We start from the raw sequence: 114370 nt of genomic DNA, 5'->3' as shown, positions 1-114370 counted from the left end.
ATATAAGCAAGCTTTTCTTTGTTTTCGGGCTTTAGAAGGTCTTCTACGGTTCCTTCGGGTAACGCATCAAAAGCTGCATTGGTAGGAGCAAAAACTGTTAACGGACCAACATTAACCAAAGCATTTTGAACTTCGGCAGCTTCAACTGCGGTTACCAGGGTAGTGTGGTCTTCTGAACCCAGTGCGATGCGAAGAGCGTTTGGAGTTTCACTTTCGTCTTCAATATATGCCTGTCCTTTGTTCGATTCCACCTGTACGCTTTCTTCTTCAGTAGATGAAGTAGCTTCTGCAGAGGTAGCGTTATCCTTACAGGATGTTAAAAGAAGGGATGCGGCAATAGCAAGACCCATGAAGATTTGAATTGTTTTCATAAATATTTGGATTTGATTAGTTCACGCCGGTCATGATAGAGAAGGGGAGTTTAATTTTCTGTATCGTATTGTCTGAAATATTCAAGAATAGCTCGTGCTTCTTCTTCAGAAAGGCCCTGGTTTGCCATCACGGCCATGTTTGATTCTACCAGGAGCTTCTTAGCGATAGGATCTTCCTTGATCATCTGTTCAGGGTTAAGGATCATGTTCATGATCCATTCTGGTGAACGCCTCTCTGTAACATCGGCTAAAGCTGGACCAATGAATTTTTTATCCATTTTGTGACAAGCAGAGCACATGTTCTTGAACAGGTCGGCACCCTTAGTGGCCATGGCAGCATCTATGTCACCAAGCTCCACAGATTTTACAGGGCCGATCCCTTTATTGTCCATAGCATCTGCTTCGGCAGTGGTGGTTACTGCTTCTTCTACTGTTTCTTTTCTTTGCTCTGGCTGTTCGGTTAATTTGATCTTTTCTTTTTCTTCCTTTTCTCCACATCCAATTGCAAGGAAGATTAGAAAAACTGCGAAAATTTTAAATGTTAATTTCATGATAATGGTTATTAATGTTATGCTGCAAAATTACGATATTTAAATTAATAAAAGATAAAAGGGTCTTTAAATATTTTTTAACTTGTATTGTGAATCGCATGAGCTTTATTAAGACAAAAGTATCCTAATACCATTTCAGAAATTATGACCAACATCAGTATTTGCTATATTTGCGCTATTCCGTGCTCAGGAAGGGTAGTGGAAGTCCAATTTTAAAACCACCAGTATGCTGTCAAGTTCCAGTAAGTATGCTATCAATGCCGTGTTATATCTGGCGGTGAATGCGAGTGTAGATAAAAAGATCAGGGCCACCGAAATTGCAGAGGCTATAGGGGTACCATCCCCATTTTTGTCAAAGCTCTTACAGATCTTGTCAAGAGAGCGTAAACTTTCCTCTTCTAAAGGTCCAAAAGGAGGATTTTATCTAACCGATGAAGAAAAGCAACTTCATTTAATAGAGGTGGTGAAAAGTATAGACGGGGTAGACCGCCTGGAAGATTGTGTATTAGGACTTAAGAAATGCAGTTCTGAACAGCCTTGTCCGGTTCATTTCGCTGTACAGCCGTTTAAGAACAAATTCTTACAGGAGCTTGAGGAAAATACGATAGAACATTTTGCCGAAAAAGTAAAAAAGGGAGAGGCCTATTTATTCATATAGTACCTCTCCCTGAATCGTCCTTTTAAAACTATTTTATGAGATCATGGCGAAGGTCTGTTTCGCGATCTCCAACTCCTCATTGGTTGGTATCACCAGAACCTTTACTTTAGAATCCAGTTTAGAGATCTCCCTGTTTTCTTTAGAGCGCTCATCGTTCTTTTCAAGGTCAAGTTCAATTCCCAGGTAGTCCATGTCGCTGCAAACCAGTTTCCTTATCACATTGCTGTTTTCTCCGATCCCCGCAGTGAAAACCACAGCGTCAAGTCCGTTCATCGCGGCTGCATAGGCGCCAATATATTTTTTTATCCTGTAAGCATTCATGTCGAGGGCAAGCTGGCATTCGCGGTTGCCTTTTTCGGCTTGCTCTTCAATGTCCCTAAGATCGCTGTAACCGGTCAACCCAAGCATCCCGCTTTTATGGTGCAGCAGGTCGCTCACTTCTTTCGCCGTATACCCCAGCTGTTCGATAAGGTAAAAGATCACCGACTGGTCTATATCGCCGCTTCGGGTTCCCATAATGAGTCCGTTCACCGGGCCAAAACCAAGGGAATGGTCCACACTTTTGCCATTTTTGACAGCCGTGATACTACATCCGTTTCCAAGATGGACGGTGATGAGTTTGGAATTTGCCTTAGAAAGCATTTCCGTGGCCTTTTCTGAAACGTACTTATGGCTGGTACCGTGAAAACCGTAAACCTGGATATGATGTTTTTCGTAGAATTCATTGGGGATGGCATACCTGTTTGCTTCGGAAGGAATGCTTTGGTGAAATGCAGTGTCAAATACCGCTACCTGTTTGGCTTGCGGGAAGATCTCTTCGGCAACTTCTATTCCGTTCAGGTTAGGCGGATTGTGAAGTGGCGCCAGCGAAAAAAGCTCTTTTACGGTAGCTTTTACTTTCTCGTCTATCACCACAGTATCAGAAAACGCATCCCCCCCGTGCACCACCCGGTGCCCGATGGCGGGAATTTCTGAAGGATCACTGATCACACCATTTTCGGGATCCATGAGATATTTGGTCACTTTTTTCAATGCTACGGAATGGTTTTTTACCTGCATTTCTTCGGAAGTGGAGAATTTTTCAGATTTATAGTGAACTTTCCCCGTCTCCAGACCTATGCGTTCTACAAGGCCTGATGCCAATACCTTCTCTGAAGGCATTTCGATCAACTGAAATTTTAAAGATGAACTTCCTGAATTTATTACTAATATGTTTTTCATTTCATTTTTTTGTTTCTGAATAAACCTTTCAAAAAAGACATTTTCAGCATCTTATTTAAACCTTAAATCTTAAACCTTAGACGTTTAATTAAATTCCCTGCGCCTGGATAGCCGTTAGGATCACGGTGTTGAAAACGTCATCTACGGTACAGCCACGGCTTAGGTCGTTGACCGGTTTGTTAAGTCCTTGCAGCATAGGTCCAATAGCCAAAGCTCCTGTTTCCCTTTGTACTGCCTTGTAAGTATTGTTTCCGGTGTTAAGATCGGGGAAGATCAGTACACTGGCCTGTCCTGCAACTTCAGAGTCGGGTAATTTGCTTTTCCCCACATTAAGGTCAACAGCGGCATCATACTGAATGGGGCCTTCGATCTTAAGGTCCGGACGTTTTCTTTTCACAATTTCGGTGGCTTCCCTTACACGGTCAACATCTTCACCTTTTCCAGAACTTCCGGAAGAGTAGGAAAGCATCGCGATCTTAGGTTCAATTCCAAAAGCCTTACTGCTTTCGGCCGAAGAGATACAGATCTCGGCGAGTTCTTCCGCAGTAGGATTAGGATTGATCGCGCAATCACCAAATACAGAAACCCTGTCTTCCAGGCACATGAAGAAAACCGATGAAACTACAGAAACCCCCGGTTTGGTCTTGATGAACTGTAGGGCAGGGCGAATGGTATGCTGGGTAGTATGGGCCGCACCAGAAACCATTCCGTCTGCATGACCTTTGTAGATCATCATGGTTCCAAAATAGGAAACATCGCTCATTAGATCTCTCGCGATATCCATATTGATGTTCTTGTGCTTGCGCAATTCATAGAAGGTCTTCACGTAATCATCAAAGTACACAGAAGTGGTGGGGTTGATGATCTCCAGCTTGTCAAAGTCCATTGGAAGGGCAAGCTTCTGGATCTTTTTCCTGATGGTTTCCTCATCTCCTAAAATGGTAAGGTCAACCAGGTCCATTTCCAGCAGGCGTGAAGCAGCTGTAAGTATTCTGTCATCTGTACCTTCCGGCAGAACGATATGCTTCTTTTCCTGTTGCGCCCTTTTGATGAGGCTGTACTGGAACATCCGTGGCGTGATTCCGCGTGGCTGGAAGTTCACAAACCTTTCAATTAAAGGATCTATGGAAATATATTTCTCAAAAGTGCTTACAGAGGTCTCTATCTTCTGGGTGCTGTCAGCATAAATATTCGATTTTATTGCGCCCACTTTGTTGGTGACATTAAAGGTTCCGTCCTCAACAGAAATGATGGGTACCACCTGCGAAAGCCCCTCTATGAGTTTGATAATGGAGTCTTCGGGAACCAGCCCTCCGGTGAGGATTATTCCCGAAATGCGCGGATAGTTAGAGGAAATATTGGCCTGTAAAGCTCCCAAAATTATGTCTGCCCTGTCTCCCGGGGTGATCACCAAACTTTCATTTTTGAGGTGTTTCAGGTAATTGCGAAGCTGCATGGCTCCCACGTTGAAACTACCCGACTGGTTATCCAGGAATTCTGCTCCAAATAGGATCTTTCCGTCAAGGGCTTCAGTAATTTCCTTAAGGGTTGGATTGCCAAGGGTGTCGATGAGGGGAATGGCAAAAACCGCCACATCGTCGGGCAGGAATTCACGCATGCCATTGGTGGCGATAGGCAGGTTGTCCAACTCTATTTTATTGCTTACCATGGCCAGAACACGTACATCCCGATTCACAAAGGTCTGATAAGCCATTTGCATGCTGCCCATCAAAGCTTCTTTGGTTTTACCTTTTCCGCTGGCGATGATGATCACCGGTAATCCCAGGTTCTTGGCGATAAGTACGTTTTCATCAAACTCAAAAACGCTGCCTTCTCCCGAAAAATCACTTCCTTCTACCAGTACAAAATCAAAGCTGTCTTCCAGTTTTTTGTATTTCCTGATGATGGTATCCAGGATCTCACCGCTTTTTCCTTCATTCTTCTTTTGAATGACCTCGCTACGGGTGTAGGCGAAAGTGTCTTCATAATCAAGCTTGAGGTCAAAATATTTAAGAACCGTATCGATGTGATTATCCCTTTTTCCCGGTTTGGTATCCCCAATGATCGGACGGAAGTAACCAACCTTAACTGTTTTTCCCAATAAGGCCCTCATGAGGCCGAGGGTGATAAGAGATTTTCCGCTGTGCGGCTCTAAAGTAGCAATATATAGTCCTTTGTTCATAATCTTGAATTCTGATACAAAAGTATAGCTATTTCAAAAGTTAGCGGACAGTACCGGGTTAAAAAATGGTGAAATCTGATGAAGATCAGCAGGAGGAAAAGGCGAAAACCATTTCGCTAATTTTGAGCAGTAGAAAGCTATAGGCCGGCCTTCTGTGGTTCGCGTTCTACCTTCTTCAATTTCCCTTCAGGCCTGATAAAAGCTGTAGATACCCGTGGTCTTCTGGAGGCTCCTTTAAGATAGAAGAACCCAATGGTTCCCGCAATGACCGAGGCCAGTAAGATACCTATCTTGGCCTGGGTCATAAATAATTCGTCCTCAAAGGCCAGTTCTGTGATGAACAGGGACATGGTAAAACCTATCGCGCCCAAAAAACCGATTCCGTAGATGTGTTTCCAGGTAACTTCCGTAGGCAGTTCAGAGATCTTCAATGAGACCATGAGCCTGGTGAAAAGGACGATCCCAATGAATTTACCGGCAATAAGCCCCAGAACAACTCCAATGGTCACGGGGTTGAAAATGGCATTAAATGAACCTGTATCTATGGTCACTCCCGCATTGGCAAAGGCGAATAAAGGAAGTACGACAAAACTCACGAACGGGTAAAGTGCATGTTCCAGGCGCTGCAACGGGGGAGTGGCGTCCTGTGCCAGGGAAGTGAACTTTTCAATGCTGCTGATCACATCTTCTTCAGTTTCCTCTTCCTCCTCTTTTACGGAACGAATGTACTTATTTCTTACCTCGTTGGTAAGCCATCTGACCTTCCGAAGAAAAACCGGAGTATTGATCTTTTTGGAATTAGGAATGGTGAAAGCCACCAAAACAGCAGCGATCGTGGCATGAACGCCCGAGAGCATAATGGCCATCCACAAGCCTCCAATTCCCATAATGGCATAGAACCAGGTGCTCCTGATGCCCATTTGGTTGGCGGTCATCAATATTAGAAGAAAGAAACCGGCTAAAACCAGGTTTTCAATGGCAAGGTCGGCAGTATAAAAGAGGGCGATCACCAAAACCGCACCCATATCGTCTACAATGGCGATGGCAGTAAGGAAGACTTTTAAGGATAACGGCACTCTTTTGCCCAGTAGGAACAGGATCCCAAGGGCAAAGGCGATATCTGTGGCCATGGGAATTCCCCATCCAGAAATAGATCCGGTTCCGGTATTAAAGCCAAAATAAATGAGGGCAGGAAAGATCATTCCTCCCAGGGCGGCGGCAATAGGCAAAACCGCTCCGCGAACACTGGCCAGGTGGCCGTCTATGATCTCTCTTTTTAACTCCAGACCCACCATGAAAAAGAAAATGGACATGAGTCCGTCATTGATCCAGTGAAGCAGGCTTTTTTCAAGTTCTAGGTCATTAATACCTATATAAAGGTGTTGTTCCCAGAATTCGTGATAAAGGCTGCGCCAGGGAGAATTGGCAAAGAGGACGGCCAGGGTCGCCGAAAAAATAAGCAGCAAACCCACAGAGGTTTGTTTTTCTATGAAGTTCTTGATAGGGAGCAGCAGATAGACATCCAGGCCAGATTTTCTCATCTTCTTGTATGGTTAATTCATTTTTATATAATGTTTTCCCGAAAATTCCTCTTTTTAGCCCAACAATTTAACCGTAACCCGAAGAAGAAAATATGACAACGGTCAGCCGGAAAGTTTTTTCCGTAAATTGAGAAGGTTATGAAAGATCTTTTTTCAACAGGCGCAGAGCAGTACGCGCAGTTCAGGCCACGCTATCCTGAAGAACTCTTTGAATTCCTGGAGAGCATTCTTACGGAGAAGAATATAGTATGGGATTGTGCTACCGGAAACGGACAGGTAGCAGCTTCTCTCTCAGGCTTTATGCAGCAGGTGGAAGCCACCGATATCAGCCGCCAGCAATTGCAAAATGCGATAAAGAAACCGAACATCAGGTATTCTGTACAACCGGCCGAAAACACCGATTTTCCTAAAGACTTTTTTGACCTGGTTACCGTTGCCCAGGCAGTGCACTGGTTTAATATGGACAGATTTTTCAGTGAAGTTAAAAGAGTGTTGAAACCTTCGGGGGTATTAGCTGTTATTGGTTACTCCCTTTTCCGAAGCAATGCCGGAACAGATAAGATCATTGATCATTTTTACCAAAAAATTATTGGTTCCTATTGGGATGAGGAACGAAGATACCTGGAGGAGCGGTACCAGACCATCCCTTTTCCTTTTAAAGAAATCCCGGCACCTGAGTTAATTATAAATGAGGAGTGGTCTTTTGAACGATTAACAGGGTATTTAAGAACCTGGTCTGCTGTCAAACATTACAAAGAGAAAAATGGAAAAGACCCGGTAAGTCTAATAGAAAGTATCCTTTTTGAAGAGTTTGGTGAGAGAGGTGTGGTGGAGTTTCCGCTCCTGCTGCGACTAGGAAAAAAAGAGGCGTAAAAAGAATGAACTTTAAACGCCTCAGGTGTAGGGTATATGGAGTGTTTTTAAGAGAAACCAGCCCTACTTCTCTTTTCTCTTCCGGAAATTACTTCGGTTCAGGCTCCTCATTTTCAGTTTTTCTGATCATGTATCTTTCCTCGATAACACTGTCTGTTTCCTTATCATATCTCAATGTCCTGAAGTTGCCTATGGAATCGAATCTTCCGAAGGAAACATCCTCATTAATGGTAGAGGTCATGATATACAGCCCGTCATCGGTAGTACGCCGAAGGTCGCCAAAATCAACCTCTTCTTCGTCCTGCAGTTTTTTTATGTGGATACGACCCTGTTCAGGAGAGAAGGTGAATTCCTGTTTTTCAAGAGTATAACCGGCAGGTTCACGCAATTTGAAATAAGGAAGACCTTTCTGGTTTAGAGAATCGGTTCCCGAATTTACCTGAGCAAAGCCCGAAGTAAAGAATAAAAGAGAAAGTAGGATTAGAATGGGTTTCATAAATACTGTTTTTCAGGTATTTATAAAAGTAGCCCTATCTACTGTTAAGTCCTGATAAAGCTACGTTACAATTTTCCTAAAGCTGATTTGAAAAATGCCAAAATCGTTGGTTTTCAATATGGGATGACGGGTGTCTTTTTTCTCGATACTTATCATTATCTTTGCAGCCGCAAAAAACAGCAGCAAATCTTATTTTATGAAAGCCGGAATTGTAGGATTACCCAACGTAGGAAAATCAACCTTATTCAATTGTTTGTCCAATGCCAAGGCACAGAGCGCAAACTTCCCATTTTGTACCATTGAGCCTAACATTGGAGTGGTAAATGTTCCTGACAGAAGGCTGGAAAAGCTGGAAAGCCTGGTGCATCCTGAGCGGGTACTGCCTGCGACCGTAGAAATAGTGGATATCGCAGGGCTTGTGAAAGGAGCTAGTAAAGGAGAAGGGCTTGGAAACCAGTTTTTGGGTAACATTCGCGAGACAGATGCCATTCTGCATGTGCTGCGCTGTTTTCAAAATGATAATATCGTACACGTTGACGGTTCTATTGATCCCGTGCGGGACAAGGAAACCATTGATATGGAATTGCAGCTGAAGGACCTTGAAACAGCCGAAAAGAAGCTTGACAAAGTAAAACGCGCCGCAAAAACCGGAAATAAGGAAGCCCAGAAAGAAGAGGCTGCCCTGCTTAAAGTAAAGCAAGGTCTGGAAGCAGGTATCTCTGTTAGGGCCATTGATCTTACCGAGGCTGAAAGGGAAGAATTCATAAAACCTTTACAGTTTATCACAGACAAACCGGTGATGTATGTATGTAATGTCAACGAATCTGACGCGGTCTCAGGAAATGAGTACGTAGAGCAGGTAAAAGAAGCTGTGAAAGGCGAAGGGGCAGAGGTACTGGTACTTGCTGTGGGGACCGAGGCTGATATTACAGAACTTGAAGATTACGAGGAGCGCCAAATGTTCCTTCAGGATATAGGGCTGGATGAACCGGGATCTGCCAAACTTATTCGCGGGGCATATAAACTGCTTAACCTGCAAACCTATTTTACAGCCGGGGTGAAAGAGGTTCGCGCCTGGACCATTCCGGTGGGAGCTACTGCGCCACAGGCAGCAGGTGTCATTCATACCGATTTTGAAAAAGGATTTATTCGGGCTGAAGTAATAGCCTATGACGATTATGTTTCTTTAGGAAGTGAGGCGAAGGTGAAAGAAGCCGGAAAAATGAGGGTTGAAGGAAAGGAGTATATCGTGAAAGATGGAGATGTGATGCACTTCAGATTCAACGTTTAACTGAAAATTCTTCCGGGGAATTGAATGTCCCCGAATCTTTTTTACTTCAGTTTCCAAATTCTCTTCTTCGGAGAGGTTTTTGGGGCGCCGAAGAGTTTTTCCGCAGAAACATCTGAAGGGTATTTCTTACACACTCTAAATGAGGTGCTCCCGAATTTTTGTGAAACATTTGTTAATTATTTTGTGAGTGGAAGGTTTCAACTTTTTGTTGGAAACCTTATATTAGCCACATAACCGCAGGAAAAACCTATGAGCGAAGAAACAAAATATACCGAGGACAATATACGGTCCCTCGATTGGAAGGAGCATATTAGAATGCGTCCCGGAATGTATATTGGGAAACTTGGTGACGGCTCCAGCGCCGATGACGGGATCTATATCCTGTTAAAGGAAGTCATCGATAACTGTATCGATGAATTTGTTATGGGAGCAGGGAAGACCATTGAGATCTCTGTTCAGAATCAAAAAGTGATCGTACGGGATTACGGCCGCGGAATTCCTTTAGGAAAGGTAGTGGACGTGGTTTCTAAAATGAATACCGGGGGGAAATACGATACCCGGGCCTTTAAGAAATCTGTCGGTCTTAACGGGGTAGGTACCAAGGCGGTGAATGCTCTCTCATCCAGCTTTAGAGTAGAGTCTACCAGGGATGGCAAATCGAAGTCGGCTGAGTTTGAAAAAGGAAACCTGGTGAACGAGGAGGAACTTTCGGAAACTTCCAGGAGGCGGGGTACCAAGGTTTCTTTTACTCCGGATGAGCTGATCTTTAAACATTATAAATTCCGGTCTGAGTATATTGAAAAAATGCTCAAGAACTATGTGTACCTTAATCCGGGGTTGACCATAGTTTACAATGGAGAAAAATTCTATTCCGAGAATGGTCTTGCCGATCTCTTGGCGGACAGCATTAATGAGGAAGACCGGTTATATCCTATCATTCACCTGAGAGGTGATGATATCGAAGTAGCTATTACGCACAGCAAAACCCAGTACAGTGAAGAATATCACTCTTTCGTCAACGGGCAGAACACTTCCCAGGGAGGTACCCATCAATCTGCTTTTCGTGAGGCCCTGGTGAAAACCGTAAGAGAATTCTACGGAAAGAATTTTGAGGCGAGCGATGTTAGAAAGTCTGTAGTTTCCGCCATTAGTATAAAAGTGATGGAACCGGTTTTTGAGAGTCAGACGAAAACCAAGCTGGGTTCTACAGATATGGGTGGTAACCTGCCTACGGTGCGTACCTACATCAATGATTTTCTAAAGACGCATTTAGATAACTATTTGCATAAGAATCCTGAGACCGCAGAATTGCTTCAACGCAAGATCCTGCAGGCCGAAAGGGAGCGAAAAGAGCTTTCCGGAATCAGGAAACTCGCAAAGGACAGGGCTAAAAAGGCCAGTCTGCACAACAAAAAATTGCGTGACTGCCGTATTCACCTGGGGGACAGTAAAAAGGAAAGGTATCTTGAAAGCACACTTTTCATCACCGAGGGAGACTCCGCGAGTGGATCTATCACCAAATCGCGGGATGTGAATACCCAGGCGGTGTTCAGTTTGCGTGGAAAACCGCTGAATTCCTACGGAATGTCCAAAAAGATCGTGTACGAGAACGAGGAATTCAACCTCCTTCAGGCGGCTTTAAATATTGAAGAGTCCATGGAAGACCTTCGGTATAACAACATTGTGATCGCCACCGATGCCGACGTGGATGGAATGCACATCAGGCTCTTGCTGATCACTTTCTTTTTGCAGTTCTTTCCTGAATTGATCAAGGAAAACCATTTGTATATCCTGCAAACTCCATTATTCCGTGTAAGAAACAAAAAAGAGACCATTTACTGCTATAGCGAATATGAAAGACAGCAGGCGGTGGCAAAGCTTTCGGGTAAACCCGAGATCACCCGATTTAAGGGGCTGGGGGAAATATCGCCTGATGAGTTCAAGCATTTCATTGGCGAGGATATCAGATTAGATCCGGTAATGCTGGATAAAGATATGTCTATAGAGGAGCTGTTGAATTTTTATATGGGAAAAAATACGCCCGACAGGCAGGAGTTCATCATTGACAATTTGAAAGTAGAACTTGACCTGGTAGAGGAATAGGATGAAATTCAAGAATAAAAAGGAGACAAAGATCGTCCCTTCAATATATATTATTGTGGTAGCGGTGTTCATTACCAATACTTTCGCATCTATAGAATTGAAGTACGACGATGTCCCTTTTAATTACAATAGCTTAATTCCCAGTGCTGTTGCGCTCCTGGTAGGTGTTTACGTTTTTATTGTGGGCAGGTCATTTGAATTTGATAGTGACGGCGAGGCCGTGATATTTAAGAGCAGTGGGCTATTGCTATCCAATTTTTTGCGCTATCGCGATCAACGAACAGAAGTGCCTAAATCAAAGTTGCAGGGATACAGGGTGGAAAATTATTTTTTTTACAAAAGACTGCACATTTTCATCAATTCTAGAAACAGGAAAGGATTTCGTCATTATAAATACAACATCACTTTATTGACCGGGAATAAGACCCGGGCTTTAAAATTATCTCTGGATAAGGTGATCGAAAAAAACAAAGCAAAGGCTTAAATGGAGAACGAAAATCAAAAAGATCCTCAAGAGGAACAGTTTGAGCAAAACCAGGAGCTGCAAGGGGAAGGCCAGGAGGTTCTAACCCGGGTTACCGGCATGTATAAAGACTGGTTTTTAGATTATGCTTCTTATGTGATCCTGGAAAGGGCGGTTCCGGCTATTGAAGACGGATTCAAACCTGTACAGCGCAGGATCATGCATTCCATGAAAGACCTGGATGATGGTCGTTACAACAAGGTGGCCAATATTGTGGGGCATACCATGCAGTACCATCCGCACGGAGATGCCAGTATTGGGGACGCCATGGTGCAGGTGGGGCAAAAGGACCTGCTGATAGATACCCAGGGAAACTGGGGGAACATTTTGACAGGGGACGGAGCAGCTGCCGCGCGTTATATTGAGGCGAGATTGTCAAAATTCGCCCTTGATGTGGTCTATAACCCAAAGATCACAGAATGGCAGCTTTCTTATGACGGAAGAAAAAAAGAACCGGTAAACCTTCCGGTAATGTTCCCGCTTTTGCTTGCCCAGGGTGCCGAAGGTATTGCCGTTGGATTGAGTACGAAGATCCTGCCTCATAATTTTCACGAATTGATCGAGGCGAGCATCAAACACCTGCAGGGGAAAAAATTCAAGTTATTTCCAGATTTTGCGACAGGGGGAATTGCCGACATCACCAACTACAATGACGGGATGCGTGGTGGCCGTGTGAGGGTACGCGCAAAAATTTCTCAGCTTGATAAGAACACTCTGGTAATAAAGGAGATACCCTTTAGCACCAACACCTCTACTTTAATTGATTCTATCCTTAAAGCCAACGAAAAAGGAAAGATCAAGATCAAGAGAATTGAGGATAATACTTCCAGCGAAGTAGAGATCCTTATCCACTTACCAGGAAATATTTCTCCCGACAAAACGATCGATGCCCTATATGCTTTTACGAATTGTGAAGTATCAATATCGCCGCTAAGCTGTGTCATTATTGACAATAAACCTGCGTTTTTAGGGGTTTCCGAAATTTTGCGAAGATCAACAGATCACACGGTTGAGCTTCTAAAAAGTGACCTGGAGATCAAACTTGAGGAATTTCAGGAGCAGTGGCATTTCGCTTCGCTCGAGAGGATCTTTATTGAAAACAGGATCTATCGTGATATAGAAGAAGAAGAATCCTGGGAAGGGGTGATCAAAGCCATTGATAAAGGATTACAGCCGCACATCACACATCTTAAGCGAGCGGTGACCGAAGAAGATATTGTTCGCCTTACAGAAATAAGGATCAAACGTATTTCAAAGTTTGATTTAGATAAGGCACAGCAAAAGATTGAAGCTCTGGAAGGTGAGATCGCGCAGATCAAACATCATCTGGATAATCTGGTAGAGTATGCAATAGCTTATTTCAAGCGCCTGAAGAAAGATTACGGCGCAGGAAAAGAAAGAAAAACAGAGCTTAGATTATTCGAAGATATAGAAGCCACCAAGGTGGTAATTCGCAACACCAAGTTGTATGTGAACAGGAAGGAAGGTTTCGTGGGAACTTCTCTTAAGAGGGACGAATACGTTACCGACTGTTCAGATATTGATGATGTCATTTGCTTTACGAAAGAAGGTAAAATGATGGTGACCAAGGTCGATACCAAAACCTTTATCGGGAAAGATATCATACACGTCGCCATTTTTAAGAAAAAAGACAAAAGAACCATTTATAACCTTATTTATAAGGATGGGAAAGGCGGGGCTTCTTACATCAAGCGTTTTGCCGTTACTTCCATTACGCGAGATCGGGAGTACGATGTGACCCAGGGTAAAAAAGGTTCAGAAATATCCTATTTTTCAGCAAATCCAAACGGGGAGGCCGAAGTGGTGATGGTTTACCTTAGACAGGTGGGAAGTATCAAAAAACTAAAATTTGATGTGGATTTTGCCGATATGGCCATTAAAGGCCGTGGGGTAAAAGGAAATATTGTCACCAAATATCCGGTAAAACGTATTGAACTGAAGGAGGAAGGGGTTTCCACTTTAAAACCACGCCGAATCTGGTTTGATGAGACAGTGAAAAGGTTGAATGTTGATGAAAGAGGAGAGCTGCTGGGAGAATTCAAAGGAGAAGATCGTCTTTTGATCATTACCCAAAACGGAATTGCCAAAACGATCAAACCTGAGCTTACCACCAGGTTTGATGAAGATATTGTGGTGCTGGAGAAATGGGTTCCAAAAAAGCCCATCTCGGCCATTTATTGGGAAGCCGAAAAAGAACGTTTCTATGTGAAGCGTTTCCTGATAGAAAATGAAGAAAAAGAAGAGAATTTCATAGGAGACAATCCGAAGTCGTATCTCGAAATTGTTTCTACAGATTATTTGCCGGTAGCCGAAGTGGTATACTCAAAAATAAGGGGTAAAGACCAGAAACCAAACGACACTGTTGAACTTGAAGAATTTATTTCGGTAAAAGGAATTAAGGCTCTTGGAAATCAGCTTACTACAGACAAGGTAAAACAGATAAATCTGCTCGACCCGAAACCTTATGTGGAGCCTGAAGAGACAAGGCCAGAGGAGATGGAGGTAGTGGAAGAAGAGGCTGTAGAAAACACTGCTTCCGAAGAGAAAAAAGCAAATTCTCCTGATTTTTCCGAAGGAAAGATCAACAAGAAAACAACCGAAACAGACAAGGCGCAGATCAAGCTTTTTGATGAGTAATGGGATTGTTCAAGGAATTTAAGGAGTTTGCCGTAAAGGGCAACATGATAGACATGGCGGTTGGGATCATCATTGGAACAGCCTTTAACAAGGTGGTAGATGTTCTGGTGAAGCAGGTGATCATGCCTCCCTTGTCCATGTTGACAGCCGGAATAAATTACGCTGACAGAAAGTACGTGCTCAGAGAGGCCGCTCCCGAATTGGACGGTAGTCCGGCAGTTGAGGAAGTGGCGGTAGGCTATGGAATGCTGATCGAGGTGCTGATCGATTTTCTGGTAATAGGGTTTACTGTTTTCCTGGTGGTGAAGTTCATGAACCGGTTCAGGAGAAAAGCAGAAGATCCTAACAATAAGACCGTGGCACCGGCAAGGAATGTCCAACTCCTGGAAAACATCAATAAATTGATAGAGGAGCAGAATGACCTGCTCAGAAAAAAATAATTTTCTCTTCGGAAAAGATCTAGAGTAATTTTACTCCACTTTCACAGCCGTACCCCGCTGTTTTTGCGTTTCCCCTACCAAACCATATTCAAAAGTATAAGAATTGCCTTTAGTGGTGAGGATCTTCATATGAATGGGTTTCTCTTCGGCACGATTCTTTGGATTCTTATTTTTAACCAGGTATTCGCAGTCATTGATCCAGCGAACTGTAGAAGTATCTGCTTTGCCGCGGAAATAATCGATTTCAATACTGTCATTTCTCACAAACCGGGTCTTGACTAGTTCTCCATTCAAATAGGATTCAAACTCGAAGGTACCGGTCTTAAAATCGCTGCAGTTTCTTTCCGGCTGATAACAGGAAGTGAAACTCAGCAAAAGAAGCAATATAATGTAGGCATGTCGCATACTGCAAATTAAAGCCTTTTTTGGATCACGGTCAATTTTCAAATGCCTCAAAAGTGCCGTCGCTGTAAAATAGAACGATTCGGCGAATTTCCTTCCGGCTATCACCGGCTGCCATTGCCGTGGCCACCTCATCAGAATTACTAAAAAGATCTCTGGCCTGAGGTTGTGACGCAGAAACCTGTTTCTGAGCAACAGGGGCAAGAGCGTTATCTTCTTTCTTCGGAAAACTTCCCTTGCCATTTAGAAGCCAGTATAATTCCACATCGGGAAAAGCACTCACGATCTTCATTACAAAATCCAGACTGGGTTTATTCCTTCCGGAAAGTAAATGGGAAATAGAGGAGCGGCCAACATCGATCTTGTCGGCAAAAGAAGCTGCGGAAAGCTCATGATACTCCATGATCTTGTGGAGCCGTTTTGTAAAATCTTCAGTGTTCACCATTGTAAACAGTTTGAGCGAATAATGTTGTTTACAAAAGTAAAATAATGTTTACAATCCACCAAATTACATTTGTAAACGGATTAATACAGCTTACTTTTTTATTTAAGTAAATGACTACAAATAACTAAAAAACAGAATTTTAAGGAACTTATTTGAGTATGTAGGAATGATTCCATGAGGTGTAGAGCTACCAGTTCTTTATTTGTTTACAATCTGAAACAAAAGTGTATATTATTGTGATTTACAAATGTGAATTATGGATTATTTACTTTTGTAAACATGAAAAAAACCGTTCAAGCCGATACATTTTTGACCCTCTATCCTAATTTTAAAAACTCAGCTATTTCCGGAAGGTTCCTTTCTTGCAATGAACTTTCTCCTCAGCTGGAAAAGCTGAGGGATCATTTTTATATAGAAGAAATCGGAAGATCTTTTTTAAATGTTCCTATACACAGCATAAAAATAGGCACAGGTCCTGTTAAGATCATGGGATGGTCTCAGATGCATGGCAACGAAAGTACAACGACCAAAGCGGTGCTTGACCTTCTAAACCTTTTTAAAAATCATAAGGAGGTGAATGATGTCAAAGAAGTGCTGGAGAAATGTACTTTCCTGGTGATCCCTATGTTAAATCCAGATGGTGCCGTACGCTACACCCGTACAAATGTGAACAAGGTAGATCTTAACCGGGATGCTCAGGAATTAAAAGAAGTGGAAAGCCGGGTGTTGAAGAGGTGTTATGATGATTTTCAACCAGATTTTTGTTTCAACCTCCACGATCAGCGTACCATCTTTAGTGCTGGGGACACTGACAAACCGGCTACAATCTCTTTTCTTACTCCGTCTATGGATCCGGAAAGATCAATAACAGAATCCCGGAAACGCTCCATGAAGATAATTGTGGAAATGAATAAAGTATTGCAGGAGTACCTGCCGGGGATGATTGGGCGCTATGATGACGCTTTTAATATCAATTGCACGGGAGATACCTTTCAAAGCCTGCAAGTGCCAACCATTTTATTTGAAGCCGGTCATTTTCCCAATGACTATTTGAGAGAAGAGACCCGCAAATATATCGGTCTTGCAATATTCACCGGTTTACATTCTATAGCCAATGGAAATTTCAGGTTTTGCGAGGCTGCGGATTATTTTCAAATTCCGGAAAATAAAAAGAATTTTTTTGATATAATTCTAAGAAATGCTGCTGTAAAAGGAGAAAATGTCGATATAGCCATTCAATATGAGGAAAAGGTTAGGGGTAATGAAGTTCATTTTGAACCGGTGGTGCAGACAATGGCTGAAAATCTTTCATATTTCGGTCATAAGGAAATAGATTGTGAAGGGATGGAAGTTAAGGATATTTCAGGAAAAGATATTAACGAAAACGATATAGTCACTCAAATTCTGTTAAATAACGAGAAGTTATCAATAATATCACAGGATATTCCGTAAATATTATTTATAATCTAATCATTTTGTAGTAATTTTGTAGTTCATTTAAAATAGTGGAGAATTTTTGAAAAGACAAAAGATATGGCAAAGTTTAGATTAGATGAGACCGATCACCAGATCCTGAATATGTTGATTGATAATACCAGGACCCCGTTCACCGATATAGCTAAAAAATTGAGTATTTCGGCAGGTACGGTTCACGTGAGGGTGAAGAAAATGGAAGAGGCAGGAATTATACTTGGTTCTTCTCTTACCCTTAATTATGAGAAGCTAGGATATGCGTTCATTGCTTATGTGGGCATATTTCTGCAAAACACTTCTCAGACCAAATTTGTTCTGGAAAGGATCAACGAAATTCCATTTGTGACAGTAGCTCACGTAACTACTGGCAAATTCAATGTTTTCTGCAAGATAAGAGCACGTGATACTCAGCATGCAAAAGAGATCATCTTTCAATTAGATGACATTGAAGGTGTTTACAGAACAGAGACCATGATCTCTCTTGAAGAAAGCATCAATGATAAAAAACGCCTGATGCATTCCATTTTTGAGAATCTGTAGTCTCTCCTAAAATCTTATTAAAAACCCTTTAAACTGCTGTGTTTAAAGGGTTTTTTTATACATTAATATGAGATAGGGGCATTGAGATGAATATAAAACACAAATTAACTTCTTTCTGGAATCTTCTCAAAAGAGCATATTTTAACTGGAACAGGAATGATCCCTGGGCCCGAAGTGCTACCATAGCCTATTACGCCTTGTTCTCATTACCTTCTTTAATGATCATCGTGGTCACCGTTGCAGGATATTTTTTTGGTCGCAAAGCGGTCCAGGGCAGGATCACTACTGAAATAGGAGATTTTATAGGAACAGAGTCAGCCGCGGCTATAGAAAATATGATCGCAAATGCTGCCCTTAATGAAAGTTCCACCCTGGCGGTGATCTTTGGATTGGCCTTCCTCATTTTCGGAGCCACGGGAGTTTTCTTTCAGCTCAAAGCCGCCATGAACAATATCTGGAATGTTACCGCTAAGAAAAACACCGTTAAAAGGATCATTATTAACAGGATCATTTCTTTAGGAATGGTCTTCGTTCTGGGGTTATTGTTGCTGATCTCCTTACTAATCAATACGGTTATCAAAGCATTGAGTGATTATCTCGCTTCTATTGCGCCCATCATCACAACATTTATGATCAATGTGCTGAATTTTCTTATTTCTTTCCTCATCATTACCTCACTCTTCGCCGCCATCTTTAAATGGCTGCCCGATGTGAAACTGCGTTGGAAGACCACTTACCTGGGAGCCATGCTTACCACGGTACTTTTCCTAATAGCCGAATATGTCATTGGCTTCTACTTTGGCCAAAGCAATCCGGGGTCGGTGTATGGAGGGGCATCATCGGTAGTACTTATACTTTTATGGGTCTATTATACCTGCATGATCGTTTTCTTTGGAGCTGAATTCACCGTTCAATATGCGCTGCATCGGCGGGACAGGGTAGAGCCAAACGAGTATGCTGAGCCCGCTATATATCAGGAATTGGAGAGGCTGGAGCAAAAAAGAGGTCAGCTGATAGATGAAAAACGCATCCTGGATACCCTTCAATCCCACACTGAAGAAGATTCTGCTCCTTCAGAAGAAAAAAAGAAGAAAAAATAGCATAGTATTCTTACATCTGCTTCAGAAATCTTTAACGAAGCCCTTGAATATTTTACCGCCTTCTTAATACAACCCCTGAATTATAGTCGGTATATTCTTAGTAGAAATGTTTAACTAAAAAACCTGAATGATGAAGAAGACAATAGCCATCTTGGCCACCAACGGATTTGAAGAAAGCGAATTGACCTCTCCTAAAGAAGCTATGGAAAAGGAGGGTTTTGAAGTGCATATAGTTAGCCCGGAGACCGGAAAGATCAAAGCCTGGAACAAAGGAGACTGGTCAAAGGAATATCCAGTAGATAAGAATGTGAAAGAGGTATCTGCCAAAGATTACAATGCCCTGGTGCTTCCGGGTGGCGTTATCAATCCGGATCACCTGCGAACAGATGAGAATGCCTTAAAATTCGTTCGTGATTTTTTTGAACAGAAAAAACCTGTTGCAGCCATTTGCCACGGCCCGTGGACACTCATAAGTGCCGGAGTAGTGAAGGGCAGGACCATGACTTCTTATAACTCCATTAAGGATGACCTCAAAAATGCTGGAGCGAACTGGGTAGACAAAGAAGTGGTTGTAGATGAAGGTTTCGTGACCAGCCGAAATCCCGGAGATCTTCCTGCTTTTAATTCTAAATTGATCGAGGAGATCAAGGAAGGCAAACATAAAGAGCAGCACGCGTAACATTTAGCTGTTTCATCAAACAAAAAAAGGAACCCAATAAGGGTTCCTTTGCATTTATATGGTTGATTTTATCTAGTCTTCTTCCTCGTCTTCGTTTTCGTCATCGGTCTTTTCTGGAATTTCTACGATTGGCTCATTGAAATCGGCATCATCATAATCGTCTTCATCGTAGTTGGCCATGGTGTTCTCTAGTCTTGTACTCACCTTAACCAGGTAAATGCTGTCTTCAGTTCTCACTTCCACCGCATCTACCGTTTCATTTTTCGCGTTCTTAAATGAAATGATCTGGTCATCATCATACCCGTCAGGATATTTTTCGACTAACAGACTTAGGATCTCCGGAGTAAGTTTTTTGTAATCAACAATGATTCTTTTCATAAGTAATTCTTTGGTCATGCATCAAAGCGAAAATAGTAATTCATTTTTCCGCCGGCGTTAAATTAAATAAAAAATTTAATCTCTTTTTTCTTAACTAGAAACTGCAACTATTTAGTTGTCAAGGTAATACGAAAACGCATCGTAAATGAGTTCGTTCGTTACCTGCCGGTCCATCACCGGTTCTCCAATTCTGCGCAAAAGAACAAAATTAATCTTCCCGGCCTCATTTTTTTTATCAAATTTTAGCAGCTCGATGATCTTTTCCTGGTCCTCTCTTGATATTTCGATCTGCCCGTACATAGAAACTATGGTTTCTTTAATTTCCTGAAGTTTTTCCTGCGGAAAAGATTCTGTTCTGAAGGATAAATATGCGGCGAGAACCATCCCTACGGCCACTGCCTCACCGTGCAATAACTTCTGTTTTTCCGAAGCTTCTAAAAAGTAAGATTCAATGGCATGTCCCAAGGTATGCCCAAAATTCAGACTTTTCCTGAGGTTTTGTTCCGTAGGGTCCTGTTGCACCACATTTTCCTTGATTTCTATGGACTCTTCAATAAGCGAATCCAGATCACTCAGGTCAAGGTTGCTAAGATCTGATAATCTATCCCAGTAATCTTCATTCTGAATTAGTCCATGTTTCAACATTTCAGCAAGTCCGCTGCGCATCTCTGCGGCAGGAAGGGTTTGCAGGAAGGAGGTATCCAAAACCACCATTTCCGGAGGACGAATCACACCTATCTGATTTTTCAAGCCATCAAGGTTCACTCCATTTTTTCCACCAATCGCGGCATCTACCATCCCTAAAAGGGTAGTGGGGAAATGTATGCAGGAAATGCCCCTTTTGAAGGTTGCCGCTACAAATCCTCCAAGATCTGTCACCACGCCGCCGCCTAGATTGATCATGACACTTTTTCTGTCGGCACCCAATTCAGAAAGAACCTGCCAAATTCCGTTGCAGGTTTCAATGGTCTTGTTGGCTTCCCCGGCCTCCATTTCCAAAACCTCGATAGGAATGGAGGTTTCCAACTTCGGAAGAAAGCTGGATAGGCAATGAAGATGAGTGTTTTGGTCCACCAGGATAAAGATCTTTGAGAAGTTTTTTTCCGCAAGAAACAGGTTCAATTGCCGATATCCTTCTTCATTAAAAAATACCCCGTTTTCAAGTTGTGATAGATTCATGCTTTTGTATTAAAAAAGATGCTTTTAAAGGCCGAAAATAAGGAGAATTATTCTAAAAATTTCTTAGTCAATAAGTATCTTTGTGGAACTAATCTACACTCATGATCGTAAAGAAAATTTTCAATGATACTGAGACTGCCTTCAAGCTGAAGACAGATTCAGAACTTAACCGCGCTATCTTTCTTTTTGAGATGATAGACAGGCCTTTACTGGTAAAGGCCGGCACTGCTTTGACCAATGTAGCCCTAAAGATCAACCTTCCGGTAGAAACTCTCATCAAAAAGACGATTTTCAACCAGTTCTGCGGAGGTGTGACCGAGAAAGATTGCATGCCCACCATCAACAAGATGTACTCCAAAAATCTGCATAGCATCCTCGATTATTCCGTAGAAGGAAAGGAGAAGGAAAGCGAGTTTGAAAAGGCTATTGAACGAAAGACGAATATTGTGAAGTTCGTGGCCGATAAAGAAGCTATTCCTTTTGCTGTTTTTAAACCTACGGGAATCGGAAGGTTTGAGATATGGCAAAAAGTTTCTGCCAATGCCAGCCTTACTTTGGAAGAAGAGGAGGAGTGGCAAAGGGTAAAGAACAGGGTCAATAAGATCTGTGAGGCGGCTTACAACAATAATGTAAGGCTTCTCGCCGATGCTGAAGAAAGCTGGATGCAGGATGCGGCCGATGTGCTGATGGAGGAGATGATGTTCAAGTACAACCGTGAAAGAGCAATTATTTACAACACCCTTCAATGTTACCGCTGGGACAGGCTGCAATACCTGAAAGACCTGCACAGCCGTGCTAAAGAACAGGGATTCATAGTAGGAGCAAAGATCGTAAGAGGGGCTTACCTTGAAAAAGAAAATGCCCGCGCCGCGAAAATGGGATATTTATCCCCAATTTGCGAGAATAAGGAAGCAACAGACGTGAATTACAACGGGGCAGTGACCTATTGTCTCGCTCATATAGAAGATATTTCTGTTTTCATTGGCTCGCACAATGAAATGAGTAATTATCTCGCCCTGCAGATCATGGAAGATAAGGGAATCGCTAAAGACGATGACAGGGTGTGGTTCTCTCAATTATTCGGAATGAGCGAGCATATAAGCTATAACCTGGCCGAGGAAGGCTATAATGTAGCCAAACTTGTGCCTTTTGGACCGGTGAAAGAGGTGGTGCCTTATCTTATAAGAAGGGCCGAAGAAAATACTTCTGTGAAAGGTCAAACCGGAAGGGAACTGGCCCTGCTCTATGAAGAGAGAAAAAGAAGAGGTGGTGAAATCATGAAGAGCAACCGGGAGAGTGAATTGGTTAGCTAGGTTCATTTATTTCAGAATAATGGGCTGGAAATTTGAAGGTTCCTGGCCCAAAGGAGTTAAAAAAAGCGTGGTGATCGTGGTGCCGCATACCAGCTGGCACGACTTTTACCTTGGGCTTTTGGTAAGAAGGATACTCGGAGTTGATATAAAATACCTCGCCAAAAAGGAACTTTTTAAGCCGCCTTTTGGCTGGTATTTCAGGTGGATGGGAGGAACCCCTCTGGACAGGACACCGGGACAGAAAAAAGTAGAGGCAATCGCGAATATCTTTAAGGGTAAGGATGAATTCAGGCTGGCCATGTCTCCTGAAGGTACCCGGAAAAAAGTTAAGGACTGGAAAACCGGATTTTATTACATCTCTCTGCTGGCCGATGTGCCTATCGTAATGATAGCTTTTGATTTTGGAAATAAAAAAGTTAAAGTTTCACCCCCTTTATATACGACGGGTGATAAAGACACTGATTTTCAAAAGATCAGGGAGTTCTATAAAGATGTAACGGGTAAGGTACCGCATTACACCTAATAAAAAACCTCTGCTAATTGCAGAGGTTTTTTGGTACTCTTAATTTGCTCTAATACCTGTAAACCGCGTTCATTTTTGAATTTTTCTCGGGCATGAATTCATTTTCAATCAGGTAAACTTTTCCTCCCTGTTCCATAACTTTTACGGCAGCGAGGTTCATCAGCGATAAGTTAGCCGAAGATTGTTCCTCCTGAATGTCAACAGAGGCCATGTTTTCGTTATAGTTACCCCAGATATCTTCCCTGTTCTGCAGAAAGAGCGTATCCACCTTGCCTTCATAAATGGCGGGGATGATCTCACTTACTGAAGTAGAAGTGCGGCCCGGTGTCATTTCCCTGAACTGCACCATTTTTTCTTCCTTTTCCTTGTTAAAATGCGGTTGAAGAACGTTCAATGCAGCCGCGTGCAGGGCCAGCATGTGCTCGTAGTCTGAAGGGTTCCCGGGAACAGGTTCAGAATAAAGCTTTTTATACGTATTGGCTTCCTGGTAAATAGGGAAAAGGTAATCCTGGCAGGCTACCACCAGCGGTACCTTTTCATCTTTCAGTATTTCATGAAGGCCCTTATCTACAGCCCTGAAAAATCGTAAAAATTCGTTCTTTCTGTCTCTTTCTGCAGCGCCCTGTCCATGCATGATCGTGTCTCCGGTAGCAGGATTCTGGGATCTGTATTGAAGCGACTTTTCTTCATAATCATAACCAACCCTGTCTTCAAGACGTGCGGGAACTAGATCTTTGATCTCTACTTTTCCAATGCTGTAAAGGTTCGCTTCATAAAGCTCGACGTTGTCCATTTGCAAGGACAGCAAATAGAACCTGGTATCTCCCGAAAACATCGGAACCAGCGGTTTAAGGTAAAAGTGATCGGCTATATAAGTAAAGGCTTCAAAGTTCACGGGGAGAGTGAATTTCTCCATGAATCCGTCGGCAAGGAAGATCGCTAATCCGTCTGACTGGTGTCTCCAGAAATCCCGGTCTTCAAGAAGGTTTTTCAAAGGTTCTCCAATTTTTTCAATTTTTTCCCTTTCCACTCCCATTTCTTTCAGCTTCTCAGAAGCTTTTTTCCACTGGCTTTTCAATTGGATCCTGTCCTTTTCTTCCAGTACATCTTTCCCTATGCGCTGCGTGGGCAGAAATATGGATATGCAGGGGTTATTATCAAATTTTGCTAAGTTTTCAAATTGTTCTTTCGTGAGAATTGGCATAGTTCATCAATTTTTTTAGGCGGAGATTCAGAAGAAAATCCACCTGATTAATTTGATAGTTAAGTTACTTTAAATGAGAGGATTTACAAAAGCACACCGGGTAAGCCACTCATAATTTTTCCTTAATTAACCTGGAAGTAGCAGTTAATTTTCTCTTAATTGAGCAAAGGCTTCTGCTTACCACCATACCAGGAAGAAACGCCGGTATTCATTGCCGGTTTTCATCCAAATAAGAGGGGATTGTTCTTTTTCCAGCAGGGGCATTATTTGTTCCTGAAGGTCGTCATAAGAGAGCCAGTGGGTATTGTGTTGAGGGAGGATAGGCCAATTTGGTTTTCTTGGCGAAAAGAATGTTTCCCTGCCAAAGCGTGCAGGAGTAAATTCTTTCCTTCGCAACCAACGTCCCTGCACCAGATCATTTGGAAGATCAATTCTTTGGGAGGGATGGTCCCACGGCAGAAAAAAATTGGCTTTAAAGCATATTTTTTGCTCTACTTCTTCAGCCGTTATTCCCAATTTTTCCAGCAAAGGCCGGGTTTCTTCTCTGTACAAAAGAGGGAACTGTTTCTGTTGTAGCCGCTCCAGTTTCAGCAGAAGATTATCCCGGTGATTTGGCCCGGTCCATCGTTCTGCTTCCGAAGCAATTTCGGGATCATACAGGTAATATTTATATACCAACTCAACATGGGAAACCTTTCCTGATCTTTCATTTTTCAGAAGAAAATCAAGCTCGCCCAGGGTTCTCTTTTCATGGATGATCTGTTCATTATGAGCAATGATCTTTTCTTCGGAAAAATGCCTGACGTAAAAGTGGAAAAACCGCTCCATTCGTTTTCCCAGGACCATGGTAGGAGGAAAGTGAAGTTCTACAGGCATTTTTTGAAGATCGATATTTCTCACCTCAAACGGGCTATATGGAAAAGGGCCTGCCATTTCCCATATTTGCGGAGTATTCAAAAATCCGGAGAACTGATGCAGGAGGGCCTTTTCCATCATTTAGCCTGTCTTTTCCTCTTTGCTCAAAAGATAACCAAAGGGATGTAAAGAATGCACATTTAAGAAGATAATATTTACGATGGCTAGCAGCGGAATGGCCAGGATCATTCCTATAAGCCCCCACACCAGGTTTCCTGTCACTACTACCAGGATGGTAATGAACGGATGCAGGTCTACTTTATCTCCAACAATATAGGGCTGTAAAATGTAACTTTCTACAAATTGGCCAATGAAAAAAGTAAGACTTATACCGATAAGCACTCCCGGATTTCCAGAAACCAGATAGCCAAAGATCATAGCCATACCAAAACCGATGACATTTCCTACGTATGGAATTATGCTGAAGACAGCCGCCAGAACACTTACAAGAATAAAATTGCTTACCCCCGAAAGCCCCAATCCTATTGCATAAAATACCGACAGGAATCCAATAAGGATCAATTTTCCAATTAAATACTGCTGTATCACGTTTGCCGATTTGAGAATAACATTTTGAAGTCGTTGCCTATCTTCATCTGGAAACAGCCGCAGCAGGAATTTTCTAAAGTGCTGACGATAGTTTAGCATAAAAAAGATGTAAATGAAGGTAAGCAGGTAATTTCCAAAAAAGCTCATTGCTTTGCTAAAGAAGGAAGCTGCTTTTTTACCCGGTTGAGAACCGGTGCTTAAAAAAGGTACAGAAAGCCCTCCCTTGGAAGATTCTTCCAGGTCCTTTTGTGAAAGAGGAGTGTGTTCAAAAACAAAATCTTTTAGCTTCTCTATTTTTGGTTTCATGGTTTCCTTGATCTTTGGCCAGTCATCTACAAGATTTTTGACCTGCATGGAAAAGAGAGCAAAAAAGCCTAAAGAAATAAGAAATATAAAGATAGTATTGACGATAGAAGCCCAGCTTCTGTTGAAAAAACTTTTTTCCATCTTTCGGCTCAAGGGGTAAACCAGTAAAGCTAAGACCAGTGCAACAGTGAATGGAGCCAGAAAAGGTTTCGTCTCTATTAGTCCTGCAAACAAAAAGTATAAGAAAAGAACAGAAAGGGTAGAGTAGTACAGAATTCTTTTACCTGATACCATATCACATTTTTTGGTTGTAAGTGAAGATACGAAACCACAAGCCAAAAGTTTTTAACTAAAAGTTAAAGCGGTTGGTCCGAAGGTCAAGAACAAGGGCAGAATTCCGCTTTTCAGGCTGAAATGTCATAGATTTGAGAAAAATTTTTCTTGCAACCACAACGTTATTACTATCTCATTGAAATTCAGTATCTGGGATACCGCCTTCACGGCTGGCAACGGCAACCGGGTTTTAAGACCGTGGAAGGCCTGGTAAAAAAAACGCTCAAATTTGTCCTGGGGGAGACCCGCTTTAAGGTTCTGGGTGCCAGTAGAACAGATGCCATGGTTTCTGCTCATCAAGCCGCCTTTGAGCTTTTCATTGATCATGAACCTTTGAATAATATGGCCGATTTCCTGGTGCTTTTCAATAACAACCTGCCGCAGGATATTAGGGCTTTGAGCATCAAACAGGTAGACGCTAAATTTAACATCATTCAGCACCCCAAGAAGAAGGAATATATTTACCTTTTTGCCCATGGAAAGAAGAGTCATCCATTTGCAGCGCCTTTGCTCGCCACTTTTCATGAAAAGCTTGATGTGGAGATGATGATGGCCGCGGCTAACTTTTTTGAAGGAACCCATTCCTTCCATAACTATTGTACCAAACCCAGCGAACATACCATTGTTGAACGAAAAATTGATCTTTGCCGCATTGAGCCAAATGAAGAGATCACTGCCAGTTTTTTTCCAGACAGGTCCTATCTTTTGAGGATTCAGGGCTCAGGATTTCTGCGGAATCAGATCAGATTGATGATGGGCGCTCTGGTTAGGGTAGGAAACGGGGAACTGTCACTAGAGGATATTCGAAAAAGCCTTTCGCCGGAAGTAAAAAGGCCTATGAGCTTTATTGCACCGGGCAGCGGACTCATCCTGAACAAGGTACATTTTCCCTAGATCAAGAGTTTTCTTCCTTTTTCAGTATGCTCAAAGCCAGTTTAATGCTGGTATAATCAATCGCTTCCTGAAAGTGTTCAAAATACGCCTTTAGAGTTGCCGGATCATCCAATACTTCCTTTGCTTTTTTTACCGCCACAAGATCTGCTTTTGAAACGAACCGACGCAGGTCTACAGCTTCCCCTTTTTCATACAGGGTTACCAGGTGAGAATAGACCGTAGTGGGTGAAAGCTTTCTCTTTTTTGAGATTTCTTCAACACTATGGCCTTCTTTGTAAAGTTCAAAAGTGGCCTTGTAAGTATTTCCCTTTTTGCGGGGCTTCTTTTCTCGTTTCTCTTTGCTGAAGGCGATGATCTCCTTGATGAAGTTATACCCGTAATTCTGAAGTTTTTGTCTTCCAACCCCGTTGATCTGCATGAATTCCTCATCGGTCATGGGGCGGTGTTTTTCCATCTCCTTCAAAGTGGCATCGTTAAAAATGAGGTAAGGCGGAATATCTTCTTCCCTTGCAAGTTTAAGCCTCAACTGCCGTAGCTTTTCAAAAAGGGTATTTTCTGAGTTCTTTTCAGCAACCACCGGTTCTTTTGCGGCCTCCCTTTGTATAACATGAGCGAGCCTCACTTTTTCCTTTTCAAAAAGAACTTTTTTAGCCAGCGGGGTTAACCGAAGTTTGTTCTGGTCGTGAAAAGCGATCTCCACATACCCAAGGTTAATTAGCTGAATAAGATACTGCTGCCAGTCCCTCCAGGATACATCTGTGGCAATTCCGAAGGTTTTGAGCTGCTGATATCCTTTTTCCAGGACCTGGGCATTGTGAGCTCCTCGCAACACATCAATGACCAAAGAAATAGATTCCTGGCCTTTTAACCTGAAAATGGTAGAAAGTGCCTTTTGAGTCAGGATGGTCCCGTCAAAAAATTCGGGCGGATTTTTACATACATCGCAGTTGCCACAGTCTTCAGAGATCAGCTCTCCAAAATAGCTTAGCAGGATCTTTCTGCGGCAGCTCAGGGCATCGGCATATTGCTTCATCCTGTCCAGTTTGGCCATCTGTACCTCACTGTTTCCTGAATTAACAGCGAATTTCCGCAGCTGCACCACATCGGCATAACTATGAAAAAGCAGGGTAGAAGAGGGCAGCCCGTCCCGTCCGGCGCGGCCAATTTCCTGGTAATATCCCTCCAGGTTCTTAGGAAGGTTATAATGGATCACCCAGCGCACATTTGATTTATCGATCCCCATTCCGAAGGCGACAGTAGCACAGATGATCTGGTTCTTATCCTGAATGAAATCTTCCTGAATTTTTATCCGGTCACTGTGGGAGAGGCCGGCATGATAGGCTTCGGCGTCGAAGCCTTTGCTCTTGAGCTTTACAGCAAGCTCTTCGGTATTTTTTCGGCTTAGACAGTAAATGATCCCGCTTTGATCTGGCCGTTTTTTCAGAAAGGCAATGATCTGGTCCAGCTTTTTATTGCCCGGCCGTACTTCGAGGCTCAGGTTCTTCCTGTCAAAAGAGGCTATGAATTGTTTTGCCGCCGGAATATTGAGCTGGTCACAAATGTCTTTTCGGGTAGCTTTATCGGCTGTGGCGGTAAGAGCGATAATGGGAGTTTCTGGATGCCGGCTTTTGAGGTATCCAAGCTGGGTATAGGCCGGCCTGAAGTCGTGGCCCCAGCTGGAGATGCAATGTGCTTCATCAATGGCAATCAAACTTATCTTTCCCGAAGAAAATACGGCGTCTATGTACTGCAGACTTTCAGGCGCGACATACAGCAATTTGATCTCGTTCTTTGAGATCCTGGAAAAGATCTCCTGTTGCACATCTTCTGCCTGGCTGCTGTTTAGAAAGGCCGCGGAAATGCCGTTAGCGGTTAATCCGTCAACCTGGTCCTTCATCAGGGCGATCAGGGGAGAGATCACTAAAGTGACTCCGGGCAGGAGAGTAGCCGGAAGCTGGTAACAAATAGATTTTCCGCCACCTGTAGGCATGATCACCATGTTATCATTACCCGCAAAGACCGAATCGATGATCTGCCTCTGTAATGGCCTGAAGGTGTCATAACCAAAATATTCCTTTAAAGCGCCCAGTAAATCTTTTTCCTCCACCATTTTGCAAAGGAAAACAAAGCTGTCGCAATTCACAACCCCTAAGGGGGTTCTCCATAAGATGTTTTATTCTTACATTTATCATAAATCAAGCAATACATGGCAAAGCACAGAAGGTATTTTTTAAAAAGGCCAAAATCCACTACTTCTCTTAACCAGGCACCCGGAACGGTGACCTATGTGGGCCGTAAGGAAAAGGCCGAAACCACCCTGGAAGTCATTGATTACAACGCTGATTTTTACGAGAGGTATATTTCTACAACTCCCGAAGACGCTTTTAAATTCGAAGAAGAGGACAGGGTTACCTGGTTCAACCTGGACGGGTTAAGCAATACAACCGAAATCGAAAAAGTAGGGAAGTATTATGAGCTTCACCCGCTGATCATTGAGGACATTGTGAATACGAACCAGCGGCCAAAAATAGACGAGCATAAGGATTATTATTACATAGTGGCTAAAATGTTGTACAGGAGAGCTGATGGGCACCTGGAAAATGAACATATCAGTATGGTACTTGGAAAGAATTACGTCCTCACTTTCCAGGAAGCCGGGGGAGATGTTTTTGACGGAGTCAGGGAGAGGCTGGCCAAAGGAAAAGGAAGAATTCGAAGCAGGGGAGCAGATTATCTTGTATTTGCGCTTCTTGATGCCATTGTAGATCATTACTTCATCGTGGTAGATGAAATAAGTGACAGGATAGAGGCCCTGGAAGAAATGCTCATCACCGCCGAACCGCATAAAGATACCACCCTAGAAATTCAGGAACTAAAAAGGACCATGTTACGGATCCGTAGGGCAGTTTTTCCGCTTCGGGAGGTGGTAAGCCGACTTGAAAAAGGCAATCAGGGACTGATCCATGAAAATACCATTAATTACATCAGGGATCTCTACGACCATATGATACAGGTTTCCGAAAATATCGAGATCTATCGGGAAATGACCTGGGGCCTTATGGACATGTATATGACCACCATTAGTCACAAGATGAACGAGGTGATGAAGGTGCTTACCATCATGGCTTCTATTTTCATTCCTCTTACCTTTTTGGCCGGCGTGTATGGGATGAACTTTGAAAACATGCCCGAGCTGGAATGGAAATACGGCTATCCTGCCGTGTGGCTGGTCATGCTGGTGCTTTTCATAGGTATGATGCTCTACTTTAAAAGAAAACGCTGGTTATGATCGTTCCCTCGCCCAGAATTTGTCATTCCAGGAGTCAGGATCTGGAGTTTTGATCTCTTCCTCCTTGTTCTTAAGATCTTCGAGTTTTTCTTCGGAAACTTCCTGCTGTATCTCGCTGAAAAGAACCCTTTCTTCAAACCTGATATGTTCTTCCAGTTCTTTTTCAATATCTGAAAGCGATTTTTCAAGATTGTGTTCTTCTGTGAAAAGCTGTTTTAACCGATGGTGATCTGTCTCTGCTTTTTTCACCATAGGATGATCTTTTCCAAGTAAGCTGAAGATCTCATTTTCTTCGAACCTGAAGTGAGGCTTCAATTGTGAATTAAAAAAGAAATCGGTGTAGGCTTTGATCCTTTCCGGCGCGATGTCCTTTTTCTTTCCTTCTCTTATTTTCCAACAGAGCAACAAGCCGTGGTGATGGTCTTTGCTCAATGGTTTTAATGCTTCGTGTCTTTTTAAAGGATGATTCATTTTTGCTCGTATTGATATGCTTCAAAGTTAAAATACTGGCTACGACCATTATATGATCTGTATCATGATTTCTTACTGCAGTTGAATTGAGTATCAAGATTTTATCTTTTTTTTAATATGACAAATCCATTCCAATCCTTTAATCCTTTATAATTTAGAAGAATAGCTCCTAAAATGACCAACTAAACATTTCATTTTAATGAAAATAGGATTTCACGCATCACACGAACAATTTCCGCCAAGTCAGCTTTTAAACCTGGTGCAGCAAGCCGAACAGGCCGGCTTTGAAGCAGTACTTTCTTCAGATCATTTTCATCCCTGGAGCAATCTACAGGGAGAAAGCGGCTTTGCCTGGAGTTGGCTTGGCGCTGCCATGCATGCTACTTCCCTGGAATTCGGTATTGTGAACGCCCCAGGGCAGAGGTATCATCCTGCGATAATAGCGCAGGCAGTGGCTACCCTGGATGAAATGTTTCCTGGAAGGTTCTTTCTCTGCTCGGGTAGCGGGCAGGCACTTAATGAGAATATAACCGGCGAGAAATGGCCTTCAAAAGATATTCGTAATGCCCGTCTTAAAGAATCGGTGGACGTTATGCGGCAGTTATGGACGGGAGAGTACACTACCCATCACGGGATCATAAAAGTGGAAAAAGCCAAATTATTCACTCCGCCTAAAACCGTGCCCACCGTATATGGAGCGGCCATTACAGAAAAGACTGCCCGATGGCTTTCCTCCTGGGCAGACGGACTCATCACCATCTCAAAACCCCTGGAAGATCTTGAAAAAATGGTACGGGCTTTTAGAGGGGGAAAGGGAGACGATAAACCAATGGCCCTAAAAGTGCAGATCTCTTATGCCGCCTCTAAAGAAGAGGCATTGCAAGGGGCCTGGGAACAGTGGAAGAACAACATCTTTCCCAGTAAATTAATTTCTGAGATCAATAATCCTGAACAGTTCGATGCCCTGGGAGAAAAGGTAAGGCCAGAGGATCTTGAAAAGCACGTGTTGATCAGCAATGAGGCTTCTTATTTTATTGAAAAAATAAAAGCTTATAAAGATCTGGGGTTTGAAAAGATCATCATTCATAATGTCAATAACGGGCAGGAGGATTACATAAGGTTCTTCGGAAAAGAGGTTTTACCTTCTTTAAATAATTGATCTCCTATGAACAAGTTCTGGTACAAAAATGCGATCTTTTATTCCCTCGATGTGGAGACTTTTAAAGACTCCAATGATGATGGTACGGGAGATTTTGAAGGGCTCAGGAACGGTCTTTCCTATCTTTCCAGCCTTGGAGTGACCTGCCTCTGGTTATTGCCTATTTTTGACACCCCCAACCGGGACAATGGATATGATGTTCGGGATTACTATAAGATCGATCCGCGGCTGGGTGATCTGGGACATTTTGCACAGCTTTTGGATGCTGCCGAGGAAGAAGGGATGCGAGTGATCATCGACCTTTCTGTGAACCATACTTCTATCGAACACTTCTGGTTCCAGGAGGCCCGAAAGGACAAAAAATCCAGATACCGGGATTACTATATATGGGTAGACGAAAAGCCCGAAGATCCGGAGCCCAATATGATGGCCGGTGACGGGGAAAGCGGGTCCAGCTGGAAGTATGACCGTAAGGCTAAAGCCTATTATTACCACTCCTTTTACCCGCATCAGCCAGATCTAAATCTATCCAATCCCGATGTGCAAAAGGAGATCTTCAGGATCATGCATTTCTGGTTAAAGCTGGGTGTATCAGGTTTTCGAATAGATGCGGCCCCGCACATGTTCAAGGAAAAAGGACGAATGGATTTTGATGGTGATCCGCACGAGATCTTTAGAAATTTCAGAGAATTCGTGGAAACTCAAAAACCCGATGCCATTCTTCTGGCAGAGGTAGACCTTGACCCGAATGACTATAATAAATTTCTAGGAAATGAAGACCAGATGCACATGCTCTTCAATTTTTACGTTAATAATTTTATCTATCTGGCATTTGCCCGTGAAGAAGCCACTCCTTTGGCCAAAGCTATGGAGAGAATGCCCGAAAGCATTACTGAAAAAGAACAGCTGGCCATTTTCCTTAGAAATCACGATGAATTAAATTTAGACAAACTAAAGAAGAATGAAAGGGAAGAGGTTTTTAAAGCCTTCGCTCCCAAGGAAAACATGCGAATTTTTGGAAGGGGAATCAGGAGAAGACTGGCTTCCATACTGGGAAATGATCGCAAAAAAATGGAGCTCGCGCACAGCCTTCTTTTTACCCTCCCGGGTACTCCCGTATTGAGATACGGTGAGGAAATAGGTATGGGTGAGGACCTTTCCATGGAAGGCCGCTCCAGTGTTAGAACTGTTATGCAGTGGTCAAGTGAAAAGAACGGCGGATTTTCAAATGCTCCTAAAGCGAAGCTTATTAGGAATGTGATCTCAGGTGGAGAATTTGGGTATGAAAAAGTAAATGTAAGCGACCAGCACAGGGATCCCGATTCTTTTCTCAACTGGATCTCAAAGGCTATTGATTACCGGAAGGAATTTCCGGAGTTTGGGTGGGGCAGGTGTCGAATTATTGATACCGCTAATCCTAAAGTTCTGGGCTACTTTACCAAGTCTGATAAAGGAATAGGAATAGCCTTTCACAATTTTTCAGACAAGGAAATGACCGTAGAATTTCAGCTGGAAGGAGAGAAGGATCTCAAGAATATCATAGATATCTTCGGAAACATGAGGTATGATCCTTTCGATCCTGAAAAAGGAGAAATTACCCTTACCCCATACGGCTACCGCTGGTTGCACAAAAGAAAAATGTACTTATGAAAGAAAAGGAATATTTGTGGTGGCAAAAAGATATTATTTACCAGGTCTATCCCCGTTCTTTTATGGACAGTGACGGGGATGGGATTGGGGATCTAAACGGGATCATCAGTAAACTGGATTATTTAAAGGATCTGGGAATTAAGGGTGTGTGGATCTCTCCCATTTTTCCGTCTCCCATGGCCGATTTTGGGTATGATGTAAGCGATTACACCGGAATACATTCCATGTTCGGTACCATGCAGGATTTTGACCTTTTGACAAAGGAGATCCATAACAGGAATATGAAACTCATCCTGGACCTGGTTCCTAATCACTCCTCCAATGAACATCAATGGTTCAGGGAATCCAGGAGGTCGAAAGATGATCCGAAGAGAGACTGGTATATTTGGAAAGATCCTGCTCCAGACGGTGGTCCTCCCAATAACTGGCTTAGCGTATTTGGTGGCAGTGCGTGGGAATACGATGAACAAACAGGACAGTATTATTATCATGCCTTTCTCAAAGAGCAACCCGACCTGAACTGGCGTAATCCTGAAGTTCAAAAAGCCATTTTTGATGCAATGCGCTTTTGGCTGAAGAAAGGAGTGGATGGTTTTAGAGTAGATGTGATGTGGCATATGATCAAAGATGAAAAGCTACGTGATAATCCGCCTAACCCCGATTATAATGAGAAAATGAACTCATACAGCCGTCATATTCCGGCATATTCCACAGATCAGGATGAAGTGCATGATATAGTCCGGAAAATGAGAAAAGTGGTTGATGAGTTCGATGACCGCTTGTTGATCGGGGAGATCTATTTACCCATCAGCAAACTGGTAAGGTATTACGGAGAAGACAATCAGGGTGCGCATTTGCCATTTAATTTTCAGTTGCTGGAATTACCCTGGGAAGCAAAAAAGATCGAAGCGGCCATTAATGATTACGAAGGCGCTTTGCCAGATGAAGGCTGGCCTAACTGGGTTTTGGGCAACCACGACAAATCCCGGGTCGCCACCAGGGTGGGTAAGGAACAGGCAAGGATCGCCGCCATGTTGTTGCTAACCCTTCGGGGAACTCCTACTATTTACTACGGAGATGAACTGGGCATGGAAGACGTGAACATTCCCGAGAATAAAATTAAGGATCCACAGGCTCTGAACGAACCCGGAGTAGGTAAAAGCCGTGATCCCGAACGCACCCCCATGCAGTGGGATGATACCAGGAACGCCGGATTTACCACCGGAGAACCCTGGCTGCCATTAATGGAGAACTACCAAGAGCTTAACGTGACAGAACAGTGGGAGAAAAAAGGAAGTATGCTGCATTTTCAGCGCAGGCTCATAAACCTTCGGAACGGCGAACCGGCATTACATATAGGGGATCATATTCCGGTCTACACTGAAAACAACCTGCTTTCTTACATGAGAAAGTACAAGGATAGGAAATATTTAATGGTCCTGAACCTTAGTGATTCCGAAGAAAATTTCAAACCTGATTTTAACTGGAGAGGAAAAGTGAGAATCGCCACCCAGCCTGAAATGGAAGGAGAGGAGCTGGGAGGAGAATTGCAGGTTAAGGGTAACCTGGGCCTGGTGATAGAACTGGATTAAATACTTGAAAAAAACAACAACTATGAAAACATTTGGAAAAAAAGCCTGGATCATTGCCGAAGGTTATATCCCTGAATATGGAACGGGCCCAGAACCTGAGTTCACGAGCCACGAAACTGCTTGCATCCTTAATACCTCAAATCAAAAAGCGGATATCGAGATCACAATTTTTTATTCAGATAAAGATCCCGTGGGGCCGTACAAAGTTACTGTTGAGGCACAGCGAACCAAACATCTCAGGTTTAATGATTTGCAGGATCCGGAGCCTATTCCAAGGGGTACAGATTATGCCTGTGTGATCGAGTCTAACATTCCTGTGGTGGTACAGCACACCAGGCTAGACTCAAGGCAGGCTGAAAATGCCTTGTTGAGCACTATAGCTTATTCTGAATAGTCTATGGAGGCGACCTGGAAAAACTGGAGTGGAAGTATGGCTTTTCAGCCCGGAAAGGTCTTTGAACCCGAGTCTGAAGAAGAGGTTTGTGATATAATTCGGAAAGCATCCAGGCAGGGGAAAAAAGTAAGGGTAGTGGGTGCAGGACATTCCTCATCGCCCCTGGTAAAGACCGAAGATTTCCTGTTGTCTTTAAAGCATTTTCGCGGTGTAGAGTCACCAGATCGGGAAACGGCACAGGCTACGGTGCCTGCAGGTATGACCGTAAAAGAAGCCGGCAAAGACCTTTTTAGATATGGTCTTGCCATGCACAACACCGGTGATGTGGATATACAGACGCTGGCAGGCGCAATTGGCACAGGTACTCATGGTACCGGGAAAAATTTACAAAATCTTTCCTCCATGCTCATCGGCGCCAGAATGGTCACAGGAAAAGGGGAAATCATAGAGGTTTCTCAAATGAAAGATCCTCAAATGATAAAAGCCCTGCAGGTGGCGTTGGGTAGCTGCGGCGTGTTTCTAAAGATGCGCCTTCAGCTGCAGCCAGTCTATAATCTGCATAGAAAGGAGTGGTGTATTCCACTGGAGAAATGTCTGGAGAACCTGGAGGAGCTTCAGAATAATAACCGCAATTTCGATTTTTACTGGTATCCGCGCACAGATCTCTGTAAGATCAGGGTCATGAATGAAGAAGATCATAAAATGCCTGAGGTCCCCTACGGAAGCCTGGAAATGGAGCAGCAGGGGCATAGCCATGAGATCCTTCCACGTTCCCGTCATCTCAAATTTGACGAAATGGAATATGCCCTGCCTAAAGAGAACGGCCCCGAATGTTTTATGGAAGTAAGAGAACAGGTACGGAAAAAATGGCGAAAGGAAGTGGCCTGGAGAGTGCTCTACAGAACCATAAAAGCAGACGATGCTTTCATTAGCCCCATGTATGACCGCGAATCTGTGACCATTTCGCTGCATCACAATGCGGGATTGCCGTTTGAAGATTATTTCAAGGCCATAGAACCTATTTTTAAAATGTATGGCGGCCGGCCACATTGGGGCAAAAAGCATTACATGAAAGGGAAGGAACTTCAGGAGCTGTATCCCAAGTGGGAAAATTTTCAGCAGATCCGTCAAAAATTAGATCCCGAAGGAGTTTTCCTGACGCCATATTTAAAGGAACTGCTAAACATAACGCTATGAAAACCTACGGTAAACTGGACTGGGCTTTTTCGGCCGGCCGGATCCCCTTCCGAAGCACGGGAAAGGAACCTGATTTTGTAAGCCACGATAAAATTGCCATTTTAAATACTTCTGAAGAGGCAGCAGAAATAGAATTGTTCATTTTTTATGAAGAAGAGCAGCCTTCCGAAGTTTATGAAATTGAAGTCAAACCGAAAAGGCTTCGAAAAGTGCGGTTCAATGATCTTATAGATCCTGTGGCTATGCGTCTGGAAAGAAATTATTCCTGCTACATTAGAAGCAATGTGCCTGTTGTGGTGCAATTCAGCAGACTGGACTCCGGTTCCAAAGAAACTGCCCATATGGGCTCGATGGCCTTCCCGGCTGAACCTTAAAAAATGATGAGATGCTCGGATTTCTACTGGCTTTTGGCACGGCAATTTCAGAGGCCCTCAAAGATGTTACCAGTAAGCATAATCTTCATCATATAGATGAGTATACGGCTGCATTTTCCATGCACCTGGTGCAAAGTCTGCTGTTGATCCCGGTGGTATGGTATGTGGGACTGGAAGCCATGAGCCCCCGGTTCCTTTGGGCTCTTCTGGCCAGTTCGCTGTTACAACTGGGTGTGATCCTGCTGTACTTCAAAGCCATAAAACGCTCTGAGATCTCGGTCACGCTACCGCTGATCACCCTTACTCCGCTGTTCATGCTCATCACCTCGCCGATCATGATAGGCGAATTCCCCAGTTTTCTAGGTTTACTGGGTATTCTCACGATCGTCATAGGTACCTATATTTCCAACATGAGCGAAGACCCAAAAAAGATCTTTGCGCCCTTTGTTTCCCTGGTGAAGAATCAGGGTTCCCGCTATATGTTGCTGGTGGCATTTATCTGGAGTATCACGGCTAACATTGACAAAATTGGGGTAGAGGAGACTTCGCCGGTATTCTGGGCTTTTTCCAAGGATTTTGTGATCCTGTTTTATCTTATCCCTATCCTATGGAGGAAATCAAATAATCCAGGTTTGCAAATAAGGAATCGAAAATGGCCGTTACTGATGGTGGGATTCTTCAAGACCACCAGTGTATTGGCCCAGATGTTTGCCATTCAGTTGATCCTGGTTCCTTATGTCATTTCTATCAAAAGGTCGAGTGCTGTTTTTATAATTTTATATGCCTTTCTATTTCTGAACGAAAGAAAGAACATCAGGAACAGGATAATTGGAATCATTGTGATCATGATAGGGTTATACATCATAGCCATATCCTGATGCTTCTGAAGAAAAAAGCAGGGTTTTCACTTATTGTTCTTCAGTTAAGCGATTTTTATATTAGGAGATCCTACACTAACCAAACTTTCCCCCCGAAAGGCTATCATTAGCTGCCTCCTGTATTTTTAAACCATACAACTGATCTGTTATGAAAAAGTGTAGCATTATCCCGGTCTTTATTTTGTTGTTCCTTCTTGCCGGCTGTAGTTCTGATGATAGTTCGATCAAAGGAAATAGCCGTTCTTCCCTTTCCTTCGGAATATTCTTAGAGGATTTTGTTTTAAACACTTCCGAAGATAAACAAGCTACTTCTAATATACCTTCCTGCAGTGATGCAGATGCTGCTTTTGCAGAACTCGTTCTCTCAAGGGATGGCCTCCCGGTGGTTGGTACCATTGATTCCCCCTATCAAATAGCACTTTTACAAAATAATATAAATGGAGCTGGTGAAATATTCACTGAAGAATCATCTGAACTTGAATTAGAACCAGGCACCTATACGCTGGATTATTTTCAGGTTTTTGACGGGGAGGGAAATATGATCTGGACAGCTCCTTTAGATAACAATTCCACGGGTTTTGGCAAATTTGTAGACACTCCCTTACCATTGACCATTAATCTTGGTGCGGGGGTGAAAAAATATGTTGAAGTAGATGTTCTTAGTTTTGATGATCGTTTTGTTAATCAATATGGATATAGTTTCTTTCAACTAGAAGGTACAGAGGCTATAGAGTTCTGCATTTTCGGAAATTATTGCCTGGAGAACGGTAGACATGCCGAAGCGGCAAGGTATAGTGTAAGCATTTGGGACTATAGCGGCAATCCCGATGATCCTAAAGGAGCGAACTTTTATACAGATGTAGAAAACAGTATAATAATTACCGATTTTGAAGATGAATCTGAAACCTCTGCGGAACCGTTATGCTTTGTATTGCCGGACAGGGAAGGAACAGATGAATATTATCTTGAATTGAAACTGCTGGTTTTTGATTACGAAAGCGAAGAGGCCGTAATTAGAAAAGGAGTTTTTACAGATGAAGATGTTAAGGATCTTTTTACAGAAGGTAATACCCTCAATTATTACCATTTTAGGGAAGGAAATTGCGGAATGGAAGACTCTCCCCAATTATTTGAAGAAAACGGCAATGGCGTAGATCCAAACCTTGATACAGATGGGGACGGGATCGTGAATATTGAAGATAATTGTCCTTACCAGTATAATCCTTCACAAGGAGGTGTGGATTACTTCGGGGATGTTTGTACAGATCCCTGCAAAATAAAGACAGACGAGGAGGATCATTTGGCAGTAGCGATGAATGGTACAGATGATTTTATCCAGTTTGAGAGCACAAGCTACTTTATTGGAAGTGTCGAGTTTTTGCATAAGGAGTTGACTGTTGGAAGTATTTACGCAAAAACGACCGGGCCAAATGAGCTGACGGTGGAAGTATTTATTGATGCAGGAAGATATCTCGAAGATCATGTACTTGAGATAAGAGATGATTTAGATTCTGAAAGTTTTTGTAAAAAAATACACCCTGTTCAAATTGTTCCTGGTGAAGGAGTTAGTGGAGCTTATAGTGTTTTTAAATTTCAAATGCCTGAGGAAATATCTGCACCTTACTATGTAAGATTCAAAGGAAATTTATTCGTAAATTTTGATTAAAAGAAAATCATGTAACTAACCACCAACCTTATGAGATCAATTATTTTAGTGCTCTTCGTGCTGCTGGTAGGCTGCGGAACTACCAGTAACTCCTTTAACTCACAGGAAGTGATGAGAGATGCCACAGATATTCCGGCTTATTTTGAAAACCCGGCTGCAGTTCCAGGGGAAAAGGTCTGTAAAAGTCCGTTGATCGACCCGAGAGACGGGACAAAGATCAGCTTTTTAAGAGCTTCCTGGCCTATGGCCGATTATGAGGTACCTAAGGGCAAGTATGGAGTAGGAAGCAGCGAGCTTTTGAGGGTGAATTGTGAATCTGGCGAAGTGGTGGGGATAGTAAAACGATAGTTGTCAAGCACTTTAACTAAATAAAAAAGCCCGGAGAAATGTATTTTTCCGGGCCTTTTCATGTTTTCAAGAGGAAATCTAAACTGCTTTGATAACAAAAAATCCGTCGTTTCCTTGTGACTGGTAAAGGGGCATAAAAATATAAGCATCCCATTCGCTTTTTATTTCTTCCCCATTGCTGCTAGCCAAAAGCTCTCCTTTTTCTATTTTTTGGAAGTTTTTATACCCCGGTTCCATCTTAAAATCATCTCCATCCTTGATCTCATGTCTGTACACGATTTCAAAGGTTTTATCATCTGGAGCATTTTTAACGGTGAATCTTTCAACGCATTCCGGATGACCAGATAATTCCTGGAGGTCCAGGCCACAGGCCTTTTCAAGAGCCAGCCATATCATTCCTTCATGGTTCTCTACAGATTCATCACTGGTATGCTGTCCTGCTTCAAATACAAATCCGGTTAGGCCGGTGCGACTCATATAATGATCAATGGCTCCGTAGACGATATCGCTAAAGCCACGAACCTTATAGCCGGGAAATTTGTGTGCCCATTCATCGTTATCGTTCACTTCCTGTACAGAGATGTAAGGTAAACTGGCCGATGATGTGGTATGACAGTCTAGAAAATAGCGTTTGGTGAAATCTTTTTCAGGATAATGTTCCAGCGCCTTGATGATCTCGTGCATTTCCTGCTGTTCCCGGGAACCGGGATTTTCCTTTTGTACATTTTCCTCTGTCCAGGTACGGTTAAGGTCTTCATCAATAAACCGTTGATCTTTTTTCAGGGCAGCAGTATTTCCTTTCACGCCCACTATACGGCCTTTAATTTGGGGTTTTGTCTTGTTCAGCTCTTCAAAAACCCTCTCCAGGGCCTTAACTCCGCTGGGCTCATTTCCATGAACTCCGCCCGTAACGAACAGCAACGGACCTTCAATATTGCTGGTATAATTTCCTATTATTCTTTCTTTCATAGCTGGTCTGGTATTTTTAAGCCATTGTAGCCAGCACCTTGTTTTCTATCTGGCCTTCATACATTTCTTTATACTCTACTTTTTTCTCAATGGAATCTATTACCATATCTGAAAAATCGGGAAGATTTATCTCTCCAAAATGATCTAACCCGCCGGGGCTAAGTACATTTATCTCGATCAATTTATCTTCTACAACGTCAAGCCCAACGAAAAACAGGCCATCCTTGATTAGCTTAGGTGCTACCACGTTAACTACTTTCTGGATGCCTTCAGTTAGTGGACTCTTATCTGCAGAGCCTCCTTGCGCAAAATTACTTCGGAATTCTCCCTCGCCGCTTACCCGGCGAATAATGCCATATTTCCCTTTTTTTTCCATTATACGACCATTCAGAAGAAGAACCCGTACGTCTTCTTTGGCCGCCGGAAGGAATTCCTGGGCAATCACATAGCCTTTGTTGATGATATTCTCTATGATCTGGTTCAGGTTCTTTTCGTTCTTGTCGATAAGGTAAACATCCCGTCCTCCCGAACCTTCCAGGGGCTTAAGAACCATTTTCTTTTTATTGGCCTCAAAGAACTCGAGGATTTCTTTTTTACTTCTGGTAATTAAAGATTTAGGTTTGATCTCACTAGGTAGTTCTTCAAAGTAAAGTTTATCAATGAACGCATGGGAGAGGGCATAGGCGTCATTGAGCACCAGGACGCCTTCCTGTTGCATCATTCTTCCAAAGGCCACACCTGCCTGTTCTGCCCACTGCCGGCTGCTGCCTTCTTCGGTTGGGTTGTTCCTAATGAAAAGTACATCAAGGTCTTTAGCCACAATGCGACTTTCTTTGGCTTTCTCCCCCTTCAGCAACTCAAGGTACTCTGAGGGGGACTCTGCACTCGCATTCTTGGAAACGTAGGTGCTGTTAATGGTTAATTTTTCGGTATTGGTGAAAGAGAAATCTCCAACGCCCATAACATAGACATCGTGTTTTCTCTTCCAGGCTTCGTAAACAAGGTACATCGTGGTACCGCATTTTTCAGTTTCAATGCTGTTTACAACAAAACATATTTTCATGTGTTGATCATTTGTGAAAGGGGCATACCCTCCCGGATTTTACGTAATTTATTAATGGTTTCTTCGGTATTCAGGTATCGTGGCATGAGGTTGACCGGTTTTAGTACCCGACGCTCCCTTAGCTCTGTAATTATGGGCATATGTTCCAGCGCAAATTTTCCCGTGAGTAACGGCCCCAGTTCCCCGCCTTCGCTAAGATGCTGATTCAGCTGAAAAAGGCCTTTTAGATAAGAAATATCTTTTGTAAAACCGCCACCTTGCATGATGCGGGAAGTGATGTTGAACGAGCGCTGCGGAGAAAATCCATAGTCCTCGTGCAGCAGCCTGAAGATCTCCTGAAATTCGGCGCCATGCATTCTAGCCGAAGCAGCCACAACACGGCCGGCCAGGGTTCTCATTCGGTTACCGGTGAGGCCTCCCACCAGGTACTCTGAAAGTACCGCCAGGCCTTCCTGAAGGGTGTCATAATCTGTTAAGCCTATGGATAGCAGGTTCAAAGGCTGCTGTTTCCCATTATAGTAGGTGAGTACATGTGTGCCTATCTCATGCTGTACCAGGGCTTTAGTCTCTTCGGAATTTAACTTATAATCACTGGGGATATACAGCTCTCCCTGTGATACCATGAGGATGTTGACATCATCCCGGACATGGACCTTACTCGAAAAATTTTTGTCCTGCGACCTGAAGTATTCAAATTCTGATTCTGCCAGATATTTGAAATCTTCGGCCTTCATAATATTTTCGGCCTCTTTTGGAGTTCCTTCCTCAACTTCACGCAACAGGGTTTCGGCTTCCTTTAGAAGGTCTTTTTCGATATCCCCATACAGCATCATACTGTTGTAAAAGAAATCTTTAGAGCCCCTCTCGGTAAGCATGCTTATCTGCAGGTCAAGCTCTTCCCGTTTTTCCCTAAAAATATAGGACAGGGCAGGATCATCGATCTCTTCCATTTTAAGGTTGTATAAACGGCGCTTCAAAACGTCAGGATCTACGGGTAACAGCCGGTAATGATAATTTAGCACCTTTTCATATTTGGTTTCAAAAAAGGTGTTTTTGATCTGTCTTATGTTGGCCGGGGAAACCAGCCACAGAAATTGATAGGAGGTTTCAATGCTAGCCAGCTGCCGGTCAATTTCCAGTACTTTCTTCTGAAGGCTTTTTTGACCCAAAGCCTGATAACTTTTAACTCCGCTCGAAGTTTGAATCCTTATAAATTCATAAATTGTCTTGTGTAAGGCTACCACCAGGTCGTCTTTAAAACTCCTGAAGAATACAGGATATTCCTCTCCTTCCGAATTTCTGTAAACCGGGGGAACTTCAAGTCCTATAAGCAGGCAACCTGCATCCTTTAACTGGGAGATGCTCAGTAATGGCCGTTGCCCTTCTGGCTGTCTTTCTTCTGTATTCTCGATCTTTGCTCTATCAAGATCAAGCACCTGGTAATTCTTATTAAGTTTGTCAAGTTCCTTTTTCAGGATCTTTAAGGTAGCCGGAAGACGGTCTGCCGGTCCCTTTATTTTAAATTCGTTGCTTTCAACATCTCCCGAAAAGATCTCCAGCAATAAAAAAGATTTGAATTTAGATGACATGGCTTCCCCCAGGGAATAAATGAGCCTTTGATAGCCTTCCCATTCTTCGTCTCCTATGATAAGAAAAGAGGCTTCACTTAGTACAAAGCGAACAGTAGCCCGGTCTTCATCCTTTTCCTGGTCCTTAACCCGGTAAACCACCAGATAAGGCAGTTCATCGCTCATGTGCAAATACCCCCCGCCGGGAAGATGTTGTTCAAGTTCACAATCTTCCTGCAATTTTTCTATCATTTTCTGAATGGAGGCTTCGCCTAAAGGTTGTAATTCATTAGATGTGCTTACTTCCATAAAAAATTGAATGTTTTTGGATTGGCAACTCCCGACTGAAGGGAGAATTTTCCTGCCAAAAGGTATTTAGGTAAATGTAACGGATTATTGTTTTTTTAGGTAATTAGCCGGTTGGTCTTAGGCTAATATTAGCAATACTTTAATAGTAATTTTAGAAAAGGGAAAAGCTTCTAAAACGAGAGGGTATCCTGCCCCACAGTATCTCTGTAGATCGAAGAATAGTTAAGGTTTTAAACCTAAAAAAATTATTCTTCTAGAAGCTTGAAAAATATAGGATTACAAATGGAGAGGGAATTAAATTTATATTTTGCTTGTGATTATTGAAAACCTCATTATATTTGCACCGCTTTAATGGTCGCGTAGCTCAGCTGGATAGAGCATCTGCCTTCTAAGCAGACGGTCCCAGGTTCGAATCCTGGCGCGATCACATCAAGTACAAAACCACGTCCCAAAGGGCGTGGTTTTTTTGTTTTTCGAAGCACCCGAATCGAAATTCAACTGTGTGGAGGGAAACAAGAAAAGTAAGGCGTAAGCCCCTGGTTTTTAATTTGCAGGAGTGGGTGAAGTTTAATGAGAAAACCATCCTTGGCGGGATCATTTGAATAGACAAAACCACGTCCCCAGCAGAAGTGGTTTGTTGTTTTTGAAGCAAGCTACGATTATTAACTCAAGTTCAACTATTTGCATTTCAGTCTCTTGACGGTAATAAATAGTGTTTTAACAAATTCTTACAAGATGACTGTGGGAAATTTCTTTAGTTTTGGTTCTCTATCATAATTGATAAGGTTTGCCCCAAAGATCTACATGGACTACCCCCAAAATAGGACACGTGATTTTTTCTTTGGGGCTTTTTTGTTTCAAACTTCAGGTGAAAAGGTCAATTTCAGGTTGAAAAAGACTTTAAGATTTATGTAATTTTCCCGGTTAAAGAACAATTTCTCTCCTTCGGACTTTTTTCCGAAGTACAACAAATATGCTATGGATTTTTCTAAGATAAAGCTTATTGTTAGCGACATGGACGGCACCCTTCTGAACAGTGAGCATGAGGTGAGCGAGGAGTTCTACAGGCTTCAAAAAGAACTGCAACAAAGAGGTATCACCTTTGCCGTGGCCAGCGGAAGGCAATATTACAGCCTTATGGAGCGATTGGAACCATTAAAGGATGAACTTTCTTTTATTGCTGAAAACGGCGCTATAGTGATGGAAAAAGGCGAACAGGTTTTCATTCAGCCAATGGATGAGAAGATCGTGCAGGAGGTGATCAAAGAGGTGAGGGCAATAGGAGGAAAGTACCTGGTGCTGTGCGGCAGGGAACAAGCCTACATTGAAAGCACCGATCCTGAATTTATGAAGCCGTTCCTTGAACATTATGAGAAGTATAAGGTGGTTGATGATCTCCTGGAAGTAAAAGACGATGTTTTTTTGAAACTTACCATCTGTGACCTTTCGGGGGCCGAGGAGCATTCCCTGCCGAAGGTGAAACATTTCGAAAAAGAGCTGCAGGTGAAACTTTCGGGGAAGATCTGGATAGACTTCAATCACAAGGAAGCTCACAAAGGAAACGCTTTAAAAGCCCTTCAAAAACTACACGGACTAAAAAAGGAGAACACCATGACTTTTGGGGATTACCTCAATGATATGGAACTCTTTGAAAATTCGGCTATTAGTGTTGCGGTTGAAAATGCACATAATGAAGTCATGGAAGCTGCAAAATATAGAACTAAAAGCAACAATGAACAGGGGGTAGAACAAATACTCAAAGAGCTTTTGGCACATCATGATAAACCAATGCTTTGAACGGAAACATGTACCTGCCTGTTTATTAATGTCTTGTAAAAATTTTGCGGTTCTTTTTTTGCTTGCGTAACTTAACGTAATGGGGGAAACTTTACCGCAAAGAGAATTTCACAGGCCAAAATTTAAACTTCCCGTAGAACCGGAATTTCTGGAACTACGAAAGGAGGTAGAAGAGGTAGTGAAAAAATTCTCTTCCTCGAGACGAAAGATTATCTGGTTCAAGATATTGTTGTTTCCCAGCCTTTACTTTGCGACCTACGCACTTCTGCTGCTCAAGGGACAGGATCCTCTGATATTCTTTATTTCTTACATATTTCTTGGCTTCTTTTTGCTGCTCAATTTCCTGAATCTTGTACATGATGCAGTTCACGGAGTGACATTTAAGAACCACGGAAAATTGAACCAAGGGTTCCTGTACTTTTTTGACCTGCTAGGGGCCAACAGTTACATCTGGAAAGTAAGGCATTTACGGCTGCACCACGCTTTTCCGAATATTATGGGCTGGGACAGTGACCTGGAACAAAGTCCCCTGGTGAGGATCTTTCCGCAGACACCAGTGAAGAAAATTCAGCGATATCAGCATATCTATCTTCCTTTTCTATATCCGTTATACCTGTTCAATTGGTTGATGGTAAGGGATTTCCGGGATTTCTTTGGTAAAGAGCGTACGGTTCATAAAGTAACCATGATTCCGAAGAAGGAGTATTATAAACTCTTCTTTTTCAAGATCCTGTTTTTCACGTACATTCTGGTTATTCCTAAAGTGGTGCTGGAATTTTCATGGGGAATGATCATTGTGGGATTTATGCTTTTTATGTTTACTGCGAGCATAACTTCTTTGATCGTTCTGCTTTCTCCGCATGCCAGTATAGAAAGTGATTTTCCCGAGCTCGATGAGTCGGGTAACATTCCCCATACCTGGTTTATGCATCAACTGGTATGCACGAATGATGTGAGCAGCGACAATCTTTTTACCAGATTTTTTATGGCTAACTTCAATTATCACATTGCCCATCATTTGTTCCCCTACATTCACCACGTCTATTATCCCGAGGTAAGCCACATTATTGAAGATTTTTCTGCCAGGCATTCTCTGCCTTACAGGAAAGAAAGCCTTAAAAGGTCGCTTTTGAATCATTTCGCTCTACTGAAGCAGAATTCGCGGCAGGAGAACATTTTTGAAGAGACCATGTAAAAAAATGCCCCGGAATAATTCAATTCCGGGGCACTCTTTTGAACTGAAGCACTGCTTTCTAGTACATGGCAGGTTCACCGGCTTTAGGCAGAGTTCTCTGAATGAATTCCCGAAGATCATCATTCGCTTTGCGCAGGTCCTCATTTCGCAGGTACATCATGTGACCGCTGCGATAGCCTTTAAAATTAAGTCTGTCCTTCATTTTTCCGCTAGGGTCAAGCTGCCACATGGTATATTTCGCATCAAAATAAGTGGTGGCACCGTCAAAATACCCGCTCTGTATCAATACGTCCAGGTTCGGGTTTTGAGCCATGGCCTGTCTCAGGTTTTCACCAGTTTTGTTTCCGCTGCGGTCCCACGGGTGCACCGGCCCGAACATGAAATAAGTAAGGTCTGTCTCGAATTTCAGGTCGTTCTGCAGGTAATAGTTAATGGCAGGAGTGAAGGAGTGAAGCCAGGAGGTTAGCTCTGAGTTATAGTCTGGAGAATCTCCCGATTCTTTTCGATCCAGCCCCAGGTAACGGGAGTCAAGCCTTCCAATAGTGTTTCCCGATTTATCCCTTAGCAAGTCCTTCCAAAAATATCTATAGGGCACTTCCAGGTTGTTCTGAAGAATAGTCTTTTCTGAAAGGCCGCTGTATCTCGCCATTTCTGAAGCGATCTCCTGTCTTTTCTCCTCCGGAAGGAATCCTCCCTTTGCCAGGGCAGGTAAAAGTTCGTTTATGGCATACTCTTCAACCTCCGGCAGCAATTCCTCCAGGTCTTTATTTTGAAGCTCTTCCGGAAGGGCTTTATGATACCATGCCGCGGCAGTAAAATAAGGCAGACGGTTGGCGACCTCTACGGGTCCTTCACGGTCTATCCCAATTTCGGTAGGAGAAACCAAAATAACTCCGTTGAGATACATCCACTGTCTGTTTTGCAGTTCCAGGGCTAATCCGGAAACCCTGGTGGTTCCATAGCTTTCCCCGATCAGGTATTTTGGCGACAGCCATCGATCGTTCCTCGTCACGAAAGTATTGATCCACTTCGCCAGGTAACTCACATCGGCATTCACTCCAAAGAATTCCTTACGGTCCCTCTTTTTGTCACCTTCAGGTTCAATAATGCGGGAATATCCAGTATTTACAGGGTTCACATAAACTATATCGGCAACATCCAGGATCGAATGAGGGTTTTCCTTGATCCCATAAGGCTGTACGGGAAAACCTTCATCATCTATTTCCAGGATACGCGGGCCTGTGTAGGCAATATGCATCCAGACAGAAGCAGAGCCCGGTCCGCCGTTAAAAGAGATCACCAGCGGACGATTGCGAGTGTCCTTTATTCCGCTGCGTTTATAATAAGTATAGAAAAGGCTGGCGACAGTTTCACGGTCTTCGTTCCAAACCGGTTGCATTCCCGTAGTAGCCGTGTAATTTATTCTTTTACCATTAATATTAACAGTGTGGGAGGTGGTCACGGTAGTATCAACGGGGATTGGAATCTTTTGAGCTTCGGAAGTAAGGCTAACAAAGCAAAAAAGGACCAATAAAAAGGCAAATTTTCTCATGTTCAGGTTTTAGGTGATAAAGGCCTAAAAATAGAAAATTAGAAGGAAAATTCCTCTTTTTCGGAAGTTATCTCAAATGCTAAAAGGTATACCTCATGCTGATCCCCTGGTATTCAGCTCCCATGGTCGGAAAAAAGGAGAATTCGGTGTTCTCTTTTTTATGAAGTTCAGGAATGAGGATTCCGGAGAGGGCTCCAATTCCGTAGCCTACGATATTATCTGAAAGGAAATGTTTTCCGCCTTCAAGCCTTAAATATCCTACCCAGGCAGGAACAAGCGCAGCAGCTGTCCACACATAGGGTTTTGCCCAGGAATCTGGATTGAAATCGCTGAATACTTTGGCAGCGAAAAAGGTAGCGGAAGCTGTTGCCGCGGTATGCCCCGCGAAAAATGAACGTCGCGCTCCGGCTTCACTCCGCAGCTCATCGGGAAGGTCTTCATTATAAACCAGAGGACGGCTGCGGTTCACAGCCCCGGCAGTGATAGTATACAAAGCTCCGGTTGTGGCCATGGTCTCGATAAAAAGTACCGAAATCTGCCCGGCATGCGGCCGTTGCTCATCTGTAAGCATCATGATGAAAGGCACCGCAAAGGAGCCGTAAAAAGGGTAGTAGCTTATATTGTCTGCACGTTCAGAATAATTGCCCGCAGCCCATCTGTCAAATCCGGGCACATCATCTTTGGAAATGGCAGCCAGTTCTTCGGCTGTAAGCGCTTCTTTGTCCTGAATGAGTTTGAAACCCAGGCCATTGAGACCCAGTCCAACACCTATCCAGGTGCCGTCAAGGGCCCAGGAAGTTTCATAGGGAGAATCAGATTGCGCAGAAGAAGTTGAAATAAAGAAAAATAATAGAATAAAAGGAACTAAGAATTTCCTGTTCATGATCTTGGTTTTTTACCAAATATCAAATGAAAATCCCTGAACACCTGCGCCTTTAACCAAATTATAAGAAGTTTCCCACGGAAAATTATGGAATATTTAATTTTTTTAAAAGGTGAAGGATCCTGATCATAATCGTAACTTGAAAAGAAAGACTTATCATGATCTATTCCCTGAAAAGAAGCCAGAACCTGCCAATTTCCCTTGACAGTTCCTGGGATTTTTTCTCAGATCCCAGGAATTTACAAAATATCACGCCACCCGACATGGGCTTTGAGATCATTTCGGGAGCCGAGCGAAAGATGCATCCGGGGCAGATCATCCAGTATATCGTACGGCCTGTGGCCGGGTTTAAGACCAGGTGGGTGACAGAGATCACCCACGTGCAGGAAAAGAAGTTCTTTGTTGATGAACAGCGGTTCAGACCTTATGCATTATGGCATCATAAGCATTTCTTCAGAGAAATTGAGAACGGGGTAGAGATGGAAGACGTGGTGGATTACAAACTTCCTTTTGGCCTTTTGGGCAGAATGGTGCATCCTGTACTGGTGAAGCCAAGGCTTCAGGCAATATTCGATTTTAGACGAGAAAAGTTGCAAGAGGTTTTTGGGAAATACCCGGGAGAGTAGCGTAAACAAAAAAGGCAGGATATTTTCCTGCCCCTTTGCTATATAAAATTTCAGTCTGAATTAAGCTTTTTGAGCTTCCTTCTGTTTTTGGTGACTGAACAGGTTGTGTTCTTTGATCATCGCGGTGGTCTTTTCCGGCAGCATGCTTTCCCAGCCTCCTTTACCTTCAGCGATCATTTGAAGCACCTCCCTGGAGTAAATATCAAGGATCTCAGGATCATAGTTCTTTATATCAACCACTTTTCCGTTGTATTTAAAGAACTTATACAGCTCCTTCATTCTTGGATGCACCTTGAGGTTCTCGCTAGTAGTGATCTCACCGGTATCCTTATCTTTAAGAGGGTAGAGATAAACTTTAAGATCCTTAAAGAATAACTTACCAAAAGCCTCCAAAATACCTCCACTAAGGTGACGGTAATATTTCTCATCAAATATATCCACCAGGTTGTTAACTCCCATAGCGAGACCCATACGTTCCTTGGTATAACGGGAGAAATATTCCACAACGCGATAATATTCCTGGAAGTTGGAGATCATTACCGTTTGTCCAAGAGAACAAAGCAGTTCGGCACGATCCATAAAGTCCCTTTCGTCGATCTCTCCTTCTGCCCGCAGGTTTGAGAGGGTGATCTCAAAGATAACTTCGGTATTTTCTTCATCAACGCGGTTCTCTTTCAGGAACAGCTCCATAGACCTTTTATACATGTCCATATTGACCTTGGTCACGGGTCTAAAGCTACCTCTAAGGGCGAGGATATTCTTTTTATACAGAATCTTTGCCGGCAATACGTTATTACCGTCTGGCGCGAACATTACGGCCTCGGTCATTCCGTTCTTCACCAGCTGCAAACTCATTAAACGGTTATCGACCTTTTCAAATCTTGGCCCCGAGAAGTTAATGGTATCGATCTCTATCTGGTCCTTATCGATATGATCATAGAGATATCTTAATAATTTTTTCGGATTATCATACTTGTAGTAAGCACCGTAAATAAGATTCACACCCAGAATCCCTAAAGTATTTTGTTGCAGACGCGCATCATTCTCGTGAAAACGTACGTGGAGAATGATCTCGTTGTACTCTTCTTCAGGATGTACCTGGTATCGGATTCCTACCCAGCCATGTCCTTTGTATTTTTTGGCGAAATCTATGGTCGCAACAGTGTTGGCATAAGTAAAGAAAAGCTTGTTAGGGTGCTTTTCACGGGAGATTCGCTGTTCAATAAGATTGGTCTCATGCGTCAGCATCTTTTTCAATCGCTCCTCGGTCACATACCTTCTGTCATCCTCAATTCCGTAAATGGCATCACTAAAATCTTTATCATAAGCACTCATTGCCTTTGCAATGGTACCCGAAGCTCCACCAGCTCTGAAGAAATTACGCACAGTTTCCTGTCCCGCTCCGATTTCTGAAAAGGTTCCGTAGATATTTTCGTTGAGATTTATTCGTAAAGCTTTACTTTTTATGGAAGGGACATTTTCAAACTCCCGATCTCCCATTATAGTTATTGGCATAGCTGATTTCTTTTAGAAAAGTGAACTTACTTAAGTTGGTATCAAAGGTACTAAAATGCAGGGCCAAACAAAAAAATAATACTTAGTTTTGTGGTAAAATAAAAGGCATTGAAAGTAACATTTTTGGGCACAGGAACTTCGCAGGGAATCCCCGTTATTGGCAGCACACATCCGGTTTGTCTTAGTGAGGATGACAAAGATAAAAGGCTGCGGGTTTCGGTGCTTATAGAAGTGGAAGGTTTCAATATCGTAATTGACTGCGGGCCAGATTTTAGACAACAAATGCTCAGCAATCCCATAGAGCGTCTGGATGCAATTTTGTTCACCCATGAACACAGCGATCATACCGCGGGCCTTGATGACATTCGTCCTTATTTCTTTCAGCAGGGAGATATTCCCGTTTTTGCCCATGAGAGGGTGATGGATTCACTGCGGAAAAGGTTCGATTACATCTTCGCTTCCGAAAATAAATATCCCGGCGCTCCCAGCGTCAGGGAAAATGTGATCCAAAATGAACCTTTCAAGGTGGGGAAACACCAGGTAACACCTATTGATGTGATGCACAACCGGGTGCAGGTTTTTGGTTACAGGATCCAGGAGTTCGCCTACATCACCGATGCCAAGACAATAGAGGAGGAAGAGATCGAAAAGCTGAAGGGGGTAGACGTGCTGGTGATCAATGCCCTGAGAAAGGAGCCTCATCATTCTCATTTCAACCTGGAGGAAGCCCTGAAGTTCATTGAGAAGATCAACCCAAAAAAGGCATATCTCACCCATATAAGTCATGTAATGGGTTTTCATGAGGAAGTGCAGGCCACACTTCCAAAAAATGTATTTCTGGCCTATGATAATCTGCAAATCACCATTTAAATGCGAAAAAGCCTTTTACTCTACCTCTTTGTTTTCACTGCCTTACTGGCTGTATATATCTATGTTTCGGGACAAAGCATGCTGAAGTCAAAAGAAGAAAAGATCGAGCAACTTCAGGAAGACCTGATTCTTGCTGAACAAAAAGTTGAATCTCTTTCTTCTGATGCACAGGGACAACAAGAGGCTTTCTCTCTTGTAACCAATGAAGAGGCCCTGTCTTACCTTGAAAACAGAGGTTTGGATCCTTCCGAAGTAATAGAGAAAGTAGAAAGCGAACTGATAAGCCGAAATAAAGCCGATGCAGACAATGACCTGGTTCCATACGAAGGCATGGACGGCCATTTCAGGATCAATAAAATAAAGCTGCTCAACCAAAAATGGATACTGGCCAGCTTTACCGATGGCACTTACTGGGGAGATCTGTTCTTAACCTACGAAATAGGGGAGGACCGAAACCTGGAGATCACCACTCAGGAAGCTTTGCTTTACACTCCTAATTAAAGCCGCTCTTCGAGCCACTTTTTCAGCTCCCAGAAATTTTGCGGCGCTACGCCATGGCCGACAGGAAATTCTGAATAACTATTTTCGATTTTAAGAGAATCCAGGAAAGGTTTTGTATTCCTCGCCCAGCTCACGGGGATCACCTGGTCCTGCGTGCCGTGGGAACTATAAACTGAAAGGTTGGAAAAATCATTGTTTCTGAATCCTTCTTTCAGGATATCAGGATTGACATAGCCACTAAGGCCTATTACATTCTTCACCTTTTCAGGATATGAAAGCGCCACGGCAAGGCTAAGAATACAGCCCTGGCTAAAACCTAACAAACTGACATTTGTGGGATCTACCGGGTATTGTTCTATAGCTTCATCTATAAATTCAGCGATCTTCTCACGCGAAGTCACCGCCTGCACATCATCACTGAATTTTCCGTCGTTATTATCCCAGTGAATGGCATACCAGGCATGACCGTATGGCGGCATGGGATAGGGCGCTCTCAGGGAAATGATGAACAATTCATCTGGCAGTTCTTCAGCGAAAGAGAAAAGGTCCTCTTCATTGCTCCCATAGCCATGCATCATGATGAGCAAAGGCGCCTTTTCTACAGCGATTTTTGGTTTTCGTACAAGATGATATAAAGACAAAGTACTGGTGTTCATTAGTGTATCGTGCTAAACCATTTTTGAAAGTATGCTCCCATTACAGGCACTTCCTTTTGCTCCCCCTGAATGGCGGTAATAAGTCCGTAGCCCCATAGGATAAGAATAAAGATGTAAAAGGCAGAGGAGATCATCCAGCTGTCAAACGCCGAAACCAGGATCCCCAGCAAATAGAAAGTGATATGAATGCCCAGAGCCTGTCTTATGTGAAAGGAAGCAAAAGGATTCTTGCTGTCATTGTTCATGAAATAAGCGACAATGGTTCCTATGATGGTAAGGTAAGCCACAATGGCTGCAGCTTTACCCTCTTCGGCTATGGTTTTCATAATAATTTTTTTCTTGTACAAAAGTACGATTTTCTCTTAGTCTTCGGAAGCTAAAAATGTACTGTCGGAGAGAATACCGTAAACTTTTCCTTTTAGTTCCTGCCCCAGGAAAAGGCTGTTCCTGGAAGTACTCCAGATATGCTCCTTTTCAAAGGTGTAGGTGACTTCAGGATCGAAAAAGGTCAAATTCGCGGGGGCTCCTTCTTCGATGACATTTTCAGGAATATTGAACCTGCTTTTTCCGGCGGTAAGCATTTTTACAGCGGTTTTAAGTGAAGTGATCTTCAGCAAAGCTCCCAAAGCCGATTCCAGCCCCAGGGTGCCATAAAGGGCATTATCGAACTCCACTTTTTTATGCTCCACATCCATGGGAGAATGGTCTGTGGTCACCATATCAATGGTTCCGTCCTTAATTCCCTGCAAAAGTGCTTTAACATCGGCTTTTGTTCTCAATGGAGGCAAAACTTTTGCGTTGGTGTCAAATTCCTTGAGGATCTCATCTGTAAAGAAAAGATTGTGAATGGCAACTCCGCAGGTCACATCCAGGCCTTTCTCCTTGGCGTCACGAATGATATCTACCGCCTTCGCAGTAGAAATAGTGGGAATGTGCAATTTTCCTCCTGTATACTCCAGGATGTATAGATCTCTGGTGATCTGCAACTCTTCGGCCAGGGCGGGAATTCCTTTTAACCCCAGCAGGGTACTCATCTCATGCTCGTTTACCTGTCCGTTCCCGGCTATCTTGTTCTCCTGCGGAAAGGAAAGCACCAGCCCGTCAAAGTTTTGAGTGTACTGCAGCGCGAGCTTTAGCATATTGGGGTTAGAGACAGCTCTCTGGTAATCTCCGAAAGCCACAGCGCCCGCCTGCTGCATGTCGAAGAGTTCGGCCATTTCAGTGCCTTCACTTTTCCTGGTCAAAGCGCCGATGGGATAAAGCGCTACAGGCTGTCCCTGCGCTTTATTTTTCAGAAAAGAAACCGCACCCTTATTGTCGGTCACCGGATCATTTCCGGAGTTGAGGGCAATTGACGTAAACCCGCTTTTACCTGCTGTCCTGAGTCCATTTTCAAGGGTTTCCCGGTCTTCAAAACCCGGTTCCCCAAAATTCACACTACTGTCAAACCATCCCTGAGATACATGAAGATTATCCAAGGTGATCTCCCGGTCAACTTTTTTGGTCTTGATCTGGGGAGCGATCTCTTTGATGTTGCCGTCTTCCACCAGGATATCCATGACCTTGTTGTTGAACGGGCTTTCGTTGTCGATGATCTTGGCAGATCGGATCAGTAGCTTCATTTAAAAAATTTTAGGATGAGCATTTCAGTAAGTAAGAGAATCAGGGCAAAAATAACAAACCATTTCCAAAGTGCAGCTGTTTCTCCCGTAGCTTTGATCTCCTCAAACACATCAGGAACGTTTTGTTGCATCAAAAGATCTTTGGAAGGCTTTATTTCCCTGTACCGCATCTGGCTTTCACTTCGTCCCGCATTGAAGGCAAGCGTGCGCAGCACAGCTGTATCTCTCAACACTTCATAATGCCCCGGCTGCGGCGGATCATTTTCAAGAAAAAGTTCCACTTTGTTCTGAAAGCTTTGCTGTCGTGGAATAAAGGAATAATCGGGAGAGGCTAGTTTCAATATTTCATCTTTCCCCAATTGGGCCTGCAGGCTTATCTTTTGATCTTCATTCAAACTGAAGTAAAGCTGTGGCAGGGAAATGGTGAGATTTCCAATGTTATAGAAAGTGGGAACGATCAGCGGAGAGGCCTTGAAATTGGAATTCTGCCCATTTATGGGGGCAGAAAAAACGAAAATATGGTCCTTTTCGATCAGGAATGGCTGCCCGGTCTCAAAACTCAAAACAGCTCCCGGCGACCTGTTGATGGCAAAATAGCTTTGAACTTTGGGGTACTGGAAGTTCTGCACTTTTTCATCGAAAACCGAAGCATAGACGGGATGGGAAAAAGAGATATCTGTAATAAGGCGTTCCTGCTGTACTATATTAGAAAAACCCTGCAACCCGAACTCCCTGAAAAAGCTGTTATATGACTGCAGATCTGCCTGGCCTGAAGGAATGACCACCAGAAACACATTTTCGCCATGCAGTTGTACCAGTTGATTGTTAAGAGAAGGAGGGATGTTCCGCACTTCGTTCAGGATGACCAGGTTGGCAAGCGATAATTCGTTGTAATTCACATTTTCTTCCGGAAAGACCTGCAGGTTAAATTCCGGAGCGGTAAAAATGCGGCTCAGAAAATCGCTGTTTTTATCGCCTATGACGACCACTTTAATGGCGCTGGGCTCGTTAATACTAAAGAAAAGCTGGTTGTCGAACTCTAATCCGTTATCTTCGATACTAATCCTTCCATTTTCAACCGGGCCCGAGGGGATGCTGAAATCCACTTCAGCAGCAAGTTCCTCATCAAAGTTCGCTGTCTTTCGGGAAAGTAAGTTACTTCCGTTATAAAGACTTACCGGTAGTCCTTCGGGAGCTTTTCCGGAGGCTTTCAGCAGTACCTTCAAGGTGAGCTGGTCCGGACTTTTTTCAGAAACAAAAGCTGAATCGACAGCGACATTGTTCAGGTTTTCGGGTTTTGCAGGCACCAGAAAAGTTCGGGCAGAGGGCAGGGCAGAGAGGGAATCGTCTTGCGCTTTCTGCTGAAAATCTGAGATCGCGATGAAATTCTTTGCGGAAGACCCATTTTCGGCCAGTAAAGCTTCGGCTTTAAGGCTGATGGTCTTCCAGCTTAACTGCTCCGGAGAATAAGTGATCTCCTGCAATTTCTTCCGAAGAGAAGTGGCGCTGATATCCTTAAATTGTTCAGAATTAGTAAAAAAAGAGATTTCTCCTTCCTGTGGTAAATTCTCCAGCAGCTGCTGAATTCCCTGTTTCAGCAACACGCCGTTCTTTCCCCTGGCCTGCATGCTGTATGAGTTATCGAGATAGATCACTGTTTCCTGAGATTCACTTTCCGCGGCCGAAGATCCAAAATAAGGCTGGGCGAAAGCGATGATAAGAGAGGCCAGCAGTAACAGGCGGGTAAAAAGAATAAGCCACTTTTTGATCGTCGAACTCTTACGGGTTTGTTGCACCGCCTTTTTCAGGAATTTTACATTGGTGAACTTTTCTATCCTGAACCTGCGTAACTGGAAAAGGTGTACCAACACGGGTATGACCAGCAGGAAAAGAGCGTAAAGCAGTTCAGGATTCCTAAAGTACATGTGTTGGTTTTAGTTTATCAAATATAAAAAACCGCGCCTGCACTATCTTTTAATTTTGAACTTAAAACTGCTTCCTTCTCCCTCTGTGGATTCCACAGAGATCTCCCCGCCCATATGGTCAATGAGCTTCTTCACGGTGGCAAGGCCAATGCCGTTGCCCATATTGCCGTAACGGTCACTCTGTTCCAGAGTGGTGAACAGGTCAAAGATCTTCCCGATGTTTTCTTCAGGAATACCCTCACCATTGTCATTTACTTCAAATTCATAGAAGGTTTCTGAAGCTTTGTACAGGACGACAACTTGGCGTCGCGGCTTATGATTGTATTTAAGGGCGTTGGCCAGGAGGTTCAAAAAGATCTGGGAGAGAGCCGCTTTATTCACATTTTGAAGGATCCCGTTTTTGGGATAATTGATCTCCACGTCTGCATCAACGTTGTACAGACCGGCCACCTCTTCAAAAAAAGATCCCAGCTCCACGTCTTCTTCCTTCTTTTCCAGCAGTTTTTCACTGCGGTAGAACTTCAGCAGTCCGTCTACATAGCGCCGCAGGCTTTGGGAAGATTCCTCGAGAAAATCGAGGTATTCCATTGTCTCTGCGGAAAGGTTGCCTTTATTCTCTTCTTTTAAAAGTTCGGTAAGGGAGATGATATTGGCCAGGGGAGATTTGATGTCGTGAGAAACCACACTGGCAAACCTCTCCAGGTCCTGATATTTTTGTTCCAGGGCGGCCTGCATTCTTCTGAACTGGTTCTCCTGCTTTTTAAATTCCACGAGTTTTAATACCTGTCCGGCCAGCAGCCGCAATGATCTTTCCTCATTTGAAGTAAGCTGAAGTTTGTCACCATCCAGAATGCACAGAATCCCCAATACATCTCCGGAGCCGGTGATCATAGTGGTTCCGGCAAAAAATGATAGGTTTGTATGATCTTGTGATCCTAGAGAGCTATCCTTTACTCCAAAAGTTTTTTCTTGTTGTAGCGTCGCTTTCAGGAGTTCTTCGCGGGAAAGCAACCAGTCGGGATCAACATCTTTTGCAGCCTTGATGTAATTCTCTTCGTTTTCAGTAATGATCAAAGCTGCCGCTGAAGTATTGCAGGCTTCCGAAGCTAAGAAAAGAATCTCGCGGAAGACATTTTCAGGTATTGATCTTAAGATATGGAATTCCTCAAGGGAAGTGGGGCGCAGTTTTCTGCATTCCTGAAAAAACGCATTAGACATAACATGATCACCTTTAATATCTTAAATGTACTAAATATTAAATATTTCTAAAGTAATTGTTGGCAAAGCCGATACTTTTTTTATATCTCATTACCGCAACTATTTAATTTATAGTTTTTTAAGGGAAACCCCCCATATCAATTTTATCAACCACTGAATATATTTGTAATACAAACTATCCCCTAAATTTTCCCCTCACCCCCCGGTTGTTTCAATTGTGCCAGCAATTTATGTTGGTGAGCTCATGCCTCTAGTGGTAAATGGAGCTTACTTAAGCTGACTTTAAAACCATTTTTATTAACCATAAATATTTCAATTATGAAAAACCTAAGACTATGCATGGCTGCTTCTTTAGTTGTGTTTACCATGATCTTTACCTCATGTAGTAAGGATGAACCCCAGATCGAAAGTTCAGAAAAAGCAACATTATCCTTTGGGGCAATTGTCAATGATCTCTTGAACAAAGCCGGAACAAAACAGGTAATGGCGGATATGCCCGCCTGCACGGATGACACTCCTGCCTTTGTAAGAATTGTTTTAACACAGGGAGATATAGACGTGGTAGGTTCTGAGGATGAACCTTATCGCGTTGATCTGGTTGCCGACCAACTCTTTACAGAAGATGATCCTGCCCTGGAATTAGATCCCGGCTCTTACAGTCTGGACCATTTCTCTGTTTACAATGAAGCAGGCGATCTTATATGGATCGCGCCAAGAATGGGTTCAGATTTGGCCAATTTTGTAGATGGAGCTTTACCTCTTGCTATAAACCTTGGAGCAGGTGTGAAAAAATATGTCGATGTACCAGTATTGTGCTTTGACGACCGTGATGTCAATCAATATGGATATTTATTCTTTGAACTGGATGCCGTACAAGCATATGAACTCTGTTTCTTTGCAAACTACTGTGATGATGACGGCAGGCATTACACTGCCAATTATAGTCTTGATGTGTGGTTAGGAACAGATAACACCGGTACTGCGTTATACACAGATCTTACACCTGAAACAGGAGTAGATGAAAACGGCGACTTCTTTGCAAGGCCTGTTTGTGTAGCCTTACCAATAAACGATGATCCAGATGAGGATTATATTTATTATGAAGCCACCTTACTTGATTGGACAGACAACTATGGTACTGTTACTCCAATGGTCCTAACCGGAACCTTGAGCAGAAACGATATCGAAGCTAACTTTGGTCCTGATATGACTGTAGAGTATGAGCATTTACGATTCAATTGTGAAGGTCAGGGAGAAGAACCAACAGGACCGGTTTGTTTACCAGCTATAAGCGGTGATTGTGAAAGAGTGATATTTAACCAAATGGTAGGGACCAGTGAACAGCCTTCAGGTCAAACTCAATTGTATCCAATCTTTACTCAGGATGGAGATGAAGTGGGAACAATAAGATATAACCTGGTAAAACGTCAGGCTCAAAGAGATCTATTGACTGCCACAGTCAACCTCGTTGACGGATGGGAAGCCACTCACGCAAGGTTTACTTTACCCAACATTGGTGAGGATGATGTTTGTGTCAACAACATAAATGATGATAACTTTGACGTGGTCTATGAAGGTGTAACTCTTACATACCCATTACAGGCGCGAGTCGCAATTAATGTTTGTCCTGAAGATTAAGGAGAGAACGCACTAATTGAATAGAAAAAAGGCTGCTCTATTAAAGGAGCAGCCTTTTCCTATTTAAACGGCTCCATAAAAGATTCTAATACTTCTCAAACACCCCTAACCCAAAGAGCGCATAATCATATTTTACAGGATCATTCGGGTCGAGCTTTCTGAGGGAAGTATCCAACTCCGTTAGGGCCTTTGCATCGTTCTGCTTTCTTTTGAGAAGCCCAAGTTTTCGCGCCACGTTTCCGGAATGTACATCAAGGGGACAGGACAATTGGGAAGAGGATATGTCTTTCCAGATCCCAAAATCTACATTTCCGTTGTCATTTCTCACCATCCACCGCAGGAACATATTGATCCTCTTGGCGGCGGAATTCTTAAGCGGGTCGCTCACATGTTTCTCGGTCCTTACCTCATGAGGTAATTCGAAAAATATTTTCTTAAACTGATGAATTGCAGGCTGTAACCCTGTTTCATCTGAATGATCGGTGAAGATACCTTCCAGTCCGTTATGTTGCTGATAAATGTTCCGCAGCGACCTTATGAAATAGGTAAGGTCGGTTCCGTTGAAGGTACGGTGTACAAAAGAGGAAAGACTTTCAAGCTCTGTTTCGGAATGGTTCAAAACGAAATCATAGGGTGAATTTCCCAGCAATTGCATCATGGAATTCGCGTTTTTGAGGATGGATTTCCTGTTTCCCCAGGAGATGGTGGCGGTCAAAAATCCCGAAATTTCAATGTCTTCTTTCCGGGTAAACTGGTGCGGGATCTGCACGGGGTCCGAACTGATGAAGTCGGGAGTGTTGTATTGTTCTACTTTAAAATCAAGAAATTCCTTTAGTTCTGCGCGCTTCAAAAAAGAGGTTTTTAGAGTTAAATGATCTTACCGTCAACCATGGTGAGCTTCCTGTCGGCCATGTCGGCAAGTTCTTCGTTGTGCGTCACAATTACAAAAGTCTGGCCAAATTCCTCCCGCAATTCAAAGAACAGTTTATGCAGGTTTTCGGCCGATTCGCTGTCAAGGTTTCCGGAAGGCTCATCTGCGAAGATCACCCCGGGATTGTTGATGAGAGAGCGGGCCACAGCCACTCTTTGCTGCTCCCCACCGCTCATTTCTGAAGGTTTGTGATCTGCACGTTTCAGCAATCCCAGAAAACCCAGCAATTCTTTGGCTCTTTTTTCGGCCACGTCTTTTGAAGTTCCCCTGATATAGGCAGGAATGCAGACATTTTCAAGTGCGGTGAATTCAGGTAACAGCTGGTGAAACTGAAAAATGAAGCCTACGTTCTCATTTCTGAACCTGGCGAGTTCCTTCGGGTTAAGACTATATACATCCACGCCATTAACGGTGAGACTACTGTTCTGCTGCCTGTCAGGATTTTCAAGAGTTCCCAGGATCTGTAAAAGGGTAGTTTTTCCGGCACCTGATGCTCCCACGATCGAGACGATCTCCCCATTGGGAATATGAAGGTTAACGCCCTTTAGGACATGCAGGCTGTTATAGCTTTTATGGATGTTTTCTGCTTCGATCATGTTTGCAATATTAATCTTAAATAATGGATCTTATCCGGTTATAATCCAGGTAATATACGATTCTTAAAGAAAGGTTGTGCCTGCCGGGCTGCTGGAAAAGGTTTTCAAGGCTTTCTGTGTACAAAAGGTGGCTTTGGTCGTCAAGGTTAAAGATCGAGTTCCTGTACAATAGGATCATTTCGCTTCCCGGTGCGAATCGCCATTGGTAACTAAGGTCCAGGTTCCAGATGTTGAAGTGGGCGTTGGGATCGTTCTCTTCATCGACCTCATAAGAATATGGTGTTAATTTGCCATTTTGCTGAAGGCTGCTGAATTCTCCTTGCGTAAAATTGGCCGCAGACCAGAAATTCCTGAAGCTAAGGTTGAGTGCATCATTCGTGCTGAAGTTATAGGTTCCCTGCAGGGAATTTTCAATGCTTTCCCTGTCGCGGTTTCCGAAGACGATGTTCTGCGGAAGCAATTCCACGAAACTGTCACGGTTATTCTCCTGCATGTATTCAAAGGAATAGACCAGTAAAAAGCGGTTGTTCACCCTGAATCTCGGACTAAAGCTGAAGTTAAGCTGCCCGTGATCTGTCCCCAGGTAAGAGTTGTAACCCAGGCGGGAATCTACCGCGAACCTTTTTCGGTAATCTGAAGAGATCCAGCCCTGGACATACCAATTTTCGGGATATTCAATAAACCGGTTTTCGCGACGCGGTTCAAAGAAATCCTTAAAAGGAGTGCTGTAATTTAGATTACCTCCAAAAGCGAATCTTTGAGTGGTCATTCCGAAAAAACTGGCGCCAAAATTAGTGGTCACCCCCACATCAGGATCATAACGGCGCTGGTGGTTCCCAAAAAGCTGAATATTGTAATCATTGAAAATACCCGATGGTTCAAAGATGCGATAGGATGTTTCCCAGTAAAAATTGTTGTAATTATTAAAGAACAGAAGCCCCAGATCGTTTATGTTATAGGTCTCGTTGGCGAAGTCGTGTTTGACTCCATATCTGAATTTGCCTTTGGTACGGGAAAATTCCAGGGTAGAGGCAAAACCGGTGAGATTCTGGGCCGGCAGGTTCACATTGCTCATTTTGGCTTCCCCCGCGAAATTGAAAGAACTGTTCTTATTGAAGATATCAAACAGAAATCCGGTCACATTTCCGTCCCTGAAATGGCCTTCACGGGTCACATTGGTATTGATAAGAGAGATGGAGGATTTTTGATCGAACTGTTGGTCCAGGACAAAAATATTATAATTGGTAAAGGGTTCGGTAACCAGTTCCCGGGTTTCTCCGGTAGTTCTATTGCGGTATCTTGCTTTCTGAGTTTCAGTGATCGCGTTGAAAAACCCGATCCCAAGGCCGCCTTCGGTTCTACCCGAGATCTTAAGAGCGTTCAGCAGATCGGTCTTTTCAGGATTGTCAATGATCTCCTCATTTTCGAGTTTTGCGTCCTGGGCTTCATTGAAGCCGGTAGGAGTATCACCGATCCTTCTGGAGTAGAAAAGGTCACCTTTGGTGAAGAGTTCGGTTCCTTCAGTAAAGAAAGCACGGTTCTCCCCAAAGGTCTGCTCAAAAGGGCCTAAATTCAGTTCCACCTCGTCATAAGCGGTTTGGCCAAAATCCGGAATAAGGGTGGCATCAAGGGTAAAGGCTTCGTTAATGCCATATTTAAGGTCCATTCCCGCGTTGAAAGCGGTTTGGGTGTCCCCGTCATAGTTCTCCACTTCCCCGGAAACATACGGATAAAAACTCAGCCTAACAGGCGGATCAATGTTAGTGATCCCTTTTAAAAGTCCGTTATAATGCGTCAGTTTCCCGACAGATTTGTCGATGTAATTCCACACATAGGTTTCGTTACGGTGATTGATCTTGCGGGCAAGCTGCATGCTCCAAAGCTGCTCTTCCTTCTCGGGAAACCGCAGGGCAGAGTAGGGGATCTTCATTTCGGCATACCAGCCCTTCTCATCTATGGAAACCATTCCTTCCCACACCACATTATAGCTGTAGTCTTCGTTCTGACCCTTCATCTTGGCATCGGCCAGGGTTCCAGCAGCCGTCAGGATAAAGCGGGTTTGATTTTCTCCGTCATTGTAAGTATTGAAGTCCACTATAAAAAAGTCGGCGATGGGTAGATTGTCGCGTTGGGCAAATTCTCTTCTTATCCTGTGAGGTTCGTTGTCATACATTGCGGCAGCCACATAAATAGCTTCATCATCATAAGCCAGCTTTACCTCTGTTGGATGAGTAGCCGGCGAGGGATCGCCATCCCCGGGATCCACCATCACAAAATCGGTCGCTACAGAAATATCTTTCCAGGTGGAGTCATCCAGGATCCCGTCGATCTTTGGAGCATCGGTTATCCTTTGGATCTGATATTCTTTTTTTTCGTATTTCTTCTGAAGTTGTGAAAACAATAGCTGAGGGAGAAGAAGCAACAACAGGAAAAAAAAGAATATTCGGGGCATTTTAAAAATAGTTTTACAGATAGTGAAGCCTGGTTTGCAATGTTACTGAAGAATTGGGATATCTAAAAGCAGAAGGTCCTGTAAAAATGGGGATTCGCTCAAATTTTCCTTACTTTTAAGCAAAAACAACAATGAAAGAGAAGAAAATAGAACTGGCTACTTTGGCAGGCGGATGTTTTTGGTGTACCGAAGCTGTTTTCCAGAGAGTACAGGGAGTAGAGAAGGTGATCTCGGGCTTTACCGGCGGAAACATTAAAAATCCGCCTTATCGCGAGGTAGTAACGGGGAGGACCGGCCATGCTGAAGCCATTCAGGTGCATTTCAATCCTGAACTGATTTCCTATGAAGAACTGCTGAAGATCTTTTTCGCTACACATGATCCCACCACCCTAAACCGGCAGCAGAACGATGTGGGTACCATGTACAGAAGCGCGATATTTTATCATTCCGAAGAACAGAAAGCGATCGCCGAAAAGGTCATCAAAGAATTGGAAGAGGAAAAGACCTTCTCAGACCCTATAGTGACTGAGGTTACAAAAGCTGAGGCTTTTTATGTGGCCGAACAGGAACATCATGATTATTATAACCGGCACAGGGCCCAGCCTTATTGCCAGGTGATCATTGACCCTAAGGTTAAAAAGCTGAAAGAGAGCTTTGCTGACAAGCTGAAACAGGCGTAGAGCTTAAAAATGGCACTTTTGTTGCATTATTCAAGAAAAAGAAAAAGATGAAAATACCGAATAAAAAGCTGCTTTTTAAGAGTTTAGTGTATGATGCCGTGGGTATGGCGAGTTCGGCTGTACCACTGGTAGGTCCTTTCCTTGACCTGGCATGGGCACCCTATGCCGCCAAGAAAATGTCTGTGATGTTCCCGGGTAAAAAAGGGAAATTTGCCTCTGTTTTGGTCTTTCTTGAAGAGATCCTGCCATTCACAGATGTGATCCCAACTTTTACTCTTATGTGGCTGTACACTTACGTGTGGAAAAAACAAACCTCTTCCGAAGGACAGACCATAGAAGTGGAAATAGTTTAAGAAATATACTTCCAAAAAGTAAGGCTACCATTTACGGCAGCCTTTTCTTTTTTAAATTAAAACCTTAACCTGGTGCTGAAAATGATATTTCTGCCCATGTTGGCAATGCCATCAGGTTTGAGGCGTGACAAATGGGAGATATAGGTTTTATCAAGAAGGTTGTTCCCGCTTATCCTTAATTCCAAAGCTGTGGAATTCCAGTAGAAAGTATTGCCTACTCCGGCGTTCAGCAGCGAATAACCGGGAGTCCACGTTTCAAAGTTTCCGGGATTGTTTTGATCAAAAACCGTTTTCAGGCTTACCAGTGCAAAAGCCTCATTCAACCAGCCGTTATCTTTAAATTCTGTTCTGAAAGTGTTGAGAACAGATTGCGCAGGGATAAGCGGCAAATATTCGCCATTTTCCTTTTTCCCGATCACCAGTTCATAGCTGCTTTCTATATGTAACCAATCCAGCGGGTGAGGATGTAAGTGAAATCCGGCTTCCCCACCATAAAGCTCTGCATCGTCCTGTACGTATTCAAAAACAGCATTTTCATCGATAATTTCTCCTGTGGGGGATAAGAAAATGTAATTACTCACTTTGTTATAAAAAGCGTTTGTGAACACCTCAAAATGCACATTTCTGTATTCCAAAGCCAGGTCCAGCTGGTAATTCTGTTCATTTTCCAGGTCTGGATTTCCTATTTCATAGCGATTAGTACCGTGGTGGCTGCCGCGGGAAGTGAGTTCCGCCAGGTTGGGAGCCCTGAACCCTGTAGCCAAATTCAACCTTGAAGATAACTGACGGGAAAGATCCACTTTCATTCCAACGGCCCCATTGTAGCTGTTGAAACTTCTCTCAAGGCTGCTGCGGAAATCCTCACTGCCAATCTCTCCCATGGCTTTACTGTCAATATTCCTGTGGTCGTACCGTAATCCTGCCTGAAAATCAACTTTTTCCAGGTGATAGTGACTCGTCGCTAAGATCCCGAAATCTGTAGTTGTTGCATCGGGGATAAGGAATTCTTCCCCGAAGTTCCTGTTCGTCTGGTGCATCCCCTGCAGGCCGATTATGGTCTCGAACTTTCCGTACCGCGGAAAATTGTACTTCACATCATAGTTGAGAGTTTCCAAATGCATCTCTAAGGCCGCTTCGCCCTCCTCATGTGCCGCATGTTCTTCTTCGGTTTCTCCTTCATGCTCTTCCTCATGCTCTTCCTCATGCTCCTCCTCGAATTCCATCCGGTCGTTAAAAGAATAGCCCAATTTCACATCAAGCGAAGCATTCTTCAGAAAAAAAGTATTGTCCAGGCTTAAGATGTGATTCTCTACCTGTTGGTATGGCTCCTGAAACTCTTTGGAAGTGGACTGTTCTCCGATCTCTTCAGGAATACCCGTGCGACTGCTGTTCAGGTTGTAACGCAGATCACCACTGTAACCTGTAGTTCTGAATCCCAAACCGGTTTTAAGGTCCCATTCGTCATACCTCGTATTGGTAACCCTGTTCCCGTTACCGGTTTCGTAGTCACTGTGGGCTGCGTAATTTCCGCGCACCAGGAACTTCAGGTTCTCTCCCGAAGTTTTAATTCCTGCATTGGCTTCATATCCAAGGGTGTTACTGTAGTAATTCCCTGCCAGGTCGATTTGTGTACTGTCTACAGGAGCAAATTTTTCGGGATTTAGATAAAGCACTCCGCCCAAAGCATCACTTCCGTAGAGCAGGGAAGCAGGGCCTTTAATGACTTCCACACTTTCAACTCCAGAAGACGATACTCCAAGACCATGTTCATCCCCAAACTGCTGATTTTCGAGTCTCACTCCCTGAGTATAGACCAGGACCCTATTTGAACTAAGGCCTCTAATTACCGGTTTACCGATCCCTGATCCCGTAGTGATGGTCTCTACCCCGGCTATTTTTGATATTCCTTCGGAAAGGTTTAGGGCACCGGTACGGTTGAGATCTTCAACGGTGGCGCGTTCCACCTTCATGACATTGTCGCTCTGCAACTGGTGAAAAGGGGTGGAAACGATCACTTCTTCAATTTCAATGGCAGTAGGAGAGAGCAGGATCTCAAAAGTTTCTTCCCCGGGCAGGCTAAACTTTACGGTCCTGGTTCCGTAGCCAAGCGAGGAAATAATAAGAGTGTATTCGGCTTGTGGTAAACCTGAAAAACTGAATTTTCCATCCAGGTCGGTTACTGCGATCTTTTCGGTTTTTTGAAGCTCAACAGTGGCTCCAATTACAGGTTCTCCGGAATTCTCATCCAGAACAACTCCTGAAATATTATATTGACTATAGGTGAATAGGGGTAGAATAAAGAACAGCCCCAATAATAACTTTTGCATGCTGATATTTTTAAGTACACGGGAGCAGGACTCCCAAAAATGAATATATGTCTCCGGTAGGTTTAAGCCAGTGCCGGAGGCCCGCGCTGTCCATATGGCAGGGGTTCATGAGTACTTAAAATGCAGTATTCCCTGCTGGTCTTTTCTACGTGTATCCCCGGAAGGAAATGTGTAAAGCTGACAAATTCAGCAGAAGAATAGATTGAATGTTGAAAGGTAAGTAGCTCGCAATCTAAATTATCCTGATGAATGTGAGATTCAGAGTAATGATTGCAAAAGTTATGCTGATGTCCCGTAAATACGTGCGCGAGTTCCACAGCCGATGGAAAGCTGAGAATACCTGTAAGTAAAAGGATCCAAAAAAAGTTGGTCTTTTGGGACATTAGAACTTCTATTTAAGAATTCGTGCAAACCCCATTCGGGAAAGCATATTTTTTTCAAAATTCCAAAAGAAGTTGAACTGCCCAAACAACCAGCCATAGGAAACCAATAGCACCTGGTAGACAGGAAAGATCAACAGAATTCTAAGGGTGTAGTAGATCAAACCTCCCCAAAAGAATTCAGGAGAAAAATTTATTCTTGCAAAACCGAAATATTCTAGAATTGGTTTGGCCACATAAACTGAAGATGAACCTGTTATCCCAAAAACCAGGATGATCAGCAGGATTTGCCCGGTGGAAGAAATGCCCCAGCGTTTTTTCAATTTTTCCATGCGGCAAAGATAAAAAAGAAATCAGACAAAGTTGTAGATTTTAAATTTATCCAAAATTCATCTTAAAAATATCAACTCACAAGCGCGTAGGAACCGAGAATCGCTGGTTATATTTTTGGGAGAGGTAGACAAAGTAATTATACAGCTTGTAATTGACGTCGTAGCCGTAATCTATATTAGGGTCGTAATTTATCTCCTGGGTATATATATCCGGATTGTACCTGAAGGGTTCCCGCACCCTCTGGTTGTAATCGCTAACCAAAAAACGGTTCTTGTTCTCCAGGTAAGATTGTGAATGGTATCCTTCGGGCCTCGCCACTGCATTCAGAAAATAGGAGTAACCGGGATCAATAATGATGATCTCGTATTCCAGACTGTCATTGGCAATACGCACGGTATCGCTCACCGTATCGTTCTGAGCCACTTCATTTGAAGCGCCCATTGACCTTTCTTTGGTAGAAGAGCAGCTGTAGATCAACAGCCCCAAAACCAGCGCGTAAATAAGATTTTTCATAACTCCTGCATTAAATTAATTAGCCTTTGAAAAAGCCTCCCAGTCCCTTGGAATCGGATTTACCTCCAAACAATTTCCCGGTAAGCTGTCCCGCTATGTTGCTGTCATCATCGGCATCCATAAAGGTCTCCAACAAAGACTGGTCGTGAGAGGAATTCGTACCCATCACAGATCCCACCAGGGAGGAAAGCCCGCCTTTACCCACATCATCTTTCCTTTTTTGTTTCCCCAGGATGCCCATAATCACCGGTGCGGCCATTTTAATGATCTTCGTGACTTTAGATGAATCCATTTGAGTGGCTGAGCTCACCACGTCTACGATCTTGTCCTGTTTGCCGCCAAAGTTATGCCCAATTATACCTGAACCTTCAGAAAGCATTCCTGACAGATCTCCATTTTTTAGAGAATCAAGAATTGAGCCGTTGTGTTTTTCCTTATCCAATTCAGAATTCAATTTTTCTGCACCTTCAGAAGAAGTGGTGTTCTTCTTGATCGCGCCCATGAGCATTGGTAGGGCCATCCCCAGAACCGATCTCACCTTGTCTGGTGATTCATCAACTTCCTTGCTGGATCTTTGAACGAATTGTTTTCCTGTGTCTGTATCTAAAAAATCTAAAATTGAAGCCATAATAGTCATTTTTAAGTAATTATAATTTACAAAAAATTGAGGCCACCTCAGAATTCAGAAGGAGCAATTCAAAAAAAATGCTCCTTTTTAACAGGAGCATTTTATATTTTCAGATTTTCTTAAAACTTACTTTTTCAGAATATTGATGATCTGGTCGGCCAGTTCAAGGCCTATTCTGTCCTGGGCTTCGTTGGTCGCAGCCCCAATGTGCGGACTCAAGGAAACCCTGTTGTTCATCAACACTTTAATGGCAGGGGAGGGTTCATGCTGAAAGGTATCCAGAGCGGCAAAAGAAACTTTTCCGCTCTCAAGAGCCTCGATAAGAGCTACTTCATCGATCACTCCGCCGCGGGCAGCATTGATGATACCCACACCGTCTTTCATTTTTTTGATCTCTTCCTTCCCGATCACCGGTTCCTTCTGAGCAGGTACATGTAGGGTGATAAAGTCGGAATGTTTGATCAACTGATCAACCGGCTCAGTTTTGATAGGGATCTTGATCTCCTGGTGGTTGTAGAATTCCAGGGTAATGGTCGCTTCCCCTTCGGTACGGTCGCTGGCTATCACTTTCATTCCAATACCCAAAGCGATCTTTGCCACTTCGCGGCCAATCCTTCCGAAGCCAATTATACCAAGGGTTTTTCCGCGTAATTCTCGTCCGCCAGAATAGCTCTTTTTCAGATCCTTAAAACGGGAATCCCCCTCTAAAGGCATCTCCCTGTTGGCAGCATACAAGTATCGCACGCCTCCAAAGAGGTGGGCGAAGACCAATTCGGCAACAGAGCTTGAGGAGGCTGCTGGAGTATTGATCACATGAAGCCCTTTGCTGCGGGCGTACTCCACGTCAATATTGTCCATCCCAACGCCACCACGACCTATCACTTTTAGGTCTGGGCAGGCATCGATAATGTCTTTTCTAACTTTGGTGGCGCTGCGTACCAGTAGGACATCGATCTCGTTTTCCTTAAGATAATTCTTTAGCTGTTCCTGGGCTACTTTAGTAGTTATTACTTCAAAACCGGCTTTTTCCAAAACATCGATCCCGCTTTGAGAAATACCGTCGTTTGCTAAAACTTTCATGTATGCTAATTATGGTTTTATTGTCCCCTGAAAAGGGAGCTTTGATTAGGCTTTTCTTTCCATTTCGCTCATCACGTCCACCAGCACCTGCACGCTCTCTAGAGGCAGGGCGTTGTAGAGGGAAGCGCGATATCCGCCCACACTCCTGTGGCCGTTAAGACCATTGATCCCTGCTTCTTTCCACATGTCGTCAAAAGTCTCCTTGAGATCATCGTTGGTGATGTTGAAAGTAGCATTCATGTTCGAGCGATCTTCCTTATTGGCATAACCCTCAAACAGAGGATTTATGTCTATCTCTGAATACAGCAGGTTTGCTTTCTTCTCGTTCAATTCTTCAATTCCCGCGATCCCGCCGTTCTTCTTAAGCCATCTTAGGGTAAGCATGGAAACATACACAGCATAGACTGCCGGCGTGTTGAACATACTCGCCTTGTTAAGATGTACCTGGTAATCCATCATGGAAGGGATATGTCGATCCACTTTTCCTAAGATCTCATCTTTGAGCACTACCAGGGTTGTTCCTGCAGGTCCCATGTTCTTCTGGGCACCCGCGTAAATAAGGTCGAACTGTGAAAAATCCATTTGCCTGGAAAAGATATCACTGCTCATATCGCAGATCATCGGCCGGGGGGTCTGCGGAAATTCTTTCATCTGGGTACCATAGATGGTATTGTTACTGGTACAGTGAAAATAATCCACGTCTGAAGGTATGAAAAAACCTTTAGGAATATATTTGAAGTTCTTATCGGCCGAAGAAGCGACTTCAGCAACCTCTCCAAAGAATTTGGCTTCCTTGATCGCTTTGGTACTCCAGGTTCCGGTGTTGAGATATGCCGCCTTGGTCTTTAGCAGGTTGTAAGCTACCATAAGGAACTGCATGCTTGCACCTCCCTGCAGAAAAAGAGCCTTATAACCCTTGCCTTCCAGCCCCAGTAGTTCAAGTGCCAGGCTGCGGGCTTCTTCCATCACGTCTACAAAATCTTTGCTGCGATGGGAGATCTCTAAAATGGATAAACCGGAGTTGTTGAAATCAAGAATGGCCTGCGACGCTTCCTGAAATACTTCCTGCGGGAGTATACAGGGGCCTGCGCTAAAGTTGTGTTTTTTCATATTGAAATTTTTAACAGTTACAAATATGAGAAAACTATGCGGGTTTACTTGTTATTAAAATGATAATTTACCCGCATTTTCGAGGAAAACCCGCAGGTTTTATATCTTTTTTGTCAGGAATTGAAGAGTATCTACATTATCTGCATAATCCCACAGGTTGGGCTGCTGAGTTTTTCCGAAATCTACTTCATTCTCGAACAGCTCTTGGGAAACCACACATTGAATGTTCTCTTTCCTCGCTTCCAGCTCCTTTTTCAGTTCTTCTTTATCTGAATAGGTTTCGTAGAACAACGTGGCGATAGGGGAACCGAAAGATTTATCCTCCTTGAGGATCAGAAATCCATTTTCCAGCAGTTTGAACTGGCTCATAAGGTAGACCGCCTTATTGTAATCGTAGTTGTTGGCGTATTTAGCCTGATTGATAATGGGATTCCAGGAATACATAGCTTTGAAAAATGCATCAAAATCATAATTTTCTGGTACGTACAATTTAGAGACGTTGCGGCAGCCCAGGCCGTAATACCTGAAGATATCTTCCCCCAGAGCAGCGAGTTCTTCAGCAGATTCCTCTCCCGTTAGAACGGCTACGGAACTTCGGTTCTTGCGAATGATGGAGGGTTTTCCGGCAAAGTAATATTCAAAGTAGCGAGCGGTATTATTGCTACCGGTGGCGATAACCGCATCGTAATCTTTCATTTTTGAAGCTCCTTCTGAAGAATCTGACAAAAATTGAATTTTTTCCTTCCATTCCGGGGCAAGAGCGATGAGATAATCGGCTATTACCGGAAGCAGGAGCTTGTCATTGGAAGATTGCTTCACCAGGACCTTATGGCCGCTTATTAAAACCGAAAGAAAATCGTGAAAGCCCACCAGCGGAATATTACCGGCCATGATAAGCCCAACGGTCTTTGGCTGCACTTCTGAAAGGCCATAAGGCTTCAGCCATTGGTCCAGATTCTCTGAAGTCAGCGCCCGGCTCCATTGATCAAGCGAGAAAAGCACATTTTCACGAGTGAACCAGCCGTTGTGGTGTACTGCCGCTTCGATCGTATCCTTCATCCTGGCAAAAAATTGGTCGTTGTGAGGGATGTTTTCTTTTTCAAAGATCCCTTCCGCAGTGAACTGACCAAGGAATTTTCCCAGGCTTACAAACTTTTCTTTCCGCTCCTCAATTGTCATTCTCTAATTTGTTTAAGAACTGATTTGGCTTTAAATTTGTGCAAATTTAGAATAAAAATAAGCTATGGCAATTATTATAACCGACGAATGCATAAACTGCGGAGCCTGCGAACCTGAATGCCCAAATACGGCTATTTACGAGGGAGCAGACGACTGGCGTTATGCAGACGGAACAGACCTAAGCGGAGATATTGTCCTTCCCAATGGGAAACAGGCTAATGCCAATGAGGCACAAGAACCGTTAAGTGATGAGATCTATTATATTGTTCCCGATAAATGTACTGAATGTATGGGCTTTCACGAGGAACCGCAGTGCGCTGCCGTGTGTCCTGTGGATTGCTGCGTACCCGATCCTGCCAACGAGGAAACCGAAGAGCAGTTGCTGGGAAAACAATCTTTCATGCATCACGATTAGTTTCGGGAACGTGTATAAAAACAAAAAACCTGCAGAGATCTGCAGGTTTTTTTATGCTCTCATTTGAAAACTTCTTATTTGATCTCTACCACTTCAAGATCAAAGACAAGATCTTTTCCTGCCAATGGGTGGTTTCCGTCAACAACGATAGTGTCTTCTTTTACTTCGGTAACCACAAGGTTCATTTCGCGGCCGTCAGGGCTTTTTGAAACAAGTCCCATTCCTACTTCAGGCTTGATCTCTTCCGGAAGCTGGCTTTTTTCCACTTCCTGAACCAATTCCTGTCTTGGCGCACCATAAGCTTCCTCAGAAGGAATATTGATGGTTTTCTTTTCATTCACCTTCATATCCAGTAGACCTTTTTCAAACCCTGGAATAAGCTGACCCTGACCCATTGTGAATTCGATAGGCTCTCTCTCGAGAGAACTGTCGAAAACCTGCCCGTCGGCTAATTTTCCGGTGTAGTGAACTTTTACAGTGTCATTTTGTTTAACCTGACTCATAATAACGTGTTTATCTAATTAAAAAAATTATGTGAAATGGAAATAAAACAGAAAATAAAAAGGGAAGTCCTTAACAGCGCTGGATGTAGATCCACATTTCGATTTGCAAAGGTACCATTATATTTAGGAAACACAAAGTTTCCCCAGATAACTGCCTGAAATGAACGGGATTTGTGTTTTTTTGCACCGCCGAAAAATAATCGGTCAAAAATGAAGTTTTAGAGGCGGTATCCTTCCAAAGCCCTTCTTAAAAGAGGGTTAATAAAGGATCGCTGATATGTGTAATCGATAAATTTTTAGTATGTTGGTAATGATGATTTCTGAAAAATTCATTTTAAAACTGCTTTTACTTCCGCTTTTTTTCGTGGGAAGTTTATGGAGTTGCGATGAAGAAGGCAGGGAAGAGGTAATGCCCGAAGTAAAGACGATGACAGTAACGGCTTCGGCATATAATTCCCTGAAAGTACAGGGATCTGGCAATCCAAAAATTACAGCCTGGGGCGATACGTTGACCCCAGGTGTAAAATCAATTGCGGTTTCAAGGGACCTGATCAAACAGGGCCTTACTTATAAAACCCCCGTAAAGATCGAAGGGCTGGAGGGGATCTTTATCGTAAACGATAAAATGCATTCCCGCTGGAAGAACAAGATCGATATTTACATGGGAATTGACCGGGAAAAAGCGATGAACTGGGGCAGAAAGAAGGTGGAGATATCTTTTCCCGTAGAAATGGAGGAATGAGCTGAAATAACCAACCAAATAACCATAGAATGAGAAAAGGAATCACCCAGGCGATCAACAAGATCGTTGAATTCATGCGCACGCACGGCTCCCGGAATCATCCTTATTTTCCTTTTTACCTGCTTATTTTCCTGGCGTTCATTGTTTTCGTGGTGGGATTGAACGTTTTTGTGGAACTAAGTGAAGAGATCTCCGGAAAAGCCCTCAGGAGATACGATACTCAAGTAACCGATTATATCACCTCTTTTCGCTCTCCCGAACTCAACAAGTTCTTCCAGTTCATAACCGATATGGGAGATCTATACGCTTACATCATTGCGACCACCCTGGCCGCTATCTATTTCTTTTTCAAATTGCGGAACAAATGGTTCCTTTTTCAACTCCTGGGGGTATTGATCATTTCGGCTTTGGCCAATATCGCCTTAAAAAGGGCATTTAACAGGGCGAGACCAACCATAGAGCACCTGGTAGTTGTAAAATCATTAAGTTATCCAAGCGGACACGCTATGAGCGCCATGGCCTTCTATGGCTTCCTTACTTACCTGGTCTTTCAGATCAAAATGAAGCGCTGGCTGCGGGCAGTACTTTCAACCATATTTATTTTCCTTATTCTTGCCATTGGAATAAGCCGGATCTACCTGGGAGTCCACTTTCCCTCAGACGTTGCCGGCGGATTTATAGCCGGGCTTATCTGGGTTGCCTTTTGCGTGGTGCTTTTTAACATTATTGCCTTATTAAGAGCGAGAAAAAGAGACAGAGAAGGTAATGTGGAAGTAGAAGAAAACCTTGAAGATTAACAGAAGTTTTTCTTTCCTCAGATCCGGACATGAGCATTAAAAACTTCTACACATCAACACCTTTTCTGGTCTTTGAATTCATAATTTTCTATGTATTTGTGCCCTTTATCGTCAACAGATACCTGGAAGGCTGGTATAAGATCATTCCACTGGTGTTGATCGCAGGAACATTCTTACTGCTCATGCTCAGCGACCCTGAGTTTGACAGAAGAGTCCTTACGCGTTTTAGAAAAAGATATGTGGGAAAAAGTGTGGTGCGAATCGTGATCATTACCCTGCTGCTGGTATGGTTCACCTGGTGGATCTTTCCGGACCTGTTCCTGAGTTATCCCATCAAGAACTTTGAAGGCTATGTGCTTACCTTCTTTTTGTATCCTATAGCTTCTGTATTTCCGCAGGAGATCATTTACAGGGTCTACTATTTTCACCGGTATGAAGCTCTCATCCCGGAAAAGTACCTGCTAATGTTCAGTAATGCCTTTATCTTTGGTCTTACACATTTCATCTACGGAAACTTTGTAGCACCCATCGCGACCTTTCTGGTGAGTTGGGTCTTTATTTACAATTACTATCAGACGAAAAGTTTACTGAATGTGAGCCTGGAGCATTATCTCTACGGAATCATAATGTTCACGATAGGCTTCGGATATTTTTTTCAATAAAAGGAAGAAGATCAGATCCCCAGGTTGGATAAGAGCCACCAAAGAATGATGAAGACCACTATCATGCCGATGCATCCGCATCCGCCTCCAAGTTTTTTGGCACCCCATCCGGCTAACAGAGCTCTGATGATCTTCCTCATAGCAATTTTTTTCAGGGTAAAAATAAAGCAATCCTGGTTTGCCTGCAGGGTGTTTGGGAAAAGTTTAATTTAAATGTTTCCTAAAATCATTTTTTGTAGTTTTAGATAAAATCAGGAGTATGAAATATTTTGTGATCAGCCTTTTACTTGGTTTGTTCATCCAGGCCAATGCACAAAAGACAAAGAAACCCTACAAACAGCTACAGGGTTTTCATCACCCGGAGTCAGTGGTCTTTGATGAGCAGCAAAAGGTGTACTACGTTTCCAACATGGCAGGGAAGGAGGAGCAGGATGGATTTATATCTAAAGTTTCTGAAAACGGAGAGATCCTTGATACTATCTGGGCGAAAGGCCTGCAAGACCCCAAAGGACTCCTGCTGCATGGGGATAAATTGTTCGTTACAGATATTAGCTTTTTGGTGGAAATAGATCCTGCTTCCGGGGACATCATCAGTAAGACCGAAGTAGAAAATGCCAAATCGCTGAATGATATTGCCGCTGATCAAGAAGGAAACATTTACATCTCGGACCTGGTTGGAAATATCATTTATAAAAGGGATGTTTCCGGGAACATTTCAGAATGGCTAAATACTCAAGAACTGGAACGCCCAAACGGGCTGCTGGTTTCTGAAGATAAGATCTTTGTAGCTTCCTGGGGCAAGGATGAACCGGGACATCTTCTCCAGGTGGACAGGAAATCGAAAGAGATCAAAAAGATCAGCCCAAAAGGTATAGGAAACCTGGACGGGATTCAAAAAATAGCTCCCGACAGTTTTTACGTTTCAGACTGGGCCACAGGAGACATCTACAGGATCAACACGAATGGCAGAATGGAGAAGGTACTTCGATCAGAAAAAAGTTCTGGCGATATCCTGTTTCTGAAAGGTACAGAAGAACTGGTGCTTCCTATGAACCACCAGAACGCCATCTGGTGGTATCGACTGAATTAATATTAGCCCCTGCTTTTTATTTCGTTCATCAGCATGAACGCCTGGTTCACGTAATCCTGTTCCAGGAACAGGGTAAAGTAGTTGGAGGTGGAGATCACCTCATATACAGGGATTCCTTCATAAGCCAGCAGCTTGAAGATGTAAAAGTATAATCCCACTGTTTTGGTATTTTGCTCGGGCAGAGCAATGGTGATGGAGGACAGTTCATCTGATATGTTCACCAGCTTCTCATCCTTAAAGATCTCTTTAATGGTAGGCTGCAGACTGGTCGAAACCAAAAAGATGCTTTCCTGATAATTACTGGAATAATTCAGGTATACTCCAGCTTTATCCTTTACCGCATTAAGCAACTGCGCCTTTTTTGCGACCGTATCCTTGGAATTAAGATAGGTGAATTCCGTGATTCCCGAACGCACGATCATATCACCCAATTTCTGAAAATCACGAGTATTGAATTTACTTCTTTTTGGGCTGTAGCGTCTAAGGGCCATGATGATGGAACCCTGCTTCACCGGTTTTCTCATTTCTTTTTCCACCTGGGGTTGCAGATCGGCTGCCAGAGAACTAAAGTTGATGATGTTCCTGGCAAGGGCGTCATCAAGAAAAGGCTGATGCCTAATTATATCATGTACACAGGTACTTATGGTCTTCATTGTTAATTATTATACATTTTGTGTAAAGATATAAAAAAGAGATCGTTTTTTTTATACCCTGAAAACCAGTCTGTAATTATGCACTGTGGAAAAGAGAAATCTATGAAAGTTTTAAAATTTGGCGGCACCTCTGTTGGAACGCCAGAAAGCATTAAAAGCGTAACCGATATCATCGTCTCCCAACCGGGAAGAAAGATCGTGGTAGTTTCGGCAATGTCGGGCGTTACCAATTTACTGGTGAGGTTAAACGGGGCTCTCGCTGAAGGCAATGAGGCTGAGGCTAGTATAGTAATAGAAGAGATCAGGCAAAAGCACCTTGACCTCATTTCAAAGCTTTTCACTTCCGAAGAAAAAAAGAAAGCGACCACCGATCTTTTTGAATCTTATTTTGAGATGCTTCTGGAAACCACAGAAGAGGAACCGGGGGCGGTAAGAGAAGCCTCTGTGGTCACTTTTGGAGAAACTTTTCTCAGCACCATTTTTTCGAATTACATGGAAGCAGTTGGTGTCTCAAATACGCTGCTTGATGCGAGGGATTTTATGCATGTGGCTAGCGTTGAAAATCCTGATATAGAACCGGTAGAAAAACTGCTTTTTGAGACCCTGCACCGCGAAGTTCCCAACGAGGTTTACCTTACCCAGGGATTTGTTCGCATTGACCGCAATAAGAACATCAACACCTTAAACCGTGGTGGCAGCGATTTTACCGCAACGATCATTGGGGCAGCCATAAACGCTCAGGAAGTACAGATCTGGACCGATATTGACGGCTTCCATAACAATGATCCGAGGTATGTGGAAAATACAACGGCACTCAAACAGCTTACTTTTGAGGAGGCTGCCGAGCTGGCTTACTTCGGGGCAAAGATCCTGCACCCGCAAACAGTTTCTCCGGTGAAAGAAAAGAATATCCCGATATTCCTGAAGAACACTTTTACCCCGGATGCACCCGGAACAAAGATCTCATCAGAGATCCAGGCACACGGTTTAAAAGCCATTTCTGCCAAAGACGGAATTACGGCCATCAAGATCAAATCAAACCGAATGCTGATGGCTCACGGGTTCTTAAAAAGGATCTTTGATGTTTTTGACAGGTATGAAACGGCCATTGACATGATCACCACTTCAGAGATCGCTATATCGCTAACCATCGACGACTGCAGGAACCTGCAGCAAATTCTGGATGAACTCAATGAATACGGTGAAATTTCTGTAGATCGCGATCACAGCATCATCTGCATAGTAGGCGAGGGGGTGATCAATGACCGCCACACCTTCAGGTTATTCGAGTTGCTTAATGACATCCCCGTGAGGATGATCTCTTACGGTGGAAGCAGCAACAATATTTCCCTGCTCGTGGACACAAAAAATAAAATCAAGGCGTTGCAAACGCTCAACCGCAAGTTATTTGAAGAAAAACTCGTGACGGAAACGTTTTATTGATTGTTTTACGTTGTTAGTTTTGTTTGTTTGGATAGAACGGCCGATTTATATCGGCCGTTTCTTGTTTAGCTCTTCCAATTTGTTTTTAAGCTCGATGTAGCGTGACATGAACTTCGTGCTCGCTGTTTGGTGATGTGTGAGCATGGCGCCGGTAAAGTTATTTTGCCTATGCTCAACCAGTTTTGCCTTTAACTCGATGAGCCTATGTAAAAAGGCTTCGGAAAAGGACTTTTTAGAGAACCTCTTTTCCAGCAACTCAAACCCATTTCTTTGCCCTTTTTCCCATAGCTCTCTGTTGGTGTAAAGTTTCACGGAAGCCTGTGCGAAGGCTTCCGGTTCATTGGCGATCTTTCCCATCCAAGAAAGGTCTCCGGTCATGCCTTCAATTCCTACGGAAGTGGAAACGGCAGGAGTTCCGTTTTTCATGGCATCGATGAACTTGCCTTTCAAGCCTGCGCCAAATCTCAATGGAGCCAGAAGGACCCTGGCACTTTGAATCACTTCGGAAGCGGACGCTGCCCAGCCTTTTACAATAAAACCTTCCCGTTCATTGTGCAGCTGTGTAACCTTTTGAGCCGGATAAGCGCCATAAATATGAATTTCGGCCTGCGGAAGTTCTTTCCTTATGAGTGGCCAGATGTTCTGTTTTAGGTTAAGTACCGCGTCCCAATTTGGCTGATGCCTGAAATTTCCGATACTGATGAAATTCCTTCGAGCTTCAAAATCGGGTAATTTTTTCTTTTCTTCTTCGGAAAGTTCTGTCTCCAAAAAGGGTAGATAGAATAACAGTTTTTCACTGATCCCGAATTCCATCTGAAGCAGGTCCATTTCCGCTTCCGAAATGATCAGTGACAGATCACAGCGGTAGATGCTGGCGATTTCTCTTTTTGCAAGATCAGACTGAAGCATTTTGGAGTTCAATTCCAGGTTTCGCTTTGCTGCTTCCTGCCGGGCATTTCGTAAAAAGTGAAGATCTTCGGTATCCAGTATCCTTATGGCATCAGGACATACTTCTGCAACACGCCACCCAAATTGTTCTTCCATCATAAAACGGTCAAAAAGGATTATTTCCGGATCCATTTCCGCCAGGAAATCATCAAAAGAAGGATGATTCAGCCTGATCTTTTCCGTAGCTATTCCCAGTGCAGAAAGATCTGTCATCACCTCGGTTTCAGCCGCAGTCGTGGCAAAGGTGATCTCGTAATCCTGCTCTAAAAAGAGGTCCAGCAGCTGAAGCATGCGCCTGCCTGCCGCCGAAGAATCGGGCTCGGGCCAAACATAGCCTATTACCAGCAATTTTTTCATGCCGTAAAAATACAGGAAATCCTGCGCAAAAGGACCTTTTTTGAAAAGTGAGGCGTATTTCGGATATTTAGGAAAAGAATTTTATGAGCCGCGGATTTGTAAAAGAGGAAGATCAGGAAGAGGCACCATTCATCCCGCCGAGGGCTGCGTTGCCTCTGGGGGTGACCAATTATGTCACTCCGAAGGGACATGAAGAATTAGCGAGAGAACGGGAAGAACTGGAAGCCGCCAGACGCCACCTGGACATTGCCAGCGATAAAGAAAGAAGGCATGCTACTGCTGTGATAGATGGTAAGTTAAGGCTGCTCAATGAAAGAATAGCTTCAGCCAGAATTCTGAAGCCCAAAGATCAGCCTGCCGACGAAGTGCGGTTCGGGGCTACCGTAAAATTCAGGTTTTTGTCCGGAAACAGGAAAAATTCAGAGCAGGAATTTACTATTGTCGGGGTGGATGAAGCCGATATAAAACAGCAAAAAATAGCATTTTTGGCACCCCTTGCAAAAGCCCTCACCGGCAAAAAAGTAGGAGAAAAGGCAGAAGTCATGATGGCAGGGAAATTACAGCAGCTGGAGATCCTGTCGATCAATTACTCCTGAAAATTATTTTTTCTCACTTAATCTGTCCTCGAGGGTTCCAAGAGTTTCAGGGCCAAAGATCCCATCCAGGCGAATTCCCGTCTCTCTTTGGAATTTCCGTACCGCTTGCAGCGTTTTTTCGCCGTAGATCCCGTCGATTTTTCCGCTTTCGTAACCCAGTTCCTTCAGGAATTGCTGGATCAATTTAATATTATCATCTGTGTCGCTAAAGGCCCAATAGCCGCGCTCACCGAGATCTATCCTGATCGCCTTTTTAGGAACCAGCGGCTCTTCAGTTTCCTTTATGGGGCTTTGAGGGGAGTCATTCTGAGAAACTTCTTCAGGCACATTGGGTTCAATAACGAATTCCAAAGTATCTACTATGTCCCCGTATTTGTCAACTTCAATGTTCAACGGAATTTCAGCAGGGCTTACTTTGAAATCAAGATTTTCCAACTGCTCCGGATCTATAACCGCTCTGTAATGCCCTGGAGCAAGACCTAAGTAAGTAAAATAACCATCTCCTTCAGTTAAAAACTCAGCCGCGACACTATCATCTCTGTTCAGGATCTGCACTCTGATTCGGCCCTGACCGCGGGTTCCTTTGGAATCCTTTAAATAAACCATTCCGCCCACTTCTCCTAAAACCTGAACAGGGACATGAATCTCCTGGAAATGATTTGGAGTAGTGTGCACGCCGATCTTAGGATCAGGAATATGCCAGGCGATATTATCGAGGCTGGTTGGATCCAGTTGTAATAAAAGATCAACATAAGGCTGCAGTTCAGTTATTCTTATGACTGTTCTATCCTTATTATATGTGACATTTCCACTTCGGTTACCCAGCTCAAGCCCGGGAACACCCGGTTCCATTGGATCTTTTTGCCCATTCCAGTTTAGGTCGAGAAAAGGCACCAGTGTCAATGCGGCTCTTGTTACCGATGTACGGTTTCTTGCCATCACAAAATCTGTATTGTCATCAAAAAGGATACTTCCCTGTGCTGACTCGACAAATGAACTGTTGTGCTTTCCAATTCGGGATGAAAACGAAGTTTGAGCCATGTCAAAACTGTAGCGTAACCCGAATTCAAAAATATGTTCATCTCTGCGGAAGTTATTTTCATAGCCCACATTGGCAAATCCGTTCCTGAAGATGGGTCTTTCAAGTTCTACATTTAAATTTGTAAAAGTATTTCTGCTTACATCATATTGAACGCGAGGCGAAAAGATAAATTTATAAGGCAACCTGTAGGTCTGAGAAAGAGAACTGTAGATAGTAGGATCATCAACCCTGCTGTTAAAGATCCCGTAAGTAGTAAGGTTGGTGCTTATTCCCATAAATCCTCCTGAAAGCAGTAATTGGGCAGTGGTAAGCTTTGTAGCAGGCATAAGGATCTGATTCAAGCTCAACCTGCTGAACATATAAAATGCCTTGGTTCTAATAGGAGTAGATAAGCTTATCTTTCGCTCTTCCAGGTAATTAAATCTAATGGCGGTCTGATCCTCATGATATTTGATGTAATTCACATTTACCTGCAGACTTTGTGGAGTGTGGTAACTCAATAAAGCTTCTCCTTTGACGCCATACATATATTCCCCACTGAAAAGCAAACCTGAAGCAACTCTAGCAGAAGCATTAACAAAAGGCATTACCTCGCCGCTGCTAACATCAGAAAGATATTCCACACCACCACCAAGCGTAATGGAATTATTGAGACCATAATTCATATTAAGGCGCGAAAAACGGTCATTTTCCGGATTTTCAAGTATTCCTGCACTCAAAGTATATTCGAATTCATTTTTGGGAACGAAGTTGTAAGGAATGTTGATCATTCTCTCCTCAATTCGTTCTTCCCCGTAGGGTCCGTAGAATCTGAGATCTACCGCGGTGTTTCCATACATGAGTGGAACTTCAAAAGTGTAGAATCCTGATGCGTCTGCCACGGTAAAATCCACCAGTGCGTTGTTCACATACAACTCCACTGTCCACCTGGGTTCTGTAAAATCGCTAAGGGTAAAAGTTCCAAAGCTTCTCCTGTTTTGAAACGGGCTGTTACTTACCTGCACTCCGTTTATAGGAGCAAATACAGAAGAAGTAGCACGAGTGTTTATCCTGCCGACGCTGACCTGTTTGAAAAATTTACTGTAGTTGTTCACCAGTCTCCATTGATAGAATTGATTGCGGGAATTAAACGGAACCCTCGTTGAGTAATTTAATCTCAGATTTGTTTCCCCGCCAATAAACATGGTTCCGACTCCTAAAGTAAATCTGTTGTCATTGACAATTTGGGTTTGTTGGGTAGAAGTAACTCCCCAATCAATGAAACCCGGTTTAAAAAAAGGATACCGGCGAGGCATGATGGTATCCGGATTAACCACTCCTATTACCCGGTTAAGATTTTCCCGGATCTCCTTTCGCTTCATTTCCTTAATAAAAGGTAATTCCTTTTCGGTTTGAAATTTCACTGAAAGGCTCCGGAAGGAAAAATTGGTATGCAATCCGAACACTTTTCCGAAATAATCGGATTTCAAATAATTCCCGGTTGGTGATTTAATGACATCAGATTCTTTAAGAGGAAAGATCTCATCCCGGTAGACGATCTCCCGATCTTTGTAATTGATATGGTAGGTAGAGTCGGGATGAATAATGAAGCCTATGACTCCTGTGTTAATTTCAACATTTTTTAGTTGAAGGAGATTAAAGAGTTCCTGAACAGGAAGGTATGCATCATTGCCCTGAATAGCGATGGGAATCTCAACTATTCCCATTTTGGGAACGGATATTTCTACGTTTAGTTCGTCGTGGCCGGGGAGGTTTTGTTGAGCATTAAGGCCTCTAGAGGTAGTAAGAATTAGTAAGATTGAAATTAGAAAATAGGGAAATTTTTTATGAGTGCGTGTGTTGAATTTACTTTTCACAAAAATCATTATTGAAAAGCAAAGGTTACATCAACCGTAACGTCAACCATTCCTACATAGGGACCGACTGGATCTTCAGGACCTCCTACAGTTAATGTACCTCCCATATAAATAGTTTTAGTTGTATCTTGGGGAAGAGAAAAATTATTGTCGCTAAAATTTAAAGATAATTCTAATGCTCCCGTTCCAGGGCCGTCTAGTGTTGTTACCAATGAAGTGATATTTACAACTTTGCCAACATTACCATTACCATTACCATTATTTTCAGTATTGGCACTCGTACTAATATCAATACTTGCTACAGAACGTGTAGAAGATCTAACAGGGAAAATGTCTGCATCGGAATTAACTGAACCATCCCAATTTAATGTTATAGTACCTGGTGCGGTTTTAGCAAATTTTCCAAAGTTTAAGTTTCCATTTACTCTTTCAATGGTTACTTGTTGTGCTGAACTTTGTATTGATATAAACAATAAGCCAAAAATCAAAATAATTTTAGGGGGCGATAAAAATTGTTTAATCATACTACAGAAAATTTTGAAATTAAAGTTCAATAACTGCTACCGAAAGATCTTGATCTGCATCGGAAGTATAAGTAATTTTTAATTTACCAACATTTAAATCTACTGCTTCCGGATTACTCAGTTTCATGGTGAACTGCCTTTTTGAGTTAGGTGTATAGACAGAAATTCCTTTAACAAATCCAATCCGTGTTAATTTACCTTGTTCAGAAATATGCTCAACCATTAAGTCGCCATACACAGACATGTTGCCACTTCGTTTTATAACCATAGAAAGTTTAGGTTCTTCTTCATCTAACTCGAGTTTTACATCACTTAAGTTGACTTCGAGCGAGGATTCGCCATGTCTTATGATTACAGGGATACTAATTCCGAAAACTGTTTTAATCTGGATGGAAATTCCTTCAGACGCATCTTTGTTGTCTTCCCCTAAAGCTTTTTGTTCCTGTACAGCCCTAAAATAGATATGGGAACGATATTCTCCTTTTTCTAAATTACCGGTTCGGGTAAGCTGCACCCGAATAGTTTGAGCTTCATTTGGTGCAAGGGTAACCCTTCTTGGAAAATAACGTAAAAAATCGGTTGCAAATCTTTGTCCCTCATCCGGTGTTTCTATTTGTTCAAAACTTCCGGTTTCCGTCATTCTATAATTGATAAAGGAAATAGCGTAAATGGCAGTATCCTTACCGGTGTTTGCTAGATTTATCTCCTGGGAACGCTGATTACTGTCGAACACCAGCCTTTTAGGCATAACCATAAGGTCCCCTTGCGCGTGTGCACTTTCTATAGGTAAAAAGAGAACAATTAAGAGAATACTTATTATGAAGGGGCGAACTTTTCTACTCATGGGGGCGATAATTAATATTTTACAAGCTCCAAATATAGGCAATTAGCCCTAAAAAGTTAAGGATTTGTGAAATTTCAATTATAGGAAACAGTTACATTGAAACCACTGGAATTCGTGTACAACCCAGCAGGTTGTTTGGCTTTCAAATTGAGCGTGGCCCCGATTTTCAATATGTCAAGTGTTTCACCAGTTTCAGGATTCACTTTAAATTCATCAATAAATAGGGTTTGATTTGGATCCTCCTGACTATATAACGTGAATGACTGTGGTAAAGTTATTGAATACTTATTATTGCCATGGTTTACCACTGCTTCCGCAGCAGTTACATTTCCCGGAAATGTGCTCGAGATCTGAACCCCTTGCGCAATTCGATCCCCATTGGGGGAGAGAACTACCTTACCTGGATTAAATGCGCTAATTACATTCCCAAAGTCCAGATCTACAGATTTAGTAATCTTTATAGGTTCTATGATTGTAGCCCTGCTATTTACCGTAGTCGCTGCAGAATTTTGAGAATTTGCGGACATGGTAAAAGAAGAAAACAGTAATACAAATAATAGCCGAACCATTTTACTTAGAAAATTCAATTTATAACGAAACCTTAAAACCATTCTGAATACTAGTTTTAAGGTTTCGTTATAAATAATTAATTGTATGATACTGTTATAGAAATAGAACCGCTATATGATCCCGCTATTTGGTTGGTACCAACAGTTAACTTGCCACCGATGTTCACAGTTTCTTTACCATCTACGTCGAGTGTTTGGTTAGCATCATGAGCTATTTCTGTTACATTCATATCAGGTCCAGGTCCGCTTAAAGTCGCTGTACTTGAAAGGATGATATTATAGCTCTCACTAGCTTCACCAGTTACGTTCAATACGGCAGCCGATGGTGACCCTCCGGTTATTTGCGATTTTGTTCCAGATGGAGTTCCGTCAAAATCAATTATTACAGTTCCGGCAGTATTGTCAACTTTACCAAAGTTCAGGCCACTAGCTTCAGTAAATGTGATAGCTTCAATAATTTCTGCAGCAGTACTCACAGTTGTTTGTCCAAAAGCAGTTCCTGTAGTTAATAAAACAAGTAGGATAAAAGTAATTTTCTTCATGGTTAGTGTTATTATGGGGTTGTTATTTTTAAACGCAGCGAATGTGGTTAAAGAAGAAGAATCCTACAAAAAAAGTCGATGAGAGATACAAATATTCGTTAAAGTGCAAATTTTATGTGAATTTTTAGATAAAGAGGAGAGGGGTGTCCGACTTGTTGAAGATAAAAGTCGACTAAGTCCCTATTGAACAGGAACCGTTAATTTGTGAAACTGCCTATTAATTGTAATGTACAGTTACCGGAAGCTCGCCAATAGTATTATAGGTGCCCGGCTGTTGTCCCGGTTCGATCTCTACTGTGGCGCCTACACGAAATTCTGCCATCCCGCCTGAAAAATTCCCTGAACCATCGAGATTGGTGGTGAAGTCTTTAAGAATGATATTCTGACTGCCATTGGTAAGATGATATTCCCCCTGTGGAAGGCTGATGGCAAAAGAGAAACCCTGCTGTCCCGTAACCCGGAAGCTTGCGGCAGATACATTGGTTCCGTCAGCCAATTCCACTCCGCCGGAAGTCAGCCGGTCGTTATCGGGGGTTAAGATTACCGAGCCGCCAGATTTTGCATCAAGGGCAGCAAAGTTCATCTCAGCAGTATTGGTGATCCCTATAGGCTCAATAATGGTCACCGAGGCGGTGAAGGTCGCCGTCGCCTGCGTCTGTCCAAAAGCAGCCGAGGAGACCAAAATTAATATGAGGAGGTGTAGGGATCTCATGTTAAGTTTTTCTTAAAGCCAAGATAAAAAAGAATTTGAATTACTCACGTTGAAATGCAAAAAAAATCGATAAAGAACACATATTTTGTAACGAAATGGTTGTAGTTTAGGCTGCTTCAGAAATTTACTTTTCCAAAAAGCCTCTATAATTTAGTCATTAATTTGGACACATTCAACAGTTAAAACTAAAACTGTATATTTCAACATCTAAAACCATCATTATGAAAACAACCTACTCAACCAATCTTTCCCTTCCGGGTGTAGATGCAGGACTCCTAGTTTTAAGAATAGGCGTGGGCATTTTAATGCTCACTCATGGGGTTCCAAAATTGATCACTCTTTTTGGAAGTGAAGAAATCCAATTTGCAGATCCATTTGGGTTAGGTGAAGCCACAACTTTAGTCCTTGCTGTTTTTGCTGAATTTCTGTGTTCCATCCTGGTTCTGATTGGGCTTGGAACCAGACTGGCTGTCATTCCCTTAATGGCGACAATGCTCACTGCCATCTTTATCGTTCATGCTACCGATGCCTTTCAGGTCAAGGAACTTCCTGTTTTTTACCTTTTGACCTACACTGTGTTACTTATTACGGGGCCAGGCAAGTACGCGCTGGATTTCTACTGGCTTAAAAGGAAGAAGTAAAAAAAAGAGGTTGTTCAAAAGAACAACCTCTTTCTCATTTCATTTTTCTTTTTCTGTGCGTCTTTTACATGTCGTTTTGATCGAGGGCCTTGTCATCCGCTTCAAGCAGGGCAAGGAACTTATCCAGGTTTGGAATGATCACGATGCGGGTTCTGCGATTCTTCGCACGATTTTCGGCTGTGTCATTGTCAACCAATGGTTTGTAACTGCTGCGTCCGGCTGCTATAAGCTTTTCCGGAGCCACATCAAACCTGTCCTGTAGCAAACGTACAATAGCAGTAGCTCTTCTCACACTAAGATCCCAGTTATCCACCAGGTAAGAATTCTCTACCATGGTTTGGGAATCTGTATGGCCTTCTACCATCACCTCCATGCTTGGTTCAGAATTGATCACATCTGCCAGTTTTTCAAGCAATGGATAGGCATCACGGCTCACCCTGTGGCTACCGCTTCTAAACAACAATTTGTCTGATACATTGATCATCACTACTGTTTTGTCTACAGTAATGTCAACATCTTCTGAAGCTCCGCCGCTTATTTGGTTTTTCAGGTTATAAGAAACCGCAAGATTAATAGAGTCTTCCAGGGTCTCGGCCTGCGCCAGTTCAGCCTGGTCTACATTCCTGAGAGTCTCACGCATCTTTCTTTTGTTCGCCTCAGACATCGCGGTAAGCTCATTGATCTCAAGTTTTTGATCATTCTCTTCTGTAAGTGAATTGATCTTGGCATTATAATCGGCTACTCTTTCTTCAATAGCGTTCAGGCGTTCTTCAAGTTCTTCTTTTTCTACCTGGGTCTTTTGCAGACTGCTTCGGGTATCGTTATAATCTTCTTCAAGTGCCACGTATTTCTTCTTGGACACACATGAAGTAAGTAAAGTCGCTGTAACTACCGTAACGGTAAGGATTCGTTTCATAATTTTAAAAATTTGTGTTTAAAGCTCATTTAGTATTTGGGTTATACATGCCTTTTAACGGGCTATTTTTTTCGAAAGTATGTAAAACCGTTTCCGGCTGCTTTAATTTTAACCTAACATTATTACTTAGGCGTTTCGGTTGCTAAAAAAGTCTTAATTAAATGGCTTCTTCAGGTTAAAGTTTTATCTTCTTGAGAAATAATTTGCAGGCAGAACAAGGGCTGAAGTGGGATTATACAGAATCCTTTGATTTTCAGGAATTAAATAAAGATTGGCATTCAATATTGCCTTTTTTTCCTTCCCCTGCAGTAAATTAAATCGAAAATTACAGAACCTGATTGGAACCAAAGAATACAGAAAAGAAGAAGAAAAAAAAGAAACACTCGGGCTTAAAGCTTTTTGGTAAGATCCTGCTCGGCATCTTCATTTTTCTCCTGTTAGTTATCCTTTTCATCCGCAGTCCATGGGGGCAGGGCATTATTGTAGACCGTATAGTTTCCTATATTTCGAATAAGACCGATACCCGGGTAGAAATAGACCGGTTGTTCATCACTTTTTCGGGAGACCTTTCTCTTGAAGGACTTTATATGGAAGATCAAAAAGGAGACACTTTGGTCTATTCACGCAGCCTGGAGGCCGATATCCCCCTTTGGCCTATCATACAGGGAGAGGGCATCTCTATAGATAACCTGGAATGGAGCGGCTTACGCGCCAAGGTCTCCAGGCAGGATACCATCCAGGGCTTTAATTACCAGTTCCTCTTGGACGCCTTTGCACCTGCAGACACCACAGTCACTGCGGCTACACCTAAAGATACTACGGCAGCTTCCATGAATTTCACTCTTGGCGATGTGGAGTTGAGCGATTTTAAGGTTGATTTCGATGATGAAGTGGCAGGTATTGACAGCAAGCTCAATTTAGGAAAACTCAAGGTTGAAGTTCAGGAATTCAAACTGGACAGCATGAATTTTGAAATTGGGGAGGCGCTGCTGGAAAATACCAGGTTCACTTATGAGCAAACCAAACCTTTTCCGGAATCAGAAGAACAAAAAGATCCTCCCATGCCTTCTTTTTCGGTTGGGAATCTTCAGATCAATGACGTTAGCGGAGATTACCAGTCTGTACCTGACGGAATTTTGGCCGATGTTAGCATTGATGACCTGATACTGGAGCTGCCGGTGGCCGACCTGGCTTCTCAAAAGGTCATCCTGGAGCGGTTCATGCTACGGAATTCTGTTGTTCTGGTTCAAACCACTACCTCTTCAGAAGGAAAGAAAGAAACCCCTGAAGAGCCAGTCCAAACTACACCTTTTGAATGGCCGCAATGGAATGTGACTGCTGAAGAGATCACCCTTAGCGGAAACCACTTTCAATACCTGAACAATGGCGCTACTCCACAGGAAGGAGTGTTCGATCCCAATGCTATAGATCTCCGGGACGTCAACCTGCAGGCAAATCATCTCGCACTTCAAGAAAGTCATGCTGAAGCCTACGTGCAAAAATTCAATTTTAGAGAGGCTTCAGGCCTGGATTTAAATAAACTTAATTTCGACCTCAATGTTTCCGATGAAAACCTGAGACTTTCCAATCTCGACCTGCATCTGAATGAGAACCGGGTAACCGGAAAAATGCGAATAGATTACCATTCCCTGGCCTCGTTCATTGAACGGCCCGAAGAGGCTTACGCGGCTGTAGATCTTCCGCAGTTTAAAATTGATTTTAATGATCTGTTCCTTTTACAGCCCGACCTAAAAAAGAATGAATACCTGGCCGCGTTGGGCAAAAAGGATCTTAGCGGGAATCTTTCCGCGGAAGGCAGGCTGGCAGAATTGAACATCAAAGACACCAGGGTACAATGGGGTGCGAATACTTCTATTGCAGCGGGAGGAACTTTATATAATACCACAGATCCTGAAAATCTTCGGTTTGACTTTCCCAGGATAAGAGCAGTTTCTACCCGGCAGGACCTGTTGAACTTCGTCAACGAAGCAGACCTGGGAATTCAGCTGCCAAAAGAGCTTCGAATAACGGGAGAAGTGAGTGGTTCCCCCGAAGATATTTCTGCAGATGCCGTGTTGACCTCTTCTTCAGGAGAGGTAAAAGTAGTCGGAAGGTTTGTGACCGCGCCGGGTATTGCCTTTGAAACTGATCTTGAGGTTACCAAACTTGATCTTGGGCAATTGCTGCAAAACCCTCAGTTGGGGCCGGTAAGCCTGGAAATGGAAGCGTCGGGTGCAGGGGCAAACATGAACAGCCTCGATGCCAATGTGCAGGCGAATATTTCCAGTTTTCTCTATAATGATTACGAATTCGCCAACCTTAACCTGGAAGGGGAATTGGAAGAAGGCGAAGGTTATGCCAATGTTAATTATAAGGACTCCAATCTCAACCTGAAGCTCGACAGCCACATCGTATTGGATTCCGTAGCACCCGAAATTTCTGCGCAGCTTGACCTTATAGGGGCAGACCTTCAGGCACTTGGCCTGGCCAAACGCCCGATAAATGCTGCCCTTAAATTGAATGGTACTTTTAAAGGAAATGCCAATGCATATGATGTTACGGCAAATATTACCGACGGCATAGCCGTTTATGATAATGACTCTTACCTGTTGGGAGATCTTGATATCCTGGCACACGTTCGGGAAGATACCACCTCCCTCAATGTTAATAACCGCATGCTGGACCTGCAGTTGCGCTCTAATGCCAGCCCCGTGGATTTCAGCAATGCGCTTATGAGGCATTACCAAAGTTACCTTTCAGAAAATGAGTTTTCAGATACTATTCAAAAGCCGGTAAACCTGGAATTAAATGCGCAGGTGAGTCCGACGCCTATACTGGACGAGGTACTGTTACCGCAACTGGAAGAGCTGGACACCATTAACATCAAAGTTGATTTTAAAGAGGAGCAAAGGGCGCTGGCCGCCACGGTGAACCTGCCTCATATCAAATACTTCGGAAGTGAGGTAGACAGCCTAAGGCTTAACCTGAATTCTGATAAGCAGGACCTTGTATTTAATTTTGGACTGAAAAGCCTTGATGCCGGTCCACTAGCCATAAAAGAAACTCTCCTGAAGGGAAACCTGGCAAACAGGGAACTGGAATTGGATTTCACCTCTTATTACAATGAAGAAGAACTTATGCACCTACGGTCATTAGTGACAAAAACAGATGATATCCTGCGCATTCATGTTGATCCTGAAGGACTGGTATTAAATTCCGCAGAATGGAATATAAGGCCTGAGAATGAGATCCTGATAGGCGAGGATTTTTGGACCTTCAATGATTTTGAACTTCAAAGGAATGATCAGCTGTTCAGGGTTAGTAACAATCTTCCTAATGTTCAGAAAGAGCATATAGGACTTGAATTTCAGAACTTCAAACTGGCTGCTTTGCTGTCCTATTTGAACCCTGAAGCAGTGCTGGCCTCCGGAAGGATGCAGGGAAATTTCGTCATTGAAGAACCTTTTGGCAGCACCGGAATGGTGGCCGACCTGCAAATAGATGATTTTGGGGTGATGGATGTGCCCCTGGGCGTGCTTAGTCTGGATGCCACCGCGGTGGGCAGCAGCAGGTATACCATCAATATGGCCTTAAAGGAAGGTGATGCAGATTTGGACCTTACCGGAACCTATGTCGCCAACGAAGAATCGGCAGAAATTGATCTTGAACTTTTGCTGAACGAGATCAAAATGAAGGTAGTTGAAGGTTTTGCGCCAGAGGTTTTAAACAGCACTTCCGGAAGTTTTTCCGGAGAGATCAATATCGACGGAACGGTGGCAGAGCCTGTCTACAACGGAAATCTGCATTTCAATGAGGCCGCTTTTACGGTAGCCACTCTCAATGCCCCCTTCGTATTGCCCGATGAAAATTTGCGGGTGGATAATGAGGGACTTTATATGGAGAACTTTACCATTCGGGACATGAACAATAATTCCCTGGTGCTGGACGGTTCCATACTCACCGAGGAACTGCTGAATCCTGAATTTGACCTGAGTTTTACGGCAGAGAACTTTACAGCTCTTAATTCTACAGAAGAAGATAATGATCTTTTCTACGGAGTCGTGGTCTTTGATGCCACTGGTTCCTTAACGGGTGACCTTGAGTTGCCTCAAATAGAACTGGACCTGGATATCAAAGAGGAAACCAATATGACCTATGTGATCCCCAAAGCTACCCTGGGAATTGAAGAGAGGGAAGGAGTGGTCGTTTTTGTGAACCGGGAGAATCCCGACAGGATCCTGACTCAGACCCAGAAAACCGAAGAAGGATTCAATTTTTCTGGCTTAAAGCTCAATTCCTATATCTCTCTTGAGGAAAATGCAACTTTCACGGTGGTTCTAAATCAGGATACGGGAGATCATATCCAGGCTTCGGGAGAAGGAGATTTGCTTTTTGACATCTATCCCAATGGCCGCACTACCATGTCTGGCCGCTTAGAGATCAATGACGGTTATTACGAAATGAGCCTTTACGACCTGGTAACCCGCCGCTTTGATCTTATGGACGGCAGCAGCATCGTGTGGGCAGGAGACCCTATGGATGCCGACCTCAATATCACAGCTGTTTACAGGGTAGAAACTTCGGCTTCCTCGCTCATGGCGCCGCAGATCACCGGGGCCGATATGGATGTGCAGCAACGCTACAGACAGGAATTGCCATTTTTGGTCTACCTGAACATTGACGGGGAGCTTACTCAGCCCAAGCTTTCCTTTGGACTGGATATGCCCGAAGACGAGCAAGGAGCTATCGGAGGACAAGTCTACGGAAGGATCCAGCAGGTGAACCAGCAGGAGAATGAATTGAACAAACAGGTCTTTTCCCTTTTGGTGCTCAACAGGTTCTTCCCTGATTCGGGAAGTGACGGCAGCGCGGGAGGTACCCTGGCTTTCGCACGTGATAATCTGAACGATGCCCTTTCTGACCAGCTGAACATCTTTTCTGACCGGCTTCTGGGAGAAACCGGCATAGATCTCAACTTCGGGCTGGATACTTATACAGATTACCAGGGTGATAGTCCGCAAGAAAGAACGCAGCTTGACATTTCTGCTCAAAAAAGCCTTTTGAACGACAGGCTTATAGTAAGTGTGGGTAGTGAGGTAGATCTTCAGGGCAGCAGCCAGGTAGAGGAGAGCAGCCCGGTGATTGGAAACGTGAGCATAGAATACCTGCTTACCGAGAACGGCCGATTCAGGCTTAAAGCCTTCCGCAGAAAATCCTACGAAAATGTCATTGACGGCCAGTTGATCATTAGCGGACTCGCCCTAATTTTCACTCAGGATTTCAACAAGTTCAATGAGCTATGGGACCAGATAGTAAAGGATGAGAAAAAGAATAAAGAGCAGAAAAAGGAATAAAGGAAATTGGAAATGCTGAAAACTACGGTTTATAAATTACTTTTTTTAGGGATGCTGATCCCGTTGATACATGCATGCAGTGTCAAACATTTTATTCCTGAAGGCAAACTGCTTTACACGGGAGCCGAAGTGGAATTGACCTCTGAAGATGAGATAGCCAATAAGAAGGAACTTCAATCTCAGCTGAAGGGTCTCATCACTCCCGAGCCGAATTCCAAGTTCCTCGGATCTCGTTTTGGGCTGTATTTCTATTATAAAGCTCAGAAGGAAAAGCCGGGTTTCATTAATAAATTCTTCAATAAAAGATTTGGGGAGGAACCGGTTTATCTTTCTGATGCAGATCCTTTCCAGACCGAAGAGATCCTTAAGAACCGCCTTGAGAACCGCGGATATTTCTTTAGCAGGGTCGACCATTCGGTAGAAGAGAACCAACAAAAAAAGACGGCCAAAGTATTCTACACCGCACGCCTGCCAGAAGAACCATACATTCTTGAAAGTTACCAGTTGGATAATGACTCCCTGCAGATCTTTAAGGAGATCAAAGAAACTTTACCCGATGCGGTTTTAAAAGAAGGAGAGCCTTTTAACCTTTCAATAATGAAACTGGAAAGGGAGCGGATTGACCGGGAGCTCAAGAAAAGGGGATACTACAACTTCAGTTCAAATTTTCTCATTTTCGAAGCCGATACCAATCAATACGACCGTAAAAAGTTTGATCTTTTCCTTCGGCTAAAGCAGGATGTTCCCGAAGCAGGAATTAAACCTTACAGGGTGAAGAGGGTAAATGTATATCCTAATTACGTGGTGGGAACCGATACCCTCAAAAGAGATTCCGTACGATATGAAGAGAAAAATTACATACAGAACGTGGAATTCTTTAAACCAAAATACCTGGACCCGTACATTCTTTTGGAGGAAGGTGAACTTTATGATCCTGCTGCTTCAAGCAAGACCAGCCGAAGATTAACCTCTCTGGGAGCGTATAAGTTCGTAAACATAAGATATGATGAGCTGGATTCCCTGAGCACCGACAGTCTTGGTTACCTGGAAGCCAACATCTTTCTTTCGCCTCTCAACAAAAGGTCGATACGGGCCGAACTGCAGGCGGTGACCAAATCAAATAATTTCGCAGGGCCTCACCTGGCGCTTACCTACACCAATCGCAACCTTTTTCATGGAGGGGAGATCCTGAACATTAGCGGAAAAGTTGGTTTTGAAAGGCAGCTGGCCAGTGGGAGCCAGGAAGGTCTTACCAGTACACAATTTGGTGTGGATACAGACCTGATCTTTCCGCGGATGTTGTTCCCGCTCAAGGTCAATAATGACTGGTTCAAATACTCCATCCCTAAAACCAAGATCAGCGCAGGTTTTGAATACCTGCACCGCAGCGATCTCTTCAGTCTTTTCTCGGTCACCGGAAGTTTTGGCTACATCTGGAGGGCCAATCGCTACGTTACTCATGAATTGAATCCATTTTCGGTCAATTACGTCAGACTTAGCAAAACCACAGAGACCTTTGATGATATCCTTAAAGCAAATCCTTTTTTACAAAGCAGTTTTGACCAGCAGTTCATCGCCGGGCTAACGTATTCTTTTATATACAATGGAATGGTGGACGTGAATAAAAAACATCAATTTTTCGCGAACACTAATTTCGATCTAGCCGGAAACACGCTTGATCTTCTAAGCAACGGGGAAACCCCAAAAAGATTTCTGGGGCTGGAATTCGCGCAGTATGTCAAGATCGATACTGATCTCCGGTATCATTTTCTTCTCACAGACCAGCAAAAGATCGCCACCCGACTCTTCGCCGGAATTGGAATTCCTTACGGTAATTCTGAAGTGATGCCCTTTAGCCGTCAATTCTTCGCGGGAGGACCTTACAGTGTGCGTGCCTTTAGGATAAGATCGCTAGGTCCGGGATCTTATGAACCCGATGAGGAGAACGTGGCGCATTACGACCAGGTAGGAAACATTCGTCTTGAAGCCAATGTGGAATATCGCTTCCCCATTTACCAGTTTCTGAAAGGCGCTGTTTTCGCAGATGCCGGAAACGTATGGAATACAAAAGAAACTACTCTTGAAGGAGGAAAATTCTCTTCAGACTTCATCAATGAACTCGGAATTGGAGTAGGGGCAGGACTCCGGATCGATATTCAAAGTTTTGTGATAAGGTTTGACCTTGCAGCACCCGTACATATTCCCTGGCTCCCTAAAGGCGAACGATGGGATTTCAGGTTTGATGAACCGGTATTGAACTTCGCGATAGGTTATCCCTTCTAATGCTGCATTTTTGTCCCGAAGCAAAGATCTCCGGCATCACCCAGTCCGGGTACAATATAACCCCTATCATTCAATTCTTCGTCAATCGTAGCGATCCACAAATGAGTATTTTCAGGAAATTCTGAAGCGATATACTCAATTCCCTCACGGGCTCCAATGACAGAAACCAGGTGTATGTTGGCAGGAGTGCCCATGCTTTCAAGAGCCTTCATCACGTTTACAAAAGAACGGCCGGTTGCCAGCATAGGATCAGCCAGAATGAGGGTTTTGTTCATCAGGGAAGGGGAAGCCAGATATTCTACCAGGATCTCGAACTTTTCATCGTTATCAGGATGGTGACGATATGCCGAAATGAAAGAATTTTCGGCATCATCAAAGTAGTTCAATAAGCCATTGTGAAGGGGTAACCCCGCCCGTAGGATCGAACAAAGAACGATCTCCTCTGCAGGCAGATCTACCGAGGCAGTTCCCAGGGGAGTGGTCACTGCTTTATCTTCGTATTTGAAGTTCTTGCTAAGTTCATAGCCCAAGATCTCTCCAAGCCTTTCGATATTTCTTCGGAAGCGCATACGGTCTCCCTGAATATCGGTGTCACGAAGCTGCGCAACGAACTTGTTGGCTACTGAATTGTTTTCTAAAAGGTGATGAATGTGCATGAGCGATAATAATTGATCCAAAGTTAAAAATAATTGAAGCTTCAGGCTCAAAAACTTGAAAATTATTGCACTTCAAAATGGAGAGTAGGCCGGTCTGAAGTTTTTAATTTCTGAATGCTTCTATTTTTCTGTCTGTAAAAATTCAGATTTAGGTAAAAAAATCTTAAATTTAAGATGTAATCTTCTTCCAAAGAGATGTTTGCAGAGGTGCTTCAGAAGGCATTCTTTCAAACGGGCAATTCAACAGGCATGGATCAAACAGAGAAATTTTTACGAAAGGTAAATATGGCGTTCCAGGAAGGCGACTCAGAATTTTTACTGAACTCTGTCACAGATGATTTCTGTTGGAACATTGTGGGTCAAAAACTGGTGGGAGGAAAATCAGAGTTTTCAGAAGCCATTGAACAGATGCACGCCACGCCAACCATGAAGATTCAGGTGAAGAATGTGATCATCAATAATAAAGATGCGATTGTAGAAGGTATTGTGATCGCCAGGAACCGAAAAGACCAGAAGAAATATTTCAGCTTTTGCGATGTCTTTACCTTAACCAACACCAGTGAACCAAAGATCAGGAAAATGCGCTCTTACGTGATAGATGTGAGTAAACATAAACAATACCGGGAAAACCCCGATTACTAAAAAAGGAACCACATAGGTTCCTTTTCTTTTTTAAAATTATTCCTTGTTACGGGTCTTTTCTGAAGGATCTTTATATTCTTCGGCTTTTTTACCCTTATATACGGTTTCTGATTGTGATTCGATATTATCATTCGAATTCGCCGATTCTTTTGGCCTTCGTTCCTTCTCTACATCATCTGCCTTGTTCTTTGTCGGGTTTAACTTCTTATCATCAAGCTCGGGTACATCAAGATCGGCCCCGGCGTAATCGATAGGCTCATCGCGGTCTTTAAAATAATCTCCCTTCTTCTCGTCTTCACTTTGGTTATTGAGCACTTTTTTATTTTCAGCAGTAATATCCGGGTTAAAAGGAAGATCTTTTGAGGCTTTTTCTCTTTCCTGTTCGTTCTTCTTCGGCATTTCTTCTTTCTTGGTCATAACATTTTATTTTTAATCAAATTACACAATAACAATCGCTGAATCAACCTTTTACCGGTTAAATTCCCGTTAAATGCGAACTTTTGAATTTCCGAAGAGAGATGATCCCGGGTAAAATTTGTTTAGAATGCGTAATTTTAGGACAGGTTTTTGATAATTATATCTTTCAGGAATCTATTACCGGACTCTATGATGAAAAAAGCAGTTTTTTTGCTGGGCGTTTCCATGATATCCACAGGCGCCTTTGCTCAATTAGATAAATCTACAACCACCGTGAAAGCGCCGGGAGAATTGTCGGCTCCGCAAACCGGGGAGGAAAGTTCTTCTTTGCTGAACAACAAAGGCAATCACAGTCTAAGTTCAAAGAAGGGCATGTTCAATATGTCTACACCCAGGCCTCTTGGCGAAGAAGAGAAAAAGAACTTCAGCATGCGAACCGATAATGGATTGATGAAGTATCAGCCTGAAAATTTTAAACCAAAAGCCTTCAAGGACAAGGAGATAAAGGAAGAATATAGGCGAGACCAATATCTTGGCGATCTGGTGACCGGCGGTAGTATTGTAGAGCTTTATTGCAGGGACCATGAGTATGTAGACGGTGATAAAGTAAGAATATGGGTAAACGGGGAGATCATTCACAACAGTGTCTCATTGGGTGCCGGTTTTTATCCTATTTTGGTAAGGCTGAACATGGGCTTCAACAACATTGAATTTGAAGCTTTGAACCAGGGAACTTCAGGCCCGAATACGGCTGAACTTCGGGTATATGATGAAAAAGGAGCTGAAGTCGCCCGAAAAGAGTGGAACCTGATGACCGGTGGCAAGGCCAATATGGTGGTCGTTAAACAGTAACTCCAGGTCTAAACATTCCCCTGAAAAAGGTTGTATATATTATATCCAAACAGCACGAGAATGGTCAACAGGGCCACTACAGTGGGAATAGGGATATTGTTGATATTCCCCCATACATGAAATGGCGCTTTATCTTCTTCATCGCGATTTTTATAGCGGTAGCGTAACAACGCGGCATTGACCATCCCAAAAACAATAAAAATAAAGATGTTGCTTATACTGGCAACGATCTTTAGATTACCAATAAGACCAAAGGCTATGGCTACAATACTAATGGCAATAATGGCATAATTGGGTGCATTTCCAATACCAGAAATGGTGGTGAATTTGCTCAGCCATTTGATATTGCTGTCCCTGGAAACATCATAGAGCAGGCGAGAGGTCCCTAAAATATTACTGAGAATGGTCTTGCTGGTGGCAAATAAAGCGATGATCACCAAAGCAGTTGCTCCTATCTTTCCTAACTTGGTTTCAATAACTGCCGCCAAAGGTCCGTTGGAATTAGACAGTTCTTCCCAGCCCATTACGCTCACTGCACTTATTGCGATCAAAACATAAATGATGAGCACGATGATCCCGCTGAGCAAAATGGCTTTCGGCATATTCTTTTTGGGCTTTTTGGTCTCTTCGGCCATTTTCACCAGGTCTTCAAACCCTATGTAGCTGAAGAAAATGAGAGCGCCACCTGCCAGCACTCCTGTCCAGCTCTTTTCATTCAGCTTAACAAGAGAAACCGAGCCCCAGTCGGGAACACTTACCACGATCACAGCCGCCAAACCTATCAGGGTCACCACAGTGGCAAAAGAATTATAATAACTGCTGTATTTAGCGCCTATGATATTGAAGAAGGCCATAAAGACAATGATGGCTATGATGATGATCCAGGAGGGAAAATTAACCAGCCGGCTAAGGTAATCGGCAAAACTTATGGAAATAGCCGCGGCTGCGACAATACCCGTAAAGGCCATAAAAATGGACATGAATAGAGCTGTTTTTGGCCCCAGACCTTGCTTGATATATTCAAAACTTCCTCCGGAATCCGGAAAACGGCTCACAAATTCGGCATAAGACAGTCCGGTTAACAGGGCCACCGTAGCGGCGACAACAAAACTCAACCACAACATGTTGCCGCTAAGACCGGCTGCCTGACCAATGATGGCATAGATCCCGGCACCTACAATGCCTCCAACCCCAAACATCAAAACATCCCAAAATCCCAAGCTTCTTTTTAATTCTTTTCCTCCCATAAGTGCGAATATCGGTTGCCTTTCTAATATAATTTTTAGAGCGAAATATTCCAGAGGTTTAACAGGAACTAAAGAAAAACATAACAATACTTAAGATGAGAGAAGGAGGTTAAATAAAAAACTCCGGAATGTACCGGAGTTTCAACAGACTTAAAAAGTAATTTTAATGAAGATCTTTCATAGATTTTATACTTGCCATAGTATTCCTCATTTCAGAAAGCTGATTTCGAAGTACGTCTTCTACCCGGGCGGGGAATCTGTTCTTTCGCAATTTTTCTTCATATTCATCCACACTGTTCTTTTCTCCTCTCAAACATTCCTCAAGCAGCATCTTATCGGTGTCCTTGCCTATGGAACTTTTAAGGTTTATCCATGTCCTGTGCAGGCTTCCCATTACAGACCCTTTATCTTTGGGATGTTCATTGAAGGAGTGTAGCAACTTGTCTATTTCGGTTGCAAAGTGGTTCTTTTGAACCACCTGCTTCTTAAAGAATTCCTTAAGGGTAGGGTTTTCTGCACGCTCTAAGGAGGTCCTGTAATCCTTTTCAGCATCATAATTCTTTTCAAGTAATACCTGAAGGCTATGAGCTAATTTTACGTGGCTTTCTTCCCGGGCTGATTCTCTTGTAGTTTTCATGAGGCTAAATTTTTAAACACACCTATAAATATACGAATTAGCTGTCTCATTTTGAAGCGACAACGAATAATTTTATCCTGCAATCATTTGAAGTTTAGAGATTTATACCAGAAGTAAAGAAGCTCGTAAAGTCGCGGTATTTTTTGTATTTTAGAAGGAAAACCCCAACCTATGAAAAAAGTGCTTGTTGCTATTGATTATAATCCTGTCTCTGAAAAGGTGGCCAATGCCGCCCTTGAACTGGCAGATTCCATGGATGTTGAGATCTGTCTTCTGCATGTCCTGGCCGAAGTAAGTTATTACGGGGCAGATTATCCCACCTTTTTAGGATACGATGGTTATACTGCCATGGGGCCAGATCTCAATATGGCTATGGAAATGCGTAAGGTAGCCGAAGAATTCCTGGAAAAAGCGGCAGGGCATCTTGATCATCCGTCGGTCACCACGCATTTAACTGAAGGAGATACCGCAGGGGCCATTTTGGAATATGCTGAAGAATGGAACGCCGATCTTATCGTAATGGGCACGCACAGCCATTCTGTGCTGGAAAAACTACTAATGGGAACGGTAGCCGAAAAAGTACTTGAAAAGACCAAGGTGCCGGTGTATATGGTGCCTGTAAAGAAATAGATCATTAACTTAAACAGAAACAATGACATTATTTAAGCCCGGTATTTCTTTTTCCTGAAAAAGAAAACCTAACTTTGCATAAACAACAGTTACTGAATAAATTTTTCGGCAAATTCTCTCCCTTTTCCAATCATGTATTTAGTAGTTGAGCAAAACTTATAACATTTTAACTACGAATTAATTTCAATGGCCAAATCACAGCAATCTTACAACAAATCTGAAAAGGAAAAGAAGAAACAGAAGAAGCGGGAGGAAAAGAAAAAGAAGAAAGAAGAGCGCAAAGCAGGAGGGGAGTCCACTCCGGAATTTGTGTATGTAGATGAATTCGGAAATCTTACCGATACGCCTCCAGATCCTTCCAAAAAGGTAGAAGTAGATCCTGAAGATATTGAGATAGGTGTTCCCAAGAAAGAGGAATCTGAAGAAGAACCTGATTTCAGAAATGAAGGAAAGGTATCCTTTTTTGACCACAGCAAAGGCTTTGGGTTCATCATCGACAATAAGACCGGGGAAAAATATTTCGTTCACGTCACCGGACTTCTGGATGAGATCACAGAAAATGACCTGGTAAGCTTCGAACTGGAGCGAGGACCACGAGGCATGAATGCCATTAGGGTCTCTAAGATCTAAATTGAAACTGATAATTTCAGCATAAAAAAAGCGGCCAGATACGGCCGCTTTTTTATTTCCTTTTTGCTGGTTCCTTAACCCTTTAACCAGGCATGTCTCAGTTCTATCTGCTCATCACTGGCACCCGGAATTTCTGTTAAACGCATACCAGGAGCGGTAGGCTCAGAAATCTTGGCTTCCAGAGTGCTCTCTTCCCCGTCTCTTTCTACTACCATGCTGATATCTTCTCCTTCTTTCCACTGCATAGAGATGGTGATAAGATCATAGATGTTCTCGCGGCTGTACTGCGTGCCGTTGATGCTCTTTATTTGATCTCCTTTTTGAAGCCCAAGCTCCTTATGAAATGAGTTGAGTTCAATGTCATTTCTCATAAAGATATTCCCGTTTTGATCAAGAGTAATGTACGGGGAAGCCTGATCTTTTAAAAAGAATCCTACCGGCACCTGCGCCTCTTCAAAATGAAGTCCAACTTTCTGAAAAAATTGTTCATAAGGAATAGGGGTAGGACCGCTTACATACTTATCAAAGAACTCTCTGATCTGCGGATAGGTCATCTCCACTATGGTTGGGATCAACTTATCATCCTCAAACGGCCTGTCTTTCCCATATTTCTCAGTAAGTTTTTTCATGAGGTCCAGGATGCCCATCCTGCCGTCGCTTAGCTCTCTAAGGCGAATATCCAAAGCCATTCCTATTAAAGCACCTTTTTGATACACATTGTAATAGCTTTCCTTATAGCCTTCCTCAAGAATGTTTTCACTCATTTCGGTAAAAGGCATGGTATCATCAAAATTTCTGGCTGTGGTGATCTTTTCATACATTCTGCGATAAAAATCTTCAGGCTGGATCAACCCCTGGTTCACCTGGAAAAGATTCGCGAAATATTCCGTCACACCTTCATACATCCACAAATGTTTTGACATCTTTGGATCATTATAATCAAAGTAATGGATCTCGTTTGAATGTACTCCCAGCGGAGTAACAATGTGGAAAAATTCATGGGAAACTATATCGATCATGTTCTTCTCGAGTTCCTCTGCACTCATCATTTCAGGAAGAACTACCACTGTGGAGCTATGATGCTCTAACGCACCAAAATTTCCCGCGTCACCTTCACCCGGGGAAGCTGATAAATACAAAAGAATGGCATACTTCTGAGTATCATCTACATCACCCAAAAACCTTTTTTGAGCAGAGATCATCCTTTCCATAGCAGGCTTGATATCCTGTGCCGAAAATTTACCGCTTGGAGAATATACGTCCAAAAGTACTTCCATATCCTGTACCTTGAAACTTGCCGTGTCGGGTTCGGCATACATGATAGGATTATCCATTACCTCAAAATAACGGTTCAGGGAATAAACATCTGTCACGTAATTCCCTGCTTCCGAAGGAATGCTTTGAGCTATATTCAAGGCGCTTCCCGCGATAAGATCTGCAGGACGCTTGACCTCCAGGCGGTATGCCTTTTCTTTCATTCCTTCAAAATATCCCACGAACCCATGGAGGTTAAGCAGGAAATTTTGTCCTTTAAGGATATTTGTACCCGCCATGGAATAGATGCCGCCCTCGCCGGGCACATCAAAAGTATCATTGGTCCAGTAAGTGATCTTATCCAGTTTTTTAGAGTTTGGAATGCTCCAGCTATTCTTGTCCCTTTTGATCACTTCAAGTTCCCGGCCTTTGTAGTCATAGGCTTTAAGATCTTCGGAATACTTCCCGTAATTGGAGGTGCTGTACGTTCCCGGAACAGTTTTGGGGATATAGAACACTGTGGAGTCTGAGGTGAATTCCGAAGGATCTATGGTGACCATAACCCGGTCATCCTGCACGTTTACCAGGTCGATTTCCGTGATTATGGGTTGTTCGCCGGTTGCGGTGTTTTGTGTGGTTTTACAGGCATAAAGGCTGACCGAAAGGGCCAGGGCATAAAGTACTTTCTTCATTTGATCTCTTTATTTTTTATATAAGACTTCAATCCTCCTTAATTGTTACAAATGTATGTCGCTTCAAAGAGCATGAAATAAGAGAACGACAAGATTACCGCAAAATTTCATGACATTGATCAGTTTTAGCTGCTAAAGATCCAAAAATGCTAAAATTTACCGTAATAATTTAATAATTTAATTGCTGGTAATCACTAAATTTAAGAGTCACTAAAGCCGATTGAAAAATGCAAATTCTTTCCAGACTTCCATTCTTCTTTTCGATCGGTTCATTCCAATCCATTCTTGTTCCACCTAAATTCCAAAGCAATGAAAATTTACGATGATAAGCACATCAAGAACGTGGTCTTTGTTGGCGCCCACAACAGCGGTAAGACCACCCTTGCAGAAACGATGTTGTTCGAAGCAGGTTTGATCAACAGACGCGGTACCGTTGAAGGAAAGAATACAGTTGCAGACTATCATGAAATTGAACATGAAAAAGGAAATTCTGTCTTTGCGACGCCCCTGCATACAGAATGGCGAAATTACAAGATCAATATCATAGACACTCCGGGTCTGGATGACTACATTGGTGAGATCATTTCTTCAATACGGGTTGCAGACACCATCGTGACGGTCTTGAACGGCCAATATGGAGTGGAGGTGGGAACAGAGATCATCTGGAACTATATCAATAAGTATCACAAACCCACTGTATTTGTAATTAACCAGATAGATCATCCGGGGCTGAACTTCGAGAACAGTTTCAAGAGCATTACATCTTTGGTAGGGAACAATGCCGTCAAGATCCAGTATCCGTTGATCGTAGATGGTGCCCAATGCATTATAGATGTACTAAAAATGAAGATGTACAAATTTTCTTCGGAAGGTGGGAAGCCGCAAAAGTTATCCATTCCTGATGACCAAAAAGAAACGGCGAATGTACTTCACAATGAATTAGTTGAAAAAGCCGCCGAAAATGATGAGGAACTAATGGAATTGTTCTTCGAGAAAGGAACATTGAGTGAAGATGAAATGAGAAAAGGCATCAAAGCCGGAATGCTAAATTACGACCTTTTCCCGGTCTTCTGCATGTCTGCGCTCAATGATATGGGAAGCGGAAGATTAATGGGCTTCATTGATAATGTCGCTCCTTCAGCTGGCGACCTTAAATCTGAACAAAGTGTAGAAGGTAAAGAGATCATTCCAGAGAAGGATAAAACTCCGGTACTTTTCGTATTTAAGACTGTCCATCAACCAAATCTCGGACAGATCACCTTCTTTAAAGTAAAAAGTGGAGAAGTAAAAGTGAATGACAAACTGGTAAATCAAAGAAATGGAGAAATGGAAGTTTTGAACCAGTTGTTCATTATGGACGGGAAAGAAAGAAACCCGGTACAGAAGCTTACAGTGGGCGATATTGGAGCAACATTGAAGTTGAAATATACCGAAACCAATGATACCCTGAGTTCCCAGGATTCACAATTGACCGTAAAACCTATACAATATCCACAAACCAGGATCAGGCGGGCTGTTTTTGCCGAAAATTCAAAGGATGAAGAGAAACTCAGTGACGCTTTAAAGAAGATCAGGAGCCAGGACCCTACTGTAGAAATAACTTTCTCGAATGAATCCAGACAGATGATCCTTGCCTGCCAGGGAGAGCTACACCTTAACACAATTGACTGGCTGCTAAAGAATATTTATGGGGTCGATGCCCGTTTTGAAAGACCAAAGATCTCCTTCAGGGAGACCATTCAACGTGCGGCTGCTTCCAATTACCGCCATAAGAAACAGTCAGGTGGCTCTGGCCAGTTTGCCGAAGTTCATTTAAAGATCGAACCCTGGAAAGAAGGAATGCCAGAGCCGGAAGGTTTTAATATCCGTGGAAAAGAGGAGGTAGATCTGCCATGGGGCGGAAAGCTCGTCTTCTATAATTGTATAGTAGGAGGGGTGATAGACCAGAGGTATTTGCCTTCAATTATGAAAGGAATATTAGAAGTAATGGAAGAAGGACCTTTAACGGGTTCATACATTCGTGATGTACGGGTAATGGTGTATGACGGAAAGATGCACTCTGTGGATTCAAACGACATTTCCTTCAAAATAGCAGGAGCACATGCCTTTAAAGAGGCATTTTTAAACGCCAATCCTAAATTGCTGGAACCTACTCTTAACCTCACCGTAAAAGTGCCTGAGGATATGGTAGGAAATGTGATGACCGAACTGCAGACAAGGCGGGCAATAATCCAGGGAATTGAAAGTTCAGATCATCATCAGATCCTGAAATGCATTGCTCCCGAAGCTGCATTGTACGGTTTCTCGACAGACCTGAGGTCACAAACAAAGGGTAGAGCTACCTTTAAAACTCAGTTCAATGGTTACCAGGCTGTTCCACCGAACATTCAGAACGAACTGGTAAACAAAAAGGAACTCGTAAAATAAAAATAACAAATGGAATTTTTCAAAATAGTTGATCTCCAGACTTCCGAAGTAAAACTTCAAGAATGTCTTTCCCTGGAAAATTTGGATACCTACAGTAGTGACCTTTTCCCTCTTCAAAAAGTTGAAAAGGACCGAGTGCAAATAGGAGGGATATGGGGAGAGTTTACCTTGATGCATCAAAGTATTTCGGGAGGAGTTCGTTTCGCCTTAAAAGAATGTCCAAATGCCCTTGCCTGGACGGTCACCACAGGATTTCCCCCAAAAGAAAAGAAGGTAGTGATCCATCTAACGGTTAACCGCAAGGAGAGAGAACCAGAATTCATAGAAGAAATCCGGGAATTTATGGAAGATCTTTCCGAAGGAATTCTCAAAGCACTGATGGAAAGAGAATCGGCATTAACGAGCTGAAAACCAAATAAAAAACCCTTAAATAGAGGTTTATGACCCGGGACATTCTGTTTACCAATGTCCTGGGTTATTTATTTTCTATAACTTCCTTCAAAATACTAAGACATGGCTCTCAACTTGGATTTAATACAGGCGCAACTCAATGAAATGAAAGAGTATATTTCAGAAAAAGATATAAAGAATTCTTCTGTTTCAAGTGCTCCTGTAGAGTGGCATCTGTCGCACAGCCTTAAGGTTATCAACAATATCATCTCCAGCCTGGAGTCATCAGATCCAGGCAATTTTAAAAAAGAATTCAGTTTTTGGAAAGTGGTCATATTTCTTACCAGAAAAATTCCGCGGGGAAGGGCACGTTCTCCCAAGGCAGTTCTTCCTCCTGAAGATATCACTCTAGAGCATCTGAAAGGGGAGTGGTCAAAGGCCAAACAGAATGTTAGTCTGATAAATTCCTTTCCGGGAAAAGCACATTTTGAACATCCCTATTTTAAGCACCTTGACAGGAACCAAACCAAGAAATTTCTGGAGATCCATACAGAACATCACTTGAAGATCATTAGAGAGATACTCGAAAAAGGGTAATTAGGTTGATTAGGAATAGTAACTGTACAAGAAGTTATTGAATTTTTAGTATTTTTTACTGAAGATAATATGTGAAATATATGAAAATAGCTACATACAATGTAAATGGAATAAACGCCCGATTGCCGGTACTGCTGAAGTGGCTAAAAGAAGAAGCTCCAGATGTTGTCTGTCTGCAGGAGTTGAAAGCCCCAATGGAAAAGATACCCGAAAAAGCCATTACAGAGGCCGGATATAACGCCATATGGCACGGCCAGAAAAGATGGAACGGAGTGGCTATCCTGGCAAAAGACCTTCATATTGAGGAACTAAGGCGCGTTTTACCAGGTGATCCTGAAGATGAACAAAGCCGCTATATCGAAGCCAGGGTAAACGGACTGCATATTTGTTGTCTGTACCTGCCGAATGGCAATCCGGCGCCGGGGCCAAAATTCGATTATAAGATGCTTTGGCTGGAAAGATTGAAAAAAAGGGCCGCGGAATTGCTTGAATCCAAAGATCCTGTGGTGCTTACCGGGGATTTCAATATTATTCCAACCGAAAATGACGTCTTTAAACCCGAACGCTGGGTAGACGATGCATTATTCAGGCCTGAAGTACGAGCTGTGTATAGCGAGCTCCTAAAAAGTGGATGGACAGATGCCATTCGAAAACTTCATCCAATGGAAACCATTTATACTTTCTGGGATTATTTCAGGAATGCTTTTGTTCGCAATGCAGGCCTACGTATCGATCATTTCCTTTTAAGCCCCGGACTTGATAAACTATTAAAGAAAGCTGGCGTTTCAGCAGATGTACGTGGCTGGGAAAAGACCAGTGATCATGCACCGGTTTGGATAGAATTAGATCATAAGAAGTAAGGCATTGGAAGTATTTATGTAGTGACAGCCCTCTTCTCATAAATATATCTATTGCACTATAATTTATATTATGTAAAATAGAATATTTAGAAGTAATGGAAAGAATAACCTTTTCACTCCACCTTTAAATGATTAAGAAGATTATGTAAATGATTAAGAAGATTATGATCTTTCTACCGTTCCTCTTCTGTTCCTGTTGATTTTCCTTTTACGATTCCTCTATAAGAAATAGAATTTCTTTCGGAACTTGTTACATGAGTTGACGCGTTACCATTTGGAAATAATGTGATCCTGAAATTGTAGTTTTCGGTGCCTTCTTCAGCTTCGAATGTGATTTCTATTTTTGATTCATCATTAGCCTCATCTATCTCCAGATCTTCAGCCACGCCTTTATATTTTATTCCCCCTTCACGGCCGCCATAATCACCTCCCATATGCCGCACTCCAAAATATGGCAGAAACAGGTCTACACTGTCATTTTTCATCCTGAGATAATTCGGATTACTCAGTAGGTCTATCATGCTGCCACTCACCGGATACGCCCACTGGTTCTCTATTTCAAATTCCCCGTTATAAACTGCTTCCCTTAACTCTTGATAATCATTGATCTGGGTAAAAGCTGACTTCTTTCCACTTCCGCAGGAGATCAGCAACATCAGCAGCACGGGTAAGAAAAATATCTTGATTGCCCTGTTTCCTTTATGCATTTGTATGTTAGTAAGATTCATCGCACTTAATTTATATCTTAATTTAAGAAATTTGAAGCACTTGCAACTTGATAATCACTTTAAAATCACATTCCTCCCTCCTTTCATATATTAAATCTTTGTAAAACCCGTTTTTCTGCCTCTGCTGTTCCTTTATAATATTGTAATTTTCTAAAAAAAGCATATTTGTGGCAGCAGGAGGATCAAAAATTGCGATTTACGGCGCTATTGGAGCAAACACTTTAATTGCCGTGAGCAAATTCATCGCGGCCTCTTTCACCGGCAGTTCTGCTATGATGGCTGAGGGCATTCATTCCCTCGTTGATACCGGTAACGGGTTGCTCTTGCTCCTGGGAATAAAAAGATCTAAACAAAAACCCGATGACATGCATCCTTTTGGGTACGGGAAAGAAGTCTATTTCTGGAGTTTCGTGGTAAGTGTACTCATCTTCGCCCTGGGCGGTGGTTTCGCTCTTTACGAGGGTATTCATGCTCTTCAGGATCCGCATGTAATTGAAGATCCTGCCTGGAACTACGGAGTTCTTTCCGCAGCTATACTGTTTGAAGGCATTGCTCTCTATATGGCGCTCAAGACCTTCAATAAATCCCGAAAGAACAAGCGAAATCTCATAAGGAACATTATTAAGAGTAAAGATGCGGCCACTTTTGCAGTGATCATTGAAGACACAGCAGCTGTGATCGGATTGTCCATTGCCCTCTTAGGGGTTTTTCTCTCACAGCAGCTTCAAAATCCATACATTGACGGGGGCGCGTCTGTATTGATTGGTTTGCTCCTGCTGGGAGTCGCCACCTTCCTGGCCCACGAAAGCAAAGGTTTGTTACTGGGTGAAAGCGCTACCCCCGAAACCATATCGGTGGTTGAAAAGATCCTGTCAAAAAATATAAATATTAAAGACTGGAACCTGCCCCAGACCATGCATTTTGGACCAAATAATATTCTGCTCGTTCTAGAGATAGACTTGATTGATGAACTCAACCTGGAACAGGCAGAGCGCACCATGGAAAGCCTGCGCCTTGAGATCAAGCACCAACAGCCCAAGATCAAGCAGGTTTATATTCAAACCACAGACCTTAGTTCAAGAGCTTGATCAACAAAAAGGCAGGAACTTTTCCGGCCTTAAAATTTCAAGTTATGCTACAAATCATTTTACCTGTTTCCGTTCATTGCCTGTAACCGTGTTTTCTTTTACGGCATGCACGTCTTTATTCTTTAACTGTTCTTTGAACTCATTGATAATTCCACCTTTAAGCAATACCTGTATCTGCCTGTCACTCATGGAATGTTTTGTCTCGATCTCAATGGGTTCGGCTCCTGTTTCCTCTTTTTCGATAAGCACCTTGATGTTATTCCTGTTTCTCACATCTTCCTGCAGATTTTTGAAACTAACCAGATCGCCCTGTTCAATTTTATCATAATCGGCAAGATCTATGAATTCCAAAGGTAAAATACCGAAATTAACAAGGTTCTGCCAGGCGATTCGTGCATAGGAATTAGCGATCACCGCTACCTGTCCTAAAAACTTGGGTGCCAGTGCGGCATGCTCTCTACTCGAACCCTGGGCATAATTATCTTTTGCGACCACTATGTGTCCTCCAAAATCGATCTTGGCCTGTTGTGCCCGGTCGTAAAAAGAGTGATCTATTACCGAATAGGAAAATTTACTGATTTCGGGTAAATTACTTCGGAAAGGCAATACCTCTGCTCCTGCTCTCAAGATCTCATCTGTAGAGATGTTATCTCCCATTTTTAGCAGCACTGGAACATCATAACAATCATGCAGCGGATCTATATACGGCAGGGATTTGATGTTCGGTCCCTTCTGAAGTTCCACATGAGATCCGTCTTCGGGTGGTTTTACCAGCATCATGGTATTGATGATCTCTTTTTCCGGATATTCATATTTAGGATATTTCATGTCGTACAGCTTCTCCAGGTCCCGTGGATCGGTGATCTCGCCGGTCAAAGCCGAAGCTGCCGCGGTTTCGGGGCTGCAGAGATGAACCTGATCATCTTCGGTTCCCGAACGGCTGGGGAAATTCCGGGGCATGGTTCTCAAACTTATGCTGTCTGATGCGGGTGCCTGTCCCATTCCTATACAGCCCATACAACCGGACTGGTGAAAACGGGCTCCGGCAGCAATAAGATTTTCAAAGCCTTTATTGGCGATCAAATTCTGGATCATTTGCCTGGAAGTAGGATTAATATCAAAAGAAACCTCCTCCCGGGTAGCTTTTCCGGCTACTATGGCTCCTGCTGTCCAAAAATCCCTTATTCCCGGATTGGCTGAAGATCCAATTACCACCTGGCCTATCTTCTTTCCGGCTACCTCACTCACCGGCACCACGTTCCCGGGGCTGGTAGGTAATGCAATTAAAGGGATAAGGTCATCCAGCACTATCTCGTCTTCAAGATCATAGCTGCAGCCTTCATCGGCAAGAAGTTCTGTCCAGTCCTCTTCCCTTCCCTGGCTTTTCAGGAATTTTTTGGTGATTTCATCACTAGGAAAAACGGTAGTGGTAGCACCAAGTTCGGCGCCCATATTGGCGATCACGTGCCTGTCCATGGCGCTGAGTTCTTTTAAGCCGGGACCGTAATATTCGATCACTTTTCCAACTCCTCCTTTAACATCATAGCGGCGAAGCATTTCCAGGATCACATCCTTGGCACTTACCCAGTCGGGCATTTTCCCGGTGAGCTTCACTCCCATTACCTGTGGCATTTTTACAAAGTAAGGTTGCCCGGCTATGGCTGCCGCCACATCCAGGCCTCCGGTACCTATAGCCAGCATTCCTAGAGAACCGGCTGCGGGAGTGTGACTGTCAGATCCTACCATTGTCTTACCCGGCTTCCCGAAACGCTCCATGTGCACGGGATGGCTCACCCCGTTTCCGGGCCTGCTGTACCATATTCCAAAGCGTTGCGACGCCGAAAGCAAAAAAGCGTGGTCATCGGCATTTTTAAAATCGGTCTGTAAAAGGTTGTGATCAACATATTGTACTGCGACTTCGGTCTTGGCCTTGTCCAGTCCCATGGCCTCCAGTTCCAGTTGCACCAGGGTACCGGTGGCATCCTGTAAGAGAGCCTGATCTATCTTTATACCTATCTCTTTTCCGGGAGTCATTTCCCCCTCTAACAGATGGTCTTTTATAAGTTTTTGAGTAACATTTAGTTTGGACATAATTCGGCTTATTTTTCTTATAATTTATCAAAATTCAGAAAGACAAATAGGTGGTTTAACAATATCTTAGGCTAAAATGAACCTGAAACTTTTAATTTTCAGGACCTGTACTAATGCCAAAATTCCATATGAGTCCGATAATCAAACGCGCTTTTGTTGGAGGAGCTGTCTCCACTATAATCATGGGTGTAGGAACCTATATTTTGGGGGAAGTTTCAGGATATGAAGCTAAGGCCCTCCTCACCTCCTCTCTTTCTGGTATCAACATGCTGTGTAATACCGTCATCCTGGGGTCTTCTACCATTCTGGCCCTTATGCTTACACTCCTAAGTCTTAGCCGCTCTGCCAGGTCAAAGTTGTCTAATGCACATTACAATCATGTGCTCATGGTAGCAAGAACAGATACCATTTTGATCGTGGCAGCCGTGGTCACTTTTCTATTTCTAAACCTGCCCATCACCGAATCAAAAGAAGTTCCTACCTCCTGGTACTCCATTGTTTATTACATTAGTTTGGGGATGGCTTCCATTTTAGGAGGCGGATTTATTGCGGTGGTAACCATGCTCTACGGAACCATTTCCAATGTTATTGCCATTGTGGGATTCAAACAAACAGATCATCCTCTGGTGGAGCACGACGAAGACGATAATGAAGTTGAAGATGATCAAAATGAAGAGGAGAATGAGGAAGAAGAACAAAAACGGAAGAAAAAAGTAAAAGAGGCTGAGGATGAAGTAAACAAATAGAAAGGACTATGCGAGAAGCAAATTTTTGAACCTGGTCCAGAATTTCATCAAAATAAAATCGAGGATAAAGTAAATCAACTTCAGGTATAGTCCTTAACTTATTTCCTGTTTTTCAGCTATTTCAAGCTGAAAGATCTTTTTTACAGATTCGGATTTCCACCCCCGGGGTAACTTGTGCTGCCCAGCTTTTGGATCAGATCTGTCTGCTCCCCTTCCTCAAGGTTGAACTTTGGTTTTCCTTTGTATGGAAAGAGATATCTGAATTCCCTGATATAGGTTCTCCAGCTTTCGGCCAGGCTCAAATTTTTGTTCTCGCTTTTTAGGTCAGGTCTGGTTATCGTGTCTCCATCCTCATCATAAGAAGCACCAATAGCGCTATTCCCGGCAAAGACCATCCCTTCATTGATATCGCAATAGATCACAGAGTTCTCGCCCGAAGCAGATGGAAAATCATCTACACTTATAGAAAAATGGTCAAAGATCTTGTTCTTTGTATTGATGTCCTTCACCTCAAAAGATGAATCGCTGTTATTCATGGGGTGACTGTAAATAGGAGCTCCGCCCGCATCCTGTGAGATCTCCTTAAGGGAAGCATAGGTGTTTCTCAACGCCTCCTTATTGGTAATTAATATGGCACTGATCTTATATCCTTCCTCGACCAGGTGCTTGATCGCGTCTTTGGCTCCCTCCCCTGTGGTATCAATCAGGAGCATATCGTGCATGTTCAAATGCCTTATAGCGTATCCCTGAGTTCCGTTCGCGGTCTTGATGATAAACGTGTCTGAAACCATTTTTAGGAACTTCCCTTCTTCACCTTGCTTAATAAACTCAGCCGACTGGCTGCTAATCACTTCTTTCTTATCAATGGACTTCATTTAATCTGATTTTTGGGTTCAATTAAATATACGACCGCACCAAAATTCGTCCAAAGTTTTTGGGACTGTTTAACTGGTATTTAGGAGATTCTTAACGAGAGAGAAAAAGCGGAATACCTGCCATGGTCTGAGAAGGAAAATCTGTTGAAGAATTCAGCGTTTTTGTAGGAGATATAGGGCACGCCGTGAAGATCTTTTCTGAAGTGAAGATCGGCGACAGGAAGGAAATGGAAATCAGCTGTTTGCTGCAGAAGCTTATTTTTTGCTGCTGCGGAAGAGGTCTCGAAAATGAAATTTTCGAGAGGTATTTTGGAATTGGGTCTTGCGGTGGTATGAATGTTTTCTGAAGTGATCCCTGAAGCAGTAAAATATTTCTCCGCACCTACTTTTACCACGCCTGAAGCTTTTCCCGTGCTAATTTCTTCAAGATTACAGTGAAGCAGTTGCCAGTTTAGGCGCCTGGGCAGGTTGAAATGCCGCTGCCGGGCCTTATAGGCTGCCTCTTTCATGCTCCACAACAGCCACACCATTTGATGCTGATCCGCAGCTGCGCAGATTAGCTCCCGCTCCTCTTCTGAAAAGACCTTTTCCAGAAAACCTTTTCGGCTCCAGTCGCTTTCTGCTGCTGCAGCCTTTAGGTCCACCACGTCATTACCTATCATGGTTAACCTGTTTCTTTTTGATGATTTTCACCGCATCTCCCACGGTCATCATGTTTTCCATGGCCTGGTTATCTATGGCAATATTGAACTCATCTTCCACATCAAGCACTATATCTACCAGGTGCGCCGAAT

Annotated in this window: 110 protein-coding genes and 1 tRNA gene (2 of these 111 only partly in view); 53 read left to right on the top strand and 58 right to left on the bottom strand. The window is 43.1% G+C overall.

All coding sequences use genetic code 11. The annotated features are described in order from the left end of the window. Together BLS64_RS07105 and BLS64_RS07100 are read right to left on the bottom strand one after the other, a co-directional pair. Positions 1-371, bottom strand: partial view of a fasciclin domain-containing protein gene (locus tag BLS64_RS07105; protein ID WP_093112805.1) — the 5' portion only. It extends 220 nt beyond the left edge of the window; the window shows 371 of its 591 coding nt (coding positions 1-371); its start codon is at positions 369-371; its stop codon lies off the left edge, out of view. 50 nt (positions 372-421) lie between these two features. After that, positions 422-922: a c-type cytochrome gene (locus BLS64_RS07100; protein WP_093112804.1), complete on the bottom strand. Its 501-nt coding sequence runs from the start codon at positions 920-922 to the stop codon at positions 422-424. A gap of 226 nt (positions 923-1148) precedes the next feature. Between BLS64_RS07100 and BLS64_RS07095 the strand changes: the two genes are divergently transcribed. Then, complete coding sequence (locus BLS64_RS07095; RefSeq protein ID WP_093112803.1) at positions 1149-1580, top strand: RrF2 family transcriptional regulator; 432 nt, start codon at positions 1149-1151, stop codon at positions 1578-1580. 33 nt (positions 1581-1613) lie between these two features. Here the strand turns inward: BLS64_RS07095 and BLS64_RS07090 are convergent, their stop codons facing one another. The 3 genes from BLS64_RS07090 to nhaA form a co-directional block, all read right to left on the bottom strand. Next, on the bottom strand, positions 1614-2801 hold the full coding sequence (locus tag BLS64_RS07090) for an acetate/propionate family kinase (RefSeq protein ID WP_093112802.1): 1188 nt from the start codon (positions 2799-2801) through the stop codon (positions 1614-1616). A gap of 88 nt (positions 2802-2889) precedes the next feature. Then, positions 2890-4983 carry a phosphate acetyltransferase gene (pta, locus tag BLS64_RS07085; protein WP_093112801.1) on the bottom strand — a complete coding sequence of 698 codons (2094 nt, stop codon included), beginning with the start codon at positions 4981-4983 and terminating at the stop codon, positions 2890-2892. Between the two features lie 137 nt (positions 4984-5120). Further along, on the bottom strand, positions 5121-6524 hold the full coding sequence (gene nhaA / locus BLS64_RS07080) for a Na+/H+ antiporter NhaA (protein WP_093112800.1): 1404 nt from the start codon (positions 6522-6524) through the stop codon (positions 5121-5123). Between the two features lie 138 nt (positions 6525-6662). On the opposite strand from nhaA, the gene BLS64_RS07075 reads away from it, so the two are divergent. Then, positions 6663-7397 carry a class I SAM-dependent methyltransferase gene (locus BLS64_RS07075; protein ID WP_093112799.1) on the top strand — a complete coding sequence of 245 codons (735 nt, stop codon included), beginning with the start codon at positions 6663-6665 and terminating at the stop codon, positions 7395-7397. Between the two features lie 88 nt (positions 7398-7485). Here BLS64_RS07075 and BLS64_RS07070 read toward each other — a convergent pair whose 3' ends face one another. Continuing rightward, the gene (locus tag BLS64_RS07070) at positions 7486-7893 is read right to left on the bottom strand and encodes a hypothetical protein (RefSeq protein WP_093112798.1); all 408 of its coding nucleotides are present in this window, start codon (positions 7891-7893) and stop codon (positions 7486-7488) included. Between the two features lie 196 nt (positions 7894-8089). Between BLS64_RS07070 and ychF the strand changes: the two genes are divergently transcribed. From ychF to mscL, 5 genes are all read left to right on the top strand, one after another. Beyond that, entirely contained in the window at positions 8090-9184 is a 1095-nt protein-coding gene (gene ychF / locus BLS64_RS07065; protein ID WP_093112797.1) for a redox-regulated ATPase YchF, read from the top strand. A 249-nt stretch (positions 9185-9433) separates the two neighbouring features. After that, the gene (locus tag BLS64_RS07060; RefSeq protein ID WP_093112796.1) at positions 9434-11287 is read left to right on the top strand and encodes a DNA topoisomerase IV subunit B; all 1854 of its coding nucleotides are present in this window, start codon (positions 9434-9436) and stop codon (positions 11285-11287) included. Position 11288: 1 nt separating this feature from the next. Beyond that, positions 11289-11771, top strand: coding sequence for a hypothetical protein (locus BLS64_RS07055; protein WP_093112795.1), 483 nt, complete (start codon positions 11289-11291; stop codon positions 11769-11771). After that, complete coding sequence (locus tag BLS64_RS07050) at positions 11772-14468, top strand: DNA gyrase/topoisomerase IV subunit A (RefSeq protein WP_093112794.1); 2697 nt, start codon at positions 11772-11774, stop codon at positions 14466-14468. Continuing rightward, positions 14468-14908 (top strand): large-conductance mechanosensitive channel protein MscL, encoded by a 441-nt coding sequence (mscL, locus tag BLS64_RS07045; RefSeq protein WP_093112793.1) that lies wholly within the window; start codon positions 14468-14470, stop codon positions 14906-14908. The genes BLS64_RS07050 and mscL overlap by 1 nt, the downstream gene beginning before the upstream one ends. Before the next feature lie 30 nt (positions 14909-14938). On the opposite strand, the gene BLS64_RS07040 is transcribed toward mscL, so the two are convergent. After that, positions 14939-15313 (bottom strand): DNA topoisomerase IV, encoded by a 375-nt coding sequence (locus tag BLS64_RS07040; protein WP_093112962.1) that lies wholly within the window; start codon positions 15311-15313, stop codon positions 14939-14941. A gap of 31 nt (positions 15314-15344) precedes the next feature. Beyond that, complete coding sequence (locus BLS64_RS07035) at positions 15345-15755, bottom strand: helix-turn-helix domain-containing protein (protein ID WP_093112792.1); 411 nt, start codon at positions 15753-15755, stop codon at positions 15345-15347. Between the two features lie 279 nt (positions 15756-16034). Here BLS64_RS07035 and BLS64_RS07030 point away from each other — a divergent pair, with 279 nt between their 5' ends. From BLS64_RS07030 to BLS64_RS07015, 4 genes are all read left to right on the top strand, one after another. After that, positions 16035-17207 carry a M14 family zinc carboxypeptidase gene (locus tag BLS64_RS07030; RefSeq protein ID WP_093112791.1) on the top strand — a complete coding sequence of 391 codons (1173 nt, stop codon included), beginning with the start codon at positions 16035-16037 and terminating at the stop codon, positions 17205-17207. A gap of 81 nt (positions 17208-17288) precedes the next feature. Beyond that, positions 17289-17768, top strand: a complete 480-nt coding sequence (locus BLS64_RS07025) for an Lrp/AsnC family transcriptional regulator (RefSeq protein WP_093112790.1) — start codon at positions 17289-17291, stop codon at positions 17766-17768. Between the two features lie 86 nt (positions 17769-17854). Beyond that, complete coding sequence (locus BLS64_RS07020) at positions 17855-18868, top strand: YihY/virulence factor BrkB family protein (RefSeq protein ID WP_093112789.1); 1014 nt, start codon at positions 17855-17857, stop codon at positions 18866-18868. A gap of 130 nt (positions 18869-18998) precedes the next feature. Then, positions 18999-19547 (top strand): type 1 glutamine amidotransferase domain-containing protein, encoded by a 549-nt coding sequence (locus tag BLS64_RS07015; protein ID WP_093112961.1) that lies wholly within the window; start codon positions 18999-19001, stop codon positions 19545-19547. A 72-nt stretch (positions 19548-19619) separates the two neighbouring features. Here the strand turns inward: BLS64_RS07015 and BLS64_RS07010 are convergent, their stop codons facing one another. Beyond that, positions 19620-19925 (bottom strand): hypothetical protein, encoded by a 306-nt coding sequence (locus tag BLS64_RS07010; RefSeq protein ID WP_093112960.1) that lies wholly within the window; start codon positions 19923-19925, stop codon positions 19620-19622. A gap of 111 nt (positions 19926-20036) precedes the next feature. Continuing rightward, positions 20037-21104 carry a 3-dehydroquinate synthase gene (gene aroB, locus BLS64_RS07005; RefSeq protein ID WP_093112788.1) on the bottom strand — a complete coding sequence of 356 codons (1068 nt, stop codon included), beginning with the start codon at positions 21102-21104 and terminating at the stop codon, positions 20037-20039. A gap of 101 nt (positions 21105-21205) precedes the next feature. Here aroB and BLS64_RS07000 point away from each other — a divergent pair, with 101 nt between their 5' ends. Both BLS64_RS07000 and BLS64_RS06995 read left to right on the top strand, forming a co-directional pair. Further along, a complete protein-coding gene (locus BLS64_RS07000) occupies positions 21206-22417 on the top strand; it encodes a proline dehydrogenase family protein (protein ID WP_093112787.1) in 1212 nt (403 codons plus the stop codon). A gap of 19 nt (positions 22418-22436) precedes the next feature. Next, positions 22437-22940, top strand: coding sequence for a 1-acyl-sn-glycerol-3-phosphate acyltransferase (locus tag BLS64_RS06995; RefSeq protein WP_245693388.1), 504 nt, complete (start codon positions 22437-22439; stop codon positions 22938-22940). Positions 22941-22989: 49 nt separating this feature from the next. Here BLS64_RS06995 and BLS64_RS06990 read toward each other — a convergent pair whose 3' ends face one another. From BLS64_RS06990 to BLS64_RS06980, 3 genes are all read right to left on the bottom strand, one after another. After that, complete coding sequence (locus tag BLS64_RS06990) at positions 22990-24144, bottom strand: baeRF7 domain-containing protein (RefSeq protein ID WP_093112785.1); 1155 nt, start codon at positions 24142-24144, stop codon at positions 22990-22992. Positions 24145-24321: 177 nt separating this feature from the next. Further along, on the bottom strand, positions 24322-25140 hold the full coding sequence (locus BLS64_RS06985; RefSeq protein WP_093112784.1) for a DUF1853 family protein: 819 nt from the start codon (positions 25138-25140) through the stop codon (positions 24322-24324). Beyond that, positions 25141-26208 carry an AI-2E family transporter gene (locus BLS64_RS06980; RefSeq protein WP_093112783.1) on the bottom strand — a complete coding sequence of 356 codons (1068 nt, stop codon included), beginning with the start codon at positions 26206-26208 and terminating at the stop codon, positions 25141-25143. 147 nt (positions 26209-26355) lie between these two features. Here BLS64_RS06980 and BLS64_RS06975 point away from each other — a divergent pair, with 147 nt between their 5' ends. Further along, positions 26356-27141, top strand: coding sequence for a tRNA pseudouridine synthase A (locus BLS64_RS06975; RefSeq protein ID WP_093112782.1), 786 nt, complete (start codon positions 26356-26358; stop codon positions 27139-27141). A gap of 1 nt (position 27142) precedes the next feature. Here BLS64_RS06975 and recQ read toward each other — a convergent pair whose 3' ends face one another. Next, positions 27143-29251, bottom strand: coding sequence for a DNA helicase RecQ (gene recQ, locus BLS64_RS06970; protein ID WP_093112781.1), 2109 nt, complete (start codon positions 29249-29251; stop codon positions 27143-27145). A 96-nt stretch (positions 29252-29347) separates the two neighbouring features. Here recQ and corA point away from each other — a divergent pair, with 96 nt between their 5' ends. Next, the gene (gene corA / locus BLS64_RS06965) at positions 29348-30430 is read left to right on the top strand and encodes a magnesium/cobalt transporter CorA (RefSeq protein ID WP_093112780.1); all 1083 of its coding nucleotides are present in this window, start codon (positions 29348-29350) and stop codon (positions 30428-30430) included. Here corA and BLS64_RS06960 read toward each other — a convergent pair. Then, the gene (locus BLS64_RS06960; protein ID WP_093112779.1) at positions 30425-30901 is read right to left on the bottom strand and encodes a cation-binding protein; all 477 of its coding nucleotides are present in this window, start codon (positions 30899-30901) and stop codon (positions 30425-30427) included. The two genes, corA and BLS64_RS06960, sit on opposite strands and share 6 nt — an antisense overlap. A 199-nt stretch (positions 30902-31100) precedes the next feature. On the opposite strand from BLS64_RS06960, the gene BLS64_RS06955 reads away from it, so the two are divergent. The 9 genes from BLS64_RS06955 to BLS64_RS06915 all read left to right on the top strand — a co-directional run bounded on the left by BLS64_RS06955 (position 31101) and on the right by BLS64_RS06915 (position 40159). Next, positions 31101-32060, top strand: coding sequence for a TIGR03885 family FMN-dependent LLM class oxidoreductase (locus BLS64_RS06955; protein WP_093112778.1), 960 nt, complete (start codon positions 31101-31103; stop codon positions 32058-32060). Positions 32061-32066: 6 nt separating this feature from the next. Beyond that, positions 32067-33710 (top strand): alpha-amylase family protein, encoded by a 1644-nt coding sequence (locus BLS64_RS06950; protein ID WP_093112777.1) that lies wholly within the window; start codon positions 32067-32069, stop codon positions 33708-33710. Beyond that, a complete protein-coding gene (locus BLS64_RS06945; RefSeq protein WP_093112776.1) occupies positions 33707-35302 on the top strand; it encodes an alpha-amylase family glycosyl hydrolase in 1596 nt (531 codons plus the stop codon). The genes BLS64_RS06950 and BLS64_RS06945 overlap by 4 nt, the downstream gene beginning before the upstream one ends. 22 nt (positions 35303-35324) lie before the next feature. After that, entirely contained in the window at positions 35325-35696 is a 372-nt protein-coding gene (locus BLS64_RS06940) for a sensory rhodopsin transducer (RefSeq protein WP_093112775.1), read from the top strand. Between the two features lie 36 nt (positions 35697-35732). Beyond that, positions 35733-36893, top strand: a complete 1161-nt coding sequence (locus tag BLS64_RS06935; RefSeq protein ID WP_218124602.1) for a D-arabinono-1,4-lactone oxidase — start codon at positions 35733-35735, stop codon at positions 36891-36893. Continuing rightward, positions 36890-37267, top strand: coding sequence for a sensory rhodopsin transducer (locus tag BLS64_RS06930; protein WP_093112773.1), 378 nt, complete (start codon positions 36890-36892; stop codon positions 37265-37267). The genes BLS64_RS06935 and BLS64_RS06930 overlap by 4 nt, the downstream gene beginning before the upstream one ends. Before the next feature lie 11 nt (positions 37268-37278). Next, on the top strand, positions 37279-38145 hold the full coding sequence (locus BLS64_RS06925; RefSeq protein WP_093112772.1) for an EamA family transporter: 867 nt from the start codon (positions 37279-37281) through the stop codon (positions 38143-38145). Positions 38146-38293: 148 nt separating this feature from the next. Next, complete coding sequence (locus BLS64_RS06920) at positions 38294-39811, top strand: thrombospondin type 3 repeat-containing protein (RefSeq protein WP_093112771.1); 1518 nt, start codon at positions 38294-38296, stop codon at positions 39809-39811. A gap of 30 nt (positions 39812-39841) precedes the next feature. Then, entirely contained in the window at positions 39842-40159 is a 318-nt protein-coding gene (locus BLS64_RS06915) for a hypothetical protein (RefSeq protein WP_093228637.1), read from the top strand. Positions 40160-40237: 78 nt separating this feature from the next. On the opposite strand, the gene BLS64_RS06910 is transcribed toward BLS64_RS06915, so the two are convergent. Genes BLS64_RS06910 through BLS64_RS06900 form a run of 3 tightly spaced genes read right to left on the bottom strand, consistent with a single transcriptional unit; the run spans position 40238 to position 44068 of the window. Continuing rightward, positions 40238-41128, bottom strand: coding sequence for a M14 family metallopeptidase (locus tag BLS64_RS06910; protein WP_093112769.1), 891 nt, complete (start codon positions 41126-41128; stop codon positions 40238-40240). Between the two features lie 16 nt (positions 41129-41144). Further along, positions 41145-42191, bottom strand: coding sequence for a glutathione synthetase (locus tag BLS64_RS06905; RefSeq protein ID WP_093112768.1), 1047 nt, complete (start codon positions 42189-42191; stop codon positions 41145-41147). Next, positions 42188-44068 carry a flavohemoglobin expression-modulating QEGLA motif protein gene (locus tag BLS64_RS06900; RefSeq protein WP_093112767.1) on the bottom strand — a complete coding sequence of 627 codons (1881 nt, stop codon included), beginning with the start codon at positions 44066-44068 and terminating at the stop codon, positions 42188-42190. Before BLS64_RS06900 ends, BLS64_RS06905 begins: the two co-directional genes overlap by 4 nt. Before the next feature lie 353 nt (positions 44069-44421). Here BLS64_RS06900 and BLS64_RS06895 point away from each other — a divergent pair. The 3 genes from BLS64_RS06895 (at position 44422) to BLS64_RS06885 (ending at position 47060) form a co-directional block, all read left to right on the top strand. Further along, a tRNA-Arg gene (locus tag BLS64_RS06895) sits at positions 44422-44495 on the top strand. A gap of 551 nt (positions 44496-45046) precedes the next feature. Continuing rightward, positions 45047-45865, top strand: coding sequence for an HAD family hydrolase (locus BLS64_RS06890; RefSeq protein WP_093112766.1), 819 nt, complete (start codon positions 45047-45049; stop codon positions 45863-45865). Positions 45866-45944: 79 nt separating this feature from the next. Continuing rightward, on the top strand, positions 45945-47060 hold the full coding sequence (locus BLS64_RS06885) for a fatty acid desaturase family protein (RefSeq protein WP_093112765.1): 1116 nt from the start codon (positions 45945-45947) through the stop codon (positions 47058-47060). A gap of 58 nt (positions 47061-47118) precedes the next feature. On the opposite strand, the gene BLS64_RS06880 is transcribed toward BLS64_RS06885, so the two are convergent. Continuing rightward, positions 47119-48612: a S10 family peptidase gene (locus tag BLS64_RS06880; RefSeq protein WP_093112764.1), complete on the bottom strand. Its 1494-nt coding sequence runs from the start codon at positions 48610-48612 to the stop codon at positions 47119-47121. Between the two features lie 79 nt (positions 48613-48691). Continuing rightward, complete coding sequence (locus BLS64_RS06875) at positions 48692-49495, bottom strand: phosphatase PAP2 family protein (protein WP_093112763.1); 804 nt, start codon at positions 49493-49495, stop codon at positions 48692-48694. Between the two features lie 155 nt (positions 49496-49650). Between BLS64_RS06875 and BLS64_RS06870 the strand changes: the two genes are divergently transcribed. Further along, positions 49651-50121 carry an SRPBCC family protein gene (locus BLS64_RS06870; protein ID WP_093112762.1) on the top strand — a complete coding sequence of 157 codons (471 nt, stop codon included), beginning with the start codon at positions 49651-49653 and terminating at the stop codon, positions 50119-50121. A 60-nt stretch (positions 50122-50181) separates the two neighbouring features. Here the strand turns inward: BLS64_RS06870 and BLS64_RS06865 are convergent, their stop codons facing one another. After that, on the bottom strand, positions 50182-51636 hold the full coding sequence (locus BLS64_RS06865) for a nicotinate-nucleotide adenylyltransferase (RefSeq protein ID WP_093112761.1): 1455 nt from the start codon (positions 51634-51636) through the stop codon (positions 50182-50184). Between the two features lie 108 nt (positions 51637-51744). Here BLS64_RS06865 and BLS64_RS06860 point away from each other — a divergent pair, with 108 nt between their 5' ends. Both BLS64_RS06860 and BLS64_RS06855 read left to right on the top strand, forming a co-directional pair. Then, positions 51745-52506, top strand: coding sequence for an MBL fold metallo-hydrolase (locus tag BLS64_RS06860; RefSeq protein ID WP_093112760.1), 762 nt, complete (start codon positions 51745-51747; stop codon positions 52504-52506). Continuing rightward, entirely contained in the window at positions 52507-53007 is a 501-nt protein-coding gene (locus tag BLS64_RS06855; protein WP_093112759.1) for a hypothetical protein, read from the top strand. Here BLS64_RS06855 and BLS64_RS06850 read toward each other — a convergent pair. The 5 genes from BLS64_RS06850 to BLS64_RS06830 are packed head-to-tail and all read right to left on the bottom strand — an operon-like array spanning position 53004 to position 58428. After that, positions 53004-53663, bottom strand: coding sequence for an alpha/beta hydrolase (locus tag BLS64_RS06850; protein WP_093112758.1), 660 nt, complete (start codon positions 53661-53663; stop codon positions 53004-53006). The two genes, BLS64_RS06855 and BLS64_RS06850, sit on opposite strands and share 4 nt — an antisense overlap. Continuing rightward, positions 53663-53989: a DUF4870 domain-containing protein gene (locus tag BLS64_RS06845; RefSeq protein ID WP_093112959.1), complete on the bottom strand. Its 327-nt coding sequence runs from the start codon at positions 53987-53989 to the stop codon at positions 53663-53665. Before BLS64_RS06845 ends, BLS64_RS06850 begins: the two co-directional genes overlap by 1 nt. A 36-nt stretch (positions 53990-54025) precedes the next feature. Then, entirely contained in the window at positions 54026-55285 is a 1260-nt protein-coding gene (locus BLS64_RS06840; protein ID WP_093112757.1) for a dihydroorotase, read from the bottom strand. Next, positions 55282-57210 (bottom strand): BatA domain-containing protein, encoded by a 1929-nt coding sequence (locus tag BLS64_RS06835; RefSeq protein WP_093112756.1) that lies wholly within the window; start codon positions 57208-57210, stop codon positions 55282-55284. Before BLS64_RS06835 ends, BLS64_RS06840 begins: the two co-directional genes overlap by 4 nt. Positions 57211-57252: 42 nt before the next feature. Next, positions 57253-58428, bottom strand: a complete 1176-nt coding sequence (locus BLS64_RS06830; RefSeq protein ID WP_093112755.1) for a sensor histidine kinase — start codon at positions 58426-58428, stop codon at positions 57253-57255. Between the two features lie 318 nt (positions 58429-58746). Here BLS64_RS06830 and BLS64_RS06825 point away from each other — a divergent pair, with 318 nt between their 5' ends. After that, a complete protein-coding gene (locus BLS64_RS06825) occupies positions 58747-60066 on the top strand; it encodes a hypothetical protein (RefSeq protein WP_093112754.1) in 1320 nt (439 codons plus the stop codon). 85 nt (positions 60067-60151) lie between these two features. Here BLS64_RS06825 and BLS64_RS06820 read toward each other — a convergent pair whose 3' ends face one another. The 3 genes from BLS64_RS06820 to BLS64_RS06810 are packed head-to-tail and all read right to left on the bottom strand — an operon-like array spanning position 60152 to position 64045. After that, positions 60152-60916, bottom strand: a complete 765-nt coding sequence (locus BLS64_RS06820; RefSeq protein WP_093112753.1) for a TIGR02757 family protein — start codon at positions 60914-60916, stop codon at positions 60152-60154. 17 nt (positions 60917-60933) lie between these two features. After that, on the bottom strand, positions 60934-61593 hold the full coding sequence (locus BLS64_RS06815) for an ABC transporter ATP-binding protein (RefSeq protein ID WP_093112752.1): 660 nt from the start codon (positions 61591-61593) through the stop codon (positions 60934-60936). Between the two features lie 16 nt (positions 61594-61609). Then, a complete protein-coding gene (locus tag BLS64_RS06810; RefSeq protein ID WP_093112751.1) occupies positions 61610-64045 on the bottom strand; it encodes a DUF5916 domain-containing protein in 2436 nt (811 codons plus the stop codon). A 131-nt stretch (positions 64046-64176) separates the two neighbouring features. Between BLS64_RS06810 and msrA the strand changes: the two genes are divergently transcribed. Together msrA and BLS64_RS06800 are read left to right on the top strand one after the other, a co-directional pair. Then, positions 64177-64725, top strand: a complete 549-nt coding sequence (gene msrA, locus BLS64_RS06805) for a peptide-methionine (S)-S-oxide reductase MsrA (protein ID WP_093112750.1) — start codon at positions 64177-64179, stop codon at positions 64723-64725. Positions 64726-64772: 47 nt separating this feature from the next. Further along, positions 64773-65078, top strand: coding sequence for a hypothetical protein (locus BLS64_RS06800; RefSeq protein ID WP_093112749.1), 306 nt, complete (start codon positions 64773-64775; stop codon positions 65076-65078). Between the two features lie 56 nt (positions 65079-65134). On the opposite strand, the gene BLS64_RS06795 is transcribed toward BLS64_RS06800, so the two are convergent. The 8 genes from BLS64_RS06795 to BLS64_RS06765 all read right to left on the bottom strand — a co-directional run bounded on the left by BLS64_RS06795 (position 65135) and on the right by BLS64_RS06765 (position 72628). After that, a complete protein-coding gene (locus BLS64_RS06795) occupies positions 65135-67405 on the bottom strand; it encodes a TonB-dependent receptor (RefSeq protein WP_093112748.1) in 2271 nt (756 codons plus the stop codon). A gap of 62 nt (positions 67406-67467) precedes the next feature. Further along, a complete protein-coding gene (locus BLS64_RS15185) occupies positions 67468-67788 on the bottom strand; it encodes a hypothetical protein (RefSeq protein WP_176763441.1) in 321 nt (106 codons plus the stop codon). An 8-nt stretch (positions 67789-67796) separates the two neighbouring features. Beyond that, positions 67797-68117, bottom strand: a complete 321-nt coding sequence (locus BLS64_RS06790; protein ID WP_093112747.1) for a DUF6787 family protein — start codon at positions 68115-68117, stop codon at positions 67797-67799. Between the two features lie 76 nt (positions 68118-68193). Continuing rightward, a complete protein-coding gene (locus tag BLS64_RS06785) occupies positions 68194-68631 on the bottom strand; it encodes a DUF6146 family protein (protein WP_093112746.1) in 438 nt (145 codons plus the stop codon). A gap of 19 nt (positions 68632-68650) precedes the next feature. Beyond that, positions 68651-69259 carry a DUF937 domain-containing protein gene (locus BLS64_RS06780; protein ID WP_176763440.1) on the bottom strand — a complete coding sequence of 203 codons (609 nt, stop codon included), beginning with the start codon at positions 69257-69259 and terminating at the stop codon, positions 68651-68653. A gap of 126 nt (positions 69260-69385) precedes the next feature. Continuing rightward, positions 69386-70339 (bottom strand): D-2-hydroxyacid dehydrogenase, encoded by a 954-nt coding sequence (locus tag BLS64_RS06775; RefSeq protein ID WP_093112744.1) that lies wholly within the window; start codon positions 70337-70339, stop codon positions 69386-69388. 45 nt (positions 70340-70384) lie between these two features. Continuing rightward, positions 70385-71449, bottom strand: a complete 1065-nt coding sequence (gene serC, locus BLS64_RS06770) for a 3-phosphoserine/phosphohydroxythreonine transaminase (RefSeq protein WP_093112743.1) — start codon at positions 71447-71449, stop codon at positions 70385-70387. 99 nt (positions 71450-71548) lie between these two features. Continuing rightward, positions 71549-72628, bottom strand: a complete 1080-nt coding sequence (locus BLS64_RS06765) for an acyl-CoA reductase (RefSeq protein WP_093112742.1) — start codon at positions 72626-72628, stop codon at positions 71549-71551. 64 nt (positions 72629-72692) lie between these two features. On the opposite strand from BLS64_RS06765, the gene BLS64_RS06760 reads away from it, so the two are divergent. Then, a complete protein-coding gene (locus BLS64_RS06760; protein ID WP_093112741.1) occupies positions 72693-73043 on the top strand; it encodes a 4Fe-4S dicluster domain-containing protein in 351 nt (116 codons plus the stop codon). Positions 73044-73117: 74 nt separating this feature from the next. Here BLS64_RS06760 and BLS64_RS06755 read toward each other — a convergent pair whose 3' ends face one another. Next, positions 73118-73546, bottom strand: coding sequence for an FKBP-type peptidyl-prolyl cis-trans isomerase (locus tag BLS64_RS06755; protein ID WP_093112740.1), 429 nt, complete (start codon positions 73544-73546; stop codon positions 73118-73120). A gap of 301 nt (positions 73547-73847) precedes the next feature. Between BLS64_RS06755 and BLS64_RS06750 the strand changes: the two genes are divergently transcribed. From BLS64_RS06750 to BLS64_RS06740, 3 genes are read left to right on the top strand one after another with little or no spacing between them, the layout of a single operon-like run. Then, the gene (locus tag BLS64_RS06750) at positions 73848-74288 is read left to right on the top strand and encodes a 3D domain-containing protein (protein WP_245693387.1); all 441 of its coding nucleotides are present in this window, start codon (positions 73848-73850) and stop codon (positions 74286-74288) included. Positions 74289-74317: 29 nt separating this feature from the next. Next, positions 74318-75085: a phosphatase PAP2 family protein gene (locus tag BLS64_RS06745; protein ID WP_093112739.1), complete on the top strand. Its 768-nt coding sequence runs from the start codon at positions 74318-74320 to the stop codon at positions 75083-75085. Positions 75086-75114: 29 nt separating this feature from the next. After that, entirely contained in the window at positions 75115-75747 is a 633-nt protein-coding gene (locus BLS64_RS06740) for a CPBP family glutamic-type intramembrane protease (protein ID WP_093112738.1), read from the top strand. A gap of 11 nt (positions 75748-75758) precedes the next feature. Here the strand turns inward: BLS64_RS06740 and BLS64_RS15395 are convergent, their stop codons facing one another. Next, positions 75759-75887, bottom strand: coding sequence for a hypothetical protein (locus BLS64_RS15395; RefSeq protein WP_256325190.1), 129 nt, complete (start codon positions 75885-75887; stop codon positions 75759-75761). Positions 75888-76006: 119 nt separating this feature from the next. On the opposite strand from BLS64_RS15395, the gene BLS64_RS06735 reads away from it, so the two are divergent. After that, positions 76007-76837: an SMP-30/gluconolactonase/LRE family protein gene (locus BLS64_RS06735; protein WP_093112737.1), complete on the top strand. Its 831-nt coding sequence runs from the start codon at positions 76007-76009 to the stop codon at positions 76835-76837. A 2-nt stretch (positions 76838-76839) separates the two neighbouring features. On the opposite strand, the gene BLS64_RS06730 is transcribed toward BLS64_RS06735, so the two are convergent. Beyond that, positions 76840-77490, bottom strand: a complete 651-nt coding sequence (locus tag BLS64_RS06730; protein WP_093112736.1) for a hypothetical protein — start codon at positions 77488-77490, stop codon at positions 76840-76842. 102 nt (positions 77491-77592) lie between these two features. Between BLS64_RS06730 and BLS64_RS06725 the strand changes: the two genes are divergently transcribed. Further along, complete coding sequence (locus BLS64_RS06725; protein WP_093112957.1) at positions 77593-78933, top strand: aspartate kinase; 1341 nt, start codon at positions 77593-77595, stop codon at positions 78931-78933. A 45-nt stretch (positions 78934-78978) separates the two neighbouring features. Here BLS64_RS06725 and BLS64_RS06720 read toward each other — a convergent pair whose 3' ends face one another. After that, complete coding sequence (locus BLS64_RS06720) at positions 78979-80238, bottom strand: glycosyltransferase family 4 protein (protein ID WP_093112735.1); 1260 nt, start codon at positions 80236-80238, stop codon at positions 78979-78981. 83 nt (positions 80239-80321) lie between these two features. On the opposite strand from BLS64_RS06720, the gene BLS64_RS06715 reads away from it, so the two are divergent. Continuing rightward, positions 80322-80834 (top strand): GreA/GreB family elongation factor, encoded by a 513-nt coding sequence (locus BLS64_RS06715; RefSeq protein ID WP_093112734.1) that lies wholly within the window; start codon positions 80322-80324, stop codon positions 80832-80834. A 3-nt stretch (positions 80835-80837) separates the two neighbouring features. Here BLS64_RS06715 and BLS64_RS15265 read toward each other — a convergent pair whose 3' ends face one another. From BLS64_RS15265 to BLS64_RS06685, 6 genes are all read right to left on the bottom strand, one after another. After that, positions 80838-83582, bottom strand: a complete 2745-nt coding sequence (locus BLS64_RS15265; protein ID WP_218124601.1) for a peptidoglycan-binding protein — start codon at positions 83580-83582, stop codon at positions 80838-80840. 158 nt (positions 83583-83740) lie between these two features. Continuing rightward, entirely contained in the window at positions 83741-84256 is a 516-nt protein-coding gene (locus tag BLS64_RS06705; RefSeq protein WP_093112733.1) for a DUF4402 domain-containing protein, read from the bottom strand. Positions 84257-84275: 19 nt separating this feature from the next. Next, positions 84276-85100, bottom strand: a complete 825-nt coding sequence (locus BLS64_RS06700; RefSeq protein WP_245693386.1) for a fimbrial biogenesis chaperone — start codon at positions 85098-85100, stop codon at positions 84276-84278. A 74-nt stretch (positions 85101-85174) separates the two neighbouring features. Beyond that, entirely contained in the window at positions 85175-85627 is a 453-nt protein-coding gene (locus tag BLS64_RS06695; RefSeq protein ID WP_245693385.1) for a DUF4402 domain-containing protein, read from the bottom strand. Between the two features lie 119 nt (positions 85628-85746). After that, positions 85747-86211, bottom strand: coding sequence for a DUF4402 domain-containing protein (locus tag BLS64_RS06690; protein WP_093112732.1), 465 nt, complete (start codon positions 86209-86211; stop codon positions 85747-85749). A gap of 217 nt (positions 86212-86428) precedes the next feature. After that, positions 86429-86923: a DUF4402 domain-containing protein gene (locus BLS64_RS06685; RefSeq protein WP_093112731.1), complete on the bottom strand. Its 495-nt coding sequence runs from the start codon at positions 86921-86923 to the stop codon at positions 86429-86431. A 221-nt stretch (positions 86924-87144) separates the two neighbouring features. Between BLS64_RS06685 and BLS64_RS06680 the strand changes: the two genes are divergently transcribed. Beyond that, complete coding sequence (locus BLS64_RS06680) at positions 87145-87564, top strand: DoxX family protein (RefSeq protein ID WP_093112730.1); 420 nt, start codon at positions 87145-87147, stop codon at positions 87562-87564. Between the two features lie 64 nt (positions 87565-87628). Here the strand turns inward: BLS64_RS06680 and BLS64_RS06675 are convergent, their stop codons facing one another. Further along, complete coding sequence (locus BLS64_RS06675) at positions 87629-88480, bottom strand: OmpA/MotB family protein (protein ID WP_093112729.1); 852 nt, start codon at positions 88478-88480, stop codon at positions 87629-87631. A 338-nt stretch (positions 88481-88818) separates the two neighbouring features. On the opposite strand from BLS64_RS06675, the gene BLS64_RS06670 reads away from it, so the two are divergent. After that, the gene (locus tag BLS64_RS06670) at positions 88819-93834 is read left to right on the top strand and encodes a translocation/assembly module TamB domain-containing protein (RefSeq protein ID WP_093112728.1); all 5016 of its coding nucleotides are present in this window, start codon (positions 88819-88821) and stop codon (positions 93832-93834) included. A 12-nt stretch (positions 93835-93846) separates the two neighbouring features. Next, entirely contained in the window at positions 93847-96117 is a 2271-nt protein-coding gene (gene tamL, locus BLS64_RS06665; protein ID WP_093112727.1) for a translocation and assembly module lipoprotein TamL, read from the top strand. Here tamL and upp read toward each other — a convergent pair. Further along, a complete protein-coding gene (gene upp, locus BLS64_RS06660) occupies positions 96114-96773 on the bottom strand; it encodes a uracil phosphoribosyltransferase (protein ID WP_093112726.1) in 660 nt (219 codons plus the stop codon). The two genes, tamL and upp, sit on opposite strands and share 4 nt — an antisense overlap. Positions 96774-97058: 285 nt before the next feature. On the opposite strand from upp, the gene BLS64_RS06655 reads away from it, so the two are divergent. Then, positions 97059-97415, top strand: a complete 357-nt coding sequence (locus tag BLS64_RS06655) for a nuclear transport factor 2 family protein (protein WP_176763439.1) — start codon at positions 97059-97061, stop codon at positions 97413-97415. Between the two features lie 36 nt (positions 97416-97451). On the opposite strand, the gene BLS64_RS06650 is transcribed toward BLS64_RS06655, so the two are convergent. Further along, positions 97452-97832, bottom strand: a complete 381-nt coding sequence (locus BLS64_RS06650) for a hypothetical protein (protein WP_093112724.1) — start codon at positions 97830-97832, stop codon at positions 97452-97454. A gap of 189 nt (positions 97833-98021) precedes the next feature. Here BLS64_RS06650 and BLS64_RS06645 point away from each other — a divergent pair, with 189 nt between their 5' ends. Then, positions 98022-98684, top strand: a complete 663-nt coding sequence (locus tag BLS64_RS06645) for a hypothetical protein (protein WP_093112723.1) — start codon at positions 98022-98024, stop codon at positions 98682-98684. Between the two features lie 8 nt (positions 98685-98692). Here the strand turns inward: BLS64_RS06645 and BLS64_RS06640 are convergent, their stop codons facing one another. After that, positions 98693-99931, bottom strand: a complete 1239-nt coding sequence (locus BLS64_RS06640) for an APC family permease (protein WP_093112722.1) — start codon at positions 99929-99931, stop codon at positions 98693-98695. A gap of 163 nt (positions 99932-100094) precedes the next feature. After that, on the bottom strand, positions 100095-100568 hold the full coding sequence (locus BLS64_RS06635; RefSeq protein WP_093112721.1) for a ferritin-like domain-containing protein: 474 nt from the start codon (positions 100566-100568) through the stop codon (positions 100095-100097). A gap of 171 nt (positions 100569-100739) precedes the next feature. On the opposite strand from BLS64_RS06635, the gene BLS64_RS06630 reads away from it, so the two are divergent. Continuing rightward, complete coding sequence (locus BLS64_RS06630) at positions 100740-101198, top strand: universal stress protein (protein WP_093112720.1); 459 nt, start codon at positions 100740-100742, stop codon at positions 101196-101198. Between the two features lie 186 nt (positions 101199-101384). After that, a complete protein-coding gene (locus tag BLS64_RS06625) occupies positions 101385-101828 on the top strand; it encodes a cold-shock protein (RefSeq protein ID WP_093112719.1) in 444 nt (147 codons plus the stop codon). 74 nt (positions 101829-101902) lie between these two features. On the opposite strand, the gene BLS64_RS06620 is transcribed toward BLS64_RS06625, so the two are convergent. Continuing rightward, entirely contained in the window at positions 101903-103774 is a 1872-nt protein-coding gene (locus BLS64_RS06620) for a M61 family metallopeptidase (protein WP_093112718.1), read from the bottom strand. 309 nt (positions 103775-104083) lie between these two features. Between BLS64_RS06620 and BLS64_RS06615 the strand changes: the two genes are divergently transcribed. From BLS64_RS06615 to xth, 4 genes are all read left to right on the top strand, one after another. Then, the gene (locus BLS64_RS06615) at positions 104084-106201 is read left to right on the top strand and encodes an elongation factor G (RefSeq protein WP_093112953.1); all 2118 of its coding nucleotides are present in this window, start codon (positions 104084-104086) and stop codon (positions 106199-106201) included. 9 nt (positions 106202-106210) lie between these two features. Next, a complete protein-coding gene (locus BLS64_RS06610; protein WP_093112717.1) occupies positions 106211-106609 on the top strand; it encodes a hypothetical protein in 399 nt (132 codons plus the stop codon). A 105-nt stretch (positions 106610-106714) separates the two neighbouring features. Further along, a complete protein-coding gene (locus tag BLS64_RS06605; protein ID WP_093112716.1) occupies positions 106715-107188 on the top strand; it encodes a hypothetical protein in 474 nt (157 codons plus the stop codon). Between the two features lie 80 nt (positions 107189-107268). Beyond that, the gene (gene xth / locus BLS64_RS06600) at positions 107269-108048 is read left to right on the top strand and encodes an exodeoxyribonuclease III (protein ID WP_093112715.1); all 780 of its coding nucleotides are present in this window, start codon (positions 107269-107271) and stop codon (positions 108046-108048) included. Between the two features lie 173 nt (positions 108049-108221). On the opposite strand, the gene BLS64_RS06595 is transcribed toward xth, so the two are convergent. Beyond that, entirely contained in the window at positions 108222-108776 is a 555-nt protein-coding gene (locus BLS64_RS06595) for a DUF4251 domain-containing protein (protein ID WP_093112714.1), read from the bottom strand. Positions 108777-108943: 167 nt separating this feature from the next. Between BLS64_RS06595 and BLS64_RS06590 the strand changes: the two genes are divergently transcribed. Then, positions 108944-109864 (top strand): cation diffusion facilitator family transporter, encoded by a 921-nt coding sequence (locus BLS64_RS06590; protein ID WP_093112713.1) that lies wholly within the window; start codon positions 108944-108946, stop codon positions 109862-109864. Between the two features lie 54 nt (positions 109865-109918). Here BLS64_RS06590 and BLS64_RS06585 read toward each other — a convergent pair whose 3' ends face one another. Continuing rightward, complete coding sequence (locus tag BLS64_RS06585) at positions 109919-111955, bottom strand: aconitate hydratase (protein WP_093112712.1); 2037 nt, start codon at positions 111953-111955, stop codon at positions 109919-109921. 128 nt (positions 111956-112083) lie between these two features. On the opposite strand from BLS64_RS06585, the gene BLS64_RS06580 reads away from it, so the two are divergent. Continuing rightward, positions 112084-112701: a hypothetical protein gene (locus BLS64_RS06580; protein ID WP_093112711.1), complete on the top strand. Its 618-nt coding sequence runs from the start codon at positions 112084-112086 to the stop codon at positions 112699-112701. 140 nt (positions 112702-112841) lie between these two features. Here the strand turns inward: BLS64_RS06580 and BLS64_RS06575 are convergent, their stop codons facing one another. The 3 genes from BLS64_RS06575 to BLS64_RS06565 form a co-directional block, all read right to left on the bottom strand. After that, positions 112842-113576, bottom strand: a complete 735-nt coding sequence (locus tag BLS64_RS06575; RefSeq protein ID WP_093112710.1) for a hypothetical protein — start codon at positions 113574-113576, stop codon at positions 112842-112844. An 80-nt stretch (positions 113577-113656) separates the two neighbouring features. Next, on the bottom strand, positions 113657-114238 hold the full coding sequence (locus BLS64_RS06570) for a 4'-phosphopantetheinyl transferase family protein (protein ID WP_093112709.1): 582 nt from the start codon (positions 114236-114238) through the stop codon (positions 113657-113659). Next, positions 114228-114370, bottom strand: partial view of an acyl carrier protein gene (locus BLS64_RS06565; protein WP_093112708.1) — the 3' portion only. Its footprint extends 118 nt past the window's final position; 143 of the gene's 261 nt are visible here — the last part of the coding sequence; the start codon falls outside the window, past its right edge — the gene reads right to left on this strand; it ends in the stop codon at positions 114228-114230. Before BLS64_RS06565 ends, BLS64_RS06570 begins: the two co-directional genes overlap by 11 nt.

It is taken from the genome of Salinimicrobium catena, assembly GCF_900102915.1.
GTDB lineage: Bacteria > Bacteroidota > Bacteroidia > Flavobacteriales > Flavobacteriaceae > Salinimicrobium > Salinimicrobium catena.
This window is presented reverse-complemented; position numbering and strand designations above follow the sequence as displayed.

Bases quoted from the DNA above. Each gene is read 5' to 3' on its own strand.
- BLS64_RS07100 (WP_093112804.1), bottom strand. From the start codon at position 922: ATGAAATTAACATTTAAAATTTTCGCAGTTTTTCTAATCTTCCTTGCA.
- BLS64_RS07095 (WP_093112803.1), top strand. From the start codon at position 1,149: ATGCTGTCAAGTTCCAGTAAGTATGCTATCAATGCCGTGTTATATCTG.
- BLS64_RS07090 (WP_093112802.1), bottom strand. From the start codon at position 2,801: ATGAAAAACATATTAGTAATAAATTCAGGAAGTTCATCTTTAAAATTT.
- pta (WP_093112801.1), bottom strand. From the start codon at position 4,983: ATGAACAAAGGACTATATATTGCTACTTTAGAGCCGCACAGCGGAAAA.
- nhaA (WP_093112800.1), bottom strand. From the start codon at position 6,524: ATGAGAAAATCTGGCCTGGATGTCTATCTGCTGCTCCCTATCAAGAAC.
- BLS64_RS07075 (WP_093112799.1), top strand. From the start codon at position 6,663: ATGAAAGATCTTTTTTCAACAGGCGCAGAGCAGTACGCGCAGTTCAGG.
- BLS64_RS07070 (WP_093112798.1), bottom strand. From the start codon at position 7,893: ATGAAACCCATTCTAATCCTACTTTCTCTTTTATTCTTTACTTCGGGC.
- ychF (WP_093112797.1), top strand. From the start codon at position 8,090: ATGAAAGCCGGAATTGTAGGATTACCCAACGTAGGAAAATCAACCTTA.
- BLS64_RS07060 (WP_093112796.1), top strand. From the start codon at position 9,434: ATGAGCGAAGAAACAAAATATACCGAGGACAATATACGGTCCCTCGAT.
- BLS64_RS07055 (WP_093112795.1), top strand. From the start codon at position 11,289: ATGAAATTCAAGAATAAAAAGGAGACAAAGATCGTCCCTTCAATATAT.
- BLS64_RS07050 (WP_093112794.1), top strand. From the start codon at position 11,772: ATGGAGAACGAAAATCAAAAAGATCCTCAAGAGGAACAGTTTGAGCAA.
- mscL (WP_093112793.1), top strand. From the start codon at position 14,468: ATGGGATTGTTCAAGGAATTTAAGGAGTTTGCCGTAAAGGGCAACATG.
- BLS64_RS07040 (WP_093112962.1), bottom strand. From the start codon at position 15,313: ATGCGACATGCCTACATTATATTGCTTCTTTTGCTGAGTTTCACTTCC.
- BLS64_RS07035 (WP_093112792.1), bottom strand. From the start codon at position 15,755: ATGGTGAACACTGAAGATTTTACAAAACGGCTCCACAAGATCATGGAG.
- BLS64_RS07030 (WP_093112791.1), top strand. From the start codon at position 16,035: ATGAAAAAAACCGTTCAAGCCGATACATTTTTGACCCTCTATCCTAAT.
- BLS64_RS07025 (WP_093112790.1), top strand. From the start codon at position 17,289: ATGGCAAAGTTTAGATTAGATGAGACCGATCACCAGATCCTGAATATG.
- BLS64_RS07020 (WP_093112789.1), top strand. From the start codon at position 17,855: ATGAATATAAAACACAAATTAACTTCTTTCTGGAATCTTCTCAAAAGA.
- BLS64_RS07015 (WP_093112961.1), top strand. From the start codon at position 18,999: ATGAAGAAGACAATAGCCATCTTGGCCACCAACGGATTTGAAGAAAGC.
- BLS64_RS07010 (WP_093112960.1), bottom strand. From the start codon at position 19,925: ATGAAAAGAATCATTGTTGATTACAAAAAACTTACTCCGGAGATCCTA.
- aroB (WP_093112788.1), bottom strand. From the start codon at position 21,104: ATGAATCTATCACAACTTGAAAACGGGGTATTTTTTAATGAAGAAGGA.
- BLS64_RS07000 (WP_093112787.1), top strand. From the start codon at position 21,206: ATGATCGTAAAGAAAATTTTCAATGATACTGAGACTGCCTTCAAGCTG.
- BLS64_RS06995 (WP_245693388.1), top strand. From the start codon at position 22,437: ATGGGCTGGAAATTTGAAGGTTCCTGGCCCAAAGGAGTTAAAAAAAGC.
- BLS64_RS06990 (WP_093112785.1), bottom strand. From the start codon at position 24,144: ATGCCAATTCTCACGAAAGAACAATTTGAAAACTTAGCAAAATTTGAT.
- BLS64_RS06985 (WP_093112784.1), bottom strand. From the start codon at position 25,140: ATGATGGAAAAGGCCCTCCTGCATCAGTTCTCCGGATTTTTGAATACT.
- BLS64_RS06980 (WP_093112783.1), bottom strand. From the start codon at position 26,208: ATGGTATCAGGTAAAAGAATTCTGTACTACTCTACCCTTTCTGTTCTT.
- recQ (WP_093112781.1), bottom strand. From the start codon at position 29,251: ATGGTGGAGGAAAAAGATTTACTGGGCGCTTTAAAGGAATATTTTGGT.
- corA (WP_093112780.1), top strand. From the start codon at position 29,348: ATGGCAAAGCACAGAAGGTATTTTTTAAAAAGGCCAAAATCCACTACT.
- BLS64_RS06960 (WP_093112779.1), bottom strand. From the start codon at position 30,901: ATGAATCATCCTTTAAAAAGACACGAAGCATTAAAACCATTGAGCAAA.
- BLS64_RS06955 (WP_093112778.1), top strand. From the start codon at position 31,101: ATGAAAATAGGATTTCACGCATCACACGAACAATTTCCGCCAAGTCAG.
- BLS64_RS06950 (WP_093112777.1), top strand. From the start codon at position 32,067: ATGAACAAGTTCTGGTACAAAAATGCGATCTTTTATTCCCTCGATGTG.
- BLS64_RS06945 (WP_093112776.1), top strand. From the start codon at position 33,707: ATGAAAGAAAAGGAATATTTGTGGTGGCAAAAAGATATTATTTACCAG.
- BLS64_RS06940 (WP_093112775.1), top strand. From the start codon at position 35,325: ATGAAAACATTTGGAAAAAAAGCCTGGATCATTGCCGAAGGTTATATC.
- BLS64_RS06935 (WP_218124602.1), top strand. From the start codon at position 35,733: ATGGCTTTTCAGCCCGGAAAGGTCTTTGAACCCGAGTCTGAAGAAGAG.
- BLS64_RS06930 (WP_093112773.1), top strand. From the start codon at position 36,890: ATGAAAACCTACGGTAAACTGGACTGGGCTTTTTCGGCCGGCCGGATC.
- BLS64_RS06925 (WP_093112772.1), top strand. From the start codon at position 37,279: ATGCTCGGATTTCTACTGGCTTTTGGCACGGCAATTTCAGAGGCCCTC.
- BLS64_RS06920 (WP_093112771.1), top strand. From the start codon at position 38,294: ATGAAAAAGTGTAGCATTATCCCGGTCTTTATTTTGTTGTTCCTTCTT.
- BLS64_RS06915 (WP_093228637.1), top strand. From the start codon at position 39,842: ATGAGATCAATTATTTTAGTGCTCTTCGTGCTGCTGGTAGGCTGCGGA.
- BLS64_RS06910 (WP_093112769.1), bottom strand. From the start codon at position 41,128: ATGAAAGAAAGAATAATAGGAAATTATACCAGCAATATTGAAGGTCCG.
- BLS64_RS06905 (WP_093112768.1), bottom strand. From the start codon at position 42,191: ATGAAAATATGTTTTGTTGTAAACAGCATTGAAACTGAAAAATGCGGT.
- BLS64_RS06900 (WP_093112767.1), bottom strand. From the start codon at position 44,068: ATGGAAGTAAGCACATCTAATGAATTACAACCTTTAGGCGAAGCCTCC.
- BLS64_RS06890 (WP_093112766.1), top strand. From the start codon at position 45,047: ATGGATTTTTCTAAGATAAAGCTTATTGTTAGCGACATGGACGGCACC.
- BLS64_RS06885 (WP_093112765.1), top strand. From the start codon at position 45,945: ATGGGGGAAACTTTACCGCAAAGAGAATTTCACAGGCCAAAATTTAAA.
- BLS64_RS06880 (WP_093112764.1), bottom strand. From the start codon at position 48,612: ATGAGAAAATTTGCCTTTTTATTGGTCCTTTTTTGCTTTGTTAGCCTT.
- BLS64_RS06875 (WP_093112763.1), bottom strand. From the start codon at position 49,495: ATGAACAGGAAATTCTTAGTTCCTTTTATTCTATTATTTTTCTTTATT.
- BLS64_RS06865 (WP_093112761.1), bottom strand. From the start codon at position 51,636: ATGCCAATAACTATAATGGGAGATCGGGAGTTTGAAAATGTCCCTTCC.
- BLS64_RS06855 (WP_093112759.1), top strand. From the start codon at position 52,507: ATGCGAAAAAGCCTTTTACTCTACCTCTTTGTTTTCACTGCCTTACTG.
- BLS64_RS06850 (WP_093112758.1), bottom strand. From the start codon at position 53,663: ATGAACACCAGTACTTTGTCTTTATATCATCTTGTACGAAAACCAAAA.
- BLS64_RS06845 (WP_093112959.1), bottom strand. From the start codon at position 53,989: ATGAAAACCATAGCCGAAGAGGGTAAAGCTGCAGCCATTGTGGCTTAC.
- BLS64_RS06840 (WP_093112757.1), bottom strand. From the start codon at position 55,285: ATGAAGCTACTGATCCGATCTGCCAAGATCATCGACAACGAAAGCCCG.
- BLS64_RS06835 (WP_093112756.1), bottom strand. From the start codon at position 57,210: ATGTACTTTAGGAATCCTGAACTGCTTTACGCTCTTTTCCTGCTGGTC.
- BLS64_RS06830 (WP_093112755.1), bottom strand. From the start codon at position 58,428: ATGTCTAATGCGTTTTTTCAGGAATGCAGAAAACTGCGCCCCACTTCC.
- BLS64_RS06825 (WP_093112754.1), top strand. From the start codon at position 58,747: ATGAAAAACCTAAGACTATGCATGGCTGCTTCTTTAGTTGTGTTTACC.
- BLS64_RS06815 (WP_093112752.1), bottom strand. From the start codon at position 61,593: ATGATCGAAGCAGAAAACATCCATAAAAGCTATAACAGCCTGCATGTC.
- BLS64_RS06810 (WP_093112751.1), bottom strand. From the start codon at position 64,045: ATGCCCCGAATATTCTTTTTTTTCCTGTTGTTGCTTCTTCTCCCTCAG.
- msrA (WP_093112750.1), top strand. From the start codon at position 64,177: ATGAAAGAGAAGAAAATAGAACTGGCTACTTTGGCAGGCGGATGTTTT.
- BLS64_RS06800 (WP_093112749.1), top strand. From the start codon at position 64,773: ATGAAAATACCGAATAAAAAGCTGCTTTTTAAGAGTTTAGTGTATGAT.
- BLS64_RS06795 (WP_093112748.1), bottom strand. From the start codon at position 67,405: ATGCAAAAGTTATTATTGGGGCTGTTCTTTATTCTACCCCTATTCACC.
- BLS64_RS15185 (WP_176763441.1), bottom strand. From the start codon at position 67,788: ATGTCCCAAAAGACCAACTTTTTTTGGATCCTTTTACTTACAGGTATT.
- BLS64_RS06790 (WP_093112747.1), bottom strand. From the start codon at position 68,117: ATGGAAAAATTGAAAAAACGCTGGGGCATTTCTTCCACCGGGCAAATC.
- BLS64_RS06785 (WP_093112746.1), bottom strand. From the start codon at position 68,631: ATGAAAAATCTTATTTACGCGCTGGTTTTGGGGCTGTTGATCTACAGC.
- BLS64_RS06780 (WP_176763440.1), bottom strand. From the start codon at position 69,259: ATGGCTTCAATTTTAGATTTTTTAGATACAGACACAGGAAAACAATTC.
- BLS64_RS06775 (WP_093112744.1), bottom strand. From the start codon at position 70,339: ATGAAAGTTTTAGCAAACGACGGTATTTCTCAAAGCGGGATCGATGTT.
- serC (WP_093112743.1), bottom strand. From the start codon at position 71,449: ATGAAAAAACACAACTTTAGCGCAGGCCCCTGTATACTCCCGCAGGAA.
- BLS64_RS06765 (WP_093112742.1), bottom strand. From the start codon at position 72,628: ATGACAATTGAGGAGCGGAAAGAAAAGTTTGTAAGCCTGGGAAAATTC.
- BLS64_RS06760 (WP_093112741.1), top strand. From the start codon at position 72,693: ATGGCAATTATTATAACCGACGAATGCATAAACTGCGGAGCCTGCGAA.
- BLS64_RS06755 (WP_093112740.1), bottom strand. From the start codon at position 73,546: ATGAGTCAGGTTAAACAAAATGACACTGTAAAAGTTCACTACACCGGA.
- BLS64_RS06750 (WP_245693387.1), top strand. From the start codon at position 73,848: ATGTTGGTAATGATGATTTCTGAAAAATTCATTTTAAAACTGCTTTTA.
- BLS64_RS06745 (WP_093112739.1), top strand. From the start codon at position 74,318: ATGAGAAAAGGAATCACCCAGGCGATCAACAAGATCGTTGAATTCATG.
- BLS64_RS06740 (WP_093112738.1), top strand. From the start codon at position 75,115: ATGAGCATTAAAAACTTCTACACATCAACACCTTTTCTGGTCTTTGAA.
- BLS64_RS15395 (WP_256325190.1), bottom strand. From the start codon at position 75,887: ATGAGGAAGATCATCAGAGCTCTGTTAGCCGGATGGGGTGCCAAAAAA.
- BLS64_RS06735 (WP_093112737.1), top strand. From the start codon at position 76,007: ATGAAATATTTTGTGATCAGCCTTTTACTTGGTTTGTTCATCCAGGCC.
- BLS64_RS06730 (WP_093112736.1), bottom strand. From the start codon at position 77,490: ATGAAGACCATAAGTACCTGTGTACATGATATAATTAGGCATCAGCCT.
- BLS64_RS06725 (WP_093112957.1), top strand. From the start codon at position 77,593: ATGAAAGTTTTAAAATTTGGCGGCACCTCTGTTGGAACGCCAGAAAGC.
- BLS64_RS06720 (WP_093112735.1), bottom strand. From the start codon at position 80,238: ATGAAAAAATTGCTGGTAATAGGCTATGTTTGGCCCGAGCCCGATTCT.
- BLS64_RS06715 (WP_093112734.1), top strand. From the start codon at position 80,322: ATGAGCCGCGGATTTGTAAAAGAGGAAGATCAGGAAGAGGCACCATTC.
- BLS64_RS15265 (WP_218124601.1), bottom strand. From the start codon at position 83,582: ATGGGAATAGTTGAGATTCCCATCGCTATTCAGGGCAATGATGCATAC.
- BLS64_RS06705 (WP_093112733.1), bottom strand. From the start codon at position 84,256: ATGATTAAACAATTTTTATCGCCCCCTAAAATTATTTTGATTTTTGGC.
- BLS64_RS06700 (WP_245693386.1), bottom strand. From the start codon at position 85,100: ATGAGTAGAAAAGTTCGCCCCTTCATAATAAGTATTCTCTTAATTGTT.
- BLS64_RS06695 (WP_245693385.1), bottom strand. From the start codon at position 85,627: ATGTCCGCAAATTCTCAAAATTCTGCAGCGACTACGGTAAATAGCAGG.
- BLS64_RS06690 (WP_093112732.1), bottom strand. From the start codon at position 86,211: ATGAAGAAAATTACTTTTATCCTACTTGTTTTATTAACTACAGGAACT.
- BLS64_RS06685 (WP_093112731.1), bottom strand. From the start codon at position 86,923: ATGAGATCCCTACACCTCCTCATATTAATTTTGGTCTCCTCGGCTGCT.
- BLS64_RS06680 (WP_093112730.1), top strand. From the start codon at position 87,145: ATGAAAACAACCTACTCAACCAATCTTTCCCTTCCGGGTGTAGATGCA.
- BLS64_RS06675 (WP_093112729.1), bottom strand. From the start codon at position 88,480: ATGAAACGAATCCTTACCGTTACGGTAGTTACAGCGACTTTACTTACT.
- tamL (WP_093112727.1), top strand. From the start codon at position 93,847: ATGCTGAAAACTACGGTTTATAAATTACTTTTTTTAGGGATGCTGATC.
- upp (WP_093112726.1), bottom strand. From the start codon at position 96,773: ATGCACATTCATCACCTTTTAGAAAACAATTCAGTAGCCAACAAGTTC.
- BLS64_RS06655 (WP_176763439.1), top strand. From the start codon at position 97,059: ATGGCGTTCCAGGAAGGCGACTCAGAATTTTTACTGAACTCTGTCACA.
- BLS64_RS06650 (WP_093112724.1), bottom strand. From the start codon at position 97,832: ATGACCAAGAAAGAAGAAATGCCGAAGAAGAACGAACAGGAAAGAGAA.
- BLS64_RS06645 (WP_093112723.1), top strand. From the start codon at position 98,022: ATGATGAAAAAAGCAGTTTTTTTGCTGGGCGTTTCCATGATATCCACA.
- BLS64_RS06640 (WP_093112722.1), bottom strand. From the start codon at position 99,931: ATGGGAGGAAAAGAATTAAAAAGAAGCTTGGGATTTTGGGATGTTTTG.
- BLS64_RS06635 (WP_093112721.1), bottom strand. From the start codon at position 100,568: ATGAAAACTACAAGAGAATCAGCCCGGGAAGAAAGCCACGTAAAATTA.
- BLS64_RS06630 (WP_093112720.1), top strand. From the start codon at position 100,740: ATGAAAAAAGTGCTTGTTGCTATTGATTATAATCCTGTCTCTGAAAAG.
- BLS64_RS06625 (WP_093112719.1), top strand. From the start codon at position 101,385: ATGGCCAAATCACAGCAATCTTACAACAAATCTGAAAAGGAAAAGAAG.
- BLS64_RS06620 (WP_093112718.1), bottom strand. From the start codon at position 103,774: ATGAAGAAAGTACTTTATGCCCTGGCCCTTTCGGTCAGCCTTTATGCC.
- BLS64_RS06615 (WP_093112953.1), top strand. From the start codon at position 104,084: ATGAAAATTTACGATGATAAGCACATCAAGAACGTGGTCTTTGTTGGC.
- BLS64_RS06610 (WP_093112717.1), top strand. From the start codon at position 106,211: ATGGAATTTTTCAAAATAGTTGATCTCCAGACTTCCGAAGTAAAACTT.
- BLS64_RS06605 (WP_093112716.1), top strand. From the start codon at position 106,715: ATGGCTCTCAACTTGGATTTAATACAGGCGCAACTCAATGAAATGAAA.
- xth (WP_093112715.1), top strand. From the start codon at position 107,269: ATGAAAATAGCTACATACAATGTAAATGGAATAAACGCCCGATTGCCG.
- BLS64_RS06595 (WP_093112714.1), bottom strand. From the start codon at position 108,776: ATGAATCTTACTAACATACAAATGCATAAAGGAAACAGGGCAATCAAG.
- BLS64_RS06585 (WP_093112712.1), bottom strand. From the start codon at position 111,955: ATGTCCAAACTAAATGTTACTCAAAAACTTATAAAAGACCATCTGTTA.
- BLS64_RS06580 (WP_093112711.1), top strand. From the start codon at position 112,084: ATGAGTCCGATAATCAAACGCGCTTTTGTTGGAGGAGCTGTCTCCACT.
- BLS64_RS06575 (WP_093112710.1), bottom strand. From the start codon at position 113,576: ATGAAGTCCATTGATAAGAAAGAAGTGATTAGCAGCCAGTCGGCTGAG.
- BLS64_RS06570 (WP_093112709.1), bottom strand. From the start codon at position 114,238: ATGATAGGTAATGACGTGGTGGACCTAAAGGCTGCAGCAGCAGAAAGC.